Below are 112,145 nucleotides of genomic sequence, written 5' to 3' on the forward strand. Positions count from 1 at the left end.
GTGTCGGACCAGCTCTTCGACCTCGACGAGACCTGGGGCCAGGTCGTCGCCGAACTCACCGCGGGCTCCGTCGAGGGTGCCGCGCTCTCTCCCCAGCAGCGCGCGTGGGTACGGGTGACGCGCCCCCTCGGGCTCCTCGACGACACCGCGCTGCTGGCCGCCCCGAGCGAGTTCGCCAAGGAGGCCATCGAGCGCGCGCTGCGCGACCCGATCGTCGCCGCGCTCTCCCGGCACATCGGCAGGCCGGTCTCCCTGGCCGTGCGGGTGGACCACAGCGCCCGCCCCGCCCCCGAGGTCGGGCCGAGCACGTCCCCGCTGCCGCGGCTCTCGATGCCGTCGTCCGAGGGCGACCACGCCGGCAACGGTCACCACGGCCCCGACACCGGGTACCTGTCGGCCACCACCTCGTCCCACCGCGCCGAGGCGATCGCCGCGGCCGCCGGGGTCGGGCGCGTGACGCACAACCCGGACCGGTCGCACCCCGAGGAAGAGGTCGACGAGGTCCGCGACGGGCTCGCGGCGGTGCAGGAGATCTGGCCTCCGCGCGGGCCCGGCGAGCCGATGGGCGGGATGCGCGACACCGGCCCCGACCCGGTCCGCGGCGCGCCGCGCTCCCAGACGCGGCTGAACGAGAAGTACACGTTCGACACGTTCGTCATCGGCGCCTCGAACCGCTTCGCGCACGCCGCCGCCGTCGCGGTGTCCGAGGCCCCGGCGCGCGCCTACAACCCGCTGTTCGTCTGGGGCGACTCCGGACTCGGCAAGACGCACCTGCTGCACGCCGTCGGGCACTACGCCCAGCGGCTGTTCGCCGGCATGCGCGTGCGCTACGTGTCCACCGAGGAGTTCACGAACGACTTCATCAACTCGCTGCGCGACGACCGCAAGGTGGCGTTCCAGCGCCGCTACCGCGACGTCGACGTGCTGCTGGTGGACGACATCCAGTTCCTGGAGGGCAAGGAAGGCACCCAGGAGGAGTTCTTCCACACCTTCAACACCCTGCACAACGCGAACAAGCAGATCGTCGTGTCCTCCGACCGGCCGCCCAAGCGGCTGGAGACGCTCGAGGACCGCCTGCGCACCCGCTTCGAGTGGGGCCTGATCACCGACATCCAGCCGCCCGAGCTCGAGACGCGCATCGCGATCCTGCGCAAGAAGGCCGCCGGCGAGCGGATGGCCGCCCCGCCCGAGGTGCTCGAGTTCATCGCCGACCGCATCGAGCGCAACATCCGCGAGCTCGAGGGCGCCCTGATCCGCGTGACGGCCTTCGCGTCGCTCAACCGGCAGCCGATCGACCTCCAGCTCGCCGAGATCGTCCTGCGCGACCTCATCCCCGACTCCCGCCAGTCGGAGATCACCGCGCCGACGATCATGGCGGTGACCGCCGAGTTCTACTCGGTGTCCATCGACGACCTCTGCGGGCCGGGCAAGACCAAGGCCCTCGCGCTGAGCCGGCAGATCGCGATGTACCTCTGCCGCGAGCTCACCGACCTCTCCCTGCCCCGCATCGGCCAGATGTTCGGCAACCGCGACCACACCACGGTCATGCACGCGGACAAGAAGATCCGCAAGGAGATGGCCGAGCGCCGCCGGACCTACGAGCAGGTCCAGGAGCTCACCGCGCGCATCAAGCAGCGCGCCCGCGGCTGAGGCCGCGTCCACGGCCCACTGGCCCCGCTCCGCCCCGCCCAGCGCCTCCCGGGAGACAGCGGACCCGCCGAGAAGCAGCGAACGCGCCGTTCGCTGCTTCTAAGCGCGCAAAGTCCCCGCTCGCTCCCGCACCGCGCCGCCCGCACGGGTCCGGTTCGTCACGCTGCGTCGAGCTCTGCCGCTCCTCGGGCGACGCTGTGTGACCACAGGAAGCACGGGCCTCGCGCCGAGACGTCGCCGATCATCGACGAACACCGAGGTCGGTAGCACATTGCGATCGTTCGACTCCCGATCGACCCACAGCTGGGGACAAGTCTGTGGACATCCGTCCGGAGGCGGTGGAGGGAGATGAGAAAGCAGGCCGTCGCCGGGCTCTGTCCACCGGACACGCCGATCCGTCCCCGGATCCGGGCATCCGCCGCGCCGAGTGATCCCCACGGCGCCGCGCCGCCCCACCTGCGGCGACGTCCCCCGTCCACACCGTGCACAGGACCTATTACTCCTACTGTCTTTCCCTTCTAGGAGAACTACAGAAGAACAGGTGGTGTGGACGGGTCGATCGGCTCGCCGAACGATCGGGGCCGGAGTACCCGATCGGCTCGGATCGGGATCGGGCCCGGAGTGTCGGACCCCTCCTGCACGCTCTACCGTGATGCACCCGCGCCGGGGTGCGTTCCAGCCGGCAGTCCAGACCGCCAGCACCACCTGGCCCAGCACCACCTGGCACAGACCGGCCCACAGGGGGAGGACCCGCGATGAAGTTCCGCGTCGAACGAGACGCCCTCGCCGACGCCGTGGCCTTCGTCGCCCGCAGCCTCCCGAGCCGCGCGCCGGTCCCGGTGCTCGGCGGCGTCCTGCTCGACACCGAGGGCGACGGCACGCTGACCGTCTCGGGCTTCGACTACGAGGTCTCCGCGCGGGTCGAGGTGCCGGCGATGATCGGCGACGCCGGTCGCGCGCTGGTCTCGGGCCGCCTGCTCGCCGACATCACGCGGGCCCTGCCGCCGCACCCGGTCGACGTCACCGTCGACGGGCCGCGCGCCACCATCGCCTGCGGCAACGCCCGGTTCAGCCTCCCGACGATGTCGGCCGAGGACTACCCGCAGCTGCCCGACATGCCGCCGGTCGCCGGGGCCCTCGCGCCCGAGGTGTTCGCCCAGGCCGTCTCGCAGGTCGCCGTGGCCGCCGGCCGGGACGACACGCTGCCGATGCTCACCGGCATCCGCATCGAGATCGACGGCTCGACGCTCACGCTCGCGGCCACCGACCGCTTCCGCCTCGCCGTCCGCGAGTTCACCTGGGAGCCGGGCGAGAGCGCGGGCGGCGGCGAGTCCGGCGAGGTCGCGCTGCTCGCCCCGGCCAAGACCCTGGCCGAGGCGGCCAAGACGCTGACGTCGTCGGGTTCGCGCATCGAGCTGGCGCTGGCGCGCGGCGACGGGCTGCTCGGGCTCGCGGGCGGCGGACGCCGCTCGACGACGCGTCTGCTCGACGCCGAGTTCCCGCGCTACCGGCAGCTGCTGCCCAAGGAGCACACGTCGGCGGCGGTGCTCGAGATCGCCCCGCTCGTCGAGGCCATCAAGCGCGTCTCGCTGGTGGCCGAGCGCGGCACCCAGGTCCGCCTCGAGTTCGCCGACGACACCCTGCGGCTCACGGCGGGCGGCGACGACGAGGGCAGCGCGGAGGAGGAGATCTCCTGCCGCTTCGTCGGCGAGCCGCTGACCATCGCCTTCAACCCCGGCTACCTGCTCGACGGGCTCTCCGCGCTCGGCGCCGAGCACGCCCACCTCTCGTTCACCACGCCCAGCCGCCCCGCTCTGCTGCGCCCGGCGATGCCGCCCGGCGAGGACGCCGCCGCCGCGTCCGGCGACGGTGCCGAGCCCGCCGGCGGCGGCGCCACCGCGGTCGAGCCCGGACCGGGTGACGCCGTGGACGATCTCCCCGAGCCCCGTCCCGGGTACCTCTATCTCCTGATGCCGGTGCGGCTGCCGGGCTGAGCCCGAGCCACCCGGAGCACACCCACCCGAGCGCAGGAGCCGTCCCCCACCGGGCGGCCGACGAGAGGAACGCGACGTGCAGCTGGGGATGGTCGGGCTCGGACGCATGGGCGGCAACATGGCCGAACGGCTCCGGTCCGCCGGCCACGAGGTCGTCGGGTACGCCAACGACGGATCCGGCGACGTGCAGTCGCTGGACGAGCTGGTCAAGGCACTCTCGGCGCCGCGCACGGTGTGGCTGATGGTCCCGGCGGGCTCCGCCACCCACTCGACGGTGCAGAGCCTCGCCGAGCTGCTCGAGGCCGACGACCTGGTGATCGACGGCGGCAACAGCAAGTTCACCGACGACACCGTCCACGCCGAGCTGCTCGGCGAGCACGGCATCCGCTACGTCGACTGCGGCGTCTCGGGCGGCGTCTGGGGCCGCACCGAGGGCTACGGGCTCATGGCCGGGGGCGACCCCGCCGACATCGAGCGCCTGCTGCCGGTGTTCGACGCCCTGCGCCCGGAGGGTCCGCGCGAGGAGGGCTTCGTCCACGCCGGCCCGGTCGGGGCGGGCCACTACGCGAAGATGGTCCACAACGGCGTCGAGTACGGCCTCATGCAGGCCTACGCCGAGGGCTACGAGCTGCTCAGCGCCGGCGGCCCCGTCGACAACGTCGGCGCCGTGATGAAGGCGTGGAGCCGTGGCACCGTGGTGCGCAGCTGGCTGCTCGACCTCATGGTCCTGGCGCTCGAGGCGGATCCGCACCTCGACGCGATCACCGGCTACGCCGAGGACTCGGGCGAGGGCCGCTGGACCGTGGACGAAGCCATCAAGCACGCCGTGCCGGCCCCCGTGATCTCGGCGGCGCTGTTCGCACGGTTCGCCTCCCGCCAGATCGACTCGCCGGCCATGAAGGCGGTCGCGGCCCTGCGCGCCCAGTTCGGCGGCCACGCCACCCACAAGGCGGGCGACGCCGCCAACGAGCCGCCGACGGGCGGCTGACCGGACCCCCTGGGCGAGCGGAGCGAGGGAAGGCGGCCGGGGCGAGCGCTGGGGACGGGAGAGTGGCCCGGGCGAGCGGAGCGACGGGAGAGTGGCCCGGGCGAGCGGAGCGACGGGAGAGTGGATGTACGTCAGACACCTCTCGGTCACCGATTTCCGCTCCTGGGAGCAGGCCGACCTGGACTTCGCGCCGGGGGTCTCGGTGCTGGTCGGCGCCAACGGCCAGGGCAAGACGAACCTCGTCGAGGCGGTGGGCTACCTCGCCACCCTCGCGTCGCACCGCGTGGCCGGCGACGCCCCGCTGATCCGTCGGGACGCGACCTCGGCGAGCATCCGCGCGGTGGCCGTCAACGAGGGCCGCGAGCTCACCGTGCAGGTGGAGATCGCCAGCGGGAAGGCCAACCGCGCCCGCGTCAACCGCTCGCCGGTGCGCAGCCCCCGCGAGGTGCTCGGCATCGTGCGCACGGTCGTGTTCGCGCCCGAGGACCTCGCGCTGGTCCGCGGCGACCCCGGCGAGCGCCGCCGTTTCCTCGACGACCTGCTCGTCGCCCGCGCGCCGCGGTGGGCCGGGGCACGGGCGGACTACGACAAGGTGCTGCGCCAGCGCTCGGCCCTGCTCAAGACCGCCCGCCACGCCCGTGGCGACACGAGCACCCTGGACGTGTGGGACGCCCACCTCGCCCGCGCCGGGGCGGTACTCGTCGCCGGACGCCTCGAGCTCACCGCCGCGCTCGCCCCGCACGTGCGGGACGCCTACGCCGCGGTGGCGCCGGAGTCCGAGCCGGTGGGGGCGCGCTACCGCTCGCGTGCCGAGACGGTGGACGCCCTGGGCGGCGAGGCGGGGCCGTCCACGCCCGAGGAGATCGAGGTGCTGCTGCTCGACGAGATGCGGCGGCGCCGCACCCAGGAGATCGAGCGCGGAGTGTGCCTCGTCGGCCCGCACCGCGACGACCTGGAGCTCACGCTCGGCACGGGTCCGGCGAAGGGGTACGCCAGCCACGGGGAGTCGTGGTCGCTGGCGCTCGCGCTGCGCCTGGGGGCGTTCGAACTGCTCCGGGGCGAGGGCTCCGAACCCGTCCTGATCCTCGACGACGTCTTCGCCGAGCTGGACGCCCGCCGGCGCCGGGCGCTCGCGCGGACCGCGGTGAACGCGGAACAGGTGCTCGTCACCGCCGCGGTGGACGACGATGTCCCGGATGACCTGCAGGGTGCACGTTTCGTGGTCGATTCGGGCACGGTGCGTGAGATGAGCGCGGCGGCGCGGACGACAGGGGGTGCGGCTGGTGGGCCGGACGCGTGAAAACGGTGGAGGTCCTGGGGACAGACCTGTGGATGCTGTGGACAACTCCCCGAACAGATCCCCGGGAGCCTCCCGCGGAGGCCCGGATCCGGGGCGCGAGCAGGCACGGCGCCCCGGAGACGCTGTCCACACACCCGAACGGCGCTCCGACGGGGGCACTCCGGACGACCAGAGCACCCGGGGGACGGGCGAAGAGAAGCGGGGCGCGGACCTCGCCCGCGACGCCCTCGCCGCCGCACGGGCCGCGAGCGCTGCGCGTCGTGCCGCCGGCGGGGGTGCGGCGGGGATCCGCAAGCCGGTGCGTCGCACCGGGACCGGCGTGGGCCGCCCGCGCCGTCGTGGCTGGTCGGGCTCGGGTGCCGACGAGCGCGACCCGCAGATGCTCGGGCGGCTGGCGTCCCGCCTGTCCGGCGATCGCGGGTGGGCGCCGCGCCTCGCGAACGGCTCGGTCTTCGGGCGCTGGGCCGAGCTGGTGGGCGAGGAGGTCGCCGAGCACGCCCGTCCCGTGTCCCTGCGCGACGGCGTCCTCACCGTCGCGGCCGACTCGACGGCCTGGGCCACCCAGCTGCGCCTGCTGCAGCGCCAGCTGATCGGGAAGCTGGCGGCCGGGCTCGGCGACGGGGTCGTGAAGACGATGCGCATCCACGGCCCGACCGCGCCGAGCTGGCGCCGCGGCCCCCGCCACGTCTCGGGCCGCGGACCGCGCGACACGTACGGCTGACGGTCCGCGCAGGCGGTCCGACGACGGGCCGTCAGAGGCGCGCGGGACGCCTCGCGGCCGGTCGCACCCTCCCGATGCCGATTCGTGCGCCGTGTGACGCGCTGAGCCGCGTGCCCGGGCCGTTCTGGGGTGGGTGACCCGGTAGACTGGAGGCAGATGTTCCGCCCGCGCGCGATGCGCACGGGCCGTGTCCACGTGAGGGAGACACCAGAGCCCGTGGCAGCCGCACCGAACTCGGCCCAGAAGAAGAACAACGGGGACTACAGCGCCTCGTCCATCACCGTCCTCGAGGGCCTCGAGGCAGTCCGCAAGCGGCCCGGCATGTACATCGGCTCCACGGGTGAGCGCGGGCTGCACCACCTGATCTGGGAAGCCGTCGACAACTCCGTCGACGAGGCGATGGCCGGCTACGCCAGCAGCGTCTCGGTGACGCTGCAGGCGGACGGCGGGATCGCCGTCGTCGACGACGGCCGCGGCATCCCGGTCGACGAGCACCCGGTGGAGAAGAAGCCCGCCGTCGAGATGGTCATGACCATGCTCCACGCCGGCGGCAAGTTCGACGACAAGTCGTACGCGGTCTCCGGCGGTCTGCACGGCGTCGGCATCAGCGTCGTCAACGCGCTGTCCACCGCGCTCGACGTCGAGATCCACCGCGACGGCCAGATCTGGACCCAGCACTACGACCACTCGGTGCCCGGCACGCTCAACCAGGTCGGCAAGACCAAGAAGACCGGTACGTCGATCACCTTCTGGGCCGACCCGGCGATCTTCGAGTCGACCACCTACAACTTCGAGACGATCTCGCGCCGGCTGCAGGAGATGGCCTTCCTCAACAAGGGCCTCACCATCCACCTGCGTGACGAGCGCAAGCCCGAGGGCTCCGACGCCGACGGCACGGACCTCGACGAGGCCCCGGACGCCGAGGGCTACGTCTCGAAGATCACGGAGCGCACGTTCCACTACCCGGGCGGCCTCGAGGACTTCGTCGCCCACATCAACCACGCCAAGGACCCGATCCACCGCAAGCCGGTGGGGTTCCAGGCGGAGGGCACCGGCCACCAGGTCGAGGTCGCGATGCAGTGGAACTCGGGCTACTCCGAGTCCGTCTACACGTTCTGCAACACGATCAACACCACCGAGGGCGGCACCCACGAGGAGGGCTTCCGCTCCGCGCTCACCGCGACGGTCAACCGCTATGCGCGGGACAAGAAGCTCATCAAGGACAAGGACCCGGCGCTCACCGGCGACGACATCCGCGAGGGCCTCGCCGCGATCGTGTCGGTGAAGGTCGCCGAGCCGCAGTTCGAGGGCCAGACCAAGACCAAGCTCGGCAACACCGAGGTGCGCTCGTTCGTCCAGAAGGTGTGCAACGAGCACCTCGGTGACTGGTTCGAGGCCAACCCGGCCGAGGCCAAGACCATCATCAACAAGGCGGTCGGCTCGGCGCAGGCACGGCTCGCGGCCCGCAAGGCCCGCGAGCTCGTCCGCCGCAAGACGGCCGGCGACCTCGGCGGCCTGCCCGGCAAGCTCGCCGACTGCCGCAGCAACGACCCCGAGCGCAGCGAGGTCTACATCGTCGAGGGCGACTCGGCAGGTGGCTCGGCCAAGTCCGGTCGCGACTCGATGTTCCAGGCGATCCTCCCGATCCGAGGGAAGATCATCAACGTCGAGAAGGCCCGCATCGACCGCGTCCTCAAGAACAACGAGGTCCAGTCGATCATCACGGCGCTCGGCGCGGGCATCCACGACGAGTTCGACCTCAGCAAGCTGCGCTATCACAAGATCGTGCTGATGGCCGACGCCGACGTGGACGGCCAGCACATCCGCACCCTGCTGCTGACGCTGCTGTTCCGGTTCATGCGCCCGCTCGTGGAGAACGGCCACGTGTTCCTGGCGATGCCTCCGCTGTACAAGATCAAGTGGGGCGGCCGGAACGCCGAGCCGGAGTTCGCCTACAGCGACCGCGAGCGCGACAGCCTGATCGAGGCCGGTCGGGCCGCCGGCAAGAAGATCAACAAGGACGACGGCGTCCAGCGCTACAAGGGCCTCGGCGAGATGAACGCCAAGGAGCTGTGGGAGACCACGATGGACCCCGAGACCCGGCTGATGCAGCGGGTCACGCTGGACGACGCCGCCACCGCCGACGAGCTCTTCAGCGTGCTCATGGGCGAGGACGTCGAGTCCCGGCGTTCGTTCATCACCCGCAACGCGAAGGACGTGCGCTTCCTCGACGTCTAGTCGAGGGCGAAGTCGAGCCTCCGAGGGCCCGGGCGCCGCGGGATGTTTCCCGTGGAACCCGGGCCCTCGTCCGTGCGGGGTGTGTGGAGTGTGCAGGCGGCCCCGTCCCGGAGGCCCGCCGTCGTGCACACGGCCCAGTTCCGGGACGGGTTCTTTGCCGATGCTTGACCTTGTCGGGGGCTGGTCGTTCCATGACCGGGCACCCCGACGACGAGGAGCACGCCATGGTCACCGACGCCTCCGGGCCCGACACCGTCGGCGGCGACCGCCCCGGCCCCTCACTGCGCGTTCCCCGCAAGGTCGCCCTGGCCAGCCTGGTCGGCACGACGATCGAGTGGTTCGACTTCTTCATCTACGGCACCGCGGCCGCGCTGGTCTTCGGCAAGCTGTTCTTCCCGTCCGCCTCGCCCACCGCCGGCACCATCGCCGCCTTCGGCACGTTCGCGGCCGGCTTCCTCGCCCGGCCCTTCGGCGGCGCGGTGTTCGCGCACTTCGGCGACCGGGTGGGCCGCAAGCCCATGCTCGTGTGGTCGCTGCTGCTCATGGGCGTGTGCACGGTCGCGATCGGGCTGCTGCCCAGCTACGGCGCCATCGGCGTCGCGGCCCCGATCCTCCTCGTGGTGCTGCGCATCGGGCAGGGCTTCGGCGTCGGCGGGGAGTGGGGCGGTGCCGCGCTCATGGCCGTGGAGAACGCGCCGCCGAACCGTCGCGGCTTCTACGGGAGCTGGCCGCAGGTCGGCGTGCCGCTCGGCCTCGTGTGCGGCACGGGGGCGTTCCTCATCCTCGACCTCACGTTGACCGAGGAGCAGTTCCTGTCGTGGGGCTGGCGCGTCCCGTTCCTGGCCAGCGCCGCGCTCATCGCCGTCGGGATGTGGATTCGCCTGACCGTGGCCGAGAGCCCGGTCTTCCGCGAGTCCATGGAGACGAAGTCCGCGGCGCGGATGCCGGTGGTGGAGGCGTTCCGCACCTACCCGAAGGAGATCCTGCTCGCCGCCGGGTCGTTCCTCGCCACCAACGCGACGTTCTACGTCGGCTCGGTCTGGCTGGTCTCCTACGCCACGACGAGCCTGGGCTACGACCGCACGGAGATCCTCGCGGCGAACACCGCGCTGTCCGCCTCCGACATCCCGATGATCCTGCTGCTCGGCCTGCTGTCGGACTACGTGGGCCGACGGCGGATGTTCCTCGCCGGCATGGGGCTGCTCGCGGTGTTCGGCATCCCGTACTTCCTGTTCGTGGGCACGGGGAACCTCGCGCTGTTCATCCTCGGCGGCCTCGTCGTGCAGGCCTGCCGCAGTGCGGTCTACGGACCGCAGTCGGCCTACTTCGCCGAACAGTTCCCCACCCGCCTGCGCTACAGCGGCGCCTCGTTGGCCTACCAGCTCGCCTCGATCCTGGGCGGGGTCGCGCCGACGATCTGCGCGGTGCTGGTGGCCTGGACGGGCAGCCTGATGTCGGTCGCCGTCTACGTCGTGGGGATGGCCCTGATCTCCCTCGCGTGCTCGTACGCCATGACCGAGACCCTCTCCCGCGGCCTGCTCGACGACCCGCGGGCGCCCCAGGACGCCACCGCGGGGCGCTCCGCCGGCTGATCCCCGGAGGCGGTCACGAACGCGGTCACGGACGCGCCGCCGGGGGAACCGGGAGCGCGTCGGCGTCGTCGGTAGAATCGGGTGGTTGGGTCCTCGGCCGTGCTGGTCGCGGGCCCGGTGAACGGGCCGCCCCCCTCGAGACGACGCGGTGTCCGCCGCGCCCGGGGCGCCAGAAGGGGAGACCGACCGCGTGACCGAGACGACCCTGCCTCCTGACTCCGGCGAGCGCATCGAGCCGGTCGACATCCAGCAGGAGATGCAGCGCTCCTACATCGACTACGCGATGTCGGTCATCGTGGGTCGGGCGCTGCCACTGGTGGAGGACGGGCTCAAGCCGGTCCACCGCCGCGTCCTGTACTCGATGTACGACTCCGGGTTCCGGCCCGACCGCAGCTACGTGAAGTGCGCCCGCGTCGTCGGCGACGTCATGGGCAACTACCACCCGCATGGCGACTCGGCGATCTACGACGCCCTCGTGCGCCTGGCCCAGCCGTGGTCGATGCGCTATCCGCTGATCGACGGCCAGGGCAACTTCGGGTCGCCGGGCAACGACCCCGCCGCCGCCATGCGCTACACCGAGTGCCGGCTGACGCCGCTCGCGATGTCGATGCTCGCGGACATCGACGAGGAGACCGTCGACTTCGCGGACAACTACGACGGCCGCACCCAGGAGCCGACGGTCCTCCCGGGCCGCGTGCCCAACCTGCTGATCAACGGCAGCGCGGGGATCGCCGTCGGCATGGCCACCAACATGCCGCCGCACAACCTGCGCGAGGTGGCCGCGGGCGCGGTGTGGGCGCTCGACAACCCGGAGGCCTCCGAGGAGGAGACCCTCGAGGCCCTCATGGGCTTCATCAAGGGCCCGGACTTCCCCACGGCCGGCCTCGTCGTCGGCACCGACGGCATCGAGTCGGCCTACCGCACCGGCCGCGGCTCGATCCGCATGCGCTCGGTGGTCGAGGTCGAGGAGGACGCCAAGGGCCGCACGATCCTCGTGGCGACCGAGCTGCCTTACCAGGTCAACCCGGACTCGCTCATCGAGTCGATCGCGACGCTGGTGCGCGACGGACGCATCGCGGGCATCGCCGAGATCAACGACGAGTCGTCGGACCGCGTGGGCCGCCGCATCGTCATCACGCTGCGCCGCGACGCCGTCGCGAAGGTCGTGCTGAACAACCTCTACAAGCACACGCAGCTGCAGTACAGCTTCGGCGTCAACATGCTCTCGATCGTCGACGGCGTGCCGCGCACCCTGCGGCTCGACCAGATGATCCGGCACTGGATCCGCCACCAGATCGACGTCATCGTCCGGCGCACCCGCTACCGCCTGCGCAAGGCCGAGGAGCGGGCCCACATCCTGCGCGGTCTGGTCAAGGCGCTCGACGCGCTCGACGAGGTCATCGCCCTCATCCGCGCGTCGGAGACCGTCGACGTCGCGCGCTCCGGCCTGATGGACCTGCTCGAGATCGACGACATCCAGGCGCAGGCGATCCTGGACATGCAGCTGCGTCGCCTGGCCGCCCTCGAGCGCCAGAAGATCATCGACGAGCTGGCCGAGATCGAGGAGACGATCCGCGACCTCGAGGACATCCTCGCCCGCCCGGAGCGGCAGCGTCAGATCGTCCGCGACGAGCTCGGCGAGATCGTCGAGAAGTACGGGGACGAACGCCGGACCCGGCTCGTCGGCTACGACGGCGAGGTCGCCGACGCCGACCTCATCGCGGTCGAGGACGTGGTCGTCACCATCACGCGCACCGGCTACGCGAAGCGCACGAAGACCGACCTGTACCGCGCGCAGAAGCGGGGCGGTCGCGGTGTCCAGGGCGCGACGCTCAAGCAGGACGACCTCGTGGCGCACTTCTTCGTGTGCTCCACGCACGACTGGCTGCTCTTCTTCACCAACAAGGGCCGGGTCTACCGGGCCAAGGCCTACGAGCTGCCCGAGGCCAACCGCAACGCCCGCGGCCAGCACGTGGCGAACCTCCTCGCGTTCCAGCCCGAGGAGCAGATCGCCCAGGTCATGCACATCAAGGACTACGACGCGGCGCCGTACCTGGTGCTCGCGACGAAGGCCGGCCTGGTGAAGAAGTCGCGTCTGACCGACTTCGACTCCAACCGCGCCGGCGGCCTGATCGGCATCAACCTGCGCGAGAGCGACGAGCTCGTCGGCGCGGTGCTGTGCTCCGGTGACGACGACCTGCTGCTGGTCTCCGCCGAGGGGCAGTCGATCCGATTCACGGCCACCGACGACGCCCTGCGTCCGATGGGCCGGGCGACGTCCGGCGTCACCGGCATGCGCTTCAACTCCGGCGACGAGCTGCTCTCGCTCGGCGTGGTGCGCGAGGGGACGTTCCTGCTGGTCGCCACCGGCGGGGGCTACGCGAAGCGCACGCCGATCGACGAGTACCCGGTACAGGGACGCGGCGGCAAGGGCGTGCTGACCCTGCAGTACGACCGGCGTCGCGGGACGCTGGTCGGCGCCCTGATCGTCGAGCTCGACGACGAGCTCTACGCGATCACGACGAACGGCGGAGTGATCCGGACGACGGCCAAGTCGGTGCGCAAGGCGGGTCGTCAGACGAAGGGCGTGCGCCTGATGAACCTCGGGGAGAACGGCACCCTCCTCGCCATCGCGCGCAACGCCGAGGAGGCGGCCGATCCCGACGCGGGCGGCCCGACCTCCCCGCCGCAGCCCTGATCCCGTCCCCTGATCCCGTCACCGACCGACGAGACGAGTCCTCGTGAGCACACCGAGCAAGCCGGACGACCCGGACCCCGCCGCGACGTCGGAGACGTCGGGCAAGGGTGGGGCGCGGACGAGCACGGAGGAGCCGGCTCCGGAGACGGAGCGGGGCGGAGTTCGACCCGCCGGCGGCTCGGAGAGCCCGAACGCGGAGTCGACCACCCGGGTGCCGGCCGTCGAGGAGGACAAGGGCTCGGCGGACGGCGACCAGGCCGAGGCGACGGGCACCGAGCCGACGCCCGGTGAGTCGTCGTCGGCGGCGGAGACCGCCGGCGAGCCGACGTCCTCCTCCGGCGGGTCGGCCGGCCCGCCGCCGCCGTGGCAGCGGGGCGGCGCGGCCACCGGTCCGCCGTCGGGTCCCATGCCGAACGCGGGGCGACCCGGCCCGCGTCCGGCCGGCCCGCCCACCCCGGCCGGCGGCCAGCCGCGCGTCGGCGGTCCTCCCGGTGGCGCCCACCCGCCGTCGGGGCCGTTCCAGCGACCCGGCGGACCGGGACCGCAGGGCGGCCAGGGCGGTCCGGGCGGTCCCGCCAACGGTCGTCCTCCGCAGGAGGGCATGGGCACCCCGGCCGGCGGCATCACCGCCGCCGTGCGGACGTCGACGCCCACTGGGACCGGCCGACCCGGCGGCACGGGTGACGGCGGGGGCGCCGGCCAGCCGGTCTCGTCGGGTATCGACGCACCCACCAACCAGCTCTCCCCGGAGCAGCTGGGGCTGCGCGGCCGCGAGTCCGACGAGCCGCGCCGCGAGCCCGACGACGTCGCCGAGCTCGCGGCGGGACGTCCCCGCACCAGCAAGGCGCCCCGGCGGGCGAGCCTGCAGGTCCGGCGCTTCGACCCGTGGTCGGTGCTCAAGCTCGCCCTCGTGCTGGGCGTCGCGCTGTTCTTCGTGTGGATGTTCGCCGTGGGCGTGCTCTACGCCGTGCTCGACGGCATGGGCGTGTGGGCGCAGCTCAACGGCACCTACCAGGACCTCACGTCGGACTCGGGCGGCGGCGGCGAGCTGATCACCGCCGGCGGCGTGTTCGGCGTCGCGGCGGTCATCGGCGTCGTGAACATCATCCTGTTCACCGCGCTCGCGAGCGTCTCGGCGTTCATCTACAACATCTCCGCCGACGTCGCGGGAGGCATCGAGGTCACGCTCTCCGAGCGCGACTGACGGCCTCGGGGCGGGTGCTCGGCGCCCGGTGCCCGTCGGGTACCGTGGCGTCCGCACTCGGGTTCGTTCCTGCGAGGGCCCATAGCTCAGTTGGTTAGAGCGCGTCGCTGATAACGACGAGGTCGCTGGTTCAAATCCAGCTGGGCCCACCCACTCGGTGCCACCTCACCGGACACGAGAACGGCCCCGGAGCATCGCGCTCCGGGGCCGTTGTCGTGTGCGTGTGCTGCGGGGTCAGCCCGAGAACGACGCGGCGTGGTCGGAACCCTTGCGCTGGGCCTCCCAGGCCTCGACCACGTTGTTCGGCACGCGGCCGCGGTCGGAGACCTCGAATCCCTGGCCCTTGGCCCACTCGCGGATCTGCTTGGAGGTCTCGCGGTCGTAACCGCCGGGGGACGTCGCCCGCGGGGTGCCCGTACCGGCGCCCGAACGACGACGGCCGTTGCCGCCGGCGGAGGAACGCCGACCGCCGGTGCGACGCGCGGCGGCGACGTACTCCGCGAGGGCGTCCCGGAGCCGGGCGCTGTTCTTGTCGTCGAGGTCGATCTCGTACGTCACCCCGTCGAGCGCGAACTCGACCGTGGTGATGTCCTCGGCCTCTTCGCCGGTCAGGTCGTCGACCAGGGTGACGATGGTCTTCTGGGCCATGGCGGGCGTGACTCCTCACTTGTCCATGGAATCGACGCGGTGTCGTTCGATGTCACTCGACATTAGCAAAGGAAAGGGCTCGTGTTCGCACCGCACTCCTTTCGTGCCGTGGACGTCACTCCCCGGGCGCCAAATACGAGACCAGACCGTTCAGCCCGGCGCCGAACACATCGCGGCCGAACAGAGTACAGAGCTGCTCGCTCTCGGCGAGGTGGCAGTCGAACACGACGCCCCACACGACGAAGGATTCCCCGGTCGTGGTCACGGGGAAGACCCGGATCGTGGATCGGTAGTCCTCCACCGGGAACGGCGAATCGAGGATCGCGTACGTCAGACGTCGTTCCCGGTCGTCGAGGGCGACGAGTCGTTCGCGCACGGTTCCGCCGTCGCCGAGCGTCAGACGGCGCACGGCGCCCACCTGGTCACCGCGCAGGTCGCCCTCGATCTCGCTGGCCTCGATCGCGGGGACCCAGGCCGGCAGACCGTCGAAGTCGCGGACCACCCGCCACACCGTGTCGACGTCGGCGGGGATGATGGCGGTACTGGTCACCTCGGGCATCAGGCGTGCTCCTCGCTGCTGTCGGTGGTCGGTCGCAGGGCGACGAACGCCCGGGTCGTGGCGGTCAGGGCCTGCTCGGTGGGCAGGCGTTCCATGCTGCTGGCCCCGTAGAAGCCGTGGCAGGTGCGCGTGCGGGACAGGACGTACGCCGCATCCTCGGGCGACGAGACGGGACCGCCGTGCACGAGCACGAGGACGTCGTCGCGGACCTCGCGGGCAGCCGCCGCCCATTCGTCGACGAGTGCGACGCAGTCGTCCAGCGACTTCGCGGTCTGCGCGCCGATCGATCCGCCGGTGGTGAGACCCATGTGGCACACCACGATGTCCGCGCCGGCCGCGGTCATCGCACGGGCGTCGTCGACGGAGAACACGTAGGGCGTCGTGAGCAGATCCTCGTCGTGCGCGGCGGCGACCAGCTCGACCTCGCGGTCGAACCCCATCCCGGTCTCCTCGAGATTCACCCGGAAGGTGCCGTCGATGAGCCCGACCGTCGGGAAGTTCTGGATGCCGGCGAAGCCGAGTTCGCGCAGCTCGCGCAGGAACCGTGTACGCAGCAGGAACGGGTCGGTGCCGTTCACGCCGGCGAGCACCGGGGTGTGACGCACGACGGGGATGACCTCGCGCGCCATCTCCACCACGATGTCGTTGGCGTTGCCGTAGGCGAGCAATCCGGCGAGCGAACCCCGCCCGGCCATGCGATATCGGCCGGAATTGTAGATGACGATGAGGTCGATCCCGCCCTCCTCCTCGCAGCGCGCGGACAGGCCTGTTCCGGCGCCGCCCCCGACGATCGGCTCGCCGCGATCGACCTTGGCGCGGAGGCGCTCGACGATCTCGGCGCGGGTCACGGGCGTCCTCCGGTGATCTCCTCGAGCGCGGCGACGAGGGTCGCGGCGAACTCGGGGTCGTTGACGTGGTGCGGGCTCTCGACGATCCGGTGGTCGTCGTCGACGCGGAAGCGCTCGCGCAGGGTGTCGAACAGCGCGGCGTCCGCCTCGGCGTCGGCGAAGGGCATGCCGGGCGCGTCGAGGGCCGAGACGCCGCCGGTCGGCAGGACGAGGCGCACCGGCCCGGGGCAGGCGTTGAGCTTGTCGGCCAGGAACCCCGCGGCGGCGCGGCACTCCTCGGGGGTCGTGCGCATCAGGGTCACCTGGGCGTTGTGGTCGTAGAGCGTCCGGCCCCGGAACCGCTCGGGCACGGTGTCGGGCGCCCCGAAGTTGACCATGTCGAGCGCGCCGACCGACCCCACCCACGGCACGCCGGTGCGGGCGATCGCACCGAGACGGTCCTCGGTGGCGGCCATGATCCCGCCGACGACGAGGTCGGCGATCTCGGTGGTGCTGACGTCGACGACGGCCTCGACGAGCCGGTCGTCGACGAGCTTCTCCATCGCGCGCCCGCCGGTGCCGGTGGCGTGGAAGACGAGGCAGTCCCAGCGGTCGGCGACCGCCTCGGTCACGGCGGTGACGCACGGCGTCGTGACCCCGAACATCGTCAGCCCGAGCGCGGGCTTGTCCTGGGCTTCCGGCACGGGCGCCGCGATGGCCCCGCCCAGGGCGTGCGCGGCGTTGGACAGCACCCGCCGGCTGATCCGGTTGAGCCCCGCGACGTCGGTGACCGAGTACATGAGCGTGAGGTCCACCGAGCCGACGTACGGCGCGACGTTCCCCGAGGCCACGGTCGACACCACGATCTTCGGGACGCCCACCGGCAGACGCTGCAGCGCGGGCGTCACGAGGGCCGTGCCCCCGGATCCGCCGAGCGCGAGCACGCCCGCGAGGTCGTCGCGGGCCGGTAGCCACCGCTCCAGCGCCTCGCTCATCGCCGACACCGAACTCCCGCGGTCGCCGGTGAACGCCTCCGCGCCGGCCACCTCGTGCGGCCCGACGTCGGCGCTCGTGGCGTCGGGATCGGAGGTACCGACGTCGACCGTCGTCACCTCGTGGCCCGCGTCCCGCAGGAGCCCGGCGACGTAGCGCAGCTCCTCGCCCTTCGTGTCGAAGGTGCCCACCACGTAGGCACGACCCGTCCCAGCCATCCGCGCTCCCGTCCACGACGCCGTCGTCCGCCGGGACGGTTCCTACCGCCCGCGCCCGGTCCCGCGCGACCGGCAGGCGGCGCCGGGCCCTGAGGTACCGTGAACGGGTCGTCGACGGGAGGGGTGCGGTGAAGACCGTCGTTGCTCTCGCCCTGGCTGCCGGGGCCGCCCTGCTGCTCCGACGACAGCGGGACCAGAACCCCGCCAAGGAGGTCTGGCGCGACGCGACGAGGCCGTCGACGTCGTCCTAGGCCCCTCGGGGACGTAGCTCAATTGGCAGAGCACCGCCTTTGCAAGGCGGGGGTTGAGGGTTCGATTCCCTTCGTCTCCACCTCTTTGACCAGCGAAAACGCCCGTCGAAACGATCGTACGGGTCCGGACGTGGCACGAGATCGCGGCGATGCTCGTCGTCGACTCAAGCCACATCGGTGGACGGCGTTGACGTTCCGGCCTGCCAGGTGTGCTGCGCCCTCGGCACGAGTCGAGACGTCAGCGGCAACGCTCGGTGCTCTTCAATGCGGGTCAGCAGACGTGTCGTCGAACGCCGATCATCGGCGGTGACTTCCGAGAGAACCAGCGCGTGACGTAGGCGCCCTGCTCTTCTGGGCGGTCATCGCGGTCGGCGTGGTCACGAGCCGGGCACCCCGATCCCGGTCTCTCGGTAGGACGCGAGGGCGACTGTAGGCCGAGTCGCCGCCACCACTTCTCCCACGGCACGTTCGGCGGAGCGGACGGCGCCTTCCAGGTAGCCCTCGAACTCCGGCGCCGCTTCGGTGCCGGCCCAGTGCACGCGGCCCACGGCCTTGGTGGTCGCGTCGGTGTAGGCGGTCATGACGCCGGGGGCTCGGGTCGAGACGCAGCCGGAGATCCACGGTTCGTGGACCCAGTTCTGTTCGAGGACGCGCACCGGGCGACCGGCGTCGGATCCGAACAGGGTCTCGAGGTCGGTCAGGAGCGCCGCTCGTCGTGCTGTCGAGTCGTCGAGGATCTCGTCGGGCCCGGTGGTGCCGACGAAGGAGAGCAGGATGCCGATGCTGGCGTCGGGGGGCGAGTTGTCGATGACGTAGTGCGCGACCGGGAGGTCGGTGACCGCGGCTCCGTTCAGGCCCTGGTCGCGCCAGAAGGGCCGGTCGTAGACGGCGAAGATCTTGCTCTCGGTGCCGTTGTGCCACACCCGCTGCAGCGCGGCCCGTCGGGTCGGGAGGTCCGGGGTGAAGCGGATGCGGTCGGCGTCGGCCGGGGTCATGGCGACGATGGCCCGCTGTGCGCGGACGTCCAGCCGGGCCGAGCGCACGAGGACCTCGTCGTCGGTCTGGTGGATCTCGGTGACCGGTGAGTCGAGGACGACGTCGTCGCCGAGTCGGTCGGCGACCACGAGGGATGGCCTCTGGGAGCCGCCCACGATGCGGGTCTCCTGGGCGCCGTTCTCGGTGTTGAGCATGAAGTCGATCCCGCCCGAGGTCCTGATCTGGTGAAGGACCTTGAGCAGCGAGATGCGGTGCGGGTCCTCGCAGAACACCAGGGAGAACCCGAAGGTGAACATCTGCTTGGCCTCGTCGGCATGGCAGTGGGTGTCGAGCCAGTGCCCCAGGGTGGTGCCGTCCCACTCGACGGCTCTGGGGGCCGTCCACGGCGTCGCGACGGGCACGTGCTGGGCCATCCGCTCGAGCCGCAGTTGCGCCTGGACGAAGTCCAGCATCGCCCAGGGCCGCATCGGGGGGATCGTGCCGCCGAACGTCCGGCGCCGCCCGCGGTGCAGGTAGAGCGTCTTGCCCGCGGTGTGGGTGGGGAACGTCGCGAGCCCGAGGTCGGCGAGGAGGGCGAACATCCGCTCGTGCTTGGCGCCGATCCACTGGCCACCGCCCTCGGTGACCACGTCGTCGCCGACGTCGAGGTCGCGGGTCCGACCGCCGACGCGGGTGCCCGCTTCCAGCACCCGGACGGAGAGTCCGCGTTCGACCAGTCGAAGGGCGGCGGTGAGCCCGGAGAGCCCGGCGCCGACCACGACGACGTCGGCGCGCACCTCCTCGTGGTGGGTGTCGGTCATGGGATCTCCGTTCGACGGCACCGCTGAGGTGGGTGCGCGGGTGGGACTCGGTCAGGCGCGCCGGGCGGACCGCGAGGCGAGGACCGAGGACAGGAACTCGATCTGGTCGGCGAGGACGCGCTGTTGCCATCGGCCGGTGTAGACGTCGAAGTGGTCGACGGGGTAGCGGTGTACCTGGGCGTCGGGTCCGGCCAGGCGCGCCGTGCGCAGGGCAGCCGCGGGTGGGGCGACACGGTCGTCGGTGCCGATCTGGAACAGGATCGGGCACGTGGTGCGGGAGGCGGAGGTCGTGGGCCGGTTGAGCGCGGCGTCGAGGGCGGTGCGGGCGCAGACCTCGTTGCGCCAGGTCGGGCCGGCCGTCGAGGTGTAGGCCTCCAGGGCGCCCGGGGCGGTGATGATGGCGGTGTCTCCGGGTCGGGCGACGATCGGGATGTGGTGGGGCGGGAGCCCGGCGAGCGCGTGGGCCGCGTCGCGCAGCCCGTGCCCGGTGGCGCGCAGAAGCAGGCCGATGCCCGCGGTTCGGCCGATCTGGACCAGGGAGGCGAGGCCGTCGGTGGCGGGGGTCAGCGCGATCGCGGCGGCGACCCGACGGTCCTGGGCGGCCACGGCGACGACGTGACCGCCGGCGTAGGAGGTGCCCCACAGGGCGATCCGGTCGCGGTCGACGTCGGGCAGGTGGCGGGCGGCGTCGAGGGCGGCGTGGTAGTCCTCGCGCTGGCGGCGGAAGGTCACGTGCTGGCGGGGTGTGCCGGTGGAGTCGCCGAAGCCTCGGTAGTCGAAGACCAGGGTGTCGAGGCCGGCGTCGGCGAAGGGTCGGGCGAAGGTCAGCAGCCCGGAGTCGCGGGTGGCGCCGAAGCCGTGGGCCATGACGACGCAGGGTCGTCCGCGGGGTCCGGCGAGGGCGTCGGTGGTGGCGGGGACGTGCCAGGCGGCGCACGTCGCGCCGTGGCTGGGGAAGGTGATCGTGTGGGTGGGGGTGCTCGGTGCGGTCACGCCCTCACGACCTGTCGGGTCGTGGTGAACGTCAGGGCGTCGTCGTCGACCGGGCCGTGGCGGAGTCGTTCGACGTCGCGCTCGTAGGCCATCGCGGCGGTCCAGGGGCCACGGGTCCCGGCTCGGGGGAAGGCCCCGACGCCGCGCTGGACGTAGCCGGCGGTCAGGTCCAGCAGCGCCGTGCGCTCCATGTCGGGGTCGTCGAGGACGGGGCGGACGACGTCGAGGTCGCGGGCCTCCATGTGGTCGAGCAACCGGCAGAAGTGCTCGGCGACGAGGTCGACCTTGAGCGTCCAGGAGATGTTGGTGTAACCGAGCGCAAAGGCGAGGTTGGGGACCCCGGAAAGCATCATCGACCGGAAGACCGTCGTGTCGGGCAGGTGTACGACCTCGCCGTCGACGCGCAGCTCGATCGCGCCGAAGGCCGACATGCGCAGCCCGGTGGCGGTGACGACGATGTCGGCGGCGAGCTCCCGGCCCGAGGCCAGCAGGATGCCGCGCGGGGTGAACCGTGCGATGCGGTCGGTCACCACCGAGGCCCGGCCCGTTGAGAGGGCCGCGAACAGGTCGCCGTCGGGCACGATGCACAGCCGCTGGTCCCAGGGCTGGTAGTTCGGGGTGAAGTGGGTGTCGACGTCGAAGTGCCGAGGCAGCTGCCGCCGCACGTTCGCGATGAGCAGGCGCCGCAGCAGGCGCGGGAAGCGTCGACAGGCGCGGAAGAGCCCGCGGTGCAGCGCGATGTTCTTGCGCCGGACGAGCCGCGAGGTGCGTTCCGGGCCGAGCAGCGGGGTCAGGGCGGCCGCGAGGCGGTCCCGCGCCGGGACCGAGAGCACGTAGCTCGGGGAGCGCTGCAGCATCGTGACGTGGGCGGTGCGGTGCGCCATCGCGGGGATCAGCGTGACCGCGGTCGCGCCGCTACCGATGACGACGACCTGCTTGCCGGTGTGGTCGAGGTCCTCCGGCCAGTGCTGCGGGTGGACCACTCGCCCAGCGAAGTCCTCGACCCCGGGGAACTCCGGAGTGTGTCCGGCGGCGTAGTCGTAGTAGCCGGTGCCCACGAACAGGAAGCGGGAGGTGAGGTGCCGCTGCTCGCCGGTGTCGCTGCGCTCGACCGTGACCGTCCAGTGCCCGGTGGCGGAGGTGAAGTCCGCTCCGAGCACCCGGTGGCCGAGGCGGATGTGCTCGTCGACCCCGTGCTCGGTGGCGGCCCGCCGGAGGTAGTCGGCGATCACCGGGCCGTGGGCGACCACCGCGGGGTCGGTCCACGGTCGGAAGCCGTAACCGAAGGTCGGCATGTCGGAGTCCGATCGGATGCCGGGATAGCGGAACAGGCTCCAGGTGCCGCCGATCTCCTCGCGCGCCTCCAGGATCGCGAACGACGTCCCTGGTCGCCGAGTCGTGAGCTGGCACGCCGCGCCGATCCCGGAGATGCCCGCTCCGATGATCAGGACGTCCACGTCGGGAGTCGTCATGGTCTTCTCCGTCCCCACAGGGTCATGACCGAGCAATCACGAACTCGAATCGTATTCGAGTCTAGAACCGTCACGAGGGCTCGTGTCAAGCTGGTGATGTGTCCTCTTCCGATCTGCGGTCGGCTCCGTCGGAGACGGCCGGCCTGACTCGTCGCTCGCCGGCGCAGCGGCGCAGCGCCCAACGGATGGAGGCTCTCCTCGACGCGGCCGAGGAGCTGCTCGCGGAGCAGGGCTACGAGGCCGCGTCGCTCAAGGCGATCGGGCAGCGGGCGGGCATCCCCGTCGCGTCGGTGTACCACTACTTCGCTGATCGCGGTCAGGTCGAGGCCGAGCTCGTCCAGCGCCACATCACCGTGGTCGGCGAGCGCCTCGCGCCCGCCCTCGGCGGTCCTGCGCAGGACCATGCCGAGCCGCCGACCATCCGCGCGGCCCTCGACGCCGTGATCGACCCGATCCTGGCGTACTTCCGGGAGTCGCCCAGCTTCATCGAGCTCTGGCTCGTCGGACGCAGCGCAACGCTCTCCGATCTCGCCCGCGCCTTCGACGTCTCCCAGGCCGAACGACTCGGGCGGTTCCTCCGCGAGCACGGCCTCATCGCCGAGGACACCCCGCCCCTCGCCCTGGAGCTCTGCTTCGAGGTCGGCGACCGGCTCTTCGACGTCGCGTTCCGTCAGGGCCGCGCCGGCGACGACGCGGTCATCGAGGAGATGCGCCGGCTGCTCACCGCCTACCTCGAGTCCTACGCCCCCACGGGCTGACACCGATCCCGACGACGGCGTTGACATCGAGATGGCCTATACCGCAAAGTCCCGAACACGATTCGAGTTCGGATTGAACGGAGCAGACGCGTGAGCGAAGAGAAGGTCGTCTTCATCGGAGCCGGCGGCGAGATGTGCCGCGTGGCGGTCGAGCGCTTCGCCGCCACGGGCGACGCGCACCTGGTGCTCGCCGACATCAACAGCGAGGCCCTCGAGAAGGTGACGAGCACCCTGCCGCCCGGCCGTGCCACCACCACGACGCTCGACCTCTTCGACCCTGCGAGCCTGAGCAGGGCCATCGAGGGGGCGTCGCTGGTCGTGCTGGGCGCCGGGCCCTACCAGCGCACCGCCGAGCCGGTGATCAACGCGTGCCTCGAGGCGCGGATCCCGTACCTCGACTTCGACGACGACGTCGAGAGCACCGACGCCGCGCTGAGCCTCCACGAGCGCGCCCAGGAGGCCGGCGTGCCCTGCTACATCGGCTGCGGCGCCTCGCCGGGCATGAGCAACGTGATGGTCCTCGATGCCGCCGCCGACCTCGACAGCGTCGACACCCTCGACATCTGCTGGCTGGTCGGTGACGAGCGGCCCGGTATCGGCCGAGCCGTCCTCGAGCACCTCATGCACATTGCCGCCGGACCCTGCCTGACCTGGGCCGAGGGCAAGCCCACCGTCAACGAGACCTGGGTCGAGACCGCCTACGCCCCCATGGGCGGAGGCGCGGGCGAGACCCTTCTCCACGAGACCGCCCACCCCGAGGCCGTCACCGTGCCCCGGCTCTACCCGAACGCCACACGCATCCGGGTGCTCGGTGGGCTGGACCCGGCCCCGTTCAACGGCATCGCCCGCGGCCTCGCCAAGGCCGTCCGCCGCCGATCGCTACCCCTCGACGCCGCCGTCGACTTCCTCGTCGACCTCCTCGACGGCAAGCCGGGATCCCTCAAGGGCTGGCGCCACGCCCTCGCCGGCATGGTCGAGCAGGTCCGCACCGGCGAGTGCACCACCGGCGAGGTGCTCGACTTCCTGATCTCCTCCGCGCGTGGCAAGACCGCGCCGACCTACCGCGGCGGTCTGCTGGTGCGCGCCATCGGCGCGCGCGACGGGCGACCCGCAGTGTCTATCAAGCGCACCCCGACCAGCGGGGCGGGCACGTTCCTGTTCAAGGACATGGCCGCGATCACGGGCACAGCGTGCGCCGCGTTCATGACCATGGCGCTGGACCTCGGCCGTGAGCGCCCCGGCGTCTTCGCCCCGGAGGACTGGGCGCAGCCGGAGGCGTTCTACAAGGCCCTCGAACGGGTCGGCACCCCGCGAGCCGAGATCATCGAGTCACTGACTCCCAGCGCGTCCTCCATGGCTGAGGTCTGACAGCAGACCCTGCGGCCGCGGGCGTCAAAGGCCGGGTGGCACGCCGCGTGGCACGCCGCGTGGCACGAAACGAGGGTTACCGGCGATGCTGAGGAGCATCGAGCGGCCTGCTGCGGGGACGTTGTTGCTGGTAGAGGCCCTGGACTACACGGTCGCCCATCTTTGCGTCGAGCGACGCCTCGGCGCCGAGGGCCTCGGCGAGGGCGACGGTCTCAGCGAGATCGTCGGGTGTCGCCGCGACGCGGGTCCTCGAGCCGGCCGGGACGTCGTCGTGATGGCACAGCGTGTTCCTCCGGGTCGACGGCTCAGGGTCGGCGGCTGTTCCTCGTGTCGGTCGTACGCGCCGGTCAGTACAGGGCGGCCAACCGTCGCTCGGCAGCCAGTCGGTCGGTGACCGCGACGACGTCGGTCACCGCTCCGTCCAGCACGGTGAGCAGCCCGGAGGCGTGGAGCGTCGCCGGAAGGCCACGCAGGTGATCCCGGCGATCCAGCCCACCCGCGTAGACGCCCCGGATCGCGACGTGGAACGCGACGCGCTCGCCGGCTCCGAACAGATCGAGGACCTCGGTGTCCGGGTTGCTGAGGAGCACCCGACGAGGCGGGGCGTCACGCTCGTCGTCCAGGCTCCCGATGGAGACCTCGAGGAGGCGGTTCCGCGTCAGCCAGTGGTGCGCAGCCTCCTCGGCTCCAGGTGCGGGCGTACTCGAGGGCCCGCTCCACGGGTCGAGGGCCGGGGCGCCGACGCGGCGGGGTGTGCCGAGTTCCTGCTGGGTGCGGCGCGCGTAGTAGTCCTGCTCGACCCGGCACTGCGTCAGGCGCTCGCCGTTCCATCGGTAGAGACTCACCCCCTGCCAGGACGCGGCGCCGCCGTGCAGGGTCGAGCGGCCGTGCTCGGTGAAGTGCAGCGCGGCGCGGTCCTCGCCAAGCACGAGATCGTGCACGGTGAAGCCGAGACCCGGGAACTGCCGGTACTGCTTGCGCGTGGCCGGGATGTACTCCTCGTCCCGGCCACGCAGCTCCACGTCACCCATGTGCAGCACGTAGTCGTCGACCATGAGCTCGCGGCAGACCGCGAAGTCATGTGCCGCGGTGTAGGCGAAGGCATAGCGACGCAGGAGCGCTGCCAGCGGATTCAGGCCGTCGACGGATTCCACCGGACCTCCTCATGCGCCCAAACAGGCGGCTGGTAGGAGGGTAGGCCGGCGCGTACTGGACGAACAGCCGGACGATCGATGCAGGCTTGTGTGAGCCGCCCAAACGACCGTATGTTTGATACGCCGTCCCCGGTCGAGAGGACCTCCCGTGCGCGTCGTCGTCGCCAGCAAGATCGTCCCCCACGACCCCGCGAGTGGGGTGGAGGTCGTCGAGCGCGACGATCCGCAGCCCGGCGCCGGGCAGGTCCTCGTCACGGTGCGGGCGGCCTCGCTGAACCACCACGACCTCTGGTCGCTGCGGGGCGTGGGCGTGACCGAGGACCGGCTGCCGATGGTGCTCGGCTCCGACGTCGCGGGCGTCACCGAGGACGGGCGGGAGGTCGTCGTCCACGCACTGGTGGCCGACCCCATCCGCGGGGGCGGGGACGAACTGCTCGACCCGCGCCGCGCGATGCTCGCGGACGCGCAGCAGGGCGGCCTCGCCGAGCGGGTCGCGGTCCCGGAACGGAACGTCGTCGTCAAGCCGGCGTCGTTGACCTTCGTCGAGGCCGCCTGCCTGCCCACGGCGTGGCTGACCGCCTACCGCATGCTCTTCGTGCGCGGGGATGCCCGCCCAGGCCGAACGGTCCTGGTGCAGGGCGCGAGCGGTGGGGTCGCCACAGCCGCCGTGGTGCTCGCCCGCGCGGCCGGACTGCGGGTCTGGGTCACCGGGCGGACGCCGGAGAAGCTGGAGAAGGCACGCGCCCTCGGCGCCGACGGCTGTTTCGACTCCGGTGAGCGCCTCCCGGAGCGGGTCGACCTCGTGATCGACACCGTCGGCGAGGCGACCTGGGAACACTCGGTGCGCTCGGTGCGGCCCGGCGGCGTGGTCGTGGTGGCGGGGGCAACCGCGGGAGCCACGGTGAAGACGGATCTTTTCCGCTTGTTCCTGCAGCACGTGTCGGTGCACGGCTCGGCGATGGGGCGGGTCGACGAGCTACGCGATCTGCTGGCCCTCTGCGAGTCACGAGGGCTGCGACCCCACGTCGACTCGACGTACAGCCTGGACCGAGCGCCGGAGGCCTTCCGGAGGCTCGCGGACGGCCATGCCTTCGGGAAGGTCGTCCTCACCCCCTGACCGTCCAGGTCGAGACCCGTCCGCGATCCCCATCTCACCGAGGAGGTGTCCGGTGGTCGACACCCTGCCCACTCTGCCGCGGCTCTTCGAGCAGGCCGCCCGCGAGTGTCCTGACGGCGACTGCGTCGTCTTCCCGACGGTGCGCGAGTCCTACCGGGAGGTCGAGGAGGCCGCGGTCGAGGTGGCCCGATCCCTCGTCGCGCTCGGCGTCCGGCCCGGTGATGCGGTCGGAGTGCTGATGCCGAACTGTCTGGACTTCGTGCACCTGATGATCGGGACCTCGATGGTCGGGGCGCTGTTCGTCCCGCTCAATGCCCGGCTCGCGCCCCGCGAGATCACCTACGTCGTGGTCGACTCGGCGATGCGGGTTCTCGTCACCACCGACGAGGTCGTCGAACACGTCGACTACGTCGCCCGTATCCACGAGGCCCTCCCCGAGCTCACGGCCGGTGAGCACGGGTGCACCCCGTCGCTCGTCGTGGCACCGGATCTCCGTCACGTGGTCCTGTTGGGGACGCGGTCCGCCCCCGGACTCGTGAACCGGCGCGGTTTCCTGGCCGGCGGTGCGGCGGTGGCCCCGGAGCACATTGACGCGACGGCGCGCGCGGTCGCGCCTGATTCCGGCTACATCATGATGTACACCTCGGGCACGACGGCCGATCCCAAGGGCTGCCCACTGAGCCACCAGTCCGTGATCCGGCTCGGCCGTGCGCTGGGCGAGGAAGCATTCGAGCTCACAGCGGCGGACCGGATGTGGAACCCGCTGCCGATGTTCCACGTCAGTGCCCAGGCGCCGATGATCGCCGTGTTCGACGCCGGCGCGGCGTGGATCTCGATGACCCACTTCGAGGCGGATCTCGCCCTCGACCTCATCGAGCGCGAGCAGGCGACCCTGCTCTACCCGGCCTACCCGACGCTGACCGCGCCGCTGCTGGGTCACCCGAGCTACGGACCGGACACCTTCCGGCGCGTGCGCGCCATGCTCACGGTGGGGCCACCGGAGCTCCTGCGCACCTACCAGGACAAGCTCCCGCACACGACGCACGTCAGCTGCTACGGGTCCACCGAGACCGGTGGCGTGGCCATCATGGGCCGCCTCGACGATCCGCTCGAGGAGCGCCTCACCTCGGGAAAGCCGTTCGCGGGTGTGGAAGCCGAGGTCCGGGACCCCGTGACGGACGAGGTGGTTCCTGCCGGCGAGACCGGCGTGCTGTACATCCGGGGGTTCAATCTCTTCACCGGGTACCGCAACGACCTCGCGAAGACCGCGGCGAGCTTCGACGGGCACGGCTGGTTCTGCACCGGCGACCTCGCCTCGGTGGACGTCACGGGCAGCCTCACCTTCCGGGGTCGCACGAAGGACATGCTCAAGGTCGGCGGCGAGAACGTCGGTGCACTCGAGGTCGAGTCCTACCTGACGACGCACCCCGACATCGAGCTCGCCGGCGTCGTCGGCATTCCCGACGCGCGGTACGGCGAGGTGCCGGCCGCCTTCGTCGAGCTGCGATCCGGCGCGGTGCTGTCCGACGACGACGTCGTGGAGTTCTGCCACCGCGGCCTGGCCCGCTACAAGGTGCCGCGCCACGTCCGGTTCGTCACCGAGTGGCCGATGTCGGCCACCAAGATTCAGAAGTTCCGGCTCCGGGACCAGCTCCTCGTCGAGCTCGGCCTGACCGGTGACGGCGACACCGCCCGCCGGCCGGCCACGTCGCCGGCCTGAGGCCGGCGTCTCGTCGGGGCGACACCCAATCGAGAGGACATCACCGTGGACTTCGAGCTCACCGAGCAGCAGGACCTGTTCCGCAAGACCGTGCGTGACTGGGTGGACCGGGAGGCGCCGAAGGAGTGGGCGCGTGAGCTCGAGGCCGACGAGCACGCCTTCCCGCACGCGCTGTGGGACAAGTTCTCCGACGCCGGGTTCCACGGGATCGGGCTGCCCGAGGAGTACGGCGGTCAGGGCGGCGACGTCATGACCCAGATGATCCTGGCGCGGGGTCTGTCGCGGTCGTTGGCCGGCCTGACCTGGGTGTGGGGCATCTCCTCCTTCGCCGGCGGCAAGTCGGTCGGCCTCTACGGCACCGAGGAGCAGAAGCAGCGGTACCTGCCCGCTCTCGCCGAGGGGCGCGAGAAGTGGGCCATCGGCTTCACCGAGCCCGGCGGTGGGACCGATGTGCTGGGCGGGCTGCGCACGAGGGCGAGGAAGGTCGACGGTGGCTGGGTGGTCAACGGTCAGAAGACCTGGAGCTCCATGGCCCACGTCGCGGACTACGTCCTGCTGCTCGCCCGCACCAACGACTACACCGAGAAGCGCCACCAGGGCGTGTCCCTGCTCATCCTGCCGACGCGCAGTGAGGGCGTGACGATCCGCGAGATCCCGAAGGTCGGCATGCGTTCCCTCGGATCGTGCGACGTCTACCTCGACGACGTCTTCGTGCCCGACGAGAACCTGCTGGGGGAGCAGGACAAGGCCTGGTACATGTTGCTGCCCACGCTCAACAACGAGCGCATCATGCTGGCCAGCTTCTGCGTCGGGATCATGGACGGCGTCCTGGAGGACGCGCTGCGCTACGCCATGGAGCGTGAGGCCTTCGGCGGCGTCATCGGACGCTTCCAGGCGATCCAGCACCACATCGCCAACATCGCCATGTGGCGTGACCAGGCGGAGCTGATGGTCAACCGCGCGGCCTGGTTGCAGTCGCTCGGACGTCCCTGCCACCAGGAGGCGAACATGGCCAAGGTCGTCGCCTCGGAACTCGGTGGTCAGGCGGCCGACCTCGGGCTGCAGATCCTCGGCGGCATGGGCTACTCGGCCGAGACCGACATGCAGCGCTACTGGCGTGACGTGCGGCTGTTCCGCATCGGGCCGATCACCAACGAGATGGCGCGCAACGGCATCGCCGAGGGGCTCGGGCTCCCGAGGTCCTTCTCGTGAGTGCGTCGGTCGGGGAGGCCGGGCAGCTGGTGGGTTCGGCGATCCCCGGTGGCTCCTGGACGCTTGCGCCGCACGAGAACTGGCTGGGCCACGACGCGCTCTACTCCGTCCCGACCGACGAGCCGCACCCGCTCATGGCGTTCGTTGCCGCCCAGCGGGGGCTCGGGGTGAGCGTGGAAGAGCTCTTCCGGTCATGGGGCACCGAGATGACCGACGGACCGATGCTCACCGAGTCGACATTGGAGTTCCCCGGGCGGTTCCGGGCCGGTGTGGAGTACCGGGTGACCGGCAGCGTCGAGTCGGTCGTGCGGAAGTCGGGCCGCACGATGGGCGTCTTCGACCTCCTGACCGCCTGCTTCGAGCTTCACGAGGCGAACGGCGAGGTCGTCGCCGTCGTCCGGAACGTCTACGCGCTGCCTCGGCCCGTGGAGGAGCAGCCATGACGACGGTGGGAAGCGCGCTGCCCGTCTGGCGGCTGCCGGTCGTCGACGGCGAGAAGATGAAGGTGCTCGCCCTCCTCCTCGCCGACCCGAACCCGATCCACTTCGACCCGGCGGCCGTCATGGCGGTCGGACTCGGGGACTGCCCGATCAACCAGGGGCCCTCGAGCATGGCGATGCTGGCCAACGCCGTCCGAGCCGCCTTCCCCCGAGGCCGGCTGACCCGCCTGCAGGTCACCCTGCGCGGGTCGGTCGCCGCCGGCGAGGAGGCCCTGGTCCGCGGCATCGTGGTGGCCCACGAGCCCACCAGCCGGGGCGAATCGATCCGGTGCGAGCTGACCCTGGAGTCCGGTGACCGCACCGTGCTGCGCGGGCTGGCGGACGTGTCCGTCGACGAGGGACCGCCCTGACGCCTTCCACCGAGGCACGCACATCCGATCCCGGGGCGACGCGCCTGCCTCGCGTCATCGACCCGCATCACGACGACCCACCATCACGAGGAGCGGAGACGACGATGACTCTGAAGACGAACGGGGCCCTGCTCTGGGAGCCCGGGACCCGGTCGGGGTGGAGCGTGGAGGAGATCGAGCTCGACCCGCCGAAGGCCCACGAGGCGCTGATCAAGTTGGCGGCGTCGGGTGTCTGCAGGAGATGACGCGGCGCGGCGGGACGATGGTGCTCACCGGCGCCGCCCCCGTGCTGCAGCGCGATGTGCCGTTCGACCTGTTCACCTTCGCCATGTCCGGCAAGCGGCTGCAGGGCTCCCTCTACGGCACGACCACGAGCCGCACCGATGTGCCGCTGCTCGCCGACCTCTACCTGCGCGGGGAGCTCAAGCTCGACGAGCTGATCACCCGCACCTACACGCTCGACGACATCAACCAGGCGTTCCGCGACATGCACGACGGCAAGAACGTGCGCGGCGTGATCATCTACGACTGACGGGGGCATCGATGCCGAACGCCGACGACCGCACCGAGATCGTCCAAGCGACGTTGCTCGCCGGATCGGCACGGAGCGGCGCGCGCGGGCGTCCACCGGCCACGTGCGACGAGGTCGCCGTGGCCGACGACGAGGGATTCGTCCTGTCCTGACCCCGACGGCGGTTTGCTGCCGGCCTCCGGGCGACGCGACCGACCCGTCGCTCGGTAATCTCTGCTGGTGACGGAACGGACGGTGAGGACCTCGAGGTGGTGAACCGCAGGAGGGAGAAGCGGGAGGAGACCGCCCCGCCCTTCAGGTCCGACGACGGGCGATGGCAGGAGCTGCTCGACACCGCGGCGCGCATCTTCGCGCGCAAGGGCTACAAGTCCGCGACCCTCCAAGACATCGCCGACGAGTTCGGGGTGCTCAAAGGCAGCCTGTACCACTACATCCGTAGCAAGGACGATCTGCTCTACGAGGTCATCCGCGCCGTCCTCGATGTCGGCCTCGCCAAGCTCCGGGAACAGGCTGCCGTGGACCTCGACCCGGTCGAGCGCCTCCGGGCGATCGTCCATGCGCACGTGCTCCACCTCATCGACAACCTGATCGGCACGACCGTGCTCCTCCACGAGTTCACGCAGCTCTCTCCGGAGCGCCAGGCTGCCACGCCCATCCGGGACTACCAGTTCGTGCTCGAGCAGCAGGTCGCCGCTGCGCGGGACGACCCACGGGTACGGCCCGACGTCGACCCGCAGCTGAGCGCTCTCGCGATCCTCGGTGCCACCAACTGGGTCTACCGGTGGTACCGGCCCGACGGGACCCGGAGCCCGCACCAGATCGCCGACTACTTCGCCGCGACGCTGGTCGACGGGCTGCTCGCCCCCCGCGACGCCGGGACGCTGCCGGACTAGGCACGATCACCCAGGCTCCCGGGCACCGTGTGACGTCCCGCCGGGACGTTGTTGTTGGTAGAGGCCCTGGTCAACGCGCTCGCCCATCTTTGTAAGGCGGGGGTCGAGGGTTCGATTCCCTTCGTCTCCACCAAGTCTGACCTGCGATGACGTGGACTTGGTATGACCTTCCGTGTTGGGACGTGACACGAAATCGCGGCGGTGCTCTTCCGCCTCGAGACGACGTCACACGCCGCTGCGAACCAGCAGGTCCACGACGCGCCCCCGGGCCGCGTCGGCGTCGGGGTGGGTGTAGAGGGCGAGGTGGGTGCCGGTGTCGAGGGTCAGCAGCTCGGCGCCGGGGATCGTCTTCGCCGCGGCGTAGCTCTGGGTGGGCGGGAGGTCGCTGTCGGAGGTGCCCTGGACGACCAGGGTCGGCGCGGTGATCTTCTTGAGCTCGAGCGAGGTGATCGCGGCGAACTGCTCGAGATCGTTGTGGTAGCCGGCGCGCCGATGGGCGTCCGGGACGGCGGTGGGGCCGAGCGCGAGGGCCAGGTCGCGCTTGGCTGGGTCGCCGAGGACCTCCTCGACGCGCTGGGCGAGCTGCTCCTGGGTGAGGTCGCCCTCGCTGGCGAGCTCCCCCTTGATGTACTGCTCGGGCTGGTGGGCCGCGAGCAGCCGTAGCAGCCACTGGCCCGCGCCGGTGGTGAACATCAGACGGGTCGCGAGGTCCTGGTGCGGCGCCTCGTACGCCTGGCTCACCGCGGCGTTCGCGACGAGTCCGTTGACCCGCTCGGGGTGACGGACGGCGAGCCGATAGCCGGCGGGCCCGCCCCCGGACCAGGAGTAGACGCCGGCGCGCTCGATGCCGAGGTGGTCGAGGAGCGCGGCGATGAGGTCGGCCTGCGCGTCGATGGTGACCCGTTCGTCGAGCGGGGTGCCGAGGTAGCCGGGGCGCGACAGCAGGATCGCCGAGACGCGGTCGCGGGGCAGGATCCGGGCCATGAGAGCGGCGGCGTCGATGCCGCCGGGGCTGCCGTGCACGACGACGACCGGTGTCCCGGTGCCGACGACGGCGTACTCGACCGGGCCGAGGGCCGTCTGGGCGACCTCGCTGACGTACTCGTGCTCGTCGGTGCGCGTGGCGTGGTCCATCGAGGGCTCCTGAGCTCGGCTGGGGCTGTGCGACGTCACGATCCTGCTGCCCCGCACGACGACGAACATCCGCCATTGCACTGACGTGGACGGTGCTGCGGGACGGGACCTGCCTCAGGCCCCGTCGAAGAGCGCCGAACCCTGGCGGTACTCCTCCCACGGGATCGTCCAGTCGGCGATGTCCCCGTCAGCGGTGGTCAGCGGGCGGCTCGAGCCGACGATCTCCACCGGGTCGCCCATCTGCACCCAGTGGTAGAAGAACTCGCCGTCGGCCGGGGACAGGTTCGCGCAGCCGTGGGAGACGTTGCTGCGGCCCTGCTGGCCGACCGTGGCGGCGTTGACGTGGACGAACTCGCCGTTGTTCGAGATGCGCACGGCGTAGGGCAGCTCCTCGTCGTAGAACCCCGGCGTGCCGGCGGCCGGCCCGCCCCACGATTCCGAACGCATCCGCTTGACCTCGTACTTCTCGAACGCCACATGGACGCCGTACTGGGTCGGGTAGATGTCGCGGCCGTAGGACGCCGGCAGGGTCCGCAGCTGCTGCCCGTCCTGGGAGAGCACGAGGGTGTGGGCGTTGACGTCGCCGCGAGCGCGCTGGTCGCGGCCGACGGTGAAGGAGAACGAGCGGTCCTCGGCGCCGTAGAGGCCTTCGCCGCTGTCGACGCCGAAGAGCTGCGCGTCGACGGTGACCCGGGTGCCGGGACGCCAGTAGTCCTTGGGGCGCCAGTTGAGCTGTTCGTCGGACATCCAGCGGAAGGAGCCCTCGGTGGGCACCGAGGTGGTAACGGAGACGCGCCGCTCGACCGCGGCGCGGTCGGTGACCGGCGCGTCGAAGGTGATCGAGATCGGCATGGCGACGCCGACGGTCTGCCCGTCGGTGGGGCGGATGCTCGCGACCTCCAGGGTCTGCGCGGGGTCGACGGTGCGGAAGGTCCGGTCCAGCGGGGTACCGGGGCCGCCGCGCTCGTCGACACCGACGGCCTGCACGCGGTACTCGGTGCCGTAGGCCAGGTTGGCGCTGGTCCAGCGCGTGCCGGTCGGGTCGAGGGTGCCGGTCAGGGCGGGCGTGACCGTCACCGAGGTCAGCTGCCCGCCCGTCGCGGAGACGACGAGTGGCTCGGCCGGCGCGACGTCCACCGCCCCCGGGGGGACGGACGTGGTGAGGGAGAACGGCGCCGGCGGCAACAGCGATCCGGGGAGGGCGCTGCAGCCACTCAGGAGGGCGAGCAGCGCGAGCAGCGCCACGACGGGCGCCGTCCACGCTCCCCGACCCGACCCCGTCCGGCCGCGCCGTGGTGGTTCGGTCGTGATCATCGGGGACTCCCTCGGGCCGTGCGGCGGTGACACGAGAAGCGTCCGCCGCGCGAGGGCGGGGCAGAATCACCGTCGGGGGCACAGAGGTCGTCCACTGAGGTCAGGGTCTTGTCACCACGAGGCAAGCGTCCACGAACGTCAGGTCATCGACCGATCGGGGTTGCCGCCCCGGCTTTCGCCTGCGGCGACGTTCTCGCCCTTCATCAGGAAGGTGTCGAGCTCCGGGCGGTCGCGGCCAGTCCACGCAAACCTGCGATCAAGCCGGCGTCGGGCTCGGTCGCCGCGATCGCGCTGACCATCTCGCACCCGTTGAGGAGAGACCGGAGCCAGCCGGGAGTGAGGGGCGCCCCGGACGGGACGCCCCTCACTCAACTCCGTGCCCGCCTCCGCGGTGCCCTGCCCCGCCGCGTCTGACTGTGCGATGCGGTCGCGTGGCCGAGGAGGCAGTGGGTGGCTGCCCTCCCGATCCGAGAGCCAGGAACCGATCGGCCAGCCACCACGAACGCTAGGAGCCGCGGCCTACCCCCGGGGCCCCGACATCAGGAACTACTTCCCGCCGACGACGTTGTCCCACGGCCGTTCGAGGATCGCCGGACGGCAGCCGACGCGAGGTCACACCGAGGAGCGGGACCGTGCGAGGGCGAGCCCACCGAGAGCGGCGCCGATGAGCCCCAGGAGCAGGGCGACGAGAGCCCCCGCCAGACCGTTGCCGGTCCCGAGGCCACCGGCGGCGCTCGCCGCGTGCAGCCCGCCGACGAGCGCGGCGACCAGCCCGAGCACCAGGGCCGCGAGGGGCCTGCTGCGCGCGCCCGGGCGAGCCAGGGCCAGCACGCCCACGACCACGGCGGCCAGTCCCACCACCGCCGCCGTGGTCGGCACGGTCCGGCCGACGCCGAGCTCGTAGCCGGCGGCGGCGAGGGGGATGTCCGTGGCTCGGAGCCCGGTGATCACGTCGTTGAGCATCAGGAGTCCTTCCAGGTCGGGAGCACGACGCCGAGGGTGCGCGCGTGGCGACCCCGCCGGCATCGGCCTGCGGGCGTCTGTTCGGCCTGCCGTGCCCGCCGTACGGTCGGCTCCCGGGCGTAGGACCTACGGCGGGAGCGCTACGGCCGGAGCACGTCCCCGAGTGGACGCGTGCGCCCTCGGTGACGCGCAGGATGAGGAACGGGCCGCGCACCCCGGGCTCGAGGGGGGAGGCGGACCGATGGACGACACCGCGCTCGGGGTCGCGCGTCGGCGCCCGGCACCGGCGGTGGTGGACGTCGGTCTCGGCGTCACGGTGGCCGCGGTGGTCCTCGTCGCCGCGCTCGCGGGGATCGGCCCGGCGTCGACGACGAACGCACGCGCGATCGACGTCGGGGCGCTCGCTCTCGCGGCGGCGCTGGCCGGCGCGCTCGGCATCCGTCGCCGATACCCGGTCGCGGCGCTCGTCGGGCTCAACGCGGTCGTCGTTCTCTGGTTCGTCGGGCCGTACCCCGGGCGGCTCGTCGCGCTGGCTCCGTTGCTCGGCTGCTACGCCCTCGCCGCGGACCGTGGCTGGCGCTGGGGCCTGGCCGGCGCGGTGCTCACGGCAGGGGTCCAGATCCTGGCGATCCGTGTCGTCCTCGGGGATGTCGCCACCGTCGGCGTGGTGCCGATCGCGGTCCTGCTCGCCGCCACCGGGGGGAGCGCGGGCGCGGCCGTCGGCTACTACCGGGCCCTGCTGACGAGCACGCGTGCCGAGCTCGCGAGGGAGACGTCGTTCCGCGAGGAGCGGACCCGCCGCCTGATCGCCGAGGAGCGGCTGCGCATCGCCCGCGAGCTGCACGACGTGATCGGACACTCGATGGCGACGATCAGCGTGCAAGCTGGCGTCGGCCTGCACGTCCTCGAGCAGCGCCCCGGCCAGGCAGCGGAGGCCCTCGCGGCGATCAAACGCATCTGTGACACAGGCCTGGCCGACGTCAAGGCCGTCCTCGGGGCCCTGCGCACCCCGAGCGGAGACGTCGAGCAGTCCTCGGGGCTCGACCGGCTGCCCACACTCCTCGAGACCGTCGAGGGCGCCGGCCTCCGCGTCGAGCTCGACCTCGACGGACGAGCGCTGCCGGTGCCCGTCGACCTGGCCGCCTATCGGATCGTCCAGGAGGCGTTCACCAACGTGATCCGCCACGCCCGCGCCCGCACCGTGTGGCTGGCGGTGGAGCACCGGCCGTCCCGACTGACCCTCCGCATCCGGGACGACGGCACCGCGCCCCCGACCACCGACGGCTGGGGACAGGGCATCGACGGCATGCGCGAGCGCGCCCGCGCGCTCGCCGGCTCGCTGACGGCGGGTCCGCACCCCGACGGCGGCTTCGAGGTCTGCGCGGAGCTCCCGGTCCCGGAGGTCCGGTGACGTTCACCGACGACGATCTCCTCCGGGTGCTGATCGCCGACGACGAGGCGCTGGTCCGGGGCGGCTTCCGCGTGCTGATCGACGCCGAGCCCGGGATGACCGTGGTCGGGGAAGCGGGGGACGGCCGCGGCCGCGGTCGCGCTCGCACGCCGGAGCCGTCCCCACGTCGTGCTCATGGACATCCGTATGCCCGGGGTCGACGGGCTCGCCGCGACACGCGAGATCACCGCCGATCCCGAGCTGGCCGGTGTCCACGTCCTCGTCCTCACCACGTTCGACCACGACGAGTACGTGATCGAGGCGCTCGGTGTGGGGGCGGCAGGCTTCCTGGTCAAGAACACCGAACCCCGCCAGCTCCTCCACGGGATACGGGTCGTCGCCGGTGGCGAAGCCCTGCTGTCCCCGGGACTCACGCGCCGCCTCGTGGCACGCCTCGTCGATCGTCCGGGAACCCCTCGCGTCGACCACGCGGTCCTGGACCAGCTCACGGCCCGCGAGCGGGAGATCGTCGGACTCGTCGCCCACGGACTGAGCAACGAGGAGATCGCGGACGCACTCACGATCAGCCGGGCGACCGTGAGGACCCACGTCGGGCGGGCGATGGTCAAGGTGGGCGCCCACGATCGGGCTCAGCTCGTCGTGATCGCCTACCAGAACCACCTCGTCGCGCCGCCCGATCCCTCGTCGTGACGGCGATCCGCCCTCGGGATCGTCCGTCGGCTGGTGGGTCGCGCGATCAGCGGCGAGGAAGCACGTCGATCCGTGATGCGGGGGTCGCGACCAGGTCGCTCGTGACGAGGGTCAGTCGGGCGCGCAGGTCGCGGAAGGTGAGTCGCGGGAGCTGCAGGATGCCCAGGGCGTCCGGCGGCGGGAGCGGGAAGGTCGGCGAGAGCGTGATGGGCACGGTGGGGATGCCCGCGACGACCGGGGTGGCGGTGAGCTCGAGGACGTAGAGCCGGGCCGGGCGCCCGGCGACCCGGCAGTTCGCGGGACAGGTGATCGCGAGCCGTCCGGCCGGCGCTGGGGCCTGCACCGCAAGCTGTCGGGCCACGGCGTGCAGCGCGCTCAGGCGCAGGGTCGTCCGCCGCCGGGGATCGCCGGGTGCCGGGCCGGTCCCTTCGATGCGCAGGCCGTCGATGGTGATCTCCGCCGCGGACAGGGTGAACTCGCCCGCTGGTGCAGGGCTCGGCGCGGCGTCGGCGGTGGCGGCGTCGATCTGCAGGCCGAGCGCCACGAGCAGGACGCAAGACGCGATCCGCAGCCAGGTCGCCGTCCACCTGCTGGTGGCGTCAGGGGTGGGGGTCAGCACGAGGTGAGCGGGGGGTCGGGGTCCAGGCCAGCGTCGCTGCCGCGCCGAGGATGGCGAGCAGGCTGCCGAGGACCAGGCCGCCGAGGTTGGTGGTGACGACCGCGACCAGCGCCGCGATCATGGCGATGATCCCGGTGGCGGTCTTGAACTCCGGGCGCCACCAGGCGGCCCCTCCGCAGCAGGCCAGCACCGCGGCGACCAGGGTGGCGGCGGAGCCTCCCGGGGTGGACAGCGACACGACGAGCTCGCCGATCCGCAGGGTGACGAAGGGGATGGCGAACACGACGGCCGCGCCGAGCAGGATGCCCAGCCCGCCCCAGAACGGGCGGGTGCGCCGCCAGCGTCGGAACCCGGCCGTGTGCGTCGCCGGCCCCATCAGTAGCACTCCCGCTCCCGGGCGCCGAGGGCGATCCGGGCCTGGAGGAGCCGAAGCGTTCCGGCGGTGACCGAGCGGGTGACGATGCGCAGGTTGTCCGCCTCGAGGGTGTCCGACTGCTGGCCGAACCCGCCCGGCTGGCCCGTCGCGTCGGCCGGTCCCTTGTCCAGTTCGCCGGCGTCGCGGCCGAGCTCGACGTTGCGCTGCACGAGGTCTCCGTCGATCTGCTCGGCGGTGGTGAGCACGTTGTCGGCCTGGAAGCCTTCCGCGCCTGGGGTGGCGATGCGTAGGACGACGGGTCCGACGCCGGGCAGGTCGGCCACCGGGACGGAGAAGCAGAAGTTCGTCGCCTGCGCCTGCCGGAACCCGGAGGTGAAGACGGGGACGGCGGCGTCCTCGGTGCGCTCGACCGCGGGGTACTGGGCGACCCCTTGGGCGACGAAGCGGTCGGCCGAGAGCTTGCCGGCGACCCCCGCGATCGTGAACGACGCCGCGATGGCTCCCTGAGCCATGGCGAGGAGCAGTCCGGCGATCAGCACGATCCCCAGCCCCGAGAGCGCCAACAGGTGCGGGCGGCGGGTGTGGCCCGCTTCCGGTTCGCCCTGCCCGCCGATCTCGATCTGCTCGGTTGCGGGTTCGGTCATGCGACGCACTGTAGCGAGTGCGTTTCGTCACGCGACTCGGGGTCTAGGATCGCGGTCGTGCTGGGGAGCGACTATGAGGACCAGGTCTGCGCGGCAGCACGCGCCCTCGAGGTCGTCGGGCAACGCTGGACCCTGCTGATCCTGCGGGACCTCTTCCTCGGTCTCGTGCGGTTCGACGACCTCGTGGTCAGCCTGGGCGTCACCCGCAGCGTGCTGACCCGCCGACTCAGCCACCTCGAGGAGCACCAGCTCGTCGAGCGGGAGCTCTACCAGCAGCACCCCGAGCGATTCGAGTACCGGATCACCGCGAAGGGCGCGGAACTGCTCGACGTGCTCGCGCGCCTCCTGGAATGGGGCGAGACCTACTATCCCCACCCCGACGGCCCCACCCGCCTGCTCCAGCACACCGGCTGCGGCGGCACCGTTCGGAGTCTCTTGACGTGCACGAGCTGCGGCGATCACCTCGGGCCCGGCGAGGTCACGGCGCTGCCCGGCCCCGCCCGCGCGGGCCTCAGCCACCCGCCGGCCAGTGAGCAGGGACCCGGACTCAGGCACCTCCACGGCGCACGCGGCACGGTCGACACCACCCACACCACCTAGGGGACGACCGCGGTCCCCAGGGGTGTCCGGCGCTCCATCAGCCCCTTCGGCCGTCACCGGTCGAAGTCGAGCTCCACCGCTGGGCTGGTGGGGCGCGACTGGCAGGTCAGCACGGCGCCGCCCGCGACGTCGTCGTCGGAGAGGGCGTAGTTCTGCTGCATGTGCACGGTGCCGTGGGTGATGGTGGCGCGGCAGGTGCCGCAGATGCCGCCGGTGCACAGGTAGGGCACGTCCACGCCGCCGTCGAGGACGGTCTCGAGGAGGGAGGCGGTGCCTTCGCTCTGGACCACCGTCTGCTCTCCGCCGCTGGTGACGGTCACCGTGGCGGGCACGACGTCGGCGAGGTCGTCCTCGTCGAGGTCGTCGTCAGGAGCGACGAACAGCTCTCGGTGGACCTGATCGGCGGGGACCTCGTGGTCCTCGAGCACGGACTCGACGTCGTCGAGCAGCGCTGACGGGCCACAGAGGAACCACTCCGCGCTCTGCAGGCGGGGATCGCGCAGGTGGTGGCGGAGTCGATCGGCGTCGAGGCGGGCGGACACGACGTCCTCGTGCTCGGTGGTGGTCGGGCCGTCGTCCCGCCCTTCGGCTCGCGAGTGGAAGTGGACGACCCTGAGCCGGCCTTCGAACTGGCGGGTGAGCATGGCCAGTTCGTCGGCGAACATCGTCGATCCGGCGTCGCGGTTGGCGTAGAGCAGTGTGGCGCGGCTGCCGGGTTCGGCGGCCAGGGCGCTGGCCAGGATCGAGATCACCGGCGTGATGCCGCTGCCCGCGGCGACGGCCGCGATGTGGCGGCGTGCGTCCGGGTCGGGGGTGAGGGTGAACTGCCCGTTGGGCGGAGTGACGCTCAGTTCGTCGCCGGCCGCGAGGCGGGTGTTCGCGTAGGTCGAGAACCGGCCGTCCTCGGTGAGGCGGACGGCGATGCGCAGGACCCCCGAGCCGGCGGCGGTGCAGATCGAGTAGTTCCGGCGGACGTGCTCGCCGTCGATCTCTGCGCCGACGACGACGTTCTGGCCGGGCAGGAAGCGGAAGGTCTCGCGAAGTTCGGCGGGCACCTCGAAGGTGACCGACACCGCGTGGGGGGTGAGTCGGCGGACCTCGGCCACGCGCAGACGGTGCGGCCATCGCGGCAGGTCGGCGTCCCGGTCGACGGCGTCGGTGATCTGGCGCCAGGCCCGGTACTCGGCGGGCGAGAGCTCGCTGCCCCAGGCGGTGGAGATCGGGACGCCGCGGTCGAGGTAGTCGGACTCCGCGCGCCGCCAGGCCTGGACGTAGCGATAGAACGGGATGGTCGGGTGGATGTGGTGGACCAGGTGGTAGTTCTGATAGAGCATCAGCGGGTTCATCACCCGTTCCCACCCGACCCGGACGCGGGTGGCCTGGAACCGGTTCGACGACGCGGTCGCCTCGAGCTCGTGGTGGGGAAGCCAGTCGAACCACCACGCGAGCAGCCCGATGCCGAGGCGCTGCGGGATCACGTAGATCACCAGCAGCTCCCACCCGTGGCCGGTGACGGTCATGGTGATGAAAGCGGCCGCCACTGCCGCGAGCACGCCGATCTGCTCGGCGACCTCGGCGCGCGGCCGGCGGGCGATCAGCGGGGAGTAGAACCAGAAGTAGTACAGGTCCTGGGTCATCCACCGCAGCGGTAGCGCCCATGACGGCCCCAGCTCCGACCAGGCGTCGGGGTCGGCGAAGCGGTCCTCGTTGGTGTTGCGGTGGTGCTCGATGTGGACGAAACGCAGCACCGGGAACGACGCCCACGCGGCGACGAACACGATCGACAGGCGTCCGAGGACCTCGTTGACCCAGCGCAGCCGCCCGCCGGCCAGGTGCGCGGTCTCGTGCAGCACCGTGAACATCACGAAGGTCACCACGGCGTGCACCGGGATGGTCAGCACCAGCCACCAGGGGCTGAGATCGGCGAGCACCAGCCATGTGGCGCCGACCCAGAGTGCGAGGGCCCCGACGAACAGGCCCAGGGTCGGGAGCGCGACCGCGGGCATCGGCACCCGGGGATTCGGGACACCGCGGCGGATCGCCCGGGACTCGTCCTCGCTGAGCACTCGTCGCTCCTCGGACGGGTCGGTGGTCGTCGACATCGACGCCTCCTCACGCCTGGTGATCGTCTGCGACCCGGAGTATTTGACATTCGGCCGTAGAATGTCAACAGACGGGACAGTTCGCCCTGAGATGTAAGGTGTCCTCATGGCGGGTCCCGGGACGTTCCGCGACGACATGCGCGCGCAGCTGCGCCATCGGCTGCTCGACGCCGCACGGGCGATCACCACCGCCGACGGCTGGTCGGCGCTCACGATGGGGGCCGTCGCCGGCCGGGCCGGGATCAGCCGCCAACACCTCTACAACGAGATCGGCACGAAGCAGGACCTCGGCGACGCCCTGGTCAGCAGGGAGACCGACGAGTTCCTGGCGGTGACCTCCGGTCAATTACGCGCCCACCCCACCGACCTGGTGGCCGGGGTCGGCGCCGCGGTCCGGCACGCCCTCGACCACGGCGCGGACAACACCTTGCTCAAGGCGATCCTCCACGCCGAGGACTCGCGGGGCGACAGCCTGCTCCCGCTGCTCACAGCACGCCCCGACGCGGTGCTCATCCGCGCCAAGCAGGCCCTGGCCGCCGAGATGGTCGCGCTGGGCTTCGACACGCACCTGACTGCGGCCACCCTCGACACGTACGTCGACGGGCTCGCTCGACTCGTGCTGAGCCATCTCACCCAACCGACCGGCCCGGCCGAGCACGCCGTCCTGCAGGCTCAATGGCTCACCCGGGCGGCCATCCCGCCCGGCTGACCGCGTGGCCGTCGGCGAGCACCATCGGTGGCCCTCACCGCTGATGGCCGGTGACGGCGACGACCCTCTCGGCCAGACGGGGAAAGATTCGTCCGGCCACGTCGAAGGCCCTGAGCTGCCAGGGCAACAGCACCTCGCGACGCTCTCCCTCGATCGCCCGGACGACCGCGCTCGCCACCTGATCCGGCGTCCGTGGGGGGATCAAGGCGTCGACCTTGGGGACGCGCTCCTCGGCCCCGGGGTTGTTGGCGAAGTAGTCGCTGTGGACCTTGGCCGGCACGACTTCGCTGACCCCGACGCCCGTGCCGCGCAGGTCTTGTCGCAGTGCTGCGGTCAGCCCGCGCAGAGCCCACCGCGCGCCGGCATAGCCCGTGGCGCCGGCCCACGGCATCCGTGAGACGGGCGAGTTGACGTTCACGATCCACCCGCTGCGGCGCCGGAGCATGTCCGGCAGGAACTCCTGGGTGACCAGCAGCGCCGCCGAGTACGGGACCGCCGTCATGCTCTCCAGCTCGCGGGGCTCGGTCTCGTCGAGATAGAGGAAGCGACCCGCTCCGGCGTTGTTGACCACGACGTCAGGGACCCCGACGCGCTCGCGGATCGCAGCGCCGAGGGCGAGGACCTGCTCGCGGTCTCCGACGTCGGCCGGGAAGGCCTCCGCACGACCTCCCCGGCTCTCGATGTCGGCGACCCGCTCGGCGAGCGTCTCGGCGTTGCGGGCGACGAGCAGCACCACTGCTCCCCGTGCGGCGAGGTCGACCGCGATCGCCGCGCCGATGCCGGTCGACGCTCCGGTGATCAGAGCAACGGCGCCCTCCAGTCGCATCGGCATCTCCCTGGGTCGAATGGTCGAAGGCGCCGTAGGTTACGCATGGATGAATGAGCAGCTGAAGGAGCTCGCCGAGCAGCTCGACGCCAATGGTTGGGCGGCGGAGCTGCTCGATCACCGCTGGCGGCTGGTGTGGGTGTCCGACGAGTTGCTGGCGGTCTACGGCGAGAGCGACACCGAGCAGCTCGGCGTGGGCGGTCACGTCCTCGCGGCGCGGGGGAGGGTCCTGAGCCGGGGCACGATCACTCAGGACAGCGCGGAGCGGTGGCTTCGCCTGAACGGGCCTTTCCTGCTCCACGACGCCGGGGGCGGCGCCGAGCAGTTCGCCGAGATGCTCGACCCGGAGGCGGCGGGGACGCTCCGGGACTGCGAGCCGCGGCCCGCTCCGCCTGCCTGGACCTCGACGGTGGACTTCGCGCGCGACGAGTTCTTCGGGCGGTTCACCTACCTCGTCGAGCGGGTCCACGACGTCTCGGGCGAGCTGCTGGGCTACCTCGTCGTCTACACCCTCGATGTGCCCGCGAGCACGGCGGCGCTGCTGCTGCGCGGGGATCGGGCGATGCACGAGCGGATGGCCGCGCTCGTGCGTCCGGGTCAGCGCTCGGCCGCGGTGCTGTTCGCCGACCTCCAGGCCTCGGGGTCGCTGTCGCGGCGGCTCCCGAGCTCGGTCTACTTCCGGCTGGTCCGTGACATCAGGACCGCGCTGGAGGCGACGGTCGCCGGGCGGGGTGGGATCGTCGGCAAGCACGCCGGTGACGGCGTGAGCGCCCTGTTCCTCGCCGAGCAGCTGGATTCGGCGTCCGGGGCGGCGCGCGCTGCGCTGGAGAGCGCGCGGGGGCTGCCTGGGGCCGTCCGCGAGGTCGCCGGCGGTCTGGCAGACGAGGGCCTGCCCATCGACCCGGACGACTGCCTGCTGAAGATCGCGGTGCACTGGGGGCCGAGCCTCTACGTGGGTCAGGTCGCGAGCCAGGGCCGTCTGGAGATCACCGCGCTCGGCGACGAGATGAACGAGGCGGCGCGGATCGAGCAGTGCGCCGCCGGCGGGCAGGTGCTGGCGTCGAAGGCGCTGGTCGAGAGGCTCGACGAGCAGGACGTCGCGGCGCTCGGCCTCGATCCGTCCCGGGTCGTCTACCGGGCGATCGCCGACATCGAGGGTGTCGACGAGAAGGCCAAGCGCGACGCCGGCTCGGTCGCCGTCGCCGACCTGCTCTGAACCGACGTCCGCCCGGCTCGGGCGCTCACCGGGCGGCGCGGGCGGCCAGGACAGCGCCCCACCACACGTCGGTGAGCGCGGCGACGGTCGTGTCGTCGTCCAGGCCGGTCTCGCCGCGCACTCCAGGAGCAATGGCCAGCTCGAGGCCTACGCCGTCGCCGGTGGGTCCTCGGCGGTACTGCGCAGGAGGGCGTCAGCCCACCGGGCGCGGGGATCGACGTCCACGAGCAGCGCCTTGACCAGCAGCGTCAGGGGGATGGCCAGCAACGCCCCGAGCGGTCCGAGCACCCACGCCCAGAACAGCAGGGCCACGAACGTGACCGTGGCCGAGAGCCCGACCGAGTTGCCGATGAACCGGGGCTGGATCAGCGACTGGATGACCAGGTTGAGCACGCAGTACACGACGACCACGGCGACGAGCAGCGGCCAGCCGCCGGTGAGCAGAGCGAGCAGTGCGGGCGGCACCAGACCGAAGACGAACCCGATGTTCGGGATGTAGTTGGTGATGAACGCGAGGATCGCCCAGAGAATCGCGAGCGGCACCCCCATGATCCCCAGGGCGATGCCGTCGAGGACCGCGACGATGAACCCGAACACGGTGGTGACCACGAGATAGCTGCGCGTGCCGCTCGCGAATCCAGCCAGGGCGCGAACCGCGTCCGGACGTTCGACGGCGATGCTGTCCAGGCGTTGGCCGAAGGTGGCCGCGTCGGCGATGAAGAACAGCAGAAGCGCCAGGACCAGCACGATCACGGCGAGCACGCCGCCCAGGCTCGACAACACCCCTCCGACGGCGCCGATCACCGAGCTGATGCTGGCGGAGCTGGTCGCCGCCTGGATCTGCGCGGGCCCGATGCCGAGGCCGGCGAGCACCTTCTCCACCGACGCGACCAGGGCATTGAACTGGGCCGTGTACTGCGGCAGGACCGTCGCCAGCTGCCCGATCGAGACGAGCAGGACGACGACGAGCGCGAGGAGGCCGGCGTTGATCACCAGGATGAGGGCCAGCGTGGCGACCCATCCCGGCCATCCCCGCTGCCGCAACCACCGCTGCACCGGGTGCGCGGCTATGACGATCATGAGCGCCAGGAGCGCGGGACCGATCAGCCAGGCGGCGGCCCGGATGCCGGCGACGGCGACCACGGACGCGGCCACACCGAGCAGCAGCACCAACCCCCGCGGCATGCCGCCGGGCGATCGCGGCGGCCGGGCCGTACCGCTCGTCGACGGGGACTCCGCGATGGCGGGCTGGTCCTCCTCGGGGAACGCGGGATCCGGTGAGGCGGTCATCCGCGCAGCGTCTCACCGGGTGGTCAACGGGTAGACGCCCTTCCCGGGCAGATACACGCCCACGAGGACGACGACCACGACGACCAGCGCCGTGAGTTCGGGACGGACCGGGGTTCAGGCGGTCAGGCCGGCGCGGTGTCCACGGTGTCGTGCCCGCTGCAGGTTCCGGGAGAACAGGGTGGTGTCGAACCAGGTGGGGAATGCCCTCGCCAAGCGGCTCGGTCCGAGGAATCGGGCGTGGCCGTGGGCGGTCAGGTCGCGGAAGGGCACGAGCCCGACGAGCCAGCGATGCATCTGTGCCGTGTCGGCCTCGAGGGCGAGATCGACGGTGAGGCCCTGGTCGTCCTTGCAGACCGTGATGCCCGGGCGCTGGATGTCGAGCCAGCCCTGGGCGCCGCCTGCCCCGGTGAGCTTGAGGTGCACCACCGTGCGGTCCGCGGGCAGCTTGGCAGGGATGGCGAGTTGGTGGGTCCGCCAGATGACCGTCAGGCCGTCGCAGTCCTCGTCGTTCGGATCGCCGAACATCCATTCGGCCGCCCAGGCGCCCATCGCCCACACGATCGGGGTCAGGGCCTGACCAGCGGCGGTCAGCGCATACGAGCCCGGGCGTCCCGGTCGGCTCGCCGCGTGGGTCACCAGCCCTCGTCGCTCCAGGTCGCGTAGCCGTTGCGCGAGCAGGGTGCGACTCGCTCGGGGGAGCCCCCGATGGATCTCGTTGAAGCCGCTGGCGCCGACCATCAGCTCGCGGACGACCAGGGGGGTCCATCGGTCCCCCAGCACCTCGACGCTCGCGGCGATCGGGCAGTAGTCCCGGCGGTTCATCCCGACATCGTGCTCCGGCCCGGCGCCACCAGGTAGTACGAATCCTGTACCGCGAAGGGGCCGGTGAGCAGCGCGTTTGCCACGATCGTCGTTCCGATTCGTCCCGTTCCTGGCCGTTGCTGCCCGACCGGCGGCGGTATGGCCTCCGCACTCGTCGCTTCGCGCGCGGTCTCTGCATGCTCGCGGTGACAGGAACCCACCCGGGTCTGTCCCAACGAGCGGAGGCACCCGTGCCCGTCGAAACGTCCGTCACCGAGACCGTCGTCCGTCGTCACCTCGACGCCCTTCTTCAGCAGAAGGGCGTCGCCGCGATCGTGAGTGACTACGACGAGGAGGCCCGGTTCATCGGTGAAGACACGATCTACCGGGGGAAGCAGCAAATCCACGGCTTCTTCGAGAACTTCATCGCTGCGCTTCCCGTGGGCGCCATCGACCGTTTCACGCTCCGGAGCTTGTGGGTCGATCGGGATCTCGCCTACATCACGTGGTCCGTGGGCGGCGATATTCCGCTGGGCACCGACACCTTCGTCGTCGACAACGGCAAGATCGTTGCGCAGACGTTCGCGATGTACGCGACGGCGCCCCACGGCTCGAGTGACAGGTCGCCGACCGGCAACGGCACGTAGGCGTGGCCCGCCGCGCCCTCGACCGCTCGACATCGAGACGGTTCGTCGGCCTGACCGGGGGTCGTGCGGACACCTCCGTCCAGCCCGCAGGATGGAGGGGTGCCGCAGCGCGTCCTGGTCGCCGACGACGACCGCGCCATCCGGGAGTCGCTCGCGCGCGCTCTGGAGCTCGAGGGCTATCAGGTGGCGACGGTCGCCGACGGGGTGGAGGCGTTGACCCGAGTGCGGCGCAGCGCCTTCGACGCGCTGGTGGTCGACGTGATGATGCCGGACGTCGACGGGCTCGCGGTCTGCCGCGTCCTGCGCGCCGAGGGCGACCGCACGCCCGTCCTCATGCTCACCGCCCGCGTCGAGACCCCGGACCGGGTGGCGGGCCTGGACGCCGGCGCCGACGACTACCTCCCCAAGCCGTTCGAGCTCGACGAGCTGCTGGCTCGCCTCCGGGCCCTGCTCCGTCGGGCGTCCTACACCCCCGATGACACCGCAGAAGGGGGAGCCGGCTCCCGGCTGTGGGTCGGAGCGCTCTGCGTCGACCCGGGGGCCCGGCGGGTGTGGTGGCGCGAACAGGAGCTGGAGCTCTCGAAGACCGAGTTCGACCTGCTGGAGCTGCTGGTCCGCAACGAGGGCATCGTGCTCGACCACGCCACGATCTACGACCGCATCTGGGGCTACGACTTCGGCGCGGACTCGAAGAACCTCGCGGTGTACATCGGCTACCTGCGGCGCAAGCTGACCGCGGTCGGGGCACCCGCACTGATCCACACAGTGCGCGGCGTGGGCTACACGGTGCGCGAGCCGTGAGCCTCCGGACACGCCTGGCGTTGGCGTTCGCGCTCGTCGCGGCGGTGGTGGCGGGTCTGGTCGGCGTGCTGAGCTACCACTCCGCCGGCGAGCGCACCACCGACGAGACCGATCGGTCCCTCGCGTCGGCGACCACCGCGCTGATCCGTGGCCAGACGGCGGTCCTCTCCGCCCTGCCGCCGTCGCCCCCGGTGGACCGAGACGGTCTCGACGGCGACGAGCCCGGGCGGCCCGATCCCCGCGCCGAGGGACCGACTCTCACTGCACTGCGGGTGGCACCCGACGGCGCCGTCACGTTCGTCGGGGGCCGGCGGGTGACGCTGCCCGTCGACGAGCCGACCCGGCTGCTCGCGTCCAGCGGTGCCGCCGGGCAGACGTCGACCACGGAGATCGACCTCGGTCGAGGGGCCTACCGCGTCCTGACCACCGCGCTCGGCAGCGGTCGCGGGGCGCTGCAGGTCGCCATCGACATCGATCAGTCGCGGCGCGTCCTCGCCGGACTGGCGGCCGAGGTCGCCCTCATCAGCGTCGCCGTGACCGCGGTCGCGGCCGGGGTCGGCTGGTGGCTGGCCCGGCGGATCACCCGCCGACTCGTGCGCCTGACCGCCACCGCTGAGGAGATCGCCGACCACGGGCAGATCGACGTCGCCGTGCCGGTGGCGGGGCGTGACGAGGTCGGACGTCTCGCAGGCTCGTTCACCACGATGCTCGCCCGTCTCGCGGCGGCCCGGGACGCCCAGGACCGCCTCGTGCAGGACGCCGCCCACGAGCTGCGCACCCCGTTGACCAGCCTGCGCACCAACACGAGCGTGCTGCGCCGGCTCGCCGAGCTCTCCCCGGAGGCCCAGGACCGCCTCGTCGCCGACGTCCAGGGCGAGACCCGGGAGCTCTCGCACCTCGTCGACGAGCTCGTCGAGCTGGCGCTCTCGCGGCAGAGCGAGGAGCCCGAGGAGGATGTCGCCCTCGCCGAGGTGGCCGATCGCGCCGCCGAGCGGGTGCGGCGCCGCAGCGGGCGTCGCATCACGCTCGAGGACGACGGATCGCGGGTCCGCGGGCGCCGCGGTGCGCTGGAGCGCGCGATCGGCAACCTGCTGGAGAACGCGGTCAAGTTCGATGCCGACGGCACCGCGGATGTGTTCCTGCGGATCCGCCGCGGGACGACCACGGTGACCGACCAGGGCCCCGGCATCGCGCCCGGCGACGCCGCGCGGGTGTTCGACCGCTTCTATCGCGCCGACTCCGCCCGTGGACTTCCCGGCTCCGGGTTGGGGCTCGCGATCGTGCACGACGTCGCGGAGGGCCACGGCGGGAGCGCGTTCGTCTCCACCCCGTCCGGTGGCGGGACGACCGTGGGCTTCTCGGTCGCCGCCGATCGCGTCCTGCCGGCCGCGCGCGCCGGGGGAGCCGCGTCTCGCGCCTAGGGGTCCTTACCCGACTCCGAACCGGGCCACGTCGGCGCTTCACCCTGCGGCGACACCGTGGTGTCCGTGACCGCCACCCTCCACCGTGCCCTCGCCGGCCGGTCCCCCCGGCACGTCGCGCGGGCGCCCTCGGCCGTGCGGGACCGCCGGGTGCGGACCGCCGCCGAGGCCGTGCTCGCCGCCTCGCTGTCCCTCGTGGTCTTCTGGTGGGCCTCCGGGGGCGGACTGGCCGACCTCGGCGGCTGGGCGAGCGGGCTGGATTCGCTGGGCCGGGTGACCGGGCTGCTCGCGTCACTGCTCCTGCTCGCGCAGGTCGTTCTCATGGCGCGCGTGCCGTTGCTCGAGCAGGCGTTCGGCCAGGACCGCCTCGCGCGTGTCCACCGGCTGGTCGGCTTCACCTCGTTCACCGGGATGCTCGCCCACATCGGCCTGATCACCTGGGGCTACGCCGCCGGCGACCTCACCCGCGTCCCGGGCGAGGCCTGGGACCTCACCGTCGACTACCCGGGCATGCTCCTGGCCGTCGGCGGGACGGCCTGTCTGGTGATGGTCGTCGTGACCAGCGTGCGCGCCGCCCGGGCCCGGCTGAGGTACGAGACATGGCATCTGCTGCACCTCTACGCCTACCTCGGCGTCGGGCTCGCGCTGCCCCACCAGCTCTGGACCGGCCAGGAGTTCCTGGTCTCGACCGCGCGGACCGTGTTCTGGTGGACCCTCTGGGGTCTCGCCGCGGGCTCGGTGCTCGTCTGGCGGATCGGCGTCCCGCTACGGCGCAGCCTGCGCCACCGGATCGCCGTCACCTCGGTCGTCGACGAGGGCGACGGATGCCTGTCGGTGCGCCTCGTCGGCCGCCACCTGGACGAGCTCGACGCCCGCGCCGGCCAGTTCTTCACCTGGCGCTTCCTCAGCGGCCCCGGCTGGACCCGGGCGCACCCCTACTCGCTCTCCGCGGCGCCGGACGGGCGTCACCTGCGCATCACCGTCAAGGACCTCGGCGACGGCAGCCGTGCCCTCCGCCGGCTGCGGGCGGGCACCCGCGTGCTCGTCGAAGGGCCCTACGGGCGGCTGACCGACCGCGCGGGCACGGCCTCACGGATCGCGCTCATCGGCGCCGGGGTCGGGATCACCCCGCTGCGGGCCCTGGCCGAGGAGCTCGGCACGTCCGGACGCGACGTCGTGGTGCTCCACCGGTTCACCGTCGAGCCGCTGTTCCCTCGCGAGTTCACCGCGCTCGCCCGCGAGCACCGGGTCGGGCTCGTTCCGCTGCCCGGGCCCCGCAGGGCCGGCGACTCCTGGCTCGGCGACGGCGTCGGGGGCGGGAGCGACCTCAGCGCCCTGCTGGCCCGCGTCCCCGACATCGCCGAGCGCGAGGTGTACGTCTGCGGCCCCGACCCGTGGACCCGCCTCGTCCGCCAGACCCTCACCGCGGCCGGCACCCCGACCGACCGCGTCCACACCGAGACCTTCGACTGGTGACCTGAGATGCGACGCATCCTCCTGTGGTTCCTGACCACCGTGAGCACCCTCGTCCTGCTCTTCGGCTACAGGACCTCGACCTCGTCCACGCTCCCCGACGACGAAGCGGCCGGCGGCTCCGCCACGCCCTCGACGACGGCCCGGACCACCACTCCGAGCCCCACGACGACTGCAGGCTCGATCTCGGGCTCGAGTGCCCTGCCCGTCGCCGGCACGTTCACCGGCAGCACCGCCGACACCCGCTGGGGGCCGGTCCAGACCCGCATCACGGTGGCGAACGGACGGATCACCGCCGTCGACCTCGTGCAGTACCCGGACGGGAACGCCAAGGACCGGGAGATCAACGCGGACGCGATCCCGCAGCTCGTCGACGAGACGATCCAGGCGCAGACCGCCCAGATCGACATGGTCAGCGGAGCGACGGTGACGAGCACCGGCTACCTCGAGTCGTTGCAGAGCGCCCTCGACCGGGCCCACGGGGCATGACCGCGTCGACCCCGGCCCGCCCGCGGATCACCCGGTACGTCGAGCACGTCATGGGCCTGCCGATCAGCCTCGCCCTGCGCGGCCGGCACGCCGATGACACCGCGGGGCGCTCGGCCTGGCGTGCGGTGATGGCTAACCTGCGCGAGGCGGATCGCGTCTTCAGCACGTATCGGCGCGACTCGGTCGTGTCGCGGATCAACCGGGGCGAGGTCGGTCTCGGCGATCCGGGCGTGCCGTCCGAGCTGCACGAGGTGCTGGACATCGCCGACCGCGCCGGGCGCGCGACGAGCGGCGCCTTCTCCGCCTGGCTCCCCGGATCCGACGGCGAACGGCACCTCGACCCCAGCGGCGTCGTCAAGGGATGGGCGGTCGAGCGCGCCGCATCCGCGCTGCGCGCCCTCGACGACACCGACTTCTGCCTCGGCGCGGGTGGCGACGTCCTCGGCCGCGTCCTCGACCCCGATCTGCCCTGGCGCATCGGGATCGAGGATCCCCACGACCCCCGTCGCATCCTCGCCACCGTTCCGGTGCGCGACGGTGCTGTGGCGACCTCCGGCACCGCGCACCGCGGCGCCCACGTGATCGACGTCCGCACGGGGCTCCCGCCGACGGGGATCGCGGCGGTGACGGTGATCGCCTCGACGCTCACCGAGGCCGATGTCGACGCCACCGCCGCCTTCGCCCTGGGGGCGGGCGCCGCGGAATGGCTCGGTCGTCGCGTCGGGAGGAGCGGGCTCGTCGTCGCCACCGACGGGACCATTGCTCGCATTCCGCAGGTGGGAACTCGGTAAGAACCGTCGCGGTGTCGTTGGCGCACGCTCGGTGCGCCGGAACGATGCCCCGTGTGTCGACGATCAGTGGGCTGCCGGCCCACATCCTGTTGGTCCACGCGGTGGTCGTGCTCATCCCGCTCAGCGCGATGCTCGTGGTGCTCGTCGCGGTGTGGCCGGCGGCCCGGGCGCGGCTCGTGTGGCCGACGGCGGCGCTCGCCGTCCTCGCGCTCGTCGCGGTGCCGCTGACCACGGAGGCGGGGGAGTGGCTCGAGCACAGGGTGGCCCGTACTCCCCTCGTGCGCGCCCACACCGAGCTGGGGGACTACATGCTGCCGTGGGCGATCGGGCTCGCCCTGGTGGCGCTGGGAATCCTGGCCCGCCAGGTCCTCGAGGTTCGCGGCGCGCGGGCGGTCGCCGGCGACACCCGGGGTCTCGGCCGCCGGTCCCGCGGCGACGTCGCGGTGACGGTGGTCGTGGCGGTGATCGCCGTCATCGTCGCCGCGGGTTCGGTGCTGACCGTGTACCGCATCGGCGACTCCGGCGCCCGGGCCGCGTGGACCGGACAGTTCTCCGAGCAGGCCCAGCTCCCGCCCGGTGGAGGCCCGGCCCCAGAGGGCGGATGACCGGCCGGCCTGGGTCGCCGACTCCCCGGCTCGCCGCCACCGCGGGCGGGATCACGACGTGCGCCCGGCGCGGCGGCGGTCACGGACGAGCTCGACGACGACCGGGACCAGGGACACGACCACGACCACCGCGATGATCGGCAGCAGGTACTGGTCCACCCCGGGGATCGAGGCGCCGAGCAGGTGCCCGGCCAGAGTGAGACCGATCGCCCAGACGACGCCGCCGACGATCTGCCAGAGCGTGAACGTCGCCACGGGGACCCGCAGCGCCCCGGCCACCGGGTTGACCACGGTGCGGACCACCGGGACGAACCGGGCCAGCACGATCGCCTTGCCGTAGCCGTAGCGCCGGAGGAAGCCGTCCGCCCGGTCCATGGCCCCGCGGAGTCGCGGGGAGCGGTTCGCGGAACGGAGCGCCGGTCCCGCCCGGCGGCCGATCCACCAGCCGCACTGGGCGCCGAGGACAGCCCCGAGCGGGGCGCCGACGAGGACCGCGGCCAGGGGCAGGTGGGCGGGGGAGCCGACCGCGGTGGCGGTGAGGACCCCGGCGGTGAACAGCAAGGAGTCCCCGGGCAGGAAGAAGCCGACCAGGAGCCCGGTCTCGACGAAGAGCACCAGCGGCACGGCGGCCACCCCGAGGAGCGCGATCCACCACGCGGGGTCGAGGAGGTTCATCGCCGGCACCCCTCGCCCCGACGGGTCCGACACCCACTTCTCATGCTCCCCAGCGTGCGCCCCGTTGAGTGTGAGCGGGATGTACGCGTGGTCATGCCAGCTGCACGGGGAGGGCGGCCTTCTCGCTGGGGCAGTGCGCCACCTCTGCGGGCGCGGCTTCCCACGGACGCAACGTCGTGAACTCGCTGGTCCGTTGAGTCGCACCGCCGAGGGCGGCATGCTGACCTGATTCGGCCCGCGACTCGTCCACACCAGGGCGAGGTCGGTCGGGCGAGGAGGTCGACGATGCAGTACTGGACGACCGGCGACCGGCCGGAGCGAGAGCAGTTCAGCTACTGGCGCGAGGTCATCTGCGAGGCGTTCACACCGCTGGCGACCCGACGCACGTCGGTGCATCGTGCGGCCGGCCCTCGTCCGCAGGGCATCGACAGCTGGGTGCGCTCGAGGATGCTCACCTCGACCAACACCGCCGAGGTCTCCTCGGAGACCCAGCTGATCTCGCACGGGGACGCGGAGGTCCGTCGCACCGACTCCCACCAGGTGTTCGTGAACCTGCAGCTCGACGGGCACTGCGTCGGGACGCAGGACGGCCGGCGCTGCATCCTCCCGGCGGGGAGCTTCGCGCTGTTCGACACCACCCGCGAGTACGACCTCGAGTTCGTCGCCGGCCCCGACTCGGGAGAGTGGCGGGTCGTGTCGTTCCGGGTGCCGCGCGCTCGGCTCCTCCCGCTGCTCGCCGAACCGCACGGCTTCACGTCGGTCGCCCACGACGGGACGAAGCGTGGCACGTCGAACCTCGTCGCCTCGACGATGATGTCGATCTGGCGCAACGCCGACGGGCTCGACACCGCGGCCGTCGACGCCGCCGAGTCCGCCTTCACGACGATGCTCGCCGCAGACGTCGGTGCGGGTCCGCTGCTCGTGGACACAGGGCGGGAGACGCTCGACGCGACGCTGCGGGCCGCGATCAACCGTCACCTCACGGCCAACCTCCGCACCGGGAACCTGACACCCCAGCAGGTGTCCCGGCGCTTCGGCATCTCCGTCCGCAAGCTCCACGCGCTCTACGAGGGCAGCGAGCGGACCTTCGCGCAGACCGTCACCGCCATGAGGGTCGACGCCTGTGCGCGCGAGCTGCTGACGGGCTCGACGAGCGGCTCGCTGTCCGACGCGGCGGCGCGGTGGGGATTCTGCGACCTCTCCCATCTCAACAGGGTCTTCAGGTCGCAGAAAGGATGTCTCCCCTCGGAGTACCGCGCCCGCGCCGCCGGTGCGTCCTAGAGGCCCGCCTCCGCCATCGGGTTGCTCGTCGACAGTCGGTTCTCGGCCAGAGCGAGCGGGTCGTAGCTCGGGTTGCGGAGCATGTCGTGCATCTGGCGACGCCGCACGCCCATGTTGCCGCCGTCGTAGACGGGGAAGCACAGGACGTCGTTCATGATTCCTGCGATCGGGGTGAGATCGGTGTAGGCGTCGATCCCGACGAGCCGCATCGCGTCGTAGGCGACCTGGACCGACGTCTCCGAAGCGAAGACCTTGGTGATGTTCGCGAGCTCCCGGTCCTTGCCGTTCGTCTTGTCGAAGTGGTCGGCGGCCTTCCACGTCAGGTAGCGCGCTGCCTCGATACGGATCTTGAGGTCGGTGAGCATGTAGCCGGCGTTCTGGTACTCGATGACCGGGTGGGGGCCGGAGCGGTTGTCGGTCCTCGCGAACTGGTAGGCGTAGTCGAAGGCGGCACGCATCCGGCCGATGCAGGCGGCGCCGATCGGTGCGCAGGTCCAGGAGAAGGTCTCCCGCACGATCTCCATGCCGTCGCCGGGTTCACCGAGGATGTTCTCCTTCGGCACGCGGACGTTCTTGAACTCCAGTCGCGGCGAGATGACGGCGCGATGGCCGGCGGTGTCGAGGATCCCGGTCACCTCGACACCGGGCGTGCCCTTCTCGATGACGATGACCGCCATCGACTGCTCGGGCGGCGCGTCCGGGTCGGTGCGGCAGACGAGACACAGGGTGTCGGGGCCCTCGCGGTTCCACCCCGTGCCGTTCGTGACGTAGTGCTTCGCCCCGTTGATCACCCACTCGTCGCCGTCGAGCTCGGCGAAGGTCTGGACACCGACCTTCGGGTCCGGCGAGTCCCAGTTGGCGCCGCCGCTGACCTCGGTGAAGCCGAAGGCGGCGAGGCGCGCGGTGCCGTCGACGAACCGGGGCAGGAAGCGCGCCTTCTGCTCGTCGTTCCCGAACCGGATGATCGGCTGGAGACCGAGGCCGGTGGCCAGGACCGCCGTCGGGGTGTTGATGTCGACGCGCGCGAGCTCCTCGGCCGCCAGGGTGAAGGCGAGCGAGGAGAACTTGTTGCCGCCGTACTCGTCCGGGATCAGGGCCTTGAGGAACCCGGCGTCGACCATCTGCTGGAAGAAGGGCCTGATGGCGTAGAACCGCTCCTCAGGCCCGGGAATCCCGTCGAGCGCGCCCGCGACCTGGGTCAGGACGCCATCGGCGAACTCCCGGGCTCCGGCGCGGAGCTGGAGCTGCTCCTCGCTCAGGGTGAAGTCGAGTCCCATCACGACACCTCGTCTCCGTGGCCGCGGATCCTGCCTCCGCGGCGGGTGGGCGAAGTGTGGGGCGGACCTGAGGTCCGACACTTGGACCTCAGTGCGGGGTGGGTGGAACGAGGACGCACCGTTCTCCACGTGCCCCGGAGACACCGCACGACGAGAGACGTCCTGCTCGGAGCCCGGCGAAGCCAGGCGCGGTGTCGACAGTCATCACTCTGCTGTCGGCAGACGTGTCTAGGATCGGGTGGCGAAAGGGGTGGCACCGATGAGCGTGGAGCCGTTGTCGAGCCTGGACCGCAGCACGCTGCGCGAACGCTCGCTGGCCGCGCTCCGCACGGCCATCACCTCGGGGCGCTATCGCCCGGGTGACCACCTCGGCGAGGTCGAGCTCGCCACCCACCTCGGCGTCAGTCGCGGCACCGTCCGCGAGGCTCTCCGGCACCTCCAGCAGGAACGCCTGGTCACGGCCGGCAACCGAGGGATGCTGCGCGTCAACCAGCTCTCCTCCACCGAGGTGCGCGAGCTGTTCAAGGTCCGCGCCGCGCTCGAGGGGCTGGCCGTCACCGAGATCATCAACTCGGGACGGCGTGAGGAGGCGGCGCGGACGCTGCGCGACGCCCTCGCCGACCTCGGTCGCGGCGACTTCGCGGAGCGCGTCGAGGCCGACCTCGGCTTCCACCTGCTGCTCTGCCGTCTCGCCGGCAACTCGATGCTCGTCGAGGCCTGGCGCGCGCTCGAGGGCCGCATCCGCGTGGCGATCATGAACGGCGACGCCGAGGGCTCGCCGGTGATGATGGCCGGCGATCGGCACGCCCCGATCCTCGAGGCGATCGAGAGCGGCGAGCCGGCCGACGCCGTGGCGGTCGTCGAGGACCACATGGCCGCGGCCGCCGAGCACTTCGCTCCCGCCGCCGACTGAGCCCGCGCGCTCCGCGCACGTCGGCGGGGAGCGCACCGATCGTCGCCGTCCGGTCCGACGATCTCCACGTGATCATCGCAGGTCAGCGCGGTCATCCCGTTGTGTGCTGACTGTTGACAGACTCGTCGTGGGACCTCACCATCGTCTCCAGCAGTTGACTGTTAACAGTCAACTGACCGGGGAGGCCGACGCGCGGCAGCCCACCCCGTCGAGTCCTCACCGATCAGCGGAGATCACCATGACCGAACGGAACGCGCCACCGGCCGGGCCCAGCACCCGCCACCCCATCGAGGGCACCGCCTCCCGCAAGCGCGTCGCGATCGGCGCCTCGGTGGGCGCCACCATCGAGACCTACGACTTCATCGGCTTCGGCATCGCCGCGGCCCTGTACTTCAACACCGTCTTCTTCCCCGCGAACGACCCGCTCTCGGGGACCCTGCTCTCGTTCGCCACGCTCGGCATCGGGTTCGCCGTCCGCCCGCTCGGCGGGATCATCGGCGGCTACCTCGGCGACAAGATCGGCCGCAAGCCGGTGCTCGTCGCGTCGCTGCTGCTGATGGGCGTCGCCACCGTCCTCATCGGCGCCCTGCCCACCTACGACCAGATCGGCGTGTGGGCCGGGGTCCTGCTCGTCCTCGTCCGTGTCGTCCAGGGCCTGGCCTTCGGCGCCGAGTGGGGCGGGGCCATCCTCATGTGCTTCGAGCACGCGCCGTGGCGCAAACGAGGTCTCTACACCGGCATCACCCAGGCCGGCTTCCCGGTCGGTCTGCTGCTGGCCAACCTCGCCTTCCTGGCCAGCGTGCCCCTGGGCGGCAACTGGGCGTGGCGGGTGCCCTTCCTGCTCAGCGCGATCCTGATCGCCGTCGGCATCATCATCCGGCTCAAGGTCGAGGAGTCCCCCGAGTTCGAGGAGCTCAAGGACGAGGGCAACATCGCGAAGAACCCGCTGACCGAGGTCCTGCGCACCGACTGGCGCAACATCCTGCGCGCGTTCTGCCTGCGCGTCACCGAGACCGCGGGCTACGCGGTCACGGTCACCTTCGTCCTGTCGTACCTGGTGAGCGAGGAGCTCGCCGACCGCAGCATCAGCCTCACGGCGACGATGATCGCCTCCGCGCTCGGCATCGGCGCCACGATCGGCTGGGGCGCTCTCACCGACCGCGTCGGGCGACGGCCGGTCTACCTCTTCGGCACCATCGTCACGCTGCTGTGGGGCATCCCGTTGTTCCTGCTGCTCAACACCGGCACCGCGGTCGCGGTCGTCCTCGCCTTCGTCGTCAGCTACGCGATCTGCCAGAACTCCCTCGCCGGCGTGCAAGGGGCCTGGTTCTCCGAGCTGTTCGCCGCCCGCACCCGCACCACCGGCGCCTCGCTGGCCTACCAGCTCTCCGCCGTGGTCTCCGGCTTCACCCCGCTCATCGCCACCGCCCTCTTCGCCGGCTTCGGCTGGATCGGCCCCGCTCTGCTCATCACCTTCTACGGCCTGCTCGGCATCGTCGCGACGCTGCTCACCCGCGAGACCTGGGGGCGCAGCGAGCGCGCCGAGGTGGAGGCACTCGAGCGGTCCCTGGCCCTTCCCTCCCCGGTGCGGGACGAGGCCCAGCCCGTCGAGTCCGCCGAGTCCGCCGAGTCCGCCGCCTCCGGCCGCTGACGGCCCGTCCCTCGATAGGAGGACCTCCATGACCTCACTGACCAGTCCCACAGCCACCGAGACCCCCGTGCGGAGCGATCCCGACCGCATCGCCGGGCTCCGCGACGCCGCCTACCGGATCCGCCGCCACGCCCTGGACATGGGCGAGGTGCAGGGCCAGGGCTACATCGGCCAGGCCCTCGGCGTGGCCGACGTGCTCGCCGTCCTGTTCGGCGACGTGCTCCGGTTCCGGCCGGAGGACCCGGAGTGGCCGCAGCGCGACCGCTTCCTGCTCTCCATCGGGCACTACGCGATCGCCGCCTACGCCGCGTTCGCCGAGGCCGGCATCCTCCCCGTCGAGGAGCTCGAGACCTACGGCTCCGACGACTCGCGCCTGCCGATGTCCGCCATGGCCTCGTACACCCCCGGCATGGAGATCTCCGGGGGGTCGCTGGGCCACGGGCTCGGCGTCGCCACGGGCATGGCCCTCGGCCTGCGACACCTCGGCCACCCGGCACGCGTCGTGAACCTCCTCTCCGACGGCGAGCTCGACGAGGGCTCCACGTGGGAGGCGGCCATGTCGTGCGCCCACCACGGGCTGTCGAACGTCCTCGCCGTGGTCGACGTCAACGGCCTGCAGGCCGACGGCCCGACCGCCGGAGTCCTGCGGATCGACCCGCTCGAGGACAAGTGGCGCGCCTTCGGCTGGAACACCCGGCGGGTCGACGGCAACGACGTCACGGCCCTCGTCGCCGCCGCCGACGAGCTCACCGCCGACCCGACCGCGCCGTCGGTCCTGCTCTGCGACACCCGCCCCGGGTACGGCGTCCCGATGCTCGAGACCCGCGAGAAGGCGCACTTCCTGCGGGTCGAGGAGCACGAGTGGCAGATCGCCCGCGACCAGCTCCTGGAAGGACACACGCGATGACCACGGCAGCCCCGAAGAAGAAGCTCACCACCTCGGCGATGATCGCGTCGTTCGCCGACCCCGACCAACGCACCACCCCTGCCCCCTTCGGGCACGCCCTGGCGCGGCTGGCCGAGGAGCGTCCCGAGATCGTCGGGTTGTCGGCGGACCTCGCGAAGTACACCGACATGCACGTCTTCCGGTCCGCCCACCCGGACCGGTTCTTCCAGATGGGCATGGCCGAGCAGGTGCTGCTCGGCGCGGCCGCCGGGATGGCCGAGGTCGGACTGGTGCCGTTCGCGTCGACCTACTCGGTCTTCGCCACCCGCCGCGCGTACGACTTCCTGGCCCTCGACATCGCCGAGCCCGGGCTCAACGTCAACGTCGTCGGGGGCCTGCCCGGCCTGACCACCGGGTACGGGCCGAGCCACCAGGCCACCGAGGACCTCGCGATCCTGCGCGGCTGCCCCAACCTGACGATCGTCGACCCCTGCGACTCGGTCGACATCGAGGCCGCCGTCCCGGCACTCGCCGACCACGACGGCCCCACCTACCTGCGGCTGCTGCGCGGGTCGGTGCCCACCGTCCTCGACGAGTACGACTACCGCTTCGAGCTCGGCAAGGCCGCCGAGCTGCGCACCGGACGCGACGTCCTGCTCATCTCCACCGGTCTGATGACCATGCGGGCCCTGCAGGCCGCCGCCCGCCTCGAGGCCGACCACGTCGACGTCGCCGTGCTGCACGTGCCGACGGTCAAGCCGCTCGATCGCGAGGCGATCGTCCGTGCCGCCCGCTCCGACCGGCTGATCCTGACCTGCGAGAACCACACCGTCATCGGCGGTCTGGGCGAGGCCGTCGCGACCTCGTTGGCCCTTGCCGGCGTCTCCGCCCGCTTCGGGCAGATCGGGTTGCCCGACGAGTTCCTCGCCGCCGGCGCCCTGCCCACGCTGCACGACCGCTACGGCCTGTCCACCGACGCCGTCGTCGCCCGCATCAAGGCCGAGCTGAACGACCGCGCGCCCTGGCCGGCCGACCCCTCGCCGCCCTCCGCCTGACCCGCCCGAGCTCCAGGAGACCCCTGTGTCCACGTCCGACATGACCGCCGTCGTCACCGGCGCCGGTTCCCGCCGCGGCATCGGCCGCGCCACCGCCCACGCCCTCGCCGCCGCCGGCTGGAACATCGCGGTGCTCGACCTCGACGAGGCCGGCGCCAAGGAGACCGCCGACTCGGTGGCCGCCGCGCACGGCGTCGCCGCCCTCGGCGCGGCCTGCGACGTCACCGACGACGCCTCGGTCGACATCGCGCTGGCCACCGTCACCGGGGCCCTGCCCCCGGTCGGCGCCGTGGTGAACAACGCCGGCATCACCTCGCCGGTGCCGTTCCTCGAGGTCACCGCCGCCGAGTGGGAGCGCGTGTTCGCCGTGAACATCCGCGGCGCCTACAACGTCACCCGCCGCGTCGCGCCCGGCATGGCCGAGCGCGGCTTCGGGCGCATCGTCTTCCTCTCGTCGGTCTCGGCCGAGCGCGGCGGCGGCGTCTTCGGGGGCGTGGCCTACTCCGCGGCCAAGGCCGGGCAGCTCGGCTTCGCCCGCGCCCTGGCCCGCGAGCTCGGCCCGGCCGGGGTGACGGTCAACAGCGTCGCGCCCGGGCTCATCGACACCGACATCACCGGCGGCGCGCTCGAGGGCGAGCGCAAGACCGCGCTGCTCGCCGGCATCCCCGTCGGGCGCAACGGGCGCGTCGACGACGTCGCCGACCTCATCACCTACCTGTGCCGGGAGGAGACCGGCTACATCACCGGCGCCACGTACGACGTCAACGGCGGCTCGCACATCCACTGAGTCCGGCCACGACGGGAGCCCGGCGCCCGGGGGCGCCGGGCTCCCGGACGTCATCCTTTGCGTATGACGTCGCCGCCCCGCGGCGGGCGGCACAGTCGCCGTCATGACGACCACGGTGAGCGCTGACGAGGACATGGACGCGGCGCGGCGGGCGATCGCCCTGCCCGACCACGTCGCATCCCCGTTCGGGGAGCTGACGTTCTTCGACGGGGTGCCCAGCGCCGAGTCGGTCCCGGCGATCTACGACATGCTCGACCTGAACCGGGCGATCGAGGTCTACCTCAACACCCTGCCCGGCGCCTCCCTGGTCGCCATGCGCCACGGTTTCCGCAGCGTCGGCCTCGACGGCAACGCGACCCTGGGCGTCATCACGCCCCGCGCCAACTCCGGCGCGTTCTTCCTGACCGCCAACACCGCGACGCCCTACGGCGCGATGTTCCTCGACCTCCGCGACGGCCCCCTCGTCGTGGAGAACCCGCCGAACACCCTGTGCGTCATCGACGACTTCTGGTTCCGCTACGTCGGCGACCTCGGCCTCGCCGGACCCGATCGGGGCGCCGGCGGGAAGTACGTGCTGCTGCCGCCGGACCACGACGGCCCGGCACCCGACGGCTACACCGTCCTGCGGACCCCGACCTTCACGAACTGGCTGATCGTGCGCGCCCTCGGCGGCGTGGACGACATCACCAGGACCCGCGTCTACCCGCTGGCGAAGGCCGACGACCCGCCCGCGACGTCCTACCTCGAGATCGGTGACCGGCACTTCAACACCATCCACGCCAACGACCACACGTTCTACGACGAGATCAACGCCCTCGTCCAGGAGGAACCGGCGGCCGCGCTGGACCCCGAACGCGCCGGCCAGTGCGCCGCCCTCGGCATCGTGCACGGGCAGCCCTTCGCCCCCGACGAGCGGATGCGGCGCATCCTCGCCCGGGCCGCCCCGCTCGCCGCGGCCGCCGCCCGGGCGATCACGTACTCGCCCCGCGATCCGGAGGCGTACATCGACCCCGACAGCCAGTGGCTCCACGGCTTCGTCGGCGGCAGCCACGAGTTCCTGCGGCAGCACGCGCGACTGCTCGACGCCCGCGCCCAGTTCCACTACTTCGCCACGGTCGTCACCCCGGCCATGGCCGCCGAGCACGTCGGCACCGGATCGGCCTACGCCTACACCGCCAAGGACGCCACCGGCGCCTGGCTCGACGGCGCCCGGGACTACCGCCTCCACCTGCCCGCCGGCATCCCGGCGAAGAACTTCTGGGCGGTCGACCTCTACGACACCCAGACCCGGTCCCTGCTCGAGGTCGACGACCCCCACCCCTCGGTGGTGAGCCTCGACCCCGCCGTGCAGGCGAACGACGACGGCAGCGTCGACCTCTTCTTCGGGCCGAGCGCGCCGGCCGGACGGGAGTCCCACTGGGTCCAGACCGTGCCCGGCAAGTCCTGGTTCACCATCCTGCGGCTCTACGGCCCGCTCGAGTCCTGGTTCGACAAGACCTGGCGACCCGGCGAGATCGAGCTGGTCACCTGAGAGAGAGGCGGGCGAGGGATCAGCGGCTCTCGCGGTCGGTGCCGAGCCCGGCCGAGCGCTTCCCGGTCTCGCTGGTGAGCCAGCGTGCGACGTCGGTGAGCTTCATGTTGGTCTCCTGGGAGGACTTGACCAGCATCTGGAACGCGGCCTCGTCGTCGAGGGAGAAGCGTTCCATCAGGATGCCCTTGGCCTGCCCGATCTGGTCGCGGCTGTCCACGGCCCGCTGCAGGTTCGCGGCCGTATCGGCGCCGTAGAGCAGCATCGCGGCCTGGATGCCGAACAGCCCCGCCAGGGTGCGGGCGTCCTCGTCGAACGCGTCCGCGGTGGCCGAGTACAGGTTCAGGGCGGCCCGCGGGCCCCCGTTGGCGGAGAGCTGGGTCGACATCAGCGCCCGATAGCCGGCCTCCACCGCCTGCGGGGCGAACCGCGGCCACCGCTGGGCGTCGTCGCCGGCGAGGTCGCGCGCGATCACGAGCCCGTCCTCGGGCGGGTCCTCGATCGCCGAGATGCAGGGCCCTTCGTTCAGCTCGCTCTGCGTGCGGTCGAGCTTGCCGATCGCCTCCGTCGTGGGGTGGCGGGTCTCGATGCGCCCGTGGTGGGTGAGGGAGATGCTGCCCGCGTCCACCCCCGGGATCGTGGCCACCGCCGAGGTGACGATCTGCCCGAGGGTCTCCTCCAGGTCGCGGATGCTGCGCCTCCTCGCCAGACCACGGGCGGCCTGGCGCAGGGCGGTGACGAGATCGTCGTGTCGGGAGGAGTTCATGGGGTCCCACCTCGAGCGTCGCGGCGGGGACGCGCGCCGACACGTGGAGCGTGCCGGTGCGCCGGGCAGCGCCCGTCGGGTCCCGACGCCGTGGGCCGACGGTAGCGCGGATAGGTGCACGAGGACGGCACAGCGGGGTCCGGCTCATCGCTCCCGCGAGGTCGGGCCGGCCAGCGTGCGCAGCGGGTCACCCGAGACGCGGTAGACGACCCACTCGTCCATCGCCTCGGCGCCGAGCGACCGGTAGAACTCGATGGCCGGGGTGTTCCAGTCGAGCACCCACCACTGCAGCCGCGAGTAGCCCTGCCGCTCGCACTCGGCGGCGAGCTCGACGAGCAGCGCTCTGCCGAGGCCGGAGCCGCGGTGGTCGGCGCGCACGAACAGGTCCTCGAGGTAGATGCCGTGGACGCCGTCCCACGTCGAGTAGTTGAGGAACCAGAGCGCGCACCCGACCACCGCGCCGTCCTGCTCGGCGACGTGGCCGAACAGGTGGGGGTGCTCGCCGAACAGCGCCGCGGAGAGCTGCTCGGGGGTGAGGTGGCACTGGTCGGCGGCCTTCTCGTAGCGGGCCAGCTCGTGGACCAGCTCGGTGACGGTCCCGACGTCGGTCGGGGCGATCCCGCGGACTCCCACGGGCGGGGGACACTACCCGCGTCGACGGACGGGCGGCCCGCGCTCCTCCGGCGCGAGGGAGGACGTCCATGCCGCTGCAGGGCTTCGACCACGTCGTGCTCACCGTCGCCGACATCGACGCGACGATCGCTTTCTACGTCGACGCCCTCGGGATGGAGCCGGTCACCTCGGCGGCGGGCGCCGGGCACTCGCCTTCGGTCGCAACAAGATTAACCTGCACCGGGCGGGCCAGGAGTTCGAGCCCAAGGCCCTCCACCCGACCCCCGGCAGCGCCGACCTGTGCCTCGTCACCGACGACACGCTGGAATCGGTGATCGAGCGCCTCGCCGCGCAGGGCGTGCCGATCGAGGAGGGCCCGGTGGACCGCACCGGGGCCCTCGGACCGATCCGCAGTGTCTACGTCCGCGACCCGGACCAGAATCTGGTCGAGATCAGCAGGTACTGAACCGTCCGGCCCCGTCCGGCCCCGTTCGACGAGGGAGGCTCTCGATGACCGTCAGCACCGACCGGCACGGCCGCGTCCTCGTCGTCCGGATCGAACGGCCCGAGAAGCGCAACGCGATCGACGGGCCGACCGCGGAGGGCATCGACGCCGCCCTCAACGGGTTCCAGGACGACCCCGGGCTGTGGGTCGCGGTCCTCACCGGTACGTCGGAGGTGTTCTGTGCCGGCACCGACATCGTCGCCGGCCCCGGCGAGCCGACGCCCCGGGGTGGGCCCTACGGCATCATCCGCCGCCGCCACACCAAGCCGGTGGTCGCGGCCGTCGAGGGGCTCGCGCTCGGCGGCGGCTTCGAGATCGCCATGGCCTGCGACCTCGTCGTCGCTTCTGCGACGGCGTCCTTCGGCCTGCCCGAGACCCGGCGGGGCCTCGTCGCGAACTCCGGGGCGCTCGCTCGCGCCATGCGGTGCCTGCCGCTCAACGTCGCCCGCGAGCTGCTGCTGACCGGCGCCCGGCTGGACGCGCGACGGGCCCACGAGGTCGGCTTCGTGAACCGGCTCGCCGAGCCCGGTGCGGCGGTCGAGGTGGCCCTCGAGCTCGCGGAGGAGATCTGCGTGGCCTCGCCGACCGCGGTCTCGGCGACGTTGGCGGCGCTCGAGGAGCAGTGGGCCGACGCCGAGGACCAGGGCTGGGCGGCGACCCGGCGGGCCGAGGTGCGGATCGCCGAGGGCCCCGACAAGCGCGAGGGCCTGGCGGCCTTCGCCGAGAAGCGCCCACCGGTGTGGAGCGACCCGACGCCCTGAGTCACGAGGCCTGCCTCGCCCCGACCGACCGGGGTGCGGCCGAGAGAGGAGCACGATGAGCCCGCAGGGGCACGCGGAGGCGCACGGTCCCCTCGCGGGGATCGTCGTCGTGGCGGTGGAACAGGCCGTCGCGGCGCCGTTCGCGACCCGTCAGCTCGCCGACCTGGGCGCGGACGTCATCAAGGTCGAGCGCACCGGCGACGGCGACTTCGCCCGCGGCTACGACGCCACCGTGCGTGGGCAGTCGAGCCATTTCGTCTGGCTGAACCGGGGCAAGCGTTCGATCACCCTCGACGTCAAGGCCGACGAGGGACGCCGCACGCTGGGCGAGCTCATCGCGCGCGCCGACGTCGTGGTCCAGAACCTGGCGCCCGCCGCGGCGCGGCGTCTCGGGATCGACGCGCACACCCTCGCCGCCGGGCACCCGCGGCTGGTCGCGTGCGACGTCTCCGGCTACGGGGCCGGCGGCCCGTACTCCGACAGCAAGGCCTACGACCTGCTCATCCAGTGCGACGCCGGGCTCGTCTCGATCACCGGGACCCCGGACGAGCCGGCGAAGGCCGGCATCTCCATCGCCGACATCGCGGCCGGCATGTACGCCTACACCGGCATCCTCACCGCCCTCTACGAGCGCGAGCGGACCGGCCGCGGACGGGCGCTCGAGGTGTCGATGCTCGAGGCGCTCGGCGAGTGGATGGGCTACCCGGAGCTCTACGCCCGCTACGGCGGCACGGCCCCCCGCCGGGCCGGCGCCGCGCACGCGACGATCGCGCCCTACGGCCCCGTCGCCACGGCCTCGGGACACGTGATCACCATCGGGGTGCAGAACGAGCGCGAGTGGGCCGCCCTGTGCACCGACGTCCTGGAGCGCCCGGGCCTGGTCGAGGACCCGCGGTTCCGCGGCAACGCGGCCCGCGCCGCGCACCGCGCCGAGCTCGACGAGGCGATCGAGGGCGTCCTCGCGGGTCTCGACGTGACCGAGGCGGAACGCCGCCTCGACGCCGCCGGCATCGCCCACGTCCGCCGGCGCAGCCTCGAGGAGTTCGCCCGGCACCCCCAGCTGCAGGCCCGCAACCGGTGGATGACCGTCGGGACCCCGCAGGGCGACATCGAGATGCTCCGGCCCCCGGTCACGGCGGGGTGGCCGTCGCCGCCCGCCCGTGTCCCGGCCGTGGGCGAGCACGACGACGAGGTGCGCGCGTGGCTGCGCACGACCGACGCCCGGGAGGCCGATCACCGATGAGCGCCCCGACCCCGCCCGACCTCGCCGAGCTCGTCCGCGGGTGGTCCCCGGAGCCGCTGGTCACCACGGGCGCCACCGACGCCTGGACCGTCGGCGCGGTGTCCGGCCTGTTCGACCTGCCCTCCGTCGCGGGCAGCGGGGACGACCTGCCGCCGCTGTGGCACTGGTTCGGGTTCCTCGACCACCCCCGTCAGGACCAGCTCGGGGACGACGGCCATCCGGCGCAGGGCCACTTCATGCCCCCGCTGCCGCACCGGCGGCGCATGATCGCCGGCGGCCGGCTGGAGATCGACGCGCCGATGCGGGTCGACGAGACCCTCGAGCGCCGTTCGTCGCTCCGGCGCTGCGACGTCAAGTCCGGCCGCAGCGGGCAGATGGTGCTGGTGACCATCCGGCACGAGTTCGTGCGCGCGGGCACCACGATCGTCACCGAGGAGCAGGACGTCGTGTACCGCTCCCAGCCGCCCGGCGAGGCCCGCGGCCTCACCCTCGACGCCCCCGACGAGGCCGCTCCCGTGCCCGGACCGGAGGCGGTGACGCTCACGCCGAGCGAGACGATGCTGTTCCGGTTCTCGGCGCTGACCTACAACACCCACCGGATCCACTACGACCTGCCGTACGTCACCCAGGTCGAGGGCTACCCCGGCCTCGTGGTGCACGGGCCGCTGCTCGCGCTGCATCTGCTCGAGGTGCCGCGACGGCACCGCCCGACGGAGCCGGTGCGCCGGTTCGACTTCCGCCTGAGCCGTCCCGCCTTCGCCGGTCAGCAGGTGGTGGCCGCGCCCGCGGCCGACCAGTCGGACGACGGCCTCGCCCTCGAGGCGGGCGTGCCCGGAACGTCGCCGTCGGTCACCGGCACGGTGCGGGGGTAGGCGGCCGGACGGTCGGTCGCACACCTGTTCGATGGACAGCGACCGGGCTCCCCGGCACCCTCCGCACCCATGCGGACGCTGCGGACCTGGCTCGCCCTCCGTCGCGAGGGGCGCGGCCTCAGCCTCCTCGCGGTCGCCCGCGGCTGGAGCTGATCCCCGGCGTCAGACCTCCGGGTCGTCCCGGCGGTCCGGATCGAGGTCGCGGTAGGTGCTGTCGTTGCGCCGGCCGTCGTCGCGACCCACGCCCTCGACGCGGTCGAGGTTCATGAGCCCCTGCACGAACCGCCCCTTCTGGCGCCGGACCTCGTCGGCGAGGGCGTCGTCCACGGCCGCTCCGAGCGCGGCCTCGACGTCGGTGTCGGCGTCGTCGGGGGGTGGCGTCGCGTCGTCGTCCCGGTCGTCTGCGGTGTCCTCGGCCATGCGCCCTCCCCAGGTCGTCGGCCGTCCTGTCCCCGGGGTGCCCGCTCGAGGAGGGGTTCAGCCGGTGGATGTCACCGCGGCGCCGATCCGGGAGGCTGGACACGGAGACGGCGCCCGGGACCGACCGGCGCCCCGACGAAGGGACGGCGCATGTCGGACGTCAAGGTCGAGCACGAGGTGACGCTGTCGCGCGAGGAGGTGGCCGACTGGCTGGCGGACCTCGCCGACGCCATCCGCGAGGGGGGAACCGCCGAGCTCTCGCTGTCCGGCCCGGTGCTCACCCTGCCGGTCGCGGACGAGATGGACCTCGAGATCGAGGTCGAGATCGACGGCGACGAGGTGGAGCTCGAGATCGAGCTGTCGTGGCGCCGGGGCGCCCGGCCGGCGCCGCAGGACGAGGACGAGGACGACGAGGAGGACGAGGACACCGAGGAGGAGCCCGCAGCCTCCGCGTCCGTGTCCACCCCCGCCGCGAGCGCCTCGGTGACGGCGTCGCCGGAAGGCCCCGTGGACGCGGCCACCGACACCGCCACGTCGGCCTCGGACACCGCCACGTCGGCCACGGACACCGCCACGTCGGCCACGAACGACGCCGCGTCCACGACCCGGTCGGCGACCCGGGCTGCGACGAAGGCACCCGCGAAGGCCGCCGGGAAGGCGCCGGCGAAGGCGCCGGCCAAGGCCTCCGCGAAGACCCCGGCCAAGGCGCCCGCCGAGGGCGAGCGCTGATCCGGCTGACCCGTCCCGTCACGAACGACGGCGCCGTCACGCGGAGGGGACGCGTGACGGCGCCGTCGCGGGCGGACCCGCTCAGGGCGTGATGACGACCTTGAGCGCGAGGTTGGCCGCCGCGTTCGCGAACACGTCGTAGGCCTCGTCGAACTGGTCGAACGTGAAGCGGTGCGTGCCCATCTTCTCCGCCGGGATCCGTCCGGAGGCGACCATCTTCAGCAGGGTCGGGATGGAGACGGTGTCGACCAGACCCATGGTCAGCGTGACGTTCGAGATCCACATGTCCTGCATGGGCAGCTCGACGGGCGTGCCGTGGACGCCGACGTTGGCGATGGTGCCGCCGGGCCGGACCAGGGACGCCGCGGTCAGCAGCGTCTCGGGATAGCCGACGGCCTCGATCGCGACGTCGACCCCGAGCCCGTCGGTGAGGCCGATGACGTCGCCGACCGTCCCCGGGCCGACCTCGACGATGTCCGTCGCGCCGAACTCGAGGGCCTTCTCCAGCCGGAACTTGTTCGAGTCGATCGCGATGACCTTCGAGGCGCCCCACAGCCCGGTGGTCAGGACGGCGGACAGGCCGACCGCGCCGGCGCCGACCACCGCGACGGTGTTGCCGGGACGCACGCCGCCGGCGAGGACGCCGACCTCGTACCCGGTGGGCAGCGAGTCGGCGAGGAAGATCGCCTGCTCGTCGCTCACCCCGGACGGCACCGCGTAGAGCGAGGTGTCGGCGTAGGGCACGCGGACGAGCTCGGCCTGGGTGCCGTCGATGAGGTGGCCGAAGATCCAGCCGATGCCGCCGACGGTCTGGCAGTGCGAGGGCATCCCCCGCTGGCAGTACTCACAGCGCCCGCACTTCGTGATGGCGGGGACGAGGACACGGTCGCCGACCGAGAACCCGCGGACGGCGTCGCCGACCTCGGTGATGGTGCCGACGGCCTCGTGGCCGAGGATGCGTCCGTCGGTGACCGCGGCGACGTCGCCCTGCAGGATGTGCAGGTCCGTCCCGCAGATGGTGGTGGTCTCGACCTTGACCACGACGTCGGTGGGTTCCTCCACCCGTGCGTCGGGGACGTCCTCCCAGGCCTTGTTGCCCGGACCGTGGTAGACCAGTGCCTTCATGTGTGTGCCGCCTTCGTTGGCTTGCCGCGTCGTCCGTCGACCGACGCTAGTGGCGCAGGACACAGGCGCCTGTCCCATTCCGGGACCATCCGCGTCACGGGCGGGCGTCCGGTGTGGATCACTGACCGGGAACCGGGACAGTGCGGGCGTCAGGCGATGTAGCTGATCCCGAACGCGTCGATCTTGCGGTAGAGCGAGGAGCGCGCGATCCCGAGCATCGCCGCCGCCCGGTACCGGTTGCCACGAGCCTCGTAGAGGGCCTGGATGATCGCGTCGCACTGGGCGGTCTCGAGCATCGACAGCTTCGGGGCGCGGCTCGTGAAGCACAGGGACGGCAGGTCCGGCGCCTGGACGACGCCGACGGGCTTGCGGGCGACGACGTAGCGCAGCACGTCCTCGAGCTCGTTGATGTTGCCCGGCCAGGGGTAGCCCTCGAGCACGCGCACCACCTGGTGGGACAGGCGCAGCGAGCGCCCGGTGGTCATCGTCCGCAGCACCGACTGCGCGATGTCGCCGAGCTCGTCGGCCCGGTAGCGCAGGGCAGGCACCCGCACGGTCTCGTGGAAGTGGCGCAGCAGCAGGCCGTACGGGCGGGTGGCGTCGACCGACGCGGTGTCGAGGCACCCGACGACCACCACGGGATCGGCGCGGGCGACCAGCACGCGCAACGACTCGTCGAGCCGGCGGGCGGCGACCGGCCCGAGCGCCTGCACGCCGCGCAGCAGCGCGAGGTGGGGACGGGACGGTGACGTCTGCGCGAGCCCGGCGAGGGGATCCGTCGCGGCCGGGGTGTCGCCGATCTTGGCGCACTCGACGACCGTGACCGCGCCGTCCGGGTGCAGCCGGTGGAACTGCTCGAGGGCCAGCGTGCGCTTGCCGACGCCGGTCTCGCCGAGGAGCACCTGGTGGCGCCGGTGGCCCAGGTTGGCGACGACCTCCTGGCGCGCCCGCAGGTAGGGGCTGAGCAGCTCGCGGTTGGCGCGGACCCGGGCCTCGGCGTGCGCGCGCTCCGCGGGGGAGCGGTCGTCGCGCAGGGGCGCGGCGAAGTCGCGGCGGGCGGTCGGCGCCACGTGCGAGCCCTGCCGCCGGCGCGCCTCGGTGGTGGCCGGGGCCTCGTCGTGCTCGGCCGGTCCGCCGGTGAGCACGCAGCCGACGGGCACGCCGTCGGCCCGGATCTCGTGCACCGCCACCTCGGCGCAGGTCCCCGACGGGAGGTCGACGTGGTGGGGCCGCGGCGGCTCGTCGATCACCAGCGCGGCGAGCGCGCGGTCGCTGAGGGACTGCTGGTCCTCGGGCGCCACCCGCCGCACGCCGCTGCTGACGAGCACGACGTCGCCGTCGGTGGCCACGGCCCAGGGCGCGCCGTCCGCCCCCGCCGCGTCGAGGGCGTCGTGCAGCGCGAGCACCCGGGCCCGCCGCCGGCGGGTGCCCTGGTCGTCGACCCGCCGCGCGAGCGCCCGCGCCCAGGGCAGGTGGTCGGCGGCGCCGTCGGCGGCGTGGCGGACGACGACCAGCGCGAGGTCGGGCCGGCCCTGTCCGACGGGCGCGGCCGCGGCGGCCAGGGAGCTGAGCTGCGGGTGGAAGTGCTCGGGACCCTCGACGGCCAGCGCCGTCCCCTCGTGCAGCGCGAGGGTCGCCGCCGTCGTGCCCACCGCCGCCTCGGCGTGGCGGTAGCCGGGCACCAGGCGCACGGCGTCGAGCAGGTCCGAGAGCGCGGGGTCGCCGTCGCGCCGGACGCGGACGAGGCCGTCGGCGTCGACGAGCAGCAGCGACCCGGCGAACTCCGGGTTGTCGGCGTGCGCCTCGTCGAGCACCTCGCCGGCGTCCTCGAGCGGTGTCGCCGGTGGTCCGCCGTGGCCGACGAAGGACGCGCCGAGGCGCTCGGTGTCGACGGCGTGGGCCCGCGAGCGTTCCCAGGAGGCCAGCACCACCGCGCGGACCGCGCCGTCGCCGACCGCGGACGCCCCGCCGCGCAGGAACCGCCAGCGCGCCGCCTCCACCTCGCGCGCCCCGGTCACGAGAGCGACCGTAGGTCTCCGGGAGGTCCGGGGGACAGGGCTCAGCCGGCCAGGATCAGCTCGTCGGGGCCGCGATGTCGACCAGCCAGCTCACGCCGTAGCGGTCGACGCAGGCGCCGAAGGTGTCGCCCCACATCTGCTTCTCCAGCGGGGTCTCGACCTTCCCGCCGGCCGAGAGCTTGTCCCAGTAGCCGCGCAGGGTCGCGTCGTCGTCACCGGAGAGCGAGATGGTGACGTCGTTGCCCGACTCCCGGGTCACGCCGGGCGGGAAGTCCGACACCATCAGCGTGATGCCGCTGTCGGTCTCGATCTGGCCGTGCATGATCTTGTCGGCGTCCGGGCCCTCCATGCCCATCGATCCGAACGTCATGACGTTGGACGTGCCGCCCAGGGCGTCGGTGTAGAACGCGACGACCTCCGCGGCGTTGCCGTCGAAGTGCAGGTACGGGTTGAGTCGGACGCCCACGACGTTCTCCAGGGGCTCGAGGGACCAGGACGAGCGGGCCAAGGTAGCGCCGCCCGAGGTCGGGTGGAACCGCCTGACGGGCGTGCGGGTCTCCACCTGATCCCGAGACCGTACTGGAGAGTCCTTACTCAGGACCAGTGCTGGCGCACTTCGCCGGGTGGGTCTGGCAGTGCGGCGCCATCCCGGGGAAGCGCCCGCGGTGCTCGGCCACCCAGCGGTAGGCGCGTTCCTGCACGCCGGACGTCGCCCGGTACAGGGCCGACGGCGCGCCCGTGCCGATCACGGTGGACAGCACGGCGTTGACCGCCTCGGCACCGCTGCGGCGCACCCCGTCGGGGCCGCGCCACTGCACCGCGTCCTGGCACTGCTCGACGGTGGCGCCGACCGACGCGGGCACGCCCGGTGCCTGGAAGGGCTGCACGTCGACCCGGCCGTGGCGGTCGATCGCCCGCAGCCAGCCGACGCAGCGGGTGCAGAAACCGCACTGCCCGTCGAACACGAGGCGGCCGGCCGCGGCATCGGGGTGGCTCATGCCCTCATCATCCCGCGAGCAGGACGACGACGAGGGCGCCCGCGCGCTCAGGATGCCGGGGTGCCGGGCCGGTAGGTGCCGAACGACCAGACGTTGCCCTCGTCGTCGACGGCCGCGTACTCCCGGGAGCCGTAGTCCTGGTCGACGAGATCCATGACCACCGTCGCCCCCGCCGCGACCGCGCGGGCGTGGTGGGCGTCCGGGTCGTCGACGACGACGTACGTGACGGCCCGCCCGGTGGCGAACTGATCGCCCTCGCGGCGGGGCCCGAGCAGCACGGCGCCGCCGTCGTGGACGAGCTCGGCGTGCTGCACGGTGCCGGATCCGTCCCGGTGGGCGGCGGCGACGGTGAAGCCGAACGCGTCGCGGAGCAGCGTGATCGCCGCATCGGGGTCCTGGTAGCGCAGGGTCGGGAAGACGCTCATGACGACGACGCTAGGTCGCCGCCCCCGCCACGTCTTGGACGTCCGGGAACCCGCTGCGCCACTCCTGCACGTACCGGGTGGGGGTCACGCCGGCCAGATCGCGGAACTCGCGCACGAGGTGGGAGTGGTCGGCGAACCCGCACGCGGCGGCGACCTCGGAGATGGTCGCCGACGACGGCTCGTACCGTTCCGACGCCCCGGGGACCAGCAGCCGCGCCGCCTCCCGGAACCGCAGCACGCGCCCGGCGGTGGTCGGCGCGAGCCCGACCTGGTCGCGGAAGCGGGTCAGCAGGTGCCGGCGGCTCCAGCCGGTCTCGTCGGCGAGGGTCGCGACCGCCACCCGGCCGCGGGCCGCGCTCAGGCGCCCCCAGGCGTGGATGATCTCGGGGTCGGGCCGCGTGTGCGACCGGTCGAGGAGTGTCCGCAGCGTCGCGTCCACGAGGGCGTGGCGGTCCGTCCAGCTCGGGGTCTCGGCGAGGCGTCCGGGCAGCTCGGCGAGGGCGGGTACCTCGAGGTCGTCGAGTGCGGTGATCCGGTTGGTCAGCAGCGAGAGGGGCCGGTCGAGCAGGCGCAGGACACCGAGCGGGGCGAGGTCGACCTGGATGCCCTGCTGGTGGCCGGCGAACGCGGTGAGCACGGCCCCGTCGTGCATGCCGGCGAGGAACGCGGCCTGCCGGCTGCTCCCGCCGGGGCCGGACGTCTCCAGGGGGTCGGCCCAGGACAGGATCAGCGTGCAGGCACCGTGCGGTGCCTCGCGCCGCCGCAGCGGAGCCGTCGCGAGTTCGTCGTAGCCCTCGTAGCGACGCACCACGCCCGCGAGCGACGGGTGCGGTCGCCCCGCGGGTGAGGTCATGTTGGCAGCCTGCCAAAAGCGGGGCGGAACGGATACCGTCCGGCCCGTGACGGGACGCAACGGGAGTCAGCAGGGGACGCGGACACGGGTCGTGGTGGTCGGTGCGGGCTTCGGCGGCATCGCCGCGGCGATCGAGCTCCGCAGCCACGGCATCACCGATGTCGTGATCCTCGACAGCGCGCCGGAGATCGGCGGCACCTGGTTCTACAACAGCTACCCGGGCGCGGCGTGCGATGTCCCGAGCCACCTGTACTCGTTCTCGTTCGCCCAGCGCAGCGACTGGTCGCGGCTGTGCTCGCCGCAGCCGGAGATCCTCGAGTACCTCCAGGGCGTGGCGAAGGAGTACGGGCTCGACGAGGTGTTCGAGCCGTCGGTGCTGGTCTCCACGGTCCGGCTCGACGAGTCGACGATGACGTGGACCGTCGAGGCGCAGGACGGGCGCAGCTGGCAGGCCGACGCCGTCGTGCTGGCCACGGGCCAGCTGAACACCCCGGCGATCCCGCCGATCCCCGGCGCCGACGACTTCGCGGGCCCGACGATGCACTCGGCCCGCTGGGACCACGACGTCGACCTGCACGGCAAGCGCGTCGCGGTGGTCGGCACCGGGGCGAGCGCGGTGCAGTTCGTGCCGGCCATCGCGCCCGAGGTCGGGAAGATGACGGTGTTCCAGCGCAGCGGCAACTGGTTCTTCCCGCGCAAGAACCGCTACTACCCGCCGGCGCTGCGGGAGTTCTTCCGGCGCGTGCCGGGCGTGATGCGCGCGCGCCGGTTCTTCCTCAAGGGCTACCTCGAGTCGCTGACGGTGATGATCCGCCACCCCTCCACGGTCGGGCGGCTCGGGAAGCTGTACTCGACGCTGTTCATGCGCCGGCAGCTGCGCGACCCCGAGGTGCGGCGCAAGGCGTGGCCGGACTACACCTTCGGGTGCAAGCGGATCCTGTTCAGCTCGCACTACCTGCCGACGCTCGAGCGCGACAACGTCGAGCTCGTCACCGACCGGGTCACGGCGATCGAGCCCGACGGCGTGCGCACCGACGACGGGCGTCACCACCCGGCCGACGTGCTGATCTGGGGCACCGGCTTCAAGACGACCGAGTTCATGTTCCCGATGGACGTCGTCGGCCGGGAGGGGCGGACGCTGCAGGAGGAGTGGAGCGACGGCGCCCACGCCCACCTGGGGATGACCGTGCCGGGCTTCCCGTCGCTGTTCGTGCTCTACGGCCCGAACACCAACACCTCGGGCGGCTCGATCATCGTCTTCCTCGAGGCGCAGGTCGCGTACGTGCGCCAGGCGCTCGAGGAGACCGCGCGCCGCCGGGCCGCGGCCCTGGAGGTGCGCCGCGACGTCGAGCAGGCGTTCGACCGGCGGCTCCAGGCCCAGTTCGAGGGCACGGCGTGGACGCAGTGCGACTCCTGGTACCGCGACGAGTCGGGCCGCATCGTCGCCAACTGGCCGAACTACATGGAGCAGTACGTGCGGGCCGTCGCCCGCATCGACCCGGCGGAGTACGACTTCATCCCTCGGTAGCCGGCGCGACGGACCACTTGTCCACAGGGTCTGTCCACACTGGGGACGAACTACACGCCTGTGATTACGGGCCCGGATCCGGCCGGTGTCTAGGGTCGGAAGGATGTTGCGGCGTTCCGAGATCGAGCTCAAGACCTCCGGTGAGGTCGACGCGATGCGCGAGGCGGGGCGCGTCGTCGCCCGCTGCCTCGACGCGGTGCGGGCCGCCGCCACGGTCGGCACGTCGCTCAAGGAGCTCGACGGTGTGGCGCACGACGTCATGACGGACGCGGGCGCGGTGCCCGCGTTCCTCGACTACCACCCGCACTTCGCGCCCAGCCCGTTCCCGGGCGTCATCTGCGCGAGCGTCAACGACGCGGTCGTCCACGCCATCCCCGGTGCCCACCGGCTGGCCGAGGGCGACCTGCTCAGCGTCGACTGCGGCGCGTTCCTCGACGGCTGGTGCGGCGACGCCGCCATCAGCCTGGTGGTGGGCGCCGACCCGGACCCGGCCGACCTCGCGCTCATCGCCACCACCGAGCGGGCCCTGCTGGCCGGCATCGACGCCGCGGTGCCGGGCGGGAAGCTCGGCGACCTGGGCGCCGCGATCGGCGCGGTGGCCCGCGGGGCCGGCTTCGGGATGCTCGCCGACCACGGTGGCCACGGCATCGGGCGCGCCATGCACGAGGCGCCGCACGTGCCGAACGAGGGCCGCGCCGGGCGGGGCATGCGGCTGCGCGCGGGCCTGGTCATCGCGATCGAGCCGATGCTGCACGCCGGTGGCGGGGACGACTACGTCCACGACGCCGACGGGTGGACCCTGCGGACCGCCGACGGCAGCCGGGCGGCGCACGTGGAGCACACCGTCGCGATCACCGACGACGGCCCGCGGGTCCTGACCCTGGCCTGAGGTGCGCCTCCGGCGGCAGGTGAGCAGTTCGGAGTGCTGGAGCACTCCGAACTGCTCACGAGCCCGGAAGGCACGCCTAGGACTGGCTGGCCGCCCGGTCGTCCTGGGGCGAGTCGCCCTGCGACGCGCCCTCGCGCGGGGCGTCCGCCCGCTCGCGGTGCGCCTCCTCCCACTCGGAGTCGTCGCGGGCCGCGTCCTCGCCGCCGTCCGAGGACGGCTTGCGGCGCACGTTCCGGCGGTCGAGCCGGTGGAGCATCCCGTTGCTGTCCCGGCCCCAGTGGCTCCCGTGGGAGTCGGTGAACCGCATCTCCGGCACGGCCGGCGCGGAGTACAGCTCGTCGCGGTCCACCTCGGTGGCGCCGAAGGGCAGTGAGTGGATCTCGTCGCTGGCCGGGGGCAGGAGCGCCATCGAGATGCTGTGCTGCTCGTCGCTGGACGGCAGGCTGAACAGGCAGCGCACCTGGAAGACCGGGGAGTCACCCCCGTTGTGCACGACGAGGACGTAGTCCTCGTCGCGGTCGTGCCGGGCACCCTCGTCGAGCCAGGCGGTGACGCCCTGCGCCTGCTGCTCCTGCCGGACCTCGACCTGGTCCTTCCGGTTCAAGAGCATGATCCAGACATAGGCGGCGAAGCCGAGCAGCGAGCCGGCACTGCCGACCGCCGACACCCACTGCGCGGCGATCTGCGAAGTCATTGGTGGTCGTCCTCTGTGATGGTGGTGCGGGTGAGTCCGGACCAGGAGGTGCCCCACCGGATCGCGGTCTACGCTCCCGCGTCGTGAGCGAGTCCGATTCGTCTGCTGTGCCGTCGACCACCCGTCGTCCGGCGCCCGACCCGCCCCGGGCGACGCCGCCCGCCGGCGGCTCGCCGGGCGCGATCGTGCGCTGGACCGTGGACATGATCAACGCCCGCGACGCCGCGGCCATGCGTCAGGTGTGGGCGGACGGGGTCCGCGTCCGCTTCCCCCCGCGCACCGTGCGCGGCGTCGACGAGCTCGAGGCGTGGTGGAACGAGGTGTTCGCCGCGGTCCCCGACCTGACGCTGACGATCCAGGGCCTGGTGGAGCACGGGGACGAGGTGTTCATGCGCTGGCAGCTCACCGGGCACCACAGCGGCGACGAGTGGGAGGGCATCGCGGCCACGGGCTCGCACGTCGACCTCGACGGGATGGACCACTTCACGTTCGCCGACGGGGTCATCGCGAGCAACTTCGTGGTCTTCGACCAGATGCAGTTCGCCCGCCAGATCGGCCTGCTGCCCGCCGACGGCTCGCGTCTCGACGCCGCCGCGAAGCGCGGCTTCAACCTGATGGCGCGACGCCGGGGGTCCAAGCGCGGTTAGGCGCTCTTGGTGCTCGTCTCCCGGCGGCTGCGGCCCTGCGTCCCGCCGCGGCCGCGGAACTCCACGCCGGCGTCGACGAGCAGGCGTCGGACCCGGCCGATGCTGTAGCCGGTCTCCGAGCAGATCTCCCGGATGCTGGCACCCTTCTGATACCGCTTGAGCAGCTCGTTCCCGAGCTTCGTGCGCTCCGTCCCCGTCACCCGCTGGTTGCGCGCCAGCTCCGGTGTCTTCGCCATACGGGGGAGTATCACAGCGAGTGGCCGAACGTCGCCACTATCGGGGATTACTGCTGAGTCAAGCGGTCGGACGCGTACTGCGAACGAGATCAAGGTACGCCCGATGGCGGATCTCGGTGACCGACGGTGCCTGAAACCGTCCGAGCCTGTACTACCTGTAAGCGGGGTACTGGCGCCCGCGGGGAGCGACCTCCTCGGCCGACTCGGCACCCCAGCTCGACCACCCGGGACGGGCGTAGCGGGCGAACATCTCGAGGTACGGGCCCGGCGAGCACGCCTCGATGAGGTCGTAGGCCTCCTCGGGCTTGCGGGAGTGCTCCCGCTTGCGCGTCTCGATCATGTTGACCTGCCGGCGGCCCGGATCGAGCGTGCGCATCGACCCGCGCACCCCGAAGAGGATCAGCTCGGTGACGTTGCGGAAGTAGAACCCGACGCCGCGGCCGTCGGGCCCGCCGTCCTTGCGTCGCTTGGCCCAGACCAGGTTGCTGACGTAGCGGAAGCCCCAGCCCTGCATCACCGCGAGACCCTCGGGCAGCAGCGCGTTGGGCACCCACAGGTAGAGGTGGGCGTTGGCCGAGACCACGTCGGACACGGGGAGCGAGGCGATGTCCGCGGCGCTCATGGTGTCGTAGCGGTCGAGGCGCCGGTGCTCGGGCGCGACCTTGCCGGTGCGGTTGGTGAACCGCCACGGGGGGTCGGCGTACACGCAGGAGAATCCGCTCGCCGTGCGGGGCAGCGCCGCGCTCTCCAGCGGAGCGGCGTCCACACGCAGGGGCTCCGCGCGCCGGGCGCGCGTCGCCGTGGGGTTCTCGTCGCTCGGTTCGACGTCCACCGCCGCGGTCATCGTCTCGGACCTCCTCGCCGGGTTCGGGGCGGGCGGGACGTTAGCGGCGGCCCCCGACAGCGCCGTGTCGTCGCTGTTCGCGGGGCTCACGGCCCCTCCGCCGACGGCGACGCGGGCGCGACGCAGGAGCGAGCGCGGCGGTGGTCGTTGCGGGGGCTCACGGCCCCCTCCGCCGACGGCGACGCGGGCGCGACGCAGGAGCGAGCGCGGCGGTGGTCGTTGCGGGGGCTCACGGCACGTACTCGTCGGTGAGCATCAGCGGCGCCGGGGCCTGGGTGCGGGCCGGCTCGCCGGGCGCCGGGTCCCAGCAGCGGCGGGAGATCGCCACCGCCAGCAGGGGACAGCCGCCGGCGTCACCCCGGGTCATGCGCGACTCGAGCTTGCCCAGGTGGGTGGTGGTCGACGTCGAGAGCCGGCTGCGCACCTCGTCGTCGCTGCGCCCGGCCGCACGGGCCAGCTCCCGCGCGAGCTCGCGCAGGTCGTCGTGGGTGCGGGTCAGCAGCACCGCGCCGTCGATGAGGCCGGCGTCGTAGAGCGCGCGGTAGGCCCCGATGTCGCGGTCGAGGTTGCCGTCCTTGGCGTTCCACTCCACGTCGAGCGCGACGCGGCCCTTGACGTTGTCGACCTTGTAGCCCTCGTTGAACACCTCGCTCTCGCGCACCGTCACGCCGTGCTCGCCGGCCGGGTGCCACGGCTGCACCTGCAGACGGGACGTGACGACGGTGTCGACGCGGCCCTCGCGCCAGCCGCGCTCGCGGAACGCGGTGTTGAGGCGTGCGGCCAGCCGCGACTCGTTGCCCCCCGCCTCGACGAGGTCGGCGGTCGTGAGCGTGAAGCCCGTGAGCACCGCGCAGAGCTCGGTGACCTCGTCCGGGCACGTGGCCGCGAGGACGGCGGCGGCGTTGCGCGTCTCGCGCAGCTCGTAGCGCTCGGCGACGGCGGCCGGCAGCGCGGTGGTCCAGCTGCCGGTGAGCTCCATCGCCCGACATTCTGGCACCACGGGCGGCCGCGTCCGGCCCGCGGGAGCGTGTCGCCTAGGGTCCCTCGAATGGGTCACGACCGCGCGCAGGGAGCGTGGGCGCCGTGACGACCACCGCCCCGCAGCCGGTCGTCGCGCCCGCCGCCGGCGACGAGACCCCGGCGGTGGTCCGGGTCGCGTGGCGCCCGGTGCTCCTGCTCGCGGGCGCGCTCGCGCTGGTGCACGGGATCTCCTCGGCCTGGTACGGCACCTTCGGCGACGAGCTCTACTTCCTCGCCGCCGGCCGGCACGTGGCCTGGGGGTACGCCGACCAGCCGCCGCTGGTGCCCTGGCTCGCCGCCGCGCTGGACCATCTCGCACCGGGCAACCTCGTCGTCCTGCGCCTGCCCGCCACGTTGGCGAGCGCCGGGCACGTCGTGCTCGCCGCCCTGCTCGCCCGGGAGATGGGCGGCCGGCGCCGGGCGCAGCTCCTGGCCGGCGCGGCGGTCGCGATCTCGCCGTTCTTCCTCGCCACCGGCCACCTGCTGGCGACCTCGACGCTCGACCCGGTCCTGTGGACCCTGCTGCTCTGGCTGGTCGTGCGCTGGGTCCGGACCGGCAACGACCTGCTCCTGCTCGCCGCAGGCCCGGTGCTCGCGCTGGCCCTGTTCGACAAGTTCCTCGTGCCGTTCCTCGTCGCGGGCCTGGCGGTCGGCGTCCTCGTGGCCGGTCCGCGCCGGCTGCTCGGGCGTCCGATGCTCTGGGCCTCGCTGGCGCTGGCCGCCGCGTCCACCGTGCCGACGCTGCTCTGGCAGTCCGCGCACGGCTGGCCGCAGTTGCGGATGGGCGCGGTGGTGGCCGGCGAGGGCGGCCTGACCGGCAACCGCTGGTGCTTCCTGCCCTTCGCCGCCTGGGACGTCGGGCTCGTGCCCGGCGTGGTCCTCGCCGGCCTCGGGCTGTGGGCGCTGCTGCGCTCCGACGCGCTGCGGCCCTGGCGCGCGATCGGGATCGGGGCCGTCGTGACCACCGCGGCCATGATCGCCGTCGGGGGGCGGCCCTACTACGTCATGGGGCTGGCCGCGGTCCTCCTCGCCGCCGGGGCCGTCGCGCTGCAGGGCCGGAGGCCCGCGCGCTGGTGGTCCTGGTCGGTCTCGGTGCCCGCCGTGATCGCCTCCGGGCTGGTCGTCGCCGTCCTCTCCCTCCCGATCGGGCCGGCGTCGTACCGCGTCGAACGGGGCGACTTCCTCACGGCGGGCCAGGTCGGCTGGCAGAGCCTCACCGACGACACCGCCGTGGCGTACCGGTCCCTGCCGCCCGGGGAGCGGCCGCGCACCACCGTGCTCGCCTTCTCGTACTGGTTCGCGTCCGCGCTCGACCGGTACGGGCCCGCCGCCGGCCTGCCCGAGGTCTACAGCGGGCACCGCGGCTACGGGTTCTTCGGCCCGCCGCCGGACACCGCGACCGCCGCGATCCTCGTGGGCGAGGTGCGCGGCGCCGCGAGCTTCTGCCGCACGATCACGCCGCTGCCCACGCACGTCGACCCCGCGGCCAACGGGGTGGTCAACGGGGTGGTGCCGCTCGCGCTCTGCACGCCCCGGGCGCCCTGGTCGGTGCTGTGGCCGTCGATCATGGACATGCAGTAGGCACGTCGCATGATGGGCGGGTGAGGTCTCCCGCGGCGGTCGTCGTGCTGGTCGTCGCCGTCCTGGTGGGCGGGTGCGGCGGCGCCCCGTCCCGCGGCACCGCCGCCCCGGGCACGCCGCCGATGGGCACGAACGGCGCCCCGGTCCCGACGCTCGACTGGCGCGGCTGCGGCGGCGCGTTCCAGTGCGCGGACGTCACCGTGCCCCTGGACTACCGGCAGCCGGGCGGCGAGACGATCTCGCTGGCCGCCGTCCGCCTGCCCGCCACCGACCCGGCGCGCATCGGCACCCTCGTCGTGAACTACGGCGGGCCGGGGACGCCGGCGGTGTCGAGCCTGCGCCGGCTGTCGAAGCGGTTCGACGGGCTGCGGGCGCGCTTCGACATCCTGGCCGTCGATCCCCGGGGCACGGGGGCGTCCGCGCCCGTCGACTGCGGCTCGTTCGGCGGCGACCGGGTGCCGGTGCCCGTGGGCCCCGCCCGGACACCGGAGTTCTGGGCCTCGGCCGCGGAGCCGGGGCGGGCGTGCCTCGCCGCCACCGGCGAGCGCCTGCGGCACCTCTCGACCGCCAACGCCTCGCGGGACGTCGACCTGCTGCGCCAGGCGCTCGGCGAGGAGCAGCTGAGCCTCTACGGCTACTCCTACGGCACGTACTCCGCCGCGACCTACGCCAACCTCTTCCCGTCGCACACCCGCGCGATGGTCCTCGACGGCAGCCTCGACCTCGTCGCCAACGCCGCCGGCGCGCTGGGCGCCGAGCGCCGACCCGTCGACGTGCGGGCCGGGGTCAGTGAGGCCTGGGAGGAGGCGTTCGGGGTCGCGCTCGACCGGTGCGCCGCGGGCCCGGGGTGTCCGCTCGGTCCCGGCGCCCGTGCCCGCGCGACCGACGTCGTGGCCGCCTCCGCCGCGGGCACGACCAACGCCGAGCTGATCGCCCGCATCGACCGGGCGCTGCAGACCGAGGGCCGGCTGCCCGGGCTCATGCGCTCGCTCGCCGCCCTCGCACCCGGAGCGCCCCCGTCGGGCGGGCGGATCCCCCTCGCCGCGGTGCCCTGGGCGCCCGAGCACTCGCCGTCCTACCTCGCGATCCAGTGCACCGACGCCGTCACCCCGTCCGCGGCCGACATGGACGCCGCCGTGGTCGCCGAGCAGGCGGCGCACCCGATCGTCGGGGCGTCGACCGCGCTCAACCACGCGATGTGCGTCGACTGGCCCGCCGTCGACCCCGACCGCTACCTGGGCCCCTGGAACGCCCCCCTCGCCGCGCCGGCGCTGATGGTCAACTCGCGCTACGACCCGACCACGCCGCTGATCGACGCCCGCGCCACCGCGTCCCAGCTCTCGGCGGCGCACGTCCTCGTGGTCGACGCGATCGGCCACACCACCCTGGACGCGCCGAGCCGCTGCGCCGCCGACGCGTACACGGCCTACCTGCTGGACCCGCAGGTCACGCCGCCCGATCGGTGCCCGGCCGGGCTGTGAACGGCCCGAGCCAGGCCCGGACGTCGGCGGCGGTGCCGCGGGTGCCGACGTACCCGTCGGGACGGATGACGACGAGCTCCCCGGGCGACATCGCGTAGGTCGCGGCCGCCTCGTGCCCGGCCAGGACCACGGTCGCGCCGGGGACCTCGACCCCGGGATCGGTCGTCAGCACCGTCCAGTCGGACTCCCGACGACGCAGGAACAGCGTGCTGTCGCCGAGTGGGGCGTCCGGGGCCCGGTCGCCGGGGCGCGGGCCGGGGCCCGGCACGTCCGAGCCGAGCGGACCGTCACGGTAGGACAGGTCGAGCTGCGAGGCGTCGCGGACCTCCGCGGCCGAGCGGGAGGTCAGCCCCCGCCCGGTCAGCTCCCCGGACAGGCCCAGCACGCCCGCGGCGATCGGGAGCCGCTCGGCGGCGTAGGTGTCGAGCAGCGCCGGGTCGGCGCCGCCCAGCACGGCGGCGAGCTTCCAGGCGAGGTTCACCGCGTCACCGATCCCGGTGTTCATCCCCTGCGCGCCCGCCGGGGAGTGCACGTGCGCGGCGTCGCCGGCCAGGAAGACCGCGCCGACGCGGTAGTCGGCGACCATCCGGACGTTGAGGCGCCACGTCGAGCGCCAGCCCACGGAGCGCAGGCGCACGCGGGGCCCGCGCCCGTCGACGATCGCCCGGAGGGCCGCGTCGGTCGGTTCGGCGCCGGCCGGGGCGGCGGCCTGGAGCTGCCAGCTGGTGCTCGCCGGCAGCGGGCAGAGGGCGACGACGTCCGCCATCCCGCCGTCCGTCCCGCCCCACTGGTGCCAGTGGTCCCGGTCGAGGCCCTCGAGCTCGACGTCGGCGACCAGCATGCGCACCTCCTCGCGCGTCTCGCCGAGGAACGGCACGCCGAGCCGGCGCCGCACCGTGCTGCCGCCGCCGTCGGCACCGACGACGAAGCGCGCGTGCAGGGTGCCGACGGTCGTGGCGAGGCTCGCGCCGTCGTCGGTCGCGGTCAGGTCCTCGACCCGCACGCCCTGCTCGACCCCGACCCCGAGCTCGACGAGCCGCTCGCGCAGCACATGCTCCACCCGCCACTGCGGGATCAGCAGGGTGGACGGCCAGGGCGTGTCGCTCGTCGCCGGCTGCTCGCCGCGCGCGACGTCGTCGACGGTCCCGTCGCGGCGGTGGCGCCGGATCGGCAGCGTCGTGCGCCCGAGGGAGACGAGCCGGTCGGTGACGCCCGCGGCGTCGAGCAGCTCGAGCGAGCGCGGCTGCAGCCCCTTGCCCCGCGAGCCGGGGAACGGGGCGGGGGCGGCGTCGAGGACCCGGACGGCCACGCCCCGGCGCGCCAGCTCGAGGGCCGCGGTCAGCCCGGTCGGTCCCGCTCCCACCACGATCACGTCAGCGTCCATGGAAGCGACGCTACGCCGAAGTGAAACTGAGTCTCAACTAGTACTCGGTCTCAGTTGGGTCACCGTGCCAGGATGTCCGGTGTGACCGACCCGGGCCTGCGGGAGCGCAAGAAGGCACGCACGCGCGCCGAGCTGCAGCGCCACGCCCTGCGCCTGTTCCGCGACCGCGGGTGGGCCGCCACCACCGTCGACGACATCGCCGCGGCGGCGGACGTCTCGCGCAGCACGTTCTTCCGCTACTTCCCGACCAAGGAGGACGTGGTCCTCCTCGACGACGTCGACCCGGTGTTCGAGGCGGCTTTCCGCGCGATCCCGGCGGGCCGTCCCCTGCTCGACGCCCTGCGGACGTGTCTGCGCGACGGCTTCGCCTCGCTCGACGAGGAGAAGCGGGCGCTCGAGGAGGTCCGCATGGACCTCGCCCGGTCGATCCCCCAGATCGCCGCCGCGCTGCGCGAGCGCGACACCTGGGGCGTCGAGAACACCGCGCGGATGGTGGCCGAGGCGGTGGGGCGCCCGCCGGACGACCCGGACGTCGTCCTGTTCGCGGGCGTGGTGACGGGCGCGCGTCTCGCCGCGCACACCCTGGTCCACCGCGACGCGGGGCGCGGCTACATCGAGACCCTCGACGCCGTCCTCGGCCGCCTCGGCGCCGGGATCCCGCTGGCCGACGCGCCGATCGTCACGAGCTCCTGACCGGGCGCCCTACTGGTCGGGCTCCCGCAGCACGACCTCCGGCAGGTAGCCGTGCTGGTAGAGCCGCTTCTCCCGCACCATCGGCGAGAACAGCGCCGCCATGAACAGCGACGAGACCAGCACGAACAGCGGCAGCGCCACCTTCAGCCACACCGGTCCCGGCAGCAGCGCGAGCAGCGCCGCGGGGGTGGCCTGCACGGTGGTGCGGGCGAGGTGGCGCAGGAACCACGTGCGCGCGGTGAGGTCGTGCAGCACCCAGGGTGCGTAGCGGGTGGGCAGGCGCGCCCCGAAGGCGTAGCCGATCCAGCGCAGGACGCCGGGGCGCTCCATGGGGTCTACGGCTTCGTGAGCGCTCGTCCAGGCGCGGACGTCCGCTCACCGGAGCGGAGGCCCAGTGCCGTCGCCGCCAGGTGGGCGAGGTGCACGGGCTCGTGGCCCGTGTCGTCGAGCTGGCGGATCTGGGTGCGGCAGGAGAAGCCGTCGGCGAGCACGGCGGTGTCGGCGTCGGCCGCCCGGACCGCCGGCATCAGGCCCCGCTCCGCGCAGGCCGTCGAGACCTCGTAGTGCCCCTGCTCGAAGCCGAAGTTCCCCGCGAGACCGCAGCACCCGGCGTCGAGCACCTCGGTCTCGACGCCCAGGGCGCCGAGCACCGCGCGGTCGTCGTCGAAGCCCATCGCGGCGTACTGGTGGCAGTGCACCTGCGCGATCGCCCGCCCGCCCGGGGCGACGACGCCGTCCCGGATCTCGTCGAGGTGCTTCGCGAGGACCTCGGCGAGCGTGCGCGTCGAGGCCGCCAGGCGTCGCGCGTCCTCGTCGTCGGCACCCAGGAGCTCGACGACGTCCTGGCGCAGCGCCGCGGTGCACGACGGCTCGAGGCCGACGACCGCGACGCCGTCGTCGAGCCACGGCTTGAGGACCTTGAGGCTGCGGCGCACCACGGAGCGCGCGGTGTCGAGCTGGCCGGTGGTGTGCCAGGTCAGCCCGCAGCAGACGCTCTCGGTGGGCAGCTCGACCTGGTAGCCGAGGTGCTCCAGGACGGCGATCGCGTCGAGGGCGAGTTCGGGGTCGAACGCCGAGGTGAACGTGTCCGGCCACAGCAGCAGCCGCGGCTTCGAGCTGTCGGCCCGCGCCGGGTGCGGCCCGACGAGCCGGCGCAGCGGCCGGGGCGCGAGCGGCGGGATGTCGCGCTGGGGGCGATGCCGCCGAGGCGCTTGGCGATCGCGGCGAGGGCGGGCCGGCGTGCGAGGGCGTTCGCCAGCCGGGGCAGGCCGGGCACGGCGTCGGCGAGGCGCAGCCAGCGCGGCAGGTAGCCCATCGACCAGTGGCTGCGCGGGCGCTGGCGCGCACGACCCTCGTAGTGCCGGGAGAGGAACTCGGCCTTGTAGGTGGCCATGTCGACGCCCACGGGGCAGTCGCGCTGGCAGGCCTTGCAGCTCAGGCACAGGTCGAGGGCGTCGCGGACCTCGGTGGAGCGCCAGCCGTCGGGCACCAGCTGCCCCGAGGCCATCTCGAAGAGCATCCGGGCGCGGCCGCGCGTCGAGTGCGCCTCCTCGCCGGTGACGCGGTAGCTCGGGCACATGTAGCCGCCCGAGTCGGAGATGCACTTGGCGACGCCGATGCAGCGGCGCGTGGCGGTGGTGAAGCTGCCGCCGTCGTGGGCGAAGGCGAGCTCGGTGCGCGGGCCGATGGTCGGGGTGCCGACGAAGACCTTGAGGTCGTCGTCGAGCTTGCGGGGCTCGACCACCCGGCCCGGGTTCATCCGGCCCTCGGGGTCCCAGATCGCCTTGAACGCGCCGAACGCCTCGATCGTGGCCGGCGTGTAGATGCGCTCCAGGAGCTCGGCGCGGGCCTGGCCGTCGCCGTGCTCCCCGGACACCGAGCCGCCGTGCGCGGCGACGAGGTCGGCGGCGTCGAGCATGAACGCGCGGAAGTTCGCGAGCCCCGCCCGGGTGAGCAGGTCGAAGTCGATGCGCACGTGCAGGCACCCGTCGCCGAAGTGCCCGTAGTAGGCCCCGCGCCGGCCGTGGCGGCCGAGCAGCGCGTCGAACTCGCGCAGGTAGGCGCCGAACACCGCCGGCGGGACGGCGGCGTCCTCCCACCCGGGCCAGGCCTCGCCGCCGCCGGGGGAGCGGGTGACGATGCCCGACCCGTCCTCGCGGATCTTCCACAGCGCGCGCATCGCGCCGGGGTCCGCGACGACCTTCACGCTCGCGCCGTACCGGGCCATCTCGCGCCCGATGGCCTCGGCCTTCGCCTCGGCCTCGGCGCGGTCGGCCCCGCCGGTCTCGACGTAGAGCCAGCCCTGGCCCTCGGGCAGCTGCTCGTGGGTGCGGTCGTCGGGACGGCTCGCGCGCAGCGCGCCGATGACGCCGACGTCCATGCCCTCGATGGTCAGCGGGGAGTGCTCGCGGATCGGCATGACGTGATCGGCGGCGATGTAGGCGTCGGGGAAACCGAGGACACACAGCGCGCGGACCGGCGGCGACTCCACCAGCTCGACGGTCGCGCCCATGATCGTCGCGCAGGTGCCCTCGGTGCCGACGAGGGCGCGCGCGAGGTCGACGCCGTGCTCGTCGAGCAGCTGCTCGAGGTTGTAGCCGCTGACCCGTCGCGTCATGCCGGGCGCGTCGAGCTCGGCGCGGATCGTGGTGCCGAGGCGGTCGCGGAGCGCGGAGAGCTCGCGGTAGATCGCGCCCTCGCGGCCGGGCCGGCGCGCGGCGGCGGCCAGGTCGGGGGTGCGGCCGACGGTCATGCGCGTCCCGTCGGCCAGCAGGACGTCGAGCTCGCGGACGTTGTCGACGGTCTTGCCCCACGCCACCGAGTGCGACCCGCAGGCGTTGTTGGCGATCATCCCGCCGAGCGTGCAGCGGTTGTGCGTCGAGGGATCGGGGCCGAACGTCAGGCCGTACGGGCGCGCGGCGTCCCGCAGGTCGTCGAGCACGACCCCGGGCTGCACCCGCGCCGTGCGGGCCTCCGGGTCGATCTCGAGCACCCGGTCGAGGTGGCGCGAGAAGTCGACGATGAGGGCCTCGTTGACGGCCTGCCCGCCGATGCTCGTGCTCGCCCCGCGGGGCAGCAGCGGCACCTCGTACTGGCGGGCGATGTCGACGGTCGCCTCGACGTCGTCGAGGTCGACCGGCTGCACCACGCCGATCGGGACGTGGCGGTAGTTCGACCCGTCGGCCGACCACATCGCCCGGCTCGAGGTGTCGAACCGCACCCGCCCGCGCACGACCGAGCGCAGCTCCTCGGCGAGCAGGGAATCGGGGGACGAGCGACGCATCGTGGTCATCGCGGCCTAGTTTGCTCCGAGCTCCGGGCTTCCGCCTCCCCGGTCAGGCGGTCAGCCATGTGAGGTCGGTACCCATCGCGAGCTCCGCGGGCTCGTGGCCGCGGCGGAAGAGCCGGGCGGTGTAGCCGTCGAGGGTCAGGCTCGTGTCCGTCCCGTGCAGCCAGGCGCCCTCGCGCAGGCCGACGACGGAGACGACGTTCTCCTCGTGGAACTCGTGGATACGTTCCTCACGGGTCTCGCCGCGGTGCGTCGAGTGCGGGTCGGGGTCGAGGTAGTGCGGGTTGATCTGCACCGGGATGCGGCCCAGGGCGTCGAGCCCGCCGGGGTCGACGATCGGCATGTCGTTCGTCGTCATGATCGTCGGGCAGGCCAGGTTGGAGCCGGCGCTGGCGCCCGCGTAGCGCAGGTCGTCGCGCGCCCGGAGTGCCTCGAGGACGCCGTTGTCGCCGACGCGGCGCCGCAGCCGGAACGTGTTGCCGCCGCCGCCGAACACCGTCTCGCGGTCCGGGTCGGCGGCGCGGAGGGTGGCCGCGGGATCGGGTTCAGCGTGCAGGCCGCGGACGTCGAGGGGTCCGAGGACCTCCCGCAGGGCGTCGCCGACGAAGCCCGTGTAGGCGTCGAGGTCGTGGCCGGCCCAGGGCAGGAACCACACGACGCGGTCGCCGAGGTGCCGGCGCAGGGGCTCGGCCGCGTGCGCGAACGGGACCTCGGCGCCGGGCGGGCGGGAGTTGGAGAACAGCAGGACGTCGGCGGGCACGACCGCGATCCTCGCCGCCCTCCGCGCCGGGACGACGCACGGGGTGGTGTCAGCATGGGGGCCATGCTGACGTTCGACGTCAGTTTCTCCACCAGCTCGGGACCGACCCCGATGCGGCAGCCCTCGGCAAGATCGTGGGGGCTTTCCTGACATCTGACGTCAGCATGGTCCCCACGCTGACACGGGGTCAGGACACAGGCGTCCGGGGTGGGACGGCGGGGGTGCCGAGCGGGACGAGGCGCAGGGCGCCCGGGGCGTCGGGCGGCACGACCGGGGCGCGCGGGGGCACCGGGTCGACGCGGCGGTAGGGCGCGCCGAGCTCCGGGCGGGGGTCGCGCTCGCCCTTGTTCGGCCAGAACGCCATGGCGCGCTCGGCCTGCGCGGTGATCGTCAGCGACGGGTTCACGCCCAGGTTCGCCGAGAGCGCCGACCCGTCGACCACGTGCAGGCCGGGGTGCCCGTAGAGCCGCTGGTACCCGTCGACGACCCCGGTCTCCGGGGACGGGCCGATCGGGCAGCCGCCGATGAAGTGCGCGGTCATCGGCATGTCGACCGCCTCGCCCCAGGTGCCGCCGGGGTCGCCGTCGATGATCTCGGCGATCCGCCGGACGGTGTCGTTCGCGGCCGGGATCCACGTCGGGTTCGGGGTGCCGTGGCCCTGACGCGAGACGAGCCGGCCGAAGCGGCGCCGGACGGTGATCGAGTTGTCGAGCGACTGCATGACCAGCGCGATCACCGTGCGCTCCGACCAGTGCCGCTTGTCCAGCGAGCGGGCGAACGTCCGCGGGTGCCGGACGATCGCACCGAGCAACCGCAGCGCGCGCGGCACCCGCCCGCCGCCGTCGGTCATCAGCGTCGTCAGCAGGCCCATCGCGTTGCTGCCGTAGCCGTACCGGCAGGGCTCGATGTGCGTGTCCTCGTCCGGGTGCCAGGACGACGTGATCGCGACCCCGCGCGTGAAGTCGCGGGGCCCGCCGCGCTCCGGGGCCCGCCGGGCCATCGCCCCGACCAGCGCCTCGGAGTTGGTGCGGGTCAGCTCGCCGAGCTTGCGCGAGACGCGCGGCAGCACGCCGGTGTCGCGCAGACGGTGCAGCAGCGTCTGCGTGCCCCAGGTGCCCGCGGCGAACACCACGTGCTCGGCGCGGTACGTCGTCCGCCCCCGCCCGCGTGTCGCCCGCGTCTCGACGGCGTAGCCCTCCGCGGTGGGTCGGACCGTGCGGACCGTCGTCTCGGGGTGCACCGTCGCGCCCGCCCGCTCGGCCAGCGCGAGGTAGTTGGTCTCGAGGGTGTTCTTGGCCCCGTGGCGGCAGCCGGTCATGCACTCGCCGCACTCCAGGCAGCCGGTGCGCTCGGGCCCGGCGCCCCCGAAGAACGGGTCGGGCGACGTGACGCCCGGGCCCTCGCCGAAGTAGACGCCGACCTGCGTCGGCGCCACCGTGTCCGCGCGCCCGCGCTCGGCCGCGACCTGACGCATCACCTCGTCCGACGGCGTCACCGACGGCTGGGTGACGACGCCGAGCATGCGGGTCGCCTGGTCGTAGAACGCGTCCAGCTCGTCGCGCCAGTCGGTCATCGACGCCCACTGCGGGTCGCGGTAGAACGCGTCGTTCTTCGGCCGGTAGAGCGTGTTGGCGTAGTTCAGCGAGCCGCCCCCGACGCCCGCACCGGCGAGCACGAGGACGTCGCGCAGCACGTGGATGCGCTGGATGCCGTAGCAGCCCAGGCGGGGCGCCCAGAGGAAGTTGCGGATGTCCCACGACGTCCTCGGCAGCGTCTGGGGCGTGAACCGGCGGCCCGCCTCGAGGACGCCGACCCGGTAGCCCTTCTCGGCGAGCCGCAGCGCCGTGACGCTGCCCCCGAAGCCGGATCCGACGACGAGCACGTCGTAGTGCTCCTCCTGGCGTGGTGGCATCCAGGGAAGGTAACCCGCCGGTAGCTGTAACGGTAGGTCACAGGTACATGGTGTCCTGCTCGTCACGCCCTCAGGGCACGACCACGACCTTCCCCACCGCCCCGTTCTCCACGGCCTCGTGCGCGGCGACGATGTCGTCCAGGCCGTAGTGGGTGACCGGCAGCGGCGAGAGCGCCCCGCTGCCGGCGGCGTCGGCGGTCCAGGCGACGGCGGCACGCAGCTGGTCGTCCGGCACGCCGTAGAGCAGCACGTAGCTGATGGAGGCGTTGGCGACCATGAAGCGCCGGGTCGGGATCACCGGGTCGTCCGGCTCGTTGGCGTACACCGCGATGACCGTGCCCGCCCCGGCCACCGCGAGGTCCAGCTCGAGGTTCGCGCCGAGGGCGACCTCGACGACGCGGTCGACGTGGTCGGTGAAACCCTTCACCTGGTCGACGGCGTTCGGCTCGCGGTAGTTGACGACGAGGTCGGCGCCGGCCGCGCGCGCCAGCTCGCCCTTCTCGTCCGAGCTCACCGTGGTGACGACGCGGGCGCCGGCGTGCTTGGCCAGCTCGATCGCGTAGTGCCCGACCGCCCCGGCCCCGCCCGCGACGAGCACGGTCCGCCCGGCGAGGGCCCCGCGGTCGCCGCTGTCGCCGACGAGCAGACAGTGCGCCGCGGTCACGGCCGGCACGCCGAGGCAGGCGCCCAGCTCGTCTGGCGCGTCCCCGGGCAGCGGGCGGACATGCGCGGCGGGCAGCACGGAGTACTCGGCGGCGGTGCCGTAGCGGTTGCCGAAGGCGCTGAGGAACAGCCACACGCGCTCGCCGACGGCCGGGGACTCCACGCCCTCGCCCACCGCGTCGACCACACCGACGCCGTCCTGGTGCGGGATCTGGAAGTCCTGGGGGTCCTGCCCGGTGAGGCCCGCGCGGGTCTTCCAGTCCGTGGGGTTCACCCCGGAGCCGGTGATGCGGACCCGGACCTCCCCGGGGCCGGGCTCGGGGGTCTCGACGTCCTCGACCGAGAGCACCTCGGCGGCCGGACCGGTCCGGCGGTAGATCGCAGCCTTCATGACGGGCCTGTGCCCCGGAACCGCCCGCGCTATCCGGCCGCCGCGTCGTGCAATGCGCCGAAGGCCACGGCCAGGGTCGCCGGCGTGTGGTGGGCGTTGAGGCCGCTGGGGTTGGGCAGCACCCAGAGCCCCGTCGGTCCGAGCGTGCGCTCCTGGCGGCCCGCGACGGCCCGGCGCTCGCCGAACGCGACGCGGTAGGCCCCGATCCCGACGACGGCGAGCCAGGCCGGGCGGACCTCGGCGACCAGGGCACGCAGCCGTTCGCCGCCCGCGACCAGCTCGGCGTCGTCGAGCTCGTCGGCCCGCGCCGTGGCCCGCGGGGCGACGTTGGTGATGCCCAGGCCGAGGGACGGCAGCAGGCCCTGCTCGGACGGGGCGAGCAGGCGCGGGGTGAAGCCGCCGGCGTGCAGGGCGGGCCAGAAGCGGTTGCCGGGGCGGGCGAAGTGGTGCCCGGTCGCCGCGGACACGAGCCCCGGGTTGATGCCGCAGAAGAGCACCCGCAGGGGCGGATCGTCGGGACCGGGCAGGACGTCGGGCAGGAGGCGGTCGCGGGCGGCCTCCAGCTCCGCGGGAGTGGGGACGGGCACGAGCCCGAGTATCGCCGCCCGCCGTCCCCATCGCCCGGATGCGTCCCCAGGCCGCCGAGGCCCCGGATCCGCCCGCGGCCGCCCTGCGTCGGAACCGGTGTGGACGAACAGGACGGGCCGGAGGTGCGGCCCGAGGAGCTGCAGGAAGCGGGACGGGCGTGCGTCGCGGCGGCGCTCGCCGTGCCCGTGACGGCGACGGCCGTGGCGGTGCGGAGTACGGAGGTCCCCCCGGGGGACGGACGGGCCCGGCGGCCGCGGCGCTCGCCGACCGGTGGGAGGTCGCGGTCGCGCTGTGGAGCGCCGACGTCGTGGCCCACGGCGAGGCGCTGGCCGCGGCGGGCGAGGCCTACGTCGCGGGTGACGAGGACGCGGCGGCCGTCCTCGCCGCGCCGTGACCACCACCCTGCCCGGCGCCGCGGCGGCGCGGCTCGCCGTCGCGCGGACGGCGCTGGCCCGGGCCGGCGAGGTGCTCGCGGGGCCGGTGCCCGGGTGGCGGGGCGCGGCGGCGGGCGCGGCCACCGGCGCGCGGACAGCGCTGCGGGAGCGCCACGCCGCGCTGCTCGCCGATGTCGACGGCGTGCTCACCGCCCTCGGGGCCGCGGCCGTGGCCCTGGCCGGCGGCGCGGCGCCCGAGACGGTGGACGCCGCGCTCGCCGGGGCCCTCGACGGCGCCGGGCACACGCCCGCGGGCCCGCCGCCGACCGGCGTCGCGGGGTCGCACTGGCCCGATCCCGGCGAGGTCGCCCGGTGGTGGGCGGGGCTCGACCCGGACGCCTGGGCGGTCCTCGAGCGCGAGCGCCCGGCCCTGGTCGGCGGCCTCGACGGGCTCCCGGCGGCGGTCCGGGACCGCGCCAACCGCGTGGTGCTCGCCGGCGCCCGGAGGACGCACGGCGCGAGGAGCAGGCCGCGCGGGACCGGCTCGTGCGCACGGCCGACCCGGTGGAGCTCGCGTCGATCGGGTGGGAGCTGTACGAGGTGCGGGCGCGGCTCGCGCGGCTGGGGCGGTCGCCGCCGCCCTCGACGCGCCGGGCCGGGCGTTGCTGGACCTCGAGGTCGACCCGCGGGCGGATGCCGGGCCGGGCGTCCGCGCCGCCGTCGCGCGGGGCGACGTCGACGCCGCCGCCCACGTCGGGGTGTTCACCGCCGGCTTCACCACCGGGGTGGACGAGCTGCCCGGCCGTCTCGGGGAGCTGGACGCGCTGGCCGCCGCGGCGGGACCGGGCACCGCGGCGGTGGCCTGGTACGGCTACGACGCGCCGCAGGCGCACGAGGTGGTCGATCCCGACCGGTCGGTGCTCGGCCGGGCGCCCGCCGAGGAGGGCGCCCCGCGGCTCGCGTCGTTCCTCGACGGCCTCGACGCCGCCCGGCCGGGGCGCGAGGCCCACGTGACGGCGATCGGGCACTCGTACGGCTCGGTGGTCACCGCCGCCGCCGTCGCGCCGGGCGGCGCCGAGGGCGTCGACGACGTCGTGTCCCTCGGCAGCCCGGGCGTCGGGGAGGTGCCGGGGCGCCCGCCGGGGCACGCGTGGGTGGTGGAGGCCGCGGGCGATCCGGTCGCGGACACGGCCTGGTTCGGCCCGGATCCCAACCGGATGCCGGGCGTCACGGGGCTCTCGGCGCGCGAGGTGGTGCTTCCGGACGGGCGGGTGCTGGCCGAGTCGCGCGGCCACGGCGCCTACCTCACGCCGGGCACCACGAGCGCGGCGAACGTGGCCGCGGTGGTGGGTGGTCGGCCGCAGGACGCGGTCCTCGACCGGGGGTCGACGCCGGGGACCGGCTGCGCCGCCTGGTGGGCGGCTGAGCCGGCTGCGGGCACGCCGACGGCCCGTCCCCGGTCCGGGTGGGACCGAGGACGGGCCGTGCCGACGAGCGTGCTGCGGGGGGCGGGTTAGTCCTTGCCGCCCGTGGCGGGCTTGTCGGAGGACACCGCTCCGTTGGGGCTGGTGCCGCTCACCGCGTCGGTGGCGGTGTGGGTCGGGATCTCCTGGGCGCTCGCGGCGGGCGACGTGGGGGTCGCACCGGAGACCGGGGCGGCCGAGGTGGCCGGCTTCGGGCGCGGGGCCGGCGGCGGCGGGGGCGGCAGCTCCGGCTCGCGACGCGTGGCCACGACCGCGATACCGGCGCCGAGCACGGCGAGCACGACGAGCCAGAGGCCCCAGCGACGACGCTTCTTGGGCTCCTCGGGCTCGATGCGGGCAGCGAGCTCCTTGCGCGCCGTGGTCAGGCCGTCCTCGAGCTGGCCGCGCACGGTGTCGCCGAGGTCGCGCAGCTCGTCCGCCGAGGTCGGTACGGCCGACTTCTCGAGGCGCTTGCGGGCGTCCTTGGCGTACGCCTGGGCCTGCTTGCGGGCGTCCTTCGCGGCCTTGTTGGCGCGCTTGCGGGTCTCCGCGCGGGCCTCCTGGGCGCGCTTGCGGGCCTCCTCCTGCGCCTCCTCCGCACGCTGGCGGGCCTCGGCGCGGGCGTCGAGCACCCGCTGACGGGCCTCGTCGGCGGCCTTGCGGACGTCCTTGCGGACCTCGGCGCGCTTCTTCTGACCCTGCTTGCGAGCCTTCTCGCGGTCCTTGCGGGCCTGGTCAGCGGCCTTCTGGGCGCGCTTCTCGGCCTTCTTCCGGGCCTTGCGGCCCTCCTTGCGCAGATCGTCCAGGTCCTCCCTGGCGCCGATCAGTGTCTTGCTGCTCAAGAAACGTCACCTCACTCGTCGGTGGGGCGGCCATGATGCCCCGGCCCCACTTGTGCAGGTGCCCGACCCGCCGGGACGTCACACCCGCTACTCCATTCGAAGGTCGTCACAGTCCTAGTGGCACGATGGGCCCGTGACCTCCGCCGACACCCCGACCGCAACGCTGCACACCTCCAACGGGGACATCACCGTGCGGCTGTTCCCCAACGAGGCGCCCCAGACCGTCGCGAACTTCACGGGCCTGGCCACCGGCGAGCAGTCGTACACCGAGCCCAACGCCAAGGGTGGCAGCTCCGGCCCGTTCTACGACGGGACCATCTTCCACCGCGTCATCGCGGGCTTCATGCTGCAGACCGGTGACCCCACGGGCACCGGCCGCGGCGGGCCCGGCTACAAGTTCGCCGACGAGTTCCACCCCGACCTGCGCTTCGACCGGCCCTACCTGCTGGCGATGGCCAACGCGGGGCCCGGCACCAACGGCTCGCAGTTCTTCATCACGGTGGCGCCGACGACCTGGCTCAACCGCAAGCACACGATCTTCGGCGAGGTGGCCGACCAGTCCTCGCGCGACGTCGTCGACTCGATCGCGGCCACCGCGACCGGTCCCGGCGACCGTCCGGTGCAGGACATCGTCATCACCTCGGTCGAGATCGCCTGAGGAGCTCGGGCGTGAGGACGCCGTGACCGCGCCGGGACCCCCGGGATCCCCGGGATCCCGGCCCACGGCGGGACCGGACGCGGCGCCGCACTGCGTGCGGCACCCCGACCGGCCCACCGCCCTGGCCTGCACCCGGTGCGGGCGGCCGGCGTGCCCGGACTGCCTGCGCGCGGCGCCGGTCGGCGCGCACTGCGTCGACTGCGTCGCGGAGGCCGCCCGCACGACGCGTGCCCCGCGCACCGTCGGTGGCGGGCGCGCCCGTCCGGGTGCGACGCCGGTCGTGACGATCACCCTCGTCGCCGTCAACGTCGTGGTCTTCGTGCTGACGGCCCTCTCGGCGGGCAGCGCGTGGGCGAACTACACGTCGCCGTGGGTCGAGGCGACCTGGCTGGTGCCCGCCGACGTCGCCGCCGGCCAGTGGTGGCGGCTGGTGACCGCGGGCTTCCTGCACATCGGTCCGCTGCACGTCGCGGTCAACATGTTCGCGCTGTGGGTGCTCGGCCGGGACCTCGAGCTCGTGCTCGGCCGGCTGCGGTATGCGCTGCTCTACGGGGTCTCGCTGCTGGGCGGATCCACGGCGATCATGCTGTTCGGCGACCCCGACCGGCCCGTCGCCGGCGCCTCCGGAGCGGTGTTCGGCCTGATGGGCGCACTCGTCGTGGTCCTGCGCCGACTCCAGCTCTCACCGACGCCCGCGCTGCTGACCATCGGGCTGAACGTCGTGCTGACCTTCACGATCCCGGGCCTGTCGGTGCTCGGGCACCTCGGCGGGCTCGTCACCGGCCTGCTCGTCGCCGCCGCACTGGTGCACGGCCCGGCGCGGTCAGACCCGCGGGCCGGGCTCTGGGCCGTCGGGGGGATCGCCGCCGTGCTCGTCGTCCTCGACGTCCTCCGGGTGCTCACCCTCTAGATCGGGTCGGCCCGCCGCCCGGCGACCCGCACGGGCGCGGTGGCGCTGCAGCGACTCGGCGACGTCCACCGGGTCGGTGCCGAGCTCGAGCCGGCCGAGCACGAGCAGCCGGTCGGTCGGCTCGGCGTCCGGGGCGCCGTCGCGCGCCTCCACCTCGAGGTAGGCCGCCGGCAGGCCCATCCGCCGCATCCGCACGACGCGCACCGCGTCGATGTGCTCCCACGGCCACCGGCGCGTCCCCGTGATCCGGCGCAGCGCGAGGCCCGCGTCGTCGACCTGCAGCCGGGGCCGGGCGAGCGCCCCGACGGCCGTCACGGCCAGGACCGCGAGGGCGGCGAGCCCGACGAGCAGGCGTCCGGGCGGATCCGTCGCCGCGACGGCCCACGCCCCGAGCCCGAGCGCGGCCACGGCGCCCATGACGACCGCGGTCCACGGGGCCGCCCACTGCGAGGGCTCGCTCACGACGACTTGTCCACAGGGTGTGTCCACAGCGGTGGACGAATCACATCGGTGTGGTTCAGCGCCACTTCATGGTCATCAGCAGCGAGACCACGATGAGCCCGAAGCCGATGAGGAAGTTCCACGGCCCGAGGTCCTGCATGAAGGGGATCGACTCGGAGGCGAGGTAGTTGACCACCAGCCACGCCAGCCCGAGCAGGCCGACGCCGAGCATGACCACGACGTACGCCGGGTGCGACGGACCTGCGGGGGCGGGCCGGGCCTTCGGCGGCGGGGTGTAGGCCGGCTTGCGGCGGACCTTGGACTTGGGCACGTCGGCTCCGATCGGGCGGGATTGCTCACGCCAGTCTAGTGCACCCGGCCCTGCCTCCCGGGGCCGTACGCTCGGGGTATGCGCGTCCTGGTCGTCGACAACTACGACAGCTTCGTCTACAACCTCGTGCAGTACCTCGCGCAGCTCGGCGCCGACCCGGTGGTGCTGCGCAACGACGCCGACGGCGTGGTCGACCTCGTCGACGAGGTCGACGGCGTGCTGGTCAGCCCCGGTCCCGGCACCCCCGACGACGCGGGCGCGAGCAACGACGTCATCCGGCGCTGCGCCGCCGTCGCCCGCCCCGTCCTCGGGGTCTGCCTCGGCCACCAGGCGCTGGGTGCGGTGCACGGCGCCGTCGTCGAGCGCGCCCCGGAGCTGCGGCACGGCAAGACGTCGCTGGTGCACCACGAGGGCGCCGGCGTGCTCGCGGGGCTGCGCACGCCCTTCACCGCCACGCGGTACCACTCGCTGACGGTGCGGCCCGACACGCTGCCCGCCGAGCTGGAGCCCACGGGCTGGACCGACGACGGGGTGCTCATGGCGATGCGCCACCGGGAGCTCCCGCTCGAGGGCGTGCAGTTCCACCCCGAGTCGGTGCTCACCGAGGACGGCCACCGGCTGCTCGCCACGTGGATGGACGCCTGCGGCCACCCCGTCGACGCCGGGATCGTGCACGACCTCACCGAGGGCCTGCGCGCGCTGGCCCTCGCGGCCGCGCCGCCGGCCTGACGGCGGACCCGGCAGTCGCTCGTCGCCCTGACCGCCGGGCGACGTCCGCGACCGGCACGTTCGGCCGCCGCGCCGTGCCCCTCGCGGAGCGAGGCGTCGCCGGACCCGCCCCGCGCCGGCGGACCGTGTCCTCGGGACACGGTTCGTCAGCTCAGTTCCCGGGGAAGAGCCCGCCGCCGAAGCCGCCGTCGCCCCCGGAGCCGACGACCACCTGGATCGTGGCCCCCGCCTCGGCCTCGCTGCCCGCGCTCGGGTTCTGGCTCAGGATCTTGCCGACCTGCGACTGGTCGGACACCTGTTGCGAGGTCTGCGAGATCGAGCCGTTGAAGCCGGCCTGCGACAGGGTCTGCGCGGCCTCCGACGGCGTCTGCCCGACGATCGACGGCACGGACACCGTGTTCCCGCGCGAGACCTCGAGCGTGACGCTCGAGTTGCGCGACACGGTGGCGCCGGCGCCCGGCGAGGTGTCGGTGACCGTGCCTGCCGGCCGGCTGTCGTCGACCTCGGAGACGGTCACCCGGAGCCCGACGCCCTCGAGGGTCGTCGTCGCTGTCTGCCGGGTCTGACCGACGACGTCCGGCACCCGCAACGTCTCGCGCTGGCGGCCGATCGTCAGCAGCACCGGGGTGCCCGGGGTCAGGAACTGCCCGGCCGCCGGCTCCTGGGAGAGCACGCGGCCGACCTGGTTCTCGTCGTCGACCTCCCGCTGCTGCGGCACCGGCGCGAGGCTGAGACCGAGCCGTTGGACGGTGGCCTGGGCCTCGTTGGCGGTCTGTCCCTGCAGGTCGGGAACCTGGACGGGGTCGGGGCCACGCCCGACGCGCAGCTCGACGACGCTGCCCGGCGCGACCTCGATGCCCTCGGTGGGGTTGGTGGTGACCACCTGGCCGACCTGCTCCGGCGGCGACGCGACCGGGACGACGGTCGGGCGCAGCCCCGCCGTGGACAGCGACTGCAGCGCTGCGGCCTGCGGCTGCCCGACGACGGTCGGCACCGCGATCGTGTTGGCCGACGGCGAGAACAGGAAGTACGCGCCGGCCAGCGCGGCGAGCAGCACGAGCACGGCGGCGAAGGCGATCGCCCGCTTGCGTCCGCGCTTGCGCCGGGCCTCCGACTGCTCGGCCTGCCACTGCTCGAACTCGTCGACCTCGTCGTCACGGCCGCCGTAGCCGTCGTAGCCGCCGTCGTACGGCGCGACCGGGTGGCCCCCGGTCATGTACTCGGTGTGCTCCTCGGCCGTCATCACCATCGGCGCACCGGGGCGCTCGCCGTTGAGGACGCGGTAGAAGTCCTCGCGCATCTCGTCGGCGCTCTGGTAGCGGTTCGCCGGGTTCTTGGCCAGGGACTTCAGCGTCATCGCGTCGAGCTCCGGCGGCACCCGCGGGTTGATCTCCGACGGGGCCGGTGGGTCCTCCCGCACGTGCTGGTACGCGATCGCGACCGGGGAGTCGCCGGTGAACGGCGGCCGGCCGGTGAGCAGCTCGAAGAGCACGCAGCCGGTGGCGTACACGTCGGAGCGGGCGTCGACGGACTCGCCGCGGGCCTGCTCGGGAGAGAGGTACTGGGCCGTGCCGATCACCGCGGCGGTCTGGGTGACGGCGGGCTGGGCGTCGGAGAGGGCGCGCGCGATGCCGAAGTCCATCACCTTGACCGCGCCGGCGGGCGTGATCATGATGTTGGCCGGCTTCACGTCGCGGTGGATGATCCCGTGCCGGTGGGAGAAGTCCAGGGCCGCGCAGACGTCGGCGAGGACCTCGCAGACCCGGGAGGGCTCCATCGGGCCCTCGGTCTTGACGATGTCGCGCAGCGTCCGCCCCGCCACGTACTCCATGACGATGTAGGGCAGCGGGACGTCGTCGGAGGGCGCCTCGCCCGTGTCGTAGACCGCGACGATCGCCGGGTGGTTCAGCGCCGCCGCGTTCTGGGCCTCGCGCCGGAAGCGGATCTGGAACTGGGGGTCGCGCGCCAGGTCGGCGCGCAGGACCTTGATGGCCACGTCCCGGCCGAGACGGACGTCGCGCCCGCCGTGGACCTCGGACATCCCGCCGTAGCCGAGCGCCGGGCCGAGCTCGTAGCGCTCGGACAGCAGCCGCGGGGTGGTCATCCTCAGAACTCCTGACAGGTGACGGACACGGTCTCACCGCGCGGAACGTCACCCGTCGGCGACAGGTAGAGCACCCGGCACCGGGACGGGTCGTTCGGCTCGCCGCCGAGCACGGTGCCGATCTCCGCCTCCAGTCCGATGTCCTGCAGGGCGGCCGCCGCCACCGACGCCGGGCGCCCGACGTAGTCGACGGGGTTGACCGAGACGCCGTTCGCGGCCGACGAGCTCGTCGTGGTCCGCGACGTCCGGGTCGTCGTCGTGGGTCTCGGCGTGGTCGTGGAGGACGCCGCCGTGGTCTCGGTGGGCGGGGGCGGGGCCGAGGTCTCCGCCGAGTTGATCACCCAGAACACCCCGGCGATCAGCAGCAGGGCGACGACCGCGAGCGCGGCCACCGCGCCCCACGGTCCGCGGCGACGGGGCTCCTCGGGCCGGGACGCCCATCGGTCGGGACGGTCCTGGCCGCGCGGGGGCGACGGCTCGCGCGACATCGCGGGCGCGACCCGGGTCTGCGGGTTGACCCGCTCGGTCGGCGCGGAGCCGGCACCGGGCAGGGGGAGCGGCTCGCCGCGCCGGACGGCGGCGACGGCCTGGGCGAACTCGCCGCCCGTGGCGTAGCGCTGGCGCGGGTCCTTGGCCAGGGTCGCCTCGATCAGCTGGCGGACCACGGGCGGGACGTCGTTCGGCAGCGGCGGCAGCGGGTCGCGGATGTGCATCATCGCGACCGTCACCGCGTTCTCCGACAGGTACGGACGGCGCCCCGCGAGGCACTCGTAGCCGACCACGCCGAGGGAGTAGACGTCGGAGGCCGGGCCCGCGTCGCCGCCGCCGGCCTGCTCGGGGGCGATGTAGTGCGCGGTGCCCATGACCATGCCCGACCGGGTCACCGGGGCCGCGTCGACGGCCTTGGCGATGCCGAAGTCGGTGATCTTCACCTGACCCGCGGGTGTCACGAGGATGTTGCCCGGCTTGACGTCGCGGTGGACGAGCCCGCGCTCGTGCGCGGCCTCGAGCGCCCATCCGCTCTGCTCGAGGATGTCGAGCGTGTAGTCGACGCCGAGACGCCCGTGGACGGCGAGGATCTGGGCCAGCGGCTCGCCGCGGACCAGCTCCATGACCAGATAGGCCGTCGGCACCTGCACCGTGCCGTTGGCCGTCGACCACTCGGTGGTGGTCTCGCCGTAGTCGTGCACCGCGGTGATGCCGGAGTTGTTCAGCGAGCCGGCCGTGCGCGCCTCGGTGCGGAAGCGGTGCAGGAACTCGGGGTCGCCGGTGAGCTCGGCCTTGAGGATCTTGACGGCGACCGTGCGGCCCAGCCGGGAGTCCTCGGCCTCCCACACCTCGCCCATGCCGCCGACGGCGATGCGCCGCCCGAGCCGGTAGCGGTCGCCGATCAGCGAGCCCGTCGCGGGCGCCATCAGCCGTCACCCCCCAGGGCGGCGGCGATGACCGCACGGCCGATCGGGGCGGCCACCGAGCCGCCGGTGGCTTCCTCGCCGCGGTTGCCGCCGCGCTCGACGATGACCGACACCGCGATCTGCGGGTTCGGCACCGGGCCGAAGGCGTCGTACCAGGTGTGCGGGGGGTTGGTCTTCGGGTCGGCGCCCCACTCGGCGGTGCCGGTCTTGGAGGCGATCTGGACGCCCGGGATCTTGCCCTCCCCGGAGCCGTTGTTCTCCGACCCGATCATGAGCTGGGTCAGGGTGTCCGCCGTGGACTGCGAGAACGCCCGGGCCAGCCGGTCGGGCTCGGTGGTGTCGACGGTGGACAGGTCCTGGCCCTGGATCTGGGACACGGTGTTCGGGGTCATCGGGACGCCCCCGTTGGCCACCGTCGCCGCGATCTGCGCGTTCTGCAGCGGCGTGAGCCGCACGTCACGCTGGCCGATGCCCGACTGGGCCACCGACGCGCCGTCGTCGAGGTCGCCGACCTGCGAGGCCTGCACCGGCATGGGAACCGTGAGCGCCGGGTTGTTGAAGCCCAGCGAGGTGGCCATGCCCCGCAGCCGGTCGGCGCCGACCTGCACGGCGAGCTGGGCGAACGGGCCGTTGCAGGACTTCGCGAACGCGGTGGCGAACGGGACGGTCGCGCCGGGCCCGCACGGCTTGCCGTCGTAGTTCTCGAGCTGCGTCGTCGAGTCGGGCAGCGTGATACGCGGAGCCGCGGTCACCGGGGTCTGCGGCGTGATCATCCCGGCCTCGAGCGCGGCCGCCGTGTTGACGATCTTGAAGGTCGAGCCGGGGGGATAGGTCTCGTTGATCGCGCGGTTCGACAGCGTCGGCGGGTCGTCCTCGGTGAGCTGGTTCCACGCGTTCTGCTGCGTGGTGCCCGAGTGGCTCGCCAGCGGGTTCGGGTCGTACGACGGCGTCGAGACCATCGCGAGGATCTCGCCGGTCTGCGGCCGGATCGCGACGACCGAGCCCTGGTAGTTCCGCGACGTCATGGCCTCGTAGGCCGCGCGCTGGATCCGCGGGTCGATGCTCAGCACGACGTTGCCGCCCGCCGGGTCGCGGCCGGTGACGGCATCGGAGATGCGGCGCACGAACAGGCGGTCGTCGGTGCCGTTGAGCACCGGGTCCATCGCACGCTCCATGCCGCCCGCGCCGTAGATCTGCGAGTAGTAGCCGGTCACGGGCGCGTAGAGCGGCCCGTCCGTGTACTGGCGCAGGAAGCGCAGGCGGTCGCCCGGGTCGGGGCTCTCGACGCTCTGGGCGAGCACCTCGCCGCCGGCCGAGATCTGGCCGCGCTGGCGGGCGTACTCGTCCAGCAGGACGCGGGCGTTCCGGGGGTCGGCGCGGTACTCGTCGGCCTTGACGACCTGGATCCAGGTGGCCTGGCCCAGCAGCAGCAGGACCAGCACCATGACCGCGAGGGAGACCCGTCGCAGCGGGGTGTTCACTCTCCTCGGGTCCTTCCTCGCGGGGCGCGGCCCGTGGGGGCCGCCGGTCCGGCCGGCTCCTGGTGCTGCACGCCGGACGGTGGAGTGCGCACCTGGTCGCGTTGCACCATCTCGGTGCTGGCCTCGGCCAGGGGCGCGAGCGGCGCCGACGGGCCGGCCGCCGGGCTGGGCTTCTTCTCGCTCGCCGGCTGGCGGGCCGCGTTCGACACCCGCAGCACCAGCGCGACCAGCGCGTAGTTGGCCACCAGCGACGACCCGCCGTAGGACACGAACGGCGCGGTGATGCCGGTGTTCGGGATGAGGTTGATGACGCCGCCGACGACGACGAACACCTGCCACGCGATGGCGAACCCGAGGCCCGCGGCGAGCAGCTTGCCGAAGGTGTCGCGCACGGCCAGCGCACTGCGCATCGCCCGGGTGGCGAGCAGGCAGTAGATGAGCAGCAGCGCCGCGATCCCGACGAGGCCCATCTCCTCACCCAGGGAGGTGAAGATGAAGTCGGTGCTGGCGAACGGCACGAGCTCCGGGCGCCCGGCGCCCAGGCCGGTGCCGCCGACCCCGCCGGTCGCCAGTCCGAACAGGCCCTGGCTGACCTGGAAGCCGCGGCCGTTGTAGTCGGCGAAGGGGTCGAGCCACACGGAGACGCGGGTCTGGACGCGGGAGACGAACGTCCACGCCGCGAACGCACCGGCGCCGAAGATGACGAGACCGATGATCACCCAGGAGATGCGCTCGGTGGCGACGTAGAGCATCACCAGGACGATCCCGAAGAACATCAGGGACGTCCCGAGGTCGGACTCGAAGACCAGCACCGCCATCGCGACACCCCAGGCCACGAGCAGCGGCCCGAGGTCGCGGGGACGCGGGAAGGTCATGCCGAGGAACCGCTTGCCCGCGCTGGTGAACAGGTCGCGCTTCACGACGAGGAACGACGCGAAGAAGACGACGAACAGGATCTTCGCGAACTCGCCGGGCTGGATGCTGGCCGGCCCGAGGCGGATCCAGATGCGGGCGCCGTTGACCTCGGAGAGCGAGGCCGGCAGCACCGCGGGCAGGGCGAGCAGCACCAGGCCGACGAACCCGGCGGTGTAGCCGTAGCGCGCGAGGGTGCGGTGGTCGGGGACGAGGACGAGCACGCCGACGAAGAAGACGATGCCGATCGCGGTCCAGCCGACCTGGCGCAGCGCCTCCTGGGTGGGCTCGTCGTTGCCGAGGCTGGCCGCGCGCGCGATCCGGGCGAGGTCGACCCGGTGGATCATGACGAGGCCCAGGCCGTTGAGCAGCGCGGCGAGGGGCAGCACGAGCGGGTCGGCGTACGGCGCGAACTTCCGGACCGCGACGTGGGCCGCGGCGAGGATCGCCATGTAGGCCGCGCCGAGGTACAGCAGCGTCCAGGTGAGCTCCTGCTCCTGGTTGGCCTCGACGAGCACCAGGGCGCCGGTGGTGATGACGGCGGCGAAGCCGAGCAGCGCGAGCTCGACCCCGCGACGCGTGGACACGGCGGCCGCGACCGCGGGCCGCATGGCCGTGCGGTCGGCCGGACGCTCGATCCCGGGGGCCCCGGCGGGGCCGGGACCAGCGCCGCCGGGAGCGGTCGGGCGCGTCACTACGGCACCTGGCGGCAGTCCCGCCCCGGACCTGCGGCTCGGTCGTGGTGGGCGAGGCCACCGGGGCCGGACCCGCGACGCCGGGTGCGGCGGTGGGCGCGGGGACCCCGGGCTGTGGCGCACCGGCCGGCGGCACGGTGCCGGGCAGCACGGCCGGCTGGCACGGCGGGAGCATCTGCTCGGCACCGAGCCGGGCGACGGTGGCACGGGCGCCGTCCAGGTCCGCGACCCGGATGCCGTCGCCGGAGAGCTGCTGGCGCGCGACCGGCGTGAGGTCGGCGACGCGCAGGCCGGGGTTCTCGACGACCTCCTGCAGCGTGACGCCGAGGAAGGTGCCGGGAACGCCCTGGTAGATCGCGACCTGGTCGCCGCTGCTGGCGACGTAGTACTGGTTGTCGACGTAGATCTTCGCCGCGATCACGCCGATGAGCGCGAGCGCGACGACGGCCAGCGCGGCGAGGGCCAGACGCAGGCGTCCGCGCTTCGCCCCGCCCCGGCGCGGGGTCTCGGAGACCGCGGGCGCGGGGCGCGACTCGGGCTCGCTGCGGGTCAGCGTCGCGGCGGAGGCGCGCGCGGCCGCGGAGTCGCCCGGCGGGCGGTCGGGGCGCCCGTCCCCGGCGGCGCCGCCGTAGATGGGGTCGTGCTCGCCGTAGTCGACGTCGACGACGTCGGCGACGATGCAGGTGACGTTGTCGGGGCCGCCGCCCTTGAGGGCGAGCTCGATGAGCCGGTCCGAACAGTCCTGCGGGTCGGCGATGGTCAGGGCCTCGGCGAGGGTTTCGGCGCTCACGACACCGGAGAGCCCGTCGGAGCAGAGGAGGTACCGGTCACCCGACCGCGCCTCGCGCACCGTGAGGGCGGGCTCGACGTCGTGGCCGGTGAGGGCACGCAGCAGCAGCGAGCGCTGGGGATGGCTCGCGGCCTCGTCCTCGGTGATCCGGCCCTCGTCGATCAGCGACTGCACGAACGTGTCGTCGCGCGTGATCTGCGTGAGCACGCCGTCGCGGAAGAGATAGGCGCGGGAGTCGCCGACGTGCACCATGCCCAGCCGGCTGCCGGCGAACAGCACCGCGGTGAGCGTGGTGCCCATGCCGTCGAGGTCGGGCTCCTCGCTGACGAGCTCGGTGATCGCGTCGTTGCCCTGGGCGGTGGCCTCGGCGAGCTCGCCCAGGAGGTCGTCGCCGGGCTCGTCGTCGTCGAGCGGCACGAGGGCGGCGATGACCAGCTTCGAGGCCACCTCGCCGGCCGCGTGTCCGCCCATGCCGTCGGCGAGGGCGAGCAGGCGCGGGCCCGCGTAGACCGAGTCCTGGTTGTTCTGCCGTACCAGGCCCCGGTCACTGCGAGCGGAGTAGCGCAGCACCAGGGTCACGGGACGATCCTGCACGGGAGGGGATGGGGGAACGACACCCGGGTCCGGATGACGGGTGTCTCCGCGGCGGAGCCGGGCGCCGCCGCGGTCATGACCGGAGCTCGATGACCGTCTTGCCGATCCGGATCGGGGTGCCGAGCGGCACGCGGGTCGGTCCGGAGACCTTGTTGCGGTCGAGGTACGTGCCGTTGGTCGACCCGAGATCCTCGACGTACCAGTCGTCGCCCGACTGGGAGATGCGCGCGTGCCGGGTCGACGCGTAGTCGTCGTCGAGCACGAGCGTGGAGTCGTCCGCCCGACCGATCATGATCGGGCGGCCGTCGAGGGCGATGCGGGTGCCCGCGAGGGCACCGGCGGTGACGATCAGGGCCTTGGGCCCCGAGCGACCGCCGCCGCGGGCCGGCTTGGACGTGCCCCCTCGCGGGGGCCGTCGGCCGCCGGGCGCCGCGGCCCGCAGACCCGAGGCCGCGTAGAGGTCGCTGCGCACGACCCGCAACGCGGCGAGGACGAACAGCCACAGAAGGGCCAGGAATCCGGCCCTCGTGATCTGGAGGACGAGTTCGGGCACGCCGTCGGGCCTTCGGACCTCAGCCCTGCGCGCGGAACAGCAGAGCCGAGTGGCCGACGCGGATGGTGTCGCCGTCGGCGAGCTGCCACGTCTGCACGGGCGTCCCGTTGACGGTGGTGCCGTTCGTCGACCCGAGGTCCGACAGGGTGGCCTGCTGGCCGTCCCAGTTGATCTCGAGGTGACGGCGGGAGACACCGGTGTCGGCGAGGCGGAACTGGGCGTCCTGGCCGCGGCCGATGACGTTCGAGCCGTTGACCAGCTGGTACGAGCGGTTCGAGCCGTCGTCCAGGGTCAGCGAGGCGGTGAGCTGGCGGGTCTGCACGCCGCCGTAGCCGCCACCCTGCTGGCCGTACTGGTCGTAGCCGCCCTGCTGGGCGTACGGGTCGTACCCGCCCTGGCCGTACTGGCCGCCGTAGCCACCCTGCTGCGGGTAGCCCTGGGGCTGGCCGTACTGGTCGTAGCCCTGCGGCTGGCCGTAGCCCTGCTGCGGCTGGCCGTACTGGTCGTACCCCTGGGGCTGGCCGTAGCCCTGCTGCCCGTACTGGTCGTAGCCCTGCTGGCCGTAGCCCTGCTGGGGCTGCCCGTACTGGTCGTAGCCGGGCTGGCCGTAGCCCTGCTGGGGCTGGCCGTACTGGTCGTACCCGGGCTGGCCGTAGCCCTGCTGCGGGTAGCCGCCCTGCTGCGCGTACGGGTCGTAGCCACCCTGCTGGGGGTAGCCGCCCTGCTGGGGGTAGCCCTGCGGCTGGCCGTACTGGTCGTAGCCACCCTGCTGCGGGTAGCCGCCCTGCTGGGGGTAGCCCTGCTGAGGCTGGCCGTACTGGTCGTATCCGGGCTGGCCGTAGTTGCCGTCACGACCCTGCTGGTCGTCCGGGTAGCGGCCGGGTGCCTGACTCATGGGCTGTTCTCCTGCGGATCGGGGGCTCGCGGCCCGTCGCCGCGACGCGTCGGGGTCAACGGACGACCTGGTGCGGAACTGTCCCGTGTGCAGCGCGTCGGAACGCTCCAGAGAGACTACGACCTCACCGTAAGTCTCCCACCCGCCCTCCGTGAGGTGCTCCTCCACGACCTCGATGAGCGAGTGGGTGATGGTCTCCTCGTCGCCGGCCAGGCGTTCGTGGTCCGCGGGACTGAGCACCACCGTGTACTGATTGGGCGCCAAGCGGCGCCCACCTGCCAACTCTCGCACGCCGTCCTCCGCCTCACGGCGAAGACCCTGCGCGATCTCCTGCGGGACGACCTTGCCGCCGAACACGCGTGCGAAGGCGTCACCCACCAGACCTTCGAGCTTGCGCTCGAAGCGCTGTGCGCGCCCCACCGCGATCCCTCCTCGTCCGACACTCGCCCGGTCGCTCCGCATGACTGCTGCCCGGTCCGGAGTGTCGCCACACCGGCCGGACAGTTCTGATGGTATCGGTCGCCGTCGCGAGGGCGTGGACCTCCTTCGGGAAGGCCCGAAAGCACCGTGCTAGCGTTCGAATCAGATCACTCGGGGCGAGTGGCGGAATGGCAGACGCGCACGGTTCAGGTCCGTGTATCCGAAAGGATGTGGGGGTTCAACTCCCCCCTCGCCCACCCCCTCCGGTGCCACCCCGCGTGCCCTTCGGCACGTCCGTCGTCCCTCGTGTGTCGTCCGCCGCGGGCCGGACCACCTCCCACCCCCTCGACTCTCGGCGCGCCGTCCTGTGCGCCCGGTGCGCCGGGCGGCCCTGAGCGTCACGCCGACGCCCGCGTGCGGGACCCTGGAGCCCTGCGGTTCCCACCCACCCCCGGAGAGGACGCCCCCGGATGCACGACGCACGGCTCCTGCTCGAGCTCGGTGACGAGGCGGTCCGCCGTCTGGGTCGGCGCGGTTACGCGCTCGACCTGTCCGGCCTCGAGGCGCTGTCGTCGCGACGGGCGCGGGCCATCGGCGCGGTCGACGAGCTGCGCGCCGAGTCGAAGCGGGCCGCCGCCGAGGTCGGGAAGGCCGCCAAGGGCGGGTCGTCGTCGGCCGACGTCGACCGGCTCAAGGAGCGCGCCCGCGAGCTCAAGGACCGCATCCGCGAGGCCGAGGAGGAGGTCGAGGCCGCGGAGGCCGCGCTGCGCGACCTGCTGCTCACGATCCCCAACCTGCCCTCCGACGACGCCCCCGACGGCGCCTCGGAGGCGGACGCCGTCGAGGTCCGCCGCGTCGGCGACCCCCCGGTTCTCGACGCCCCGCGCGACCACGTCGAGCTCGGCGAGGCGATGGGCATCCTCGACTTCGGTCGCGCGGCCAAGCTCTCGGGCGCCCGGTTCAGCGTCGCGCGCGGCCCGGGGGCGGTGCTCGAGCGGGCCCTGGCGACGTTCTTCCTCACCCTGCACACCGGCCGGCACGGCTACACCGAGTTCTCCGTCCCGTACCTCGTCACCGGGACGACGATGACCGGCACCGGCCAGCTGCCGAAGTTCGCGGACGACCTCTTCCGCACCGGCACCGACGAGCGCGACCTCTGGCTCATCCCCACCGCCGAGGTCCCGCTCACGGCGCTGCACGCCGACGAGATCCTCGCCACCGAGTCGCTGCCGCGGGCCTACACGTCGTGGACGCCGTGCTTCCGCTCCGAGGCCGGCTCCTACGGCCGCGACACCCGCGGGATCCTGCGGCTGCACCAGTTCTCCAAGGTCGAGCTGGTGCGGGTCTGCGCCGCCGAGGAGTCGGACGCCGAGCTCGAGACGATGCTCGCCCACGCCGAGGCGTGCCTCCAGGAGCTCGGGCTCGCCTACCGGGTCGTGCGGCTCGCGGCCGGCGACATGGGGTTCAACGCCCGGCTGACCTACGACATCGAGGTGTGGCTGCCGAGCCAGGGCACCTACCGCGAGATCTCGTCGTGCTCCGACTGCGGCACGTTCCAGGCCCGCCGCTCCGGCATCCGCTCGAAGGACGCGCAGGGCGCGCGGGGCCAGGTGGCGACGCTGAACGGCTCCGGCCTGCCGATCGGGCGGACCATGGCCGCGGTGCTCGAGCAGTGCCAGGCCGAGGACGGGTCGGTGACGCTGCCCGAGGTGCTCGTGCCCTACACCGGCTTCCGCCGGCTGCTGCCCGACGGCACCACGGAGTAGCCGCCTACCTCCGGATGGCCGCGAGCTGGTGCGCGTGGCCGACGAGGCGCCCGGCCGGGTCCCACACGCGGCACGTCTCGTGCATGCGGTCCGTGCCGGCGCGCTCGACCCACTGCACCACCCGCAGCGGGCCGGGCACGGGCGCCGCGACGACGTGCGCCGAGAGCGACATCGTCGGCGACCAGCCCGCGAGGCCCATGTCGAACGTGGCCGGCGGCAGGATGTCCAGCGCCACCAGCAGGCCCTCCGGGGTCCACGGCTCGCCGGAGTCCAGCGAGACCCAGCCCGCGATGCGGCCCTCGCCGGACGGGCGACCCCGCAGGAACCCGGTGGTCCGCGGGTCGAGCCGGGTGTCGACGACACCCATGATCGGCAGCGAGCCGCGCCCGTCCTCCGTGCCCGTCGGGCTGCGCGGGCAGTCCTCGAGCGGCGTGAGCTCCGGTGGCCCCGGCTCGTGGTCGTCCGGCGACAGCGCGGCGGGCGGGCCCAGCACGCAGGCCGCCTCGGCGGCGGGCCCGTCCTGGTCGAGACGCACCCGGAGCTGCGACGCCCCGCGCCCGAGCCGCAGGACGGTGACCTCCATGGTCGCCGGCCCGGGCTCGGGGGCCTGGAGGAACGTGCCGGTCACCGACTGCGGACAGGTGTGCTCCGGTCGCTCGTCGGCGATCGCTTCCCGGGCCGCCCGCGCCAGCACGGCCAGCAGGTAGCCGCCGTGCAGCTTCGGCCCGATGCTCCACTGCTCGTCGAGCAGGATCGCGTAGTGACCGGGCCGCTCGGTCGGCTCGGGCCGCGTCGCCTTGTCGAACTCAGCCATGCGCGGCGCCGGTGCTGCGGGGACGCGTCACGACTGCGGCGGGCGCGGCCAGTCGGCGGCGTCGTCGCGCGGCGGGTGCGTGGGGCGCGTGGGCTCGGTCCTCGGCTCGGTGGCGCCCCGCGTGGGCGGGCCGACGGGCCCGGTCGGGGCTCGGTCGGGCCGGGGCCCGTCGTCGCGGCCCCGGGGCCCGCGGGTGCGCCCTCCGCGTGCGGCGGGGTCGCGTCCGGGGTCCCGGTCGGCGTGGTGCTGCCGGGGGCTGGGTGCCGGCGGGGCGGGTGCCGGACGGCGGCGTCACGGGCCCGGTGCCGTCGCCGGCCGCCGCCCCGGGCGCCTTCGGCTCGCCGGTGCCCTGCTTGGCGACCCGGCCGACGCCCTCGCCGACCTTGGCCTCGGCCTTGCCGATCCGGTCGGCGTACTTGCCGCCGGTCTTCTCGTCGACCCAACGGGCCGCCTTGCCGACGGCGCCGAGGATGCTCTCCTCGTTGTCGGCGACCTTCTTGCTCGCGGTGTCGCGCAGGTCGTTGGCGAACTGCTTGCCCTGCTGCACGTAGTCGTCACGGCTCATGGGTCCTCCAGGCCGACGGGGGTCCGAGCTGGCACGGTACCCGGGGTACGACCCGGGCCACACCCGATCGGGAGCCGGTCCCGGCACGGCCGTGCTGGTTCCGGAGGTACCCCGTGCGGCAGGGTGGCCGTCGGACGCGCCGGGCGGCCAGGCACGATGGGCACTGGACAACGGTCCGACGGACACCCGTGTCCGGACGAGACGACGCCGACGCGCAGGGTCGGCAGCACGTGGATCGAGGAGGCGCGCGGGCGTGAGTTCGACGGAGGCGGGCCCGCCACCCACCGTGGGCGGCGGGCGCTACACCCTCGGCGACCTCATCGGACGTGGCGGCGCGGCGGAGGTCTACCGGGCGCGTGACGAGCTGCTCGGGCGCGACGTCGCGGTCAAGCTCTTCCCGGCCGGTGTCGGCGAGGCCGACGAGTCCCGCCGGCAGCGCGAGGTCCAGACGCTGGCCGGGATGAACCACCCGGGCCTGGTGACGATCTACGACGTCGGCCAGGAGCGCGACCGCGCCTACTTCGTGATGCAGCTCATCGAGGGCGAGTCCCTCGCCGACCGCATCCGCACCGGGCCGCTCGCCCTCGGCGACGTGGTGGCCCTCGGCTCGGCGCTCGGCGACGCCCTCACCTACGTGCACCGTCACGGCGTCGTCCACCGCGACATCAAGCCCGGCAACGTGCTGCTCGACACCGACGGGCGCCCGCACCTGTCGGACTTCGGCATCGCCGTGCTCGCCGACGCC

General features: G+C 73.1%; 107 protein-coding genes, 3 tRNA genes and 4 pseudogenes (1 of these 114 running past the window's edge). 61 read left to right on the plus strand and 53 right to left on the minus strand.

Annotated features, from left to right (window positions below):
• The 10 genes from dnaA to ACQPYN_RS00050 all read left to right on the plus strand — a co-directional run bounded on the left by dnaA (nt 1) and on the right by ACQPYN_RS00050 (nt 14,534).
• Nucleotides 1-1,650 carry a chromosomal replication initiator protein DnaA gene (gene dnaA / locus ACQPYN_RS00005; RefSeq protein ID WP_433031694.1) on the plus strand — a complete coding sequence of 550 codons (1,650 nt, stop codon included), beginning with the start codon at nt 1-3 and terminating at the stop codon, nt 1,648-1,650.
• Between the two features lie 755 nt (nt 1,651-2,405).
• Nucleotides 2,406-3,644, plus strand: coding sequence for a DNA polymerase III subunit beta (dnaN, locus tag ACQPYN_RS00010; protein ID WP_274187559.1), 1,239 nt, complete (start codon nt 2,406-2,408; stop codon nt 3,642-3,644).
• A 76-nt stretch (nt 3,645-3,720) separates the two neighbouring features.
• Nucleotides 3,721-4,632 (plus strand): phosphogluconate dehydrogenase (NAD(+)-dependent, decarboxylating), encoded by a 912-nt coding sequence (gene gnd / locus ACQPYN_RS00015; RefSeq protein WP_433031698.1) that lies wholly within the window; start codon nt 3,721-3,723, stop codon nt 4,630-4,632.
• 124 nt (nt 4,633-4,756) lie between these two features.
• Complete coding sequence (gene recF / locus ACQPYN_RS00020; RefSeq protein ID WP_433031701.1) at nt 4,757-5,932, plus strand: DNA replication/repair protein RecF; 1,176 nt, start codon at nt 4,757-4,759, stop codon at nt 5,930-5,932.
• 298 nt (nt 5,933-6,230) lie between these two features.
• Nucleotides 6,231-6,653 (plus strand): DciA family protein, encoded by a 423-nt coding sequence (locus ACQPYN_RS00025; RefSeq protein ID WP_433031704.1) that lies wholly within the window; start codon nt 6,231-6,233, stop codon nt 6,651-6,653.
• A gap of 216 nt (nt 6,654-6,869) precedes the next feature.
• On the plus strand, nt 6,870-8,891 hold the full coding sequence (gyrB, locus tag ACQPYN_RS00030; protein ID WP_433031707.1) for a DNA topoisomerase (ATP-hydrolyzing) subunit B: 2,022 nt from the start codon (nt 6,870-6,872) through the stop codon (nt 8,889-8,891).
• 191 nt (nt 8,892-9,082) lie between these two features.
• The gene (locus ACQPYN_RS00035) at nt 9,083-10,483 is read left to right on the plus strand and encodes an MFS transporter (RefSeq protein ID WP_433031710.1); all 1,401 of its coding nucleotides are present in this window, start codon (nt 9,083-9,085) and stop codon (nt 10,481-10,483) included.
• Nucleotides 10,484-10,673: 190 nt separating this feature from the next.
• Complete coding sequence (gene gyrA / locus ACQPYN_RS00040; RefSeq protein WP_433031713.1) at nt 10,674-13,181, plus strand: DNA gyrase subunit A; 2,508 nt, start codon at nt 10,674-10,676, stop codon at nt 13,179-13,181.
• Between the two features lie 406 nt (nt 13,182-13,587).
• Nucleotides 13,588-14,385, plus strand: coding sequence for a DUF3566 domain-containing protein (locus ACQPYN_RS00045; RefSeq protein WP_433039155.1), 798 nt, complete (start codon nt 13,588-13,590; stop codon nt 14,383-14,385).
• Nucleotides 14,386-14,460: 75 nt separating this feature from the next.
• A tRNA-Ile gene (locus tag ACQPYN_RS00050) sits at nt 14,461-14,534 on the plus strand.
• Between the two features lie 85 nt (nt 14,535-14,619).
• Here ACQPYN_RS00050 and ACQPYN_RS00055 read toward each other — a convergent pair.
• From ACQPYN_RS00055 to ACQPYN_RS00070, 4 genes are all read right to left on the minus strand, one after another.
• Entirely contained in the window at nt 14,620-15,033 is a 414-nt protein-coding gene (locus ACQPYN_RS00055; protein WP_274187552.1) for a histone-like nucleoid-structuring protein Lsr2, read from the minus strand.
• 115 nt (nt 15,034-15,148) lie between these two features.
• Nucleotides 15,149-15,592 carry an SRPBCC family protein gene (locus ACQPYN_RS00060; protein ID WP_433031717.1) on the minus strand — a complete coding sequence of 148 codons (444 nt, stop codon included), beginning with the start codon at nt 15,590-15,592 and terminating at the stop codon, nt 15,149-15,151.
• A complete protein-coding gene (locus ACQPYN_RS00065) occupies nt 15,592-16,440 on the minus strand; it encodes a phosphoenolpyruvate hydrolase family protein (protein WP_433031720.1) in 849 nt (282 codons plus the stop codon). The genes ACQPYN_RS00060 and ACQPYN_RS00065 overlap by 1 nt, the downstream gene beginning before the upstream one ends.
• Nucleotides 16,437-17,630 carry a Tm-1-like ATP-binding domain-containing protein gene (locus ACQPYN_RS00070; protein ID WP_433031723.1) on the minus strand — a complete coding sequence of 398 codons (1,194 nt, stop codon included), beginning with the start codon at nt 17,628-17,630 and terminating at the stop codon, nt 16,437-16,439. Before ACQPYN_RS00070 ends, ACQPYN_RS00065 begins: the two co-directional genes overlap by 4 nt.
• Before the next feature lie 128 nt (nt 17,631-17,758).
• On the opposite strand from ACQPYN_RS00070, the gene ACQPYN_RS00075 reads away from it, so the two are divergent.
• Both ACQPYN_RS00075 and ACQPYN_RS00080 read left to right on the plus strand, forming a co-directional pair.
• A complete protein-coding gene (locus ACQPYN_RS00075) occupies nt 17,759-17,881 on the plus strand; it encodes a DLW-39 family protein (protein ID WP_328303813.1) in 123 nt (40 codons plus the stop codon).
• Between the two features lie 7 nt (nt 17,882-17,888).
• A tRNA-Ala gene (locus ACQPYN_RS00080) sits at nt 17,889-17,961 on the plus strand.
• Nucleotides 17,962-18,258: 297 nt separating this feature from the next.
• Here the strand turns inward: ACQPYN_RS00080 and ACQPYN_RS00085 are convergent.
• From ACQPYN_RS00085 to ACQPYN_RS00095, 3 genes are read right to left on the minus strand one after another with little or no spacing between them, the layout of a single operon-like run.
• Complete coding sequence (locus tag ACQPYN_RS00085) at nt 18,259-19,677, minus strand: flavin monoamine oxidase family protein (RefSeq protein ID WP_433031726.1); 1,419 nt, start codon at nt 19,675-19,677, stop codon at nt 18,259-18,261.
• A gap of 51 nt (nt 19,678-19,728) precedes the next feature.
• Nucleotides 19,729-20,670, minus strand: a complete 942-nt coding sequence (locus tag ACQPYN_RS00090; protein WP_433031729.1) for an alpha/beta hydrolase — start codon at nt 20,668-20,670, stop codon at nt 19,729-19,731.
• On the minus strand, nt 20,667-22,142 hold the full coding sequence (locus ACQPYN_RS00095; RefSeq protein WP_433031732.1) for a flavin-containing monooxygenase: 1,476 nt from the start codon (nt 22,140-22,142) through the stop codon (nt 20,667-20,669). The genes ACQPYN_RS00090 and ACQPYN_RS00095 overlap by 4 nt, the downstream gene beginning before the upstream one ends.
• A gap of 185 nt (nt 22,143-22,327) precedes the next feature.
• On the opposite strand from ACQPYN_RS00095, the gene ACQPYN_RS00100 reads away from it, so the two are divergent.
• Together ACQPYN_RS00100 and ACQPYN_RS00105 are read left to right on the plus strand one after the other, a co-directional pair.
• On the plus strand, nt 22,328-22,900 hold the full coding sequence (locus tag ACQPYN_RS00100; protein ID WP_433031735.1) for a TetR/AcrR family transcriptional regulator: 573 nt from the start codon (nt 22,328-22,330) through the stop codon (nt 22,898-22,900).
• A gap of 90 nt (nt 22,901-22,990) precedes the next feature.
• Nucleotides 22,991-24,268 carry a saccharopine dehydrogenase family protein gene (locus ACQPYN_RS00105; RefSeq protein WP_433031738.1) on the plus strand — a complete coding sequence of 426 codons (1,278 nt, stop codon included), beginning with the start codon at nt 22,991-22,993 and terminating at the stop codon, nt 24,266-24,268.
• A 347-nt stretch (nt 24,269-24,615) separates the two neighbouring features.
• On the opposite strand, the gene ACQPYN_RS00110 is transcribed toward ACQPYN_RS00105, so the two are convergent.
• Entirely contained in the window at nt 24,616-25,422 is an 807-nt protein-coding gene (locus ACQPYN_RS00110; protein ID WP_433031741.1) for a nuclear transport factor 2 family protein, read from the minus strand.
• A 148-nt stretch (nt 25,423-25,570) separates the two neighbouring features.
• Here ACQPYN_RS00110 and ACQPYN_RS00115 point away from each other — a divergent pair, with 148 nt between their 5' ends.
• From ACQPYN_RS00115 to ACQPYN_RS00155, 9 genes are all read left to right on the plus strand, one after another.
• Nucleotides 25,571-26,539: a zinc-binding dehydrogenase gene (locus tag ACQPYN_RS00115; RefSeq protein ID WP_433031744.1), complete on the plus strand. Its 969-nt coding sequence runs from the start codon at nt 25,571-25,573 to the stop codon at nt 26,537-26,539.
• 52 nt (nt 26,540-26,591) lie between these two features.
• Nucleotides 26,592-28,259, plus strand: coding sequence for an AMP-binding protein (locus ACQPYN_RS00120; RefSeq protein WP_433031747.1), 1,668 nt, complete (start codon nt 26,592-26,594; stop codon nt 28,257-28,259).
• A gap of 45 nt (nt 28,260-28,304) precedes the next feature.
• Nucleotides 28,305-29,471 (plus strand): acyl-CoA dehydrogenase family protein, encoded by a 1,167-nt coding sequence (locus ACQPYN_RS00125; protein ID WP_433031750.1) that lies wholly within the window; start codon nt 28,305-28,307, stop codon nt 29,469-29,471.
• The gene (locus ACQPYN_RS00130) at nt 29,468-29,914 is read left to right on the plus strand and encodes a hypothetical protein (protein ID WP_433031753.1); all 447 of its coding nucleotides are present in this window, start codon (nt 29,468-29,470) and stop codon (nt 29,912-29,914) included. Before ACQPYN_RS00125 ends, ACQPYN_RS00130 begins: the two co-directional genes overlap by 4 nt.
• Nucleotides 29,911-30,321 (plus strand): MaoC/PaaZ C-terminal domain-containing protein, encoded by a 411-nt coding sequence (locus ACQPYN_RS00135; protein ID WP_433031756.1) that lies wholly within the window; start codon nt 29,911-29,913, stop codon nt 30,319-30,321. Before ACQPYN_RS00130 ends, ACQPYN_RS00135 begins: the two co-directional genes overlap by 4 nt.
• A 104-nt stretch (nt 30,322-30,425) precedes the next feature.
• Nucleotides 30,426-30,566: a hypothetical protein gene (locus ACQPYN_RS00140; RefSeq protein ID WP_433031759.1), complete on the plus strand. Its 141-nt coding sequence runs from the start codon at nt 30,426-30,428 to the stop codon at nt 30,564-30,566.
• Nucleotides 30,563-30,853: a hypothetical protein gene (locus ACQPYN_RS00145; RefSeq protein ID WP_433031762.1), complete on the plus strand. Its 291-nt coding sequence runs from the start codon at nt 30,563-30,565 to the stop codon at nt 30,851-30,853. Before ACQPYN_RS00140 ends, ACQPYN_RS00145 begins: the two co-directional genes overlap by 4 nt.
• A gap of 11 nt (nt 30,854-30,864) precedes the next feature.
• Nucleotides 30,865-31,005, plus strand: coding sequence for a hypothetical protein (locus ACQPYN_RS00150; RefSeq protein WP_433031764.1), 141 nt, complete (start codon nt 30,865-30,867; stop codon nt 31,003-31,005).
• 99 nt (nt 31,006-31,104) lie between these two features.
• Nucleotides 31,105-31,746, plus strand: a complete 642-nt coding sequence (locus ACQPYN_RS00155) for a TetR/AcrR family transcriptional regulator (RefSeq protein WP_433031767.1) — start codon at nt 31,105-31,107, stop codon at nt 31,744-31,746.
• A gap of 225 nt (nt 31,747-31,971) precedes the next feature.
• Here the strand turns inward: ACQPYN_RS00155 and ACQPYN_RS00160 are convergent, their stop codons facing one another.
• From ACQPYN_RS00160 to ACQPYN_RS00170, 3 genes are all read right to left on the minus strand, one after another.
• A complete protein-coding gene (locus tag ACQPYN_RS00160; protein WP_433031769.1) occupies nt 31,972-32,880 on the minus strand; it encodes an alpha/beta fold hydrolase in 909 nt (302 codons plus the stop codon).
• Nucleotides 32,881-32,994: 114 nt separating this feature from the next.
• Nucleotides 32,995-34,194, minus strand: coding sequence for a L,D-transpeptidase (locus tag ACQPYN_RS00165; RefSeq protein ID WP_433031772.1), 1,200 nt, complete (start codon nt 34,192-34,194; stop codon nt 32,995-32,997).
• Between the two features lie 612 nt (nt 34,195-34,806).
• Entirely contained in the window at nt 34,807-35,157 is a 351-nt protein-coding gene (locus tag ACQPYN_RS00170; RefSeq protein ID WP_433031775.1) for a DUF6223 family protein, read from the minus strand.
• Nucleotides 35,158-35,398: 241 nt separating this feature from the next.
• On the opposite strand from ACQPYN_RS00170, the gene ACQPYN_RS00175 reads away from it, so the two are divergent.
• Both ACQPYN_RS00175 and ACQPYN_RS00180 read left to right on the plus strand, forming a co-directional pair.
• Nucleotides 35,399-36,568, plus strand: a complete 1,170-nt coding sequence (locus ACQPYN_RS00175; RefSeq protein ID WP_433031778.1) for a sensor histidine kinase — start codon at nt 35,399-35,401, stop codon at nt 36,566-36,568.
• Nucleotides 36,565-37,258: pseudogene (locus ACQPYN_RS00180) on the plus strand (response regulator). The gene ACQPYN_RS00175 and the pseudogene ACQPYN_RS00180 overlap by 4 nt, the downstream one beginning before the upstream one ends.
• Before the next feature lie 46 nt (nt 37,259-37,304).
• On the opposite strand, the gene ACQPYN_RS00185 reads toward ACQPYN_RS00180, so the two are convergent.
• The 3 genes from ACQPYN_RS00185 to ACQPYN_RS00195 are packed head-to-tail and all read right to left on the minus strand — an operon-like array spanning nt 37,305 to nt 38,897.
• Complete coding sequence (locus tag ACQPYN_RS00185) at nt 37,305-37,877, minus strand: hypothetical protein (protein WP_433031781.1); 573 nt, start codon at nt 37,875-37,877, stop codon at nt 37,305-37,307.
• On the minus strand, nt 37,858-38,253 hold the full coding sequence (locus tag ACQPYN_RS00190) for a DUF6114 domain-containing protein (protein ID WP_433031784.1): 396 nt from the start codon (nt 38,251-38,253) through the stop codon (nt 37,858-37,860). Before ACQPYN_RS00190 ends, ACQPYN_RS00185 begins: the two co-directional genes overlap by 20 nt.
• The gene (locus tag ACQPYN_RS00195; RefSeq protein ID WP_433031787.1) at nt 38,253-38,897 is read right to left on the minus strand and encodes a DUF6230 family protein; all 645 of its coding nucleotides are present in this window, start codon (nt 38,895-38,897) and stop codon (nt 38,253-38,255) included. The genes ACQPYN_RS00190 and ACQPYN_RS00195 overlap by 1 nt, the downstream gene beginning before the upstream one ends.
• A 57-nt stretch (nt 38,898-38,954) precedes the next feature.
• On the opposite strand from ACQPYN_RS00195, the gene ACQPYN_RS00200 reads away from it, so the two are divergent.
• Complete coding sequence (locus ACQPYN_RS00200; RefSeq protein ID WP_433031790.1) at nt 38,955-39,497, plus strand: winged helix-turn-helix transcriptional regulator; 543 nt, start codon at nt 38,955-38,957, stop codon at nt 39,495-39,497.
• 53 nt (nt 39,498-39,550) lie between these two features.
• Here the strand turns inward: ACQPYN_RS00200 and ACQPYN_RS00205 are convergent, their stop codons facing one another.
• Nucleotides 39,551-41,599: a fatty acid desaturase gene (locus ACQPYN_RS00205; RefSeq protein WP_433031793.1), complete on the minus strand. Its 2,049-nt coding sequence runs from the start codon at nt 41,597-41,599 to the stop codon at nt 39,551-39,553.
• A gap of 106 nt (nt 41,600-41,705) precedes the next feature.
• Here ACQPYN_RS00205 and ACQPYN_RS00210 point away from each other — a divergent pair, with 106 nt between their 5' ends.
• Nucleotides 41,706-42,308, plus strand: coding sequence for a TetR/AcrR family transcriptional regulator (locus ACQPYN_RS00210; protein WP_433031796.1), 603 nt, complete (start codon nt 41,706-41,708; stop codon nt 42,306-42,308).
• 34 nt (nt 42,309-42,342) lie between these two features.
• Here ACQPYN_RS00210 and ACQPYN_RS00215 read toward each other — a convergent pair whose 3' ends face one another.
• Nucleotides 42,343-43,134 carry an SDR family NAD(P)-dependent oxidoreductase gene (locus ACQPYN_RS00215; RefSeq protein ID WP_433031799.1) on the minus strand — a complete coding sequence of 264 codons (792 nt, stop codon included), beginning with the start codon at nt 43,132-43,134 and terminating at the stop codon, nt 42,343-42,345.
• 49 nt (nt 43,135-43,183) lie between these two features.
• On the opposite strand from ACQPYN_RS00215, the gene ACQPYN_RS00220 reads away from it, so the two are divergent.
• Nucleotides 43,184-44,350, plus strand: coding sequence for an adenylate/guanylate cyclase domain-containing protein (locus ACQPYN_RS00220; protein WP_433031802.1), 1,167 nt, complete (start codon nt 43,184-43,186; stop codon nt 44,348-44,350).
• A 147-nt stretch (nt 44,351-44,497) separates the two neighbouring features.
• On the opposite strand, the gene ACQPYN_RS00225 is transcribed toward ACQPYN_RS00220, so the two are convergent.
• Together ACQPYN_RS00225 and ACQPYN_RS00230 are read right to left on the minus strand one after the other, a co-directional pair.
• Nucleotides 44,498-45,640, minus strand: a complete 1,143-nt coding sequence (locus ACQPYN_RS00225; protein WP_433031805.1) for an AI-2E family transporter — start codon at nt 45,638-45,640, stop codon at nt 44,498-44,500.
• Nucleotides 45,641-45,754: 114 nt separating this feature from the next.
• Nucleotides 45,755-46,462 carry a winged helix-turn-helix transcriptional regulator gene (locus ACQPYN_RS00230; protein ID WP_433031808.1) on the minus strand — a complete coding sequence of 236 codons (708 nt, stop codon included), beginning with the start codon at nt 46,460-46,462 and terminating at the stop codon, nt 45,755-45,757.
• A gap of 230 nt (nt 46,463-46,692) precedes the next feature.
• Between ACQPYN_RS00230 and ACQPYN_RS00235 the strand changes: the two genes are divergently transcribed.
• The 7 genes from ACQPYN_RS00235 to ACQPYN_RS00265 all read left to right on the plus strand — a co-directional run bounded on the left by ACQPYN_RS00235 (nt 46,693) and on the right by ACQPYN_RS00265 (nt 52,668).
• On the plus strand, nt 46,693-47,088 hold the full coding sequence (locus ACQPYN_RS00235) for a nuclear transport factor 2 family protein (RefSeq protein ID WP_433031811.1): 396 nt from the start codon (nt 46,693-46,695) through the stop codon (nt 47,086-47,088).
• 99 nt (nt 47,089-47,187) lie between these two features.
• The gene (locus tag ACQPYN_RS00240) at nt 47,188-47,889 is read left to right on the plus strand and encodes a response regulator transcription factor (protein ID WP_433031814.1); all 702 of its coding nucleotides are present in this window, start codon (nt 47,188-47,190) and stop codon (nt 47,887-47,889) included.
• Complete coding sequence (locus ACQPYN_RS00245) at nt 47,886-49,310, plus strand: HAMP domain-containing sensor histidine kinase (RefSeq protein ID WP_433031817.1); 1,425 nt, start codon at nt 47,886-47,888, stop codon at nt 49,308-49,310. Before ACQPYN_RS00240 ends, ACQPYN_RS00245 begins: the two co-directional genes overlap by 4 nt.
• Before the next feature lie 66 nt (nt 49,311-49,376).
• Nucleotides 49,377-50,786 (plus strand): ferredoxin reductase family protein, encoded by a 1,410-nt coding sequence (locus tag ACQPYN_RS00250; protein ID WP_433031820.1) that lies wholly within the window; start codon nt 49,377-49,379, stop codon nt 50,784-50,786.
• 6 nt (nt 50,787-50,792) lie between these two features.
• Entirely contained in the window at nt 50,793-51,272 is a 480-nt protein-coding gene (locus ACQPYN_RS00255; RefSeq protein ID WP_433031823.1) for an FMN-binding protein, read from the plus strand.
• Nucleotides 51,269-52,063, plus strand: coding sequence for an FAD:protein FMN transferase (locus ACQPYN_RS00260; protein ID WP_433031826.1), 795 nt, complete (start codon nt 51,269-51,271; stop codon nt 52,061-52,063). Before ACQPYN_RS00255 ends, ACQPYN_RS00260 begins: the two co-directional genes overlap by 4 nt.
• Nucleotides 52,064-52,116: 53 nt before the next feature.
• Nucleotides 52,117-52,668 carry a hypothetical protein gene (locus ACQPYN_RS00265; RefSeq protein ID WP_433031829.1) on the plus strand — a complete coding sequence of 184 codons (552 nt, stop codon included), beginning with the start codon at nt 52,117-52,119 and terminating at the stop codon, nt 52,666-52,668.
• A 51-nt stretch (nt 52,669-52,719) separates the two neighbouring features.
• Here ACQPYN_RS00265 and ACQPYN_RS00270 read toward each other — a convergent pair whose 3' ends face one another.
• The gene (locus ACQPYN_RS00270) at nt 52,720-53,343 is read right to left on the minus strand and encodes a DedA family protein (RefSeq protein WP_433031833.1); all 624 of its coding nucleotides are present in this window, start codon (nt 53,341-53,343) and stop codon (nt 52,720-52,722) included.
• A 285-nt stretch (nt 53,344-53,628) separates the two neighbouring features.
• Between ACQPYN_RS00270 and ACQPYN_RS00275 the strand changes: the two genes are divergently transcribed.
• A complete protein-coding gene (locus tag ACQPYN_RS00275) occupies nt 53,629-54,624 on the plus strand; it encodes a helix-turn-helix domain-containing protein (RefSeq protein ID WP_433031836.1) in 996 nt (331 codons plus the stop codon).
• On the opposite strand, the gene ACQPYN_RS00280 is transcribed toward ACQPYN_RS00275, so the two are convergent.
• The gene (locus tag ACQPYN_RS00280) at nt 54,621-55,901 is read right to left on the minus strand and encodes an acyl-CoA dehydrogenase family protein (protein WP_433031839.1); all 1,281 of its coding nucleotides are present in this window, start codon (nt 55,899-55,901) and stop codon (nt 54,621-54,623) included. The two genes, ACQPYN_RS00275 and ACQPYN_RS00280, sit on opposite strands and share 4 nt — an antisense overlap.
• Nucleotides 55,902-56,160: 259 nt before the next feature.
• On the opposite strand from ACQPYN_RS00280, the gene ACQPYN_RS00285 reads away from it, so the two are divergent.
• From ACQPYN_RS00285 to ACQPYN_RS00310, 6 genes are all read left to right on the plus strand, one after another.
• Nucleotides 56,161-56,814, plus strand: coding sequence for a GntR family transcriptional regulator (locus ACQPYN_RS00285; protein ID WP_433031842.1), 654 nt, complete (start codon nt 56,161-56,163; stop codon nt 56,812-56,814).
• Between the two features lie 238 nt (nt 56,815-57,052).
• The gene (locus ACQPYN_RS00290; protein ID WP_433031845.1) at nt 57,053-58,465 is read left to right on the plus strand and encodes an MFS transporter; all 1,413 of its coding nucleotides are present in this window, start codon (nt 57,053-57,055) and stop codon (nt 58,463-58,465) included.
• A 28-nt stretch (nt 58,466-58,493) separates the two neighbouring features.
• Nucleotides 58,494-59,372 (plus strand): transketolase, encoded by an 879-nt coding sequence (locus ACQPYN_RS00295; RefSeq protein WP_433031848.1) that lies wholly within the window; start codon nt 58,494-58,496, stop codon nt 59,370-59,372.
• The gene (locus tag ACQPYN_RS00300) at nt 59,369-60,406 is read left to right on the plus strand and encodes a transketolase family protein (RefSeq protein ID WP_433031851.1); all 1,038 of its coding nucleotides are present in this window, start codon (nt 59,369-59,371) and stop codon (nt 60,404-60,406) included. Before ACQPYN_RS00295 ends, ACQPYN_RS00300 begins: the two co-directional genes overlap by 4 nt.
• 25 nt (nt 60,407-60,431) lie before the next feature.
• Entirely contained in the window at nt 60,432-61,193 is a 762-nt protein-coding gene (locus ACQPYN_RS00305) for an SDR family NAD(P)-dependent oxidoreductase (RefSeq protein ID WP_433031854.1), read from the plus strand.
• Between the two features lie 103 nt (nt 61,194-61,296).
• Nucleotides 61,297-62,724 (plus strand): DUF1254 domain-containing protein, encoded by a 1,428-nt coding sequence (locus tag ACQPYN_RS00310; protein WP_433031857.1) that lies wholly within the window; start codon nt 61,297-61,299, stop codon nt 62,722-62,724.
• A 19-nt stretch (nt 62,725-62,743) separates the two neighbouring features.
• Here ACQPYN_RS00310 and ACQPYN_RS00315 read toward each other — a convergent pair whose 3' ends face one another.
• Together ACQPYN_RS00315 and ACQPYN_RS00320 are read right to left on the minus strand one after the other, a co-directional pair.
• Complete coding sequence (locus tag ACQPYN_RS00315; RefSeq protein ID WP_433031860.1) at nt 62,744-63,487, minus strand: GAF and ANTAR domain-containing protein; 744 nt, start codon at nt 63,485-63,487, stop codon at nt 62,744-62,746.
• 144 nt (nt 63,488-63,631) lie between these two features.
• Entirely contained in the window at nt 63,632-64,120 is a 489-nt protein-coding gene (locus ACQPYN_RS00320; protein WP_433031863.1) for an N-acetyltransferase family protein, read from the minus strand.
• A 68-nt stretch (nt 64,121-64,188) separates the two neighbouring features.
• Between ACQPYN_RS00320 and ACQPYN_RS00325 the strand changes: the two are divergent.
• The 4 genes and pseudogenes from ACQPYN_RS00325 to ACQPYN_RS00340 all read left to right on the plus strand — a co-directional run bounded on the left by ACQPYN_RS00325 (nt 64,189) and on the right by ACQPYN_RS00340 (nt 67,480).
• A pseudogene (locus ACQPYN_RS00325) lies at nt 64,189-64,565 on the plus strand (VOC family protein).
• Nucleotides 64,566-64,609: 44 nt separating this feature from the next.
• On the plus strand, nt 64,610-65,365 hold the full coding sequence (locus ACQPYN_RS00330) for an enoyl-CoA hydratase-related protein (protein ID WP_433031865.1): 756 nt from the start codon (nt 64,610-64,612) through the stop codon (nt 65,363-65,365).
• 55 nt (nt 65,366-65,420) lie between these two features.
• Complete coding sequence (locus tag ACQPYN_RS00335; protein ID WP_433031868.1) at nt 65,421-66,608, plus strand: CaiB/BaiF CoA transferase family protein; 1,188 nt, start codon at nt 65,421-65,423, stop codon at nt 66,606-66,608.
• Nucleotides 66,605-67,480: a hypothetical protein gene (locus tag ACQPYN_RS00340; RefSeq protein ID WP_433031871.1), complete on the plus strand. Its 876-nt coding sequence runs from the start codon at nt 66,605-66,607 to the stop codon at nt 67,478-67,480. The genes ACQPYN_RS00335 and ACQPYN_RS00340 overlap by 4 nt, the downstream gene beginning before the upstream one ends.
• Nucleotides 67,481-67,642: 162 nt before the next feature.
• Here the strand turns inward: ACQPYN_RS00340 and ACQPYN_RS00345 are convergent, their stop codons facing one another.
• Complete coding sequence (locus tag ACQPYN_RS00345) at nt 67,643-67,900, minus strand: hypothetical protein (RefSeq protein ID WP_433031874.1); 258 nt, start codon at nt 67,898-67,900, stop codon at nt 67,643-67,645.
• 150 nt (nt 67,901-68,050) lie between these two features.
• Here ACQPYN_RS00345 and ACQPYN_RS00350 point away from each other — a divergent pair, with 150 nt between their 5' ends.
• Nucleotides 68,051-68,629, plus strand: a complete 579-nt coding sequence (locus tag ACQPYN_RS00350) for an amphi-Trp domain-containing protein (protein ID WP_433031877.1) — start codon at nt 68,051-68,053, stop codon at nt 68,627-68,629.
• Nucleotides 68,630-68,710: 81 nt separating this feature from the next.
• Here the strand turns inward: ACQPYN_RS00350 and ACQPYN_RS00355 are convergent, their stop codons facing one another.
• From ACQPYN_RS00355 to ACQPYN_RS00380, 6 genes are all read right to left on the minus strand, one after another.
• The gene (locus ACQPYN_RS00355) at nt 68,711-69,754 is read right to left on the minus strand and encodes an alcohol dehydrogenase catalytic domain-containing protein (protein WP_328303707.1); all 1,044 of its coding nucleotides are present in this window, start codon (nt 69,752-69,754) and stop codon (nt 68,711-68,713) included.
• 149 nt (nt 69,755-69,903) lie between these two features.
• Nucleotides 69,904-71,772: a helix-turn-helix domain-containing protein gene (locus tag ACQPYN_RS00360; RefSeq protein ID WP_433031881.1), complete on the minus strand. Its 1,869-nt coding sequence runs from the start codon at nt 71,770-71,772 to the stop codon at nt 69,904-69,906.
• A 55-nt stretch (nt 71,773-71,827) separates the two neighbouring features.
• Nucleotides 71,828-72,238 (minus strand): VOC family protein, encoded by a 411-nt coding sequence (locus ACQPYN_RS00365; RefSeq protein ID WP_433031885.1) that lies wholly within the window; start codon nt 72,236-72,238, stop codon nt 71,828-71,830.
• A 124-nt stretch (nt 72,239-72,362) separates the two neighbouring features.
• On the minus strand, nt 72,363-72,770 hold the full coding sequence (locus tag ACQPYN_RS00370; RefSeq protein WP_433031888.1) for a thiol-disulfide oxidoreductase DCC family protein: 408 nt from the start codon (nt 72,768-72,770) through the stop codon (nt 72,363-72,365).
• Nucleotides 72,771-72,817: 47 nt separating this feature from the next.
• Entirely contained in the window at nt 72,818-73,195 is a 378-nt protein-coding gene (locus tag ACQPYN_RS00375; RefSeq protein ID WP_433031891.1) for a VOC family protein, read from the minus strand.
• Nucleotides 73,196-73,205: 10 nt separating this feature from the next.
• Nucleotides 73,206-74,048, minus strand: coding sequence for a helix-turn-helix domain-containing protein (locus ACQPYN_RS00380; RefSeq protein ID WP_433031894.1), 843 nt, complete (start codon nt 74,046-74,048; stop codon nt 73,206-73,208).
• Nucleotides 74,049-74,094: 46 nt separating this feature from the next.
• Between ACQPYN_RS00380 and ACQPYN_RS00385 the strand changes: the two genes are divergently transcribed.
• Complete coding sequence (locus ACQPYN_RS00385) at nt 74,095-75,576, plus strand: flavin-containing monooxygenase (protein ID WP_433031897.1); 1,482 nt, start codon at nt 74,095-74,097, stop codon at nt 75,574-75,576.
• Nucleotides 75,577-75,679: 103 nt separating this feature from the next.
• Nucleotides 75,680-76,465 (plus strand): type I methionyl aminopeptidase, encoded by a 786-nt coding sequence (gene map / locus ACQPYN_RS00390; RefSeq protein ID WP_433031900.1) that lies wholly within the window; start codon nt 75,680-75,682, stop codon nt 76,463-76,465.
• A gap of 76 nt (nt 76,466-76,541) precedes the next feature.
• Here map and ACQPYN_RS00395 read toward each other — a convergent pair whose 3' ends face one another.
• Entirely contained in the window at nt 76,542-77,159 is a 618-nt protein-coding gene (locus ACQPYN_RS00395) for a hypothetical protein (protein WP_433031903.1), read from the minus strand.
• An 83-nt stretch (nt 77,160-77,242) separates the two neighbouring features.
• Here ACQPYN_RS00395 and ACQPYN_RS00400 point away from each other — a divergent pair, with 83 nt between their 5' ends.
• Nucleotides 77,243-77,806: an ester cyclase gene (locus ACQPYN_RS00400; RefSeq protein WP_433031906.1), complete on the plus strand. Its 564-nt coding sequence runs from the start codon at nt 77,243-77,245 to the stop codon at nt 77,804-77,806.
• Here ACQPYN_RS00400 and ACQPYN_RS00405 read toward each other — a convergent pair.
• The 3 genes from ACQPYN_RS00405 to ACQPYN_RS00415 form a co-directional block, all read right to left on the minus strand.
• Nucleotides 77,803-78,042: a helix-turn-helix domain-containing protein gene (locus ACQPYN_RS00405; RefSeq protein WP_433031909.1), complete on the minus strand. Its 240-nt coding sequence runs from the start codon at nt 78,040-78,042 to the stop codon at nt 77,803-77,805. The two genes, ACQPYN_RS00400 and ACQPYN_RS00405, sit on opposite strands and share 4 nt — an antisense overlap.
• Nucleotides 78,043-78,193: 151 nt before the next feature.
• Complete coding sequence (locus ACQPYN_RS00410; RefSeq protein ID WP_433031912.1) at nt 78,194-78,886, minus strand: MT-A70 family methyltransferase; 693 nt, start codon at nt 78,884-78,886, stop codon at nt 78,194-78,196.
• A 229-nt stretch (nt 78,887-79,115) separates the two neighbouring features.
• Nucleotides 79,116-79,865, minus strand: coding sequence for a BglII/BstYI family type II restriction endonuclease (locus ACQPYN_RS00415; RefSeq protein ID WP_433031915.1), 750 nt, complete (start codon nt 79,863-79,865; stop codon nt 79,116-79,118).
• 104 nt (nt 79,866-79,969) lie between these two features.
• Here ACQPYN_RS00415 and ACQPYN_RS00420 point away from each other — a divergent pair, with 104 nt between their 5' ends.
• Complete coding sequence (locus ACQPYN_RS00420; RefSeq protein ID WP_433031918.1) at nt 79,970-81,487, plus strand: glycosyltransferase family 39 protein; 1,518 nt, start codon at nt 79,970-79,972, stop codon at nt 81,485-81,487.
• A 20-nt stretch (nt 81,488-81,507) separates the two neighbouring features.
• A complete protein-coding gene (locus tag ACQPYN_RS00425; RefSeq protein WP_433031921.1) occupies nt 81,508-82,968 on the plus strand; it encodes an alpha/beta hydrolase in 1,461 nt (486 codons plus the stop codon).
• Here the strand turns inward: ACQPYN_RS00425 and ACQPYN_RS00430 are convergent.
• Entirely contained in the window at nt 82,934-84,352 is a 1,419-nt protein-coding gene (locus tag ACQPYN_RS00430; protein ID WP_433031924.1) for an FAD-dependent oxidoreductase, read from the minus strand. The genes ACQPYN_RS00425 and ACQPYN_RS00430 overlap by 35 nt on opposite strands.
• A gap of 72 nt (nt 84,353-84,424) precedes the next feature.
• Between ACQPYN_RS00430 and ACQPYN_RS00435 the strand changes: the two genes are divergently transcribed.
• Complete coding sequence (locus ACQPYN_RS00435; RefSeq protein ID WP_433031927.1) at nt 84,425-85,045, plus strand: TetR family transcriptional regulator; 621 nt, start codon at nt 84,425-84,427, stop codon at nt 85,043-85,045.
• Nucleotides 85,046-85,054: 9 nt separating this feature from the next.
• On the opposite strand, the gene ACQPYN_RS00440 is transcribed toward ACQPYN_RS00435, so the two are convergent.
• From ACQPYN_RS00440 to mug, 6 genes and pseudogenes are all read right to left on the minus strand, one after another.
• Complete coding sequence (locus ACQPYN_RS00440; protein WP_433031929.1) at nt 85,055-85,375, minus strand: DUF5313 family protein; 321 nt, start codon at nt 85,373-85,375, stop codon at nt 85,055-85,057.
• A gap of 5 nt (nt 85,376-85,380) precedes the next feature.
• A pseudogene (locus tag ACQPYN_RS00445) lies at nt 85,381-88,328 on the minus strand (FAD-binding and (Fe-S)-binding domain-containing protein).
• A gap of 52 nt (nt 88,329-88,380) precedes the next feature.
• Nucleotides 88,381-89,094: a dipeptidase PepE gene (gene pepE, locus ACQPYN_RS00450; RefSeq protein WP_433031932.1), complete on the minus strand. Its 714-nt coding sequence runs from the start codon at nt 89,092-89,094 to the stop codon at nt 88,381-88,383.
• A 187-nt stretch (nt 89,095-89,281) separates the two neighbouring features.
• Nucleotides 89,282-91,006, minus strand: coding sequence for a GMC oxidoreductase (locus ACQPYN_RS00455; protein WP_433031935.1), 1,725 nt, complete (start codon nt 91,004-91,006; stop codon nt 89,282-89,284).
• Nucleotides 91,007-91,076: 70 nt separating this feature from the next.
• Nucleotides 91,077-92,060: an NADPH:quinone reductase gene (locus tag ACQPYN_RS00460; protein ID WP_433031938.1), complete on the minus strand. Its 984-nt coding sequence runs from the start codon at nt 92,058-92,060 to the stop codon at nt 91,077-91,079.
• A 29-nt stretch (nt 92,061-92,089) separates the two neighbouring features.
• Nucleotides 92,090-92,647 (minus strand): G/U mismatch-specific DNA glycosylase, encoded by a 558-nt coding sequence (gene mug, locus ACQPYN_RS00465; protein ID WP_433031941.1) that lies wholly within the window; start codon nt 92,645-92,647, stop codon nt 92,090-92,092.
• 158 nt (nt 92,648-92,805) lie between these two features.
• Between mug and ACQPYN_RS00470 the strand changes: the two genes are divergently transcribed.
• Nucleotides 92,806-93,042 carry a hypothetical protein gene (locus tag ACQPYN_RS00470; protein ID WP_433031944.1) on the plus strand — a complete coding sequence of 79 codons (237 nt, stop codon included), beginning with the start codon at nt 92,806-92,808 and terminating at the stop codon, nt 93,040-93,042.
• On the opposite strand, the gene ACQPYN_RS00475 is transcribed toward ACQPYN_RS00470, so the two are convergent.
• On the minus strand, nt 92,994-93,536 hold the full coding sequence (locus tag ACQPYN_RS00475) for a hypothetical protein (protein WP_433031947.1): 543 nt from the start codon (nt 93,534-93,536) through the stop codon (nt 92,994-92,996). The two genes, ACQPYN_RS00470 and ACQPYN_RS00475, sit on opposite strands and share 49 nt — an antisense overlap.
• 70 nt (nt 93,537-93,606) lie before the next feature.
• Between ACQPYN_RS00475 and ACQPYN_RS00480 the strand changes: the two genes are divergently transcribed.
• Nucleotides 93,607-94,539, plus strand: coding sequence for an alpha/beta hydrolase (locus tag ACQPYN_RS00480; protein WP_433031950.1), 933 nt, complete (start codon nt 93,607-93,609; stop codon nt 94,537-94,539).
• On the opposite strand, the gene ACQPYN_RS00485 is transcribed toward ACQPYN_RS00480, so the two are convergent.
• On the minus strand, nt 94,536-95,327 hold the full coding sequence (locus tag ACQPYN_RS00485) for a hypothetical protein (protein ID WP_433031953.1): 792 nt from the start codon (nt 95,325-95,327) through the stop codon (nt 94,536-94,538). The genes ACQPYN_RS00480 and ACQPYN_RS00485 overlap by 4 nt on opposite strands.
• 133 nt (nt 95,328-95,460) lie before the next feature.
• Between ACQPYN_RS00485 and ACQPYN_RS00490 the strand changes: the two genes are divergently transcribed.
• Nucleotides 95,461-95,985: a peptidylprolyl isomerase gene (locus ACQPYN_RS00490; RefSeq protein ID WP_433031956.1), complete on the plus strand. Its 525-nt coding sequence runs from the start codon at nt 95,461-95,463 to the stop codon at nt 95,983-95,985.
• 22 nt (nt 95,986-96,007) lie between these two features.
• A complete protein-coding gene (locus tag ACQPYN_RS00495; RefSeq protein WP_433031959.1) occupies nt 96,008-96,895 on the plus strand; it encodes a rhomboid family intramembrane serine protease in 888 nt (295 codons plus the stop codon).
• Here the strand turns inward: ACQPYN_RS00495 and ACQPYN_RS00500 are convergent.
• The gene (locus tag ACQPYN_RS00500; protein WP_433031963.1) at nt 96,809-97,357 is read right to left on the minus strand and encodes a PH domain-containing protein; all 549 of its coding nucleotides are present in this window, start codon (nt 97,355-97,357) and stop codon (nt 96,809-96,811) included. The genes ACQPYN_RS00495 and ACQPYN_RS00500 overlap by 87 nt on opposite strands.
• Nucleotides 97,358-97,412: 55 nt before the next feature.
• Entirely contained in the window at nt 97,413-97,667 is a 255-nt protein-coding gene (gene crgA / locus ACQPYN_RS00505) for a cell division protein CrgA (protein ID WP_433031966.1), read from the minus strand.
• Between the two features lie 78 nt (nt 97,668-97,745).
• On the opposite strand from crgA, the gene ACQPYN_RS00510 reads away from it, so the two are divergent.
• A complete protein-coding gene (locus ACQPYN_RS00510) occupies nt 97,746-98,396 on the plus strand; it encodes an aminodeoxychorismate/anthranilate synthase component II (RefSeq protein WP_433031969.1) in 651 nt (216 codons plus the stop codon).
• A 151-nt stretch (nt 98,397-98,547) separates the two neighbouring features.
• Here the strand turns inward: ACQPYN_RS00510 and pknB are convergent, their stop codons facing one another.
• The 7 genes and pseudogenes from pknB to ACQPYN_RS00545 all read right to left on the minus strand — a co-directional run bounded on the left by pknB (nt 98,548) and on the right by ACQPYN_RS00545 (nt 108,255).
• On the minus strand, nt 98,548-100,500 hold the full coding sequence (pknB, locus tag ACQPYN_RS00515) for a Stk1 family PASTA domain-containing Ser/Thr kinase (protein ID WP_433031972.1): 1,953 nt from the start codon (nt 100,498-100,500) through the stop codon (nt 98,548-98,550).
• A 2-nt stretch (nt 100,501-100,502) separates the two neighbouring features.
• Nucleotides 100,503-101,915 (minus strand): serine/threonine-protein kinase, encoded by a 1,413-nt coding sequence (locus tag ACQPYN_RS00520; protein WP_433031975.1) that lies wholly within the window; start codon nt 101,913-101,915, stop codon nt 100,503-100,505.
• Entirely contained in the window at nt 101,915-103,396 is a 1,482-nt protein-coding gene (locus ACQPYN_RS00525; RefSeq protein ID WP_433031978.1) for a peptidoglycan D,D-transpeptidase FtsI family protein, read from the minus strand. The genes ACQPYN_RS00520 and ACQPYN_RS00525 overlap by 1 nt, the downstream gene beginning before the upstream one ends.
• Nucleotides 103,393-104,919 (minus strand): FtsW/RodA/SpoVE family cell cycle protein, encoded by a 1,527-nt coding sequence (locus tag ACQPYN_RS00530; RefSeq protein ID WP_433031981.1) that lies wholly within the window; start codon nt 104,917-104,919, stop codon nt 103,393-103,395. The genes ACQPYN_RS00525 and ACQPYN_RS00530 overlap by 4 nt, the downstream gene beginning before the upstream one ends.
• 100 nt (nt 104,920-105,019) lie before the next feature.
• Nucleotides 105,020-106,372, minus strand: a pseudogene (locus tag ACQPYN_RS00535) (protein phosphatase 2C domain-containing protein); the annotation flags it as partial.
• An 88-nt stretch (nt 106,373-106,460) separates the two neighbouring features.
• Nucleotides 106,461-106,940, minus strand: a complete 480-nt coding sequence (locus ACQPYN_RS00540; RefSeq protein ID WP_274187367.1) for an FHA domain-containing protein FhaB/FipA — start codon at nt 106,938-106,940, stop codon at nt 106,461-106,463.
• Between the two features lie 19 nt (nt 106,941-106,959).
• A complete protein-coding gene (locus tag ACQPYN_RS00545; protein ID WP_433031986.1) occupies nt 106,960-108,255 on the minus strand; it encodes a DUF3662 and FHA domain-containing protein in 1,296 nt (431 codons plus the stop codon).
• 174 nt (nt 108,256-108,429) lie between these two features.
• Here ACQPYN_RS00545 and ACQPYN_RS00550 point away from each other — a divergent pair.
• Both ACQPYN_RS00550 and serS read left to right on the plus strand, forming a co-directional pair.
• A tRNA-Leu gene (locus ACQPYN_RS00550) sits at nt 108,430-108,512 on the plus strand.
• A 213-nt stretch (nt 108,513-108,725) separates the two neighbouring features.
• Nucleotides 108,726-110,021: a serine--tRNA ligase gene (gene serS / locus ACQPYN_RS00555; protein WP_433031989.1), complete on the plus strand. Its 1,296-nt coding sequence runs from the start codon at nt 108,726-108,728 to the stop codon at nt 110,019-110,021.
• A 4-nt stretch (nt 110,022-110,025) separates the two neighbouring features.
• Here serS and ACQPYN_RS00560 read toward each other — a convergent pair whose 3' ends face one another.
• Together ACQPYN_RS00560 and ACQPYN_RS00565 are read right to left on the minus strand one after the other, a co-directional pair.
• Nucleotides 110,026-110,835, minus strand: coding sequence for a thioesterase family protein (locus ACQPYN_RS00560; RefSeq protein WP_433031992.1), 810 nt, complete (start codon nt 110,833-110,835; stop codon nt 110,026-110,028).
• Nucleotides 110,828-111,400 carry an antitoxin gene (locus tag ACQPYN_RS00565; RefSeq protein ID WP_433031995.1) on the minus strand — a complete coding sequence of 191 codons (573 nt, stop codon included), beginning with the start codon at nt 111,398-111,400 and terminating at the stop codon, nt 110,828-110,830. Before ACQPYN_RS00565 ends, ACQPYN_RS00560 begins: the two co-directional genes overlap by 8 nt.
• Before the next feature lie 253 nt (nt 111,401-111,653).
• Here ACQPYN_RS00565 and ACQPYN_RS00570 point away from each other — a divergent pair, with 253 nt between their 5' ends.
• Nucleotides 111,654-112,145, plus strand: the beginning of a protein-coding gene (locus ACQPYN_RS00570; protein WP_433031998.1) for a serine/threonine-protein kinase. 963 nt of this gene lie beyond the right edge of the window; only the first 492 of its 1,455 coding nucleotides appear in the window; the start codon lies at nt 111,654-111,656; its stop codon lies beyond the right edge, outside the window.

This window comes from Actinomycetospora sp. CA-053990 (genome assembly GCF_050948445.1).
GTDB lineage: Bacteria > Actinomycetota > Actinomycetes > Mycobacteriales > Pseudonocardiaceae > Actinomycetospora > Actinomycetospora callitridis.

Coding starts and splice junctions, on each gene's coding strand:
- pknB (WP_433031972.1), bottom strand. CDS start 100,500: ATGACCACCCCGCGGCTGCTGTCCGAGCGCTACGAGCTCGGCCCGGCG.
- ACQPYN_RS00140 (WP_433031759.1), top strand. CDS start 30,426: ATGACTCTGAAGACGAACGGGGCCCTGCTCTGGGAGCCCGGGACCCGG.
- ACQPYN_RS00060 (WP_433031717.1), bottom strand. CDS start 15,592: ATGCCCGAGGTGACCAGTACCGCCATCATCCCCGCCGACGTCGACACG.
- ACQPYN_RS00195 (WP_433031787.1), bottom strand. CDS start 38,897: ATGACCGAACCCGCAACCGAGCAGATCGAGATCGGCGGGCAGGGCGAA.
- ACQPYN_RS00055 (WP_274187552.1), bottom strand. CDS start 15,033: ATGGCCCAGAAGACCATCGTCACCCTGGTCGACGACCTGACCGGCGAA.
- ACQPYN_RS00170 (WP_433031775.1), bottom strand. CDS start 35,157: ATGCTCAACGACGTGATCACCGGGCTCCGAGCCACGGACATCCCCCTC.
- ACQPYN_RS00435 (WP_433031927.1), top strand. CDS start 84,425: ATGTCCGGTGTGACCGACCCGGGCCTGCGGGAGCGCAAGAAGGCACGC.
- ACQPYN_RS00340 (WP_433031871.1), top strand. CDS start 66,605: ATGAGCGCCCCGACCCCGCCCGACCTCGCCGAGCTCGTCCGCGGGTGG.
- recF (WP_433031701.1), top strand. CDS start 4,757: ATGTACGTCAGACACCTCTCGGTCACCGATTTCCGCTCCTGGGAGCAG.
- ACQPYN_RS00310 (WP_433031857.1), top strand. CDS start 61,297: ATGACGACCACGGTGAGCGCTGACGAGGACATGGACGCGGCGCGGCGG.
- ACQPYN_RS00330 (WP_433031865.1), top strand. CDS start 64,610: ATGACCGTCAGCACCGACCGGCACGGCCGCGTCCTCGTCGTCCGGATC.
- ACQPYN_RS00510 (WP_433031969.1), top strand. CDS start 97,746: ATGCGCGTCCTGGTCGTCGACAACTACGACAGCTTCGTCTACAACCTC.
- ACQPYN_RS00205 (WP_433031793.1), bottom strand. CDS start 41,599: ATGTCGACGACCACCGACCCGTCCGAGGAGCGACGAGTGCTCAGCGAG.
- ACQPYN_RS00230 (WP_433031808.1), bottom strand. CDS start 46,462: ATGAACCGCCGGGACTACTGCCCGATCGCCGCGAGCGTCGAGGTGCTG.
- ACQPYN_RS00165 (WP_433031772.1), bottom strand. CDS start 34,194: ATGATCACGACCGAACCACCACGGCGCGGCCGGACGGGGTCGGGTCGG.
- ACQPYN_RS00220 (WP_433031802.1), top strand. CDS start 43,184: ATGAATGAGCAGCTGAAGGAGCTCGCCGAGCAGCTCGACGCCAATGGT.
- ACQPYN_RS00175 (WP_433031778.1), top strand. CDS start 35,399: ATGGACGACACCGCGCTCGGGGTCGCGCGTCGGCGCCCGGCACCGGCG.
- ACQPYN_RS00275 (WP_433031836.1), top strand. CDS start 53,629: ATGCAGTACTGGACGACCGGCGACCGGCCGGAGCGAGAGCAGTTCAGC.
- ACQPYN_RS00410 (WP_433031912.1), bottom strand. CDS start 78,886: ATGACCGCGGCGGTGGACGTCGAACCGAGCGACGAGAACCCCACGGCG.
- ACQPYN_RS00430 (WP_433031924.1), bottom strand. CDS start 84,352: ATGGACGCTGACGTGATCGTGGTGGGAGCGGGACCGACCGGGCTGACC.
- ACQPYN_RS00350 (WP_433031877.1), top strand. CDS start 68,051: ATGTCGGACGTCAAGGTCGAGCACGAGGTGACGCTGTCGCGCGAGGAG.
- ACQPYN_RS00300 (WP_433031851.1), top strand. CDS start 59,369: ATGACCACGGCAGCCCCGAAGAAGAAGCTCACCACCTCGGCGATGATC.
- ACQPYN_RS00225 (WP_433031805.1), bottom strand. CDS start 45,640: ATGACCGCCTCACCGGATCCCGCGTTCCCCGAGGAGGACCAGCCCGCC.
- ACQPYN_RS00035 (WP_433031710.1), top strand. CDS start 9,083: ATGACCGGGCACCCCGACGACGAGGAGCACGCCATGGTCACCGACGCC.
- ACQPYN_RS00315 (WP_433031860.1), bottom strand. CDS start 63,487: ATGAACTCCTCCCGACACGACGATCTCGTCACCGCCCTGCGCCAGGCC.
- ACQPYN_RS00455 (WP_433031935.1), bottom strand. CDS start 91,006: ATGCCACCACGCCAGGAGGAGCACTACGACGTGCTCGTCGTCGGATCC.
- ACQPYN_RS00560 (WP_433031992.1), bottom strand. CDS start 110,835: ATGGCTGAGTTCGACAAGGCGACGCGGCCCGAGCCGACCGAGCGGCCC.
- ACQPYN_RS00210 (WP_433031796.1), top strand. CDS start 41,706: ATGGCGGGTCCCGGGACGTTCCGCGACGACATGCGCGCGCAGCTGCGC.
- ACQPYN_RS00295 (WP_433031848.1), top strand. CDS start 58,494: ATGACCTCACTGACCAGTCCCACAGCCACCGAGACCCCCGTGCGGAGC.
- ACQPYN_RS00460 (WP_433031938.1), bottom strand. CDS start 92,060: ATGAAGGCTGCGATCTACCGCCGGACCGGTCCGGCCGCCGAGGTGCTC.
- ACQPYN_RS00565 (WP_433031995.1), bottom strand. CDS start 111,400: ATGAGCCGTGACGACTACGTGCAGCAGGGCAAGCAGTTCGCCAACGAC.
- ACQPYN_RS00405 (WP_433031909.1), bottom strand. CDS start 78,042: ATGGCGAAGACACCGGAGCTGGCGCGCAACCAGCGGGTGACGGGGACG.
- ACQPYN_RS00440 (WP_433031929.1), bottom strand. CDS start 85,375: ATGGAGCGCCCCGGCGTCCTGCGCTGGATCGGCTACGCCTTCGGGGCG.
- ACQPYN_RS00395 (WP_433031903.1), bottom strand. CDS start 77,159: ATGACTTCGCAGATCGCCGCGCAGTGGGTGTCGGCGGTCGGCAGTGCC.
- ACQPYN_RS00530 (WP_433031981.1), bottom strand. CDS start 104,919: ATGCGGCCCGCGGTCGCGGCCGCCGTGTCCACGCGTCGCGGGGTCGAG.
- ACQPYN_RS00085 (WP_433031726.1), bottom strand. CDS start 19,677: ATGACCGACACCCACCACGAGGAGGTGCGCGCCGACGTCGTCGTGGTC.
- ACQPYN_RS00415 (WP_433031915.1), bottom strand. CDS start 79,865: ATGGAGCTCACCGGCAGCTGGACCACCGCGCTGCCGGCCGCCGTCGCC.
- ACQPYN_RS00280 (WP_433031839.1), bottom strand. CDS start 55,901: ATGGGACTCGACTTCACCCTGAGCGAGGAGCAGCTCCAGCTCCGCGCC.
- ACQPYN_RS00255 (WP_433031823.1), top strand. CDS start 50,793: ATGCGACGCATCCTCCTGTGGTTCCTGACCACCGTGAGCACCCTCGTC.
- ACQPYN_RS00380 (WP_433031894.1), bottom strand. CDS start 74,048: ATGACCTCACCCGCGGGGCGACCGCACCCGTCGCTCGCGGGCGTGGTG.
- ACQPYN_RS00375 (WP_433031891.1), bottom strand. CDS start 73,195: ATGAGCGTCTTCCCGACCCTGCGCTACCAGGACCCCGATGCGGCGATC.
- map (WP_433031900.1), top strand. CDS start 75,680: ATGTTGCGGCGTTCCGAGATCGAGCTCAAGACCTCCGGTGAGGTCGAC.
- ACQPYN_RS00145 (WP_433031762.1), top strand. CDS start 30,563: ATGACGCGGCGCGGCGGGACGATGGTGCTCACCGGCGCCGCCCCCGTG.
- ACQPYN_RS00150 (WP_433031764.1), top strand. CDS start 30,865: ATGCCGAACGCCGACGACCGCACCGAGATCGTCCAAGCGACGTTGCTC.
- dnaN (WP_274187559.1), top strand. CDS start 2,406: ATGAAGTTCCGCGTCGAACGAGACGCCCTCGCCGACGCCGTGGCCTTC.
- ACQPYN_RS00100 (WP_433031735.1), top strand. CDS start 22,328: ATGGAGGCTCTCCTCGACGCGGCCGAGGAGCTGCTCGCGGAGCAGGGC.
- serS (WP_433031989.1), top strand. CDS start 108,726: ATGCACGACGCACGGCTCCTGCTCGAGCTCGGTGACGAGGCGGTCCGC.
- ACQPYN_RS00160 (WP_433031769.1), bottom strand. CDS start 32,880: ATGGACCACGCCACGCGCACCGACGAGCACGAGTACGTCAGCGAGGTC.
- ACQPYN_RS00370 (WP_433031888.1), bottom strand. CDS start 72,770: ATGAGCCACCCCGATGCCGCGGCCGGCCGCCTCGTGTTCGACGGGCAG.
- ACQPYN_RS00290 (WP_433031845.1), top strand. CDS start 57,053: ATGACCGAACGGAACGCGCCACCGGCCGGGCCCAGCACCCGCCACCCC.
- ACQPYN_RS00095 (WP_433031732.1), bottom strand. CDS start 22,142: ATGACGACTCCCGACGTGGACGTCCTGATCATCGGAGCGGGCATCTCC.
- ACQPYN_RS00135 (WP_433031756.1), top strand. CDS start 29,911: ATGACGACGGTGGGAAGCGCGCTGCCCGTCTGGCGGCTGCCGGTCGTC.
- ACQPYN_RS00215 (WP_433031799.1), bottom strand. CDS start 43,134: ATGCGACTGGAGGGCGCCGTTGCTCTGATCACCGGAGCGTCGACCGGC.
- ACQPYN_RS00335 (WP_433031868.1), top strand. CDS start 65,421: ATGAGCCCGCAGGGGCACGCGGAGGCGCACGGTCCCCTCGCGGGGATC.
- ACQPYN_RS00345 (WP_433031874.1), bottom strand. CDS start 67,900: ATGGCCGAGGACACCGCAGACGACCGGGACGACGACGCGACGCCACCC.
- ACQPYN_RS00285 (WP_433031842.1), top strand. CDS start 56,161: ATGAGCGTGGAGCCGTTGTCGAGCCTGGACCGCAGCACGCTGCGCGAA.
- ACQPYN_RS00045 (WP_433039155.1), top strand. CDS start 13,588: ATGCCGAACGCGGGGCGACCCGGCCCGCGTCCGGCCGGCCCGCCCACC.
- ACQPYN_RS00520 (WP_433031975.1), bottom strand. CDS start 101,915: ATGGCGCCCGCGACGGGCTCGCTGATCGGCGACCGCTACCGGCTCGGG.
- ACQPYN_RS00070 (WP_433031723.1), bottom strand. CDS start 17,630: ATGGCTGGGACGGGTCGTGCCTACGTGGTGGGCACCTTCGACACGAAG.
- ACQPYN_RS00190 (WP_433031784.1), bottom strand. CDS start 38,253: ATGGGGCCGGCGACGCACACGGCCGGGTTCCGACGCTGGCGGCGCACC.
- ACQPYN_RS00270 (WP_433031833.1), bottom strand. CDS start 53,343: ATGAACCTCCTCGACCCCGCGTGGTGGATCGCGCTCCTCGGGGTGGCC.
- ACQPYN_RS00355 (WP_328303707.1), bottom strand. CDS start 69,754: ATGAAGGCACTGGTCTACCACGGTCCGGGCAACAAGGCCTGGGAGGAC.
- ACQPYN_RS00260 (WP_433031826.1), top strand. CDS start 51,269: ATGACCGCGTCGACCCCGGCCCGCCCGCGGATCACCCGGTACGTCGAG.